Genomic DNA, 115,343 nt, shown 5'->3' with positions numbered 1-115,343 from the left:
AATCACATTCGCAAACCAAACGAGAGCTGTCCCCCAGCCATCAAACGGTTCATGTTGATAACTAGGATCTAGTTGAATCGATTGGTCGATATTCGTTGTTGCAGTTGCCTGAAAGGAGTCAGCTGACCATGCTGGTATAAATGTACTAAACAGAAACAATATACTAATTCCAATTATTGTTAAGCGTTTCCTCATCACATCTTCCTCCTTCTATCAAGTTGAGAACTTCAAACAAGTTTTAGCAAGTAGAAAACTTTACCACCCCTTTGTTGAAATCGGTTTCATTGTTGTTAATAATAACACCTCTCTACTGTTCACAGTTAGAATTATCTTTCGATTGATTCGTCTCATTTTTGTCTATTTCGTTTACAGTTTTTTATACATTTGTACTATTTTTTGTTTCTATCACTTTTTTTAGTTTCATAGAATTTTCACGATATTCACTGGGGGATTGTTTCGTCACCTTTTTAAATACTTTGCAGAAGTAACTGTGGTCGGTAAACCCTACTGCACGACAAATGTCAGATATAAGTACTAGATCACTTACTAACAATTTTTTTGCCTGTTCAACTCGAAGTTTATTCAAATATTCAATGAAGGTCTCTTTACTATGGGTCTTAAAGTATTTTGAAAAATAGGAAGAATTGAAATGAAAATGACTTGCGACATCATTTAAAGAAATCGGTTCAGCGTAATGCTCTTTCATATATGATTTTATTCGAAATATGCACGTTTTACCTAAGTGCTTTTGAGGTAAAACAATTCTCTCTTTTACTTTTTCGACAAAACGATTCCACACCAATAAGACCCTTCTTATATGAGGAGAATCGTCTATATATTTAATATATGGCCACTTCATTTGATCAATGTCAGACCTCTTATTCATGAGGAATGAGGAAAGAGTCATGATCATCGTCTGAATAAATCGTTTAAATTCGTATTCCTTTTGATTATATTCGGTGGATAAATATGTGATATGCGTTTGTAAAGAGGAAAACGCCTGATCATAATGTTGAGCTCTTAATTGTTCTAGAAACAAGTCTAAATCAAAATGTCGTTTTTTAAATACTTGTGAAGGTAAATCTTTCATTGTAAGGAACGTTTGATTAGGAAAGAAAAATGTATACGTAAACAGTTTACAAAGCTCATTCATTCCTACTAAGCATAGTTGTTGAATGCTCTCATACGTACTTGACAAAACATAATAGGTACGCTGATGACTGTTAATCTTACTTAAATGAGAAATTGATTGCTTAATACTTGATAAGCGTTTTAGATTTACATTAATAAGAAAGATCACTTTTCTCCCCTCTTCTAATAGAAACCAAGGTATGATTTCTTGCTCACTCTGTAAGGCTTCTAAAATATGATCACATTGATATTGGATATACACCTCATTTTTGATAACGCTTTCATTTTTAAGCCCTAAAAGAAAAAAGTGACTATCTTTAAAATAAGATGCTATTGCCCCTATGTTTCTAAAATTCTTTTCAAATACGGCCATTTTAAATAAGTGATTTACATAACCCTTTCTCTCCTTTCTTATGAGATGTATCGCTTTTTCTAATGAATCGAGTAGCTTATTATGATTAATTCTATGTTTTAATATGACATCAACAATTCCACAATTACTTGCATCATGCACATAGTCAAACTCACCAAATTCACTTAATAAAATCATTTGTATATGGGGAAATAGCTTTTTGATTGATTTAATCAAGCTTTTCCCATTCATAATAGGCATGACCGTATCTGTGATCACAATATGAACGGTTTCCCTACTAAGAAGCTCCAATGCTTCTTTCCCATTTGAAGCTTCACCCACGATTGAAAAGCCCTCCTGTTGCCAATGAATCAAATGTTTGAGCCCTTCCCTAACTAGACACTCATCATCAACAATAACAACATTCCAGCCGCTGTTTTCCACCTACACTCCTCCTTCTTCTTGAATTTGAATGTGGAATTCTTTCAGACTCGACATTAACTTGATCTCCAATCACAGCCTTTCTAATTTCTGAATTTGCTTTAAATGATGAGCGTCATGTTTAACAAAGATCGTAACAAAGCTTTCGATAGAGAATCGGCGTTTTCCTGCCCCAATCATAAAACGAATACGATCATCGACCGTTTCTAGTTCACGAACAAGCTTCTCCCTTGTTTCAAGAAATAAATCGATAACTTGTTCAGCAGTGTAATCTTTGACAAGCTCAAGCCCTTTTTCATTATGCTCATCGTGATCTGGAAATGCTTGTAATCGCGCACCATCAGCTAGATTAGGCACCATTTGCTTCAAAATGTACTCATCCCAATAATACATATGAGCAATCACTTCTTTCGTCGACCATTTCCCCTTAGCAATCGGTTGTAGTAAGAACTCCGTAGACTTCTCCTTCAATCTCTTAACCTCGTCCATTGTTTGTTGAAATTGTATGAGCTGTTTATTCATCATAACCTCCTAGAAATTTGCTTAAAATATACATTAACATAAAGTGACAAATGAATATACTAATGAGACATTTGATCTCCTTGAGCGTAGCTGAGTAAAAACGCCTTTGAGAATCATTTTCTCAAAGGCAGTCTGTATAGAAAAGATATTTGTATGTTTCTATATTTTTTCATAAAACCTATTGACAAAGGTTAGAAAAAGAAGCAAAATGAACGCGTGTACATTATATGAAGTAAGGTGGTGGTTCCGTTAGCAACAAGAAAAGATGTCGCGCAACGAGCTGGCGTCTCTGAAGCTACAGTATCACGCGTCTTTAATAACATAGCTCCGTTACGCGAAGAAACAAAGCAAAAGGTTCTCGAAGCAGCAAAAGAGCTAGACTATCATCCAAATGCCATTGCACAAAGTTTCGCCAAAGGAAAAAGTGGAAACATCGGTGTCATTGTTCCTTATCTACCAAAGGTTCGTATTCTATCAACGTATTATTTTTCTGAGATCCTGAGTGGAATTGGTATTAAATTGGCTGAACAGAACTATGGCTTACTCCTTTTATTTCAATCACCTGACGAACAACTTGACTATACGCAGCTTTTCCACTCACAAAAGGTCGATGGTTGTATCATTCTCGGTTCAAAGGATACCGAATCTGAGCGTGAGTCTTTATCAAAGCTTCACCAAGCAAGCGTTCCATATTGTCTCGTTAATCAAACTTTTCAAGATGAACCATTTTACTCCATTGATGCTGAACATTATGAAGGAAGCAAACAAGCCGTTACCTTTCTCATAAAAAAAGGCTATCAAAACATTGCCTTTCTTAACGGACCTAGCACGTACTCAAACAGTCAAGAACGGAAGCGCGGCTATCAATCTGCCTTAATGGAAGCAGGGATTCCTATAAATAACCGTTGGATATTCCAAGGTAACTATAGTCGGACTAGCGGAATGAAAAAAGCGCAAGAAATAGCTCCCATTATGACAGAAATTGATGCTATATTTGCTTCGAATGATCGAATGGCAATTGGGTTAATGCAAGGCTTAAATGAATTAGGCTATGAAGTAGGACGTGACTATGCACTTATGGGCTATGATGATTCTGATCTCACTCGAATGGTTCACCCACCGCTTAGCTCTGTGAAGGTTCCACTATTCGATATGGGAAAGCTAGCTGCCCATCATGTATTGACGAGGTTAACGAAACGACATACGAATGCCATTCATGCAAGATTACCAGTCACAATCAAAGAGCGTGCCTCAACTCATATCAAAAAATAAGTGAAAGGATTGAGAAGCATGAAATCAATTAATATCGGGATGGTAGGTTATAAATTTATGGGGAAGGCGCACAGTCATGCCTATCGTGACCTTCCAATGTTCTTTCCGAAGCACATTCGTCCAGAAATGAAAGTCATTTGTGGACGTAACTCACAAGGTGTATCTGAAGCTGCGACACAATTCGGTTGGCAAGAGTACACGACGGATTGGAATGATCTTATTAGTCGTGACGATATAGACGTTATAGATATTAATGCACCGAGCGATGCTCATAAAGAAATTGCGATCGCTGCAGCTAAGGCCGGCAAGCATGTCTTTTGCGAAAAACCGTTAGCGCTTACACTCGAAGATGCACGTGAGATGCTTGCCGTTGTCAAAGAGACAGGTGTAAAGCATATGGTGAACTTTAACTATCGATTTACGCCTGCTGTTATGCTAGCTAAGAAGCTGATAGATGAAGGGCGTTTAGGAAAGATTCATCACTTTCGCGCTTGGTTCCTCCAAGATTGGATCACAGACCCTAATTTCCCTCTAGTATGGAGATTACAAAAGGAGGTCGCCGGCTCTGGAGCACACGGTGATTTAGGGGCACACTTAATCGATATGGCTCACTACTTAATCGGTGACATCTCAGAAGTCATTGGCATGAACGAAACGTTCATTAAAGAACGACCACTACCAACAGAAATGACTGGTTTATCTGCATCAGGTGACGAAAACTCACAAAAAGGCGAGGTTACTGTTGATGATGCCACATTATTTATGGCTCGGTTTGCAAACGGAACTCTCGGTAGCTTTGAAGCAACTCGCTTTGCGACAGGGCATCGTAGTACAAATTCTTTCGAGATTAATGGAAGTAAAGGAAGCGTCATCTTTGACTTCGAACGCTTAAATGAGCTTCAAGTGTACTTTGAGAATGACGAAGAAGATGTTCAAGGCTTCCGTCGTGTTCTGGCAACCGATGATGCTCATGCCTATTCAGACGTTTGGTGGCCAACAGGTCATACGATCGGCTATGAGCATACATTTATTCATGCTGTAACCGAATTGCTAGAAGCTTTTGCAGAGGATCGCCAGCCTGTTCCAAACTTTGAAGATGGGGTCAAGTGTCAGCAAGTATTAGATGCTGTTGATTTATCAATTGAAAAGCGCCAATGGGTTCAAGTTTCAGACTTATAAACTTTCATTTAGGAGTGATCATATGAACAAAAAAGCATTAATCGTCTGGGGTGGCTGGGATGGCCATGAACCAGAGCAAGTTGCTCATCTATTTAAAACCATATTAGCAGAAGAGAATTTTGAAGTTGAAGTATCTGATACATTGGATGCTTACAACGATCCGGAGAAACTAGAATCTCTGGACTTAATTGTTCCTCATTGGACAATGGGAGAAATTGAAGGTAAATACGTAGCCAACATTTCCAGAGCTGTGCAAGCTGGCGTTGGCTTAGCAGGCTGTCACGGAGGAATGTGTGACTCCTTCCGTACGAATGTTGATTGGCAATTCATGACAGGGGGTAACTGGGTCGCTCATCCTGGTAATGATGGCGTTGATTACACAGTTAACATTAAAAGCACATCCAGTCCCATTTTAGAAGGGCTTTCAGATTTTGAAGTATGTAGCGAACAATATTACCTACATGTTGACCCGGCAGTAGAAGTACTGGCAACGACTCGCTTTCCTGTCATTGAAGGCCCCCATTCCTTAAATAAGTCAGTTGACATGCCTGTCGTTTGGACGAAGCGCTGGGGTATCGGTCGTGTCTTCTATAATTCCTTAGGTCACGTAGCTAATATTATCGCTATGCCTGAAGTTTCTCTTATGATGAGAAGAGGATTCTTGTGGGCAGCAGAAGAAAAAGCTTTATATAGTGGAAAACAAGAACAGATTAACACTGCCTATACAGCATGGGTGATAGCCAATTATAACGAATTATTCGGAGGAAAAAATGAACACAATTAAAGTAGGTATTATCGGCTGTGGAAATATTAGCACGATTTATTTTAAAAATTGCCACACCTTGAATCATATTGAACTCGTTGCTTGTGCTGACTTAAGCCTTGAAAGAGCTCAAGCACAGGCAAATAAATTTGGAATCGAGAAGGCTTACACCGTGGATGAAATCCTTAATGATCCTTCGGTAGAGCTCATTATTAACTTAACGATCCCGAAAGCACATGCAGACGTCTGCCTTAAAGCTCTTGATGCTGGAAAGCACGTCTATACGGAAAAGCCTTTTACTGTAACAACAGCTGAGGCGAACGCCATTTTACAAAAGGCCAAGGAAAAGGGTCTTCTCGTCGGCTCTGCTCCGGATACCTTTTTAGGTGCTGGAATTCAAACAGCCATTCAGGTGATTGAAAGAGGAGAAATTGGTACACCAATTGGCGCATCAGCCTTCATGATTGGGCGTGGCCACGAGCACTGGCATCCTGATCCTGCCTTTTATTACGATGAAGGGGGTGGTCCTATGTTTGATATGGGACCGTATTATTTAACAGCTCTCACCGCCCTTCTCGGACCAATGAAAAAAATAGCCGGCTCTGCTCGTATTAGTTATCCAGTACGAACGATCTTAAGTGAACCGAAAGCAGGAGAAAAGGTCACTGTCATGACTCCTACGCACCTATCTGGGGTTATTGATTTTGCAAATGGTGCGATTGCAACCTTAACAACTAGCTTCGACGCATTCGGAGGCTCAACCTTACCACCTATCGAAATTTACGGCAGTGAAGGAACGATGCTCGTACCTGACCCTAATACATTCGGTGGTGTCGTTAAAGTAAGGAAACGTGATGAACAGGATTTTAAAGAAATCTCACACACTCATCAATTAGTAGAAAACAGTAGAGGCATCGGGGTCGCTGATATGGCTAATGCGATTTTAACTAGTCAGCCTCACCGAGCGAGTGGCGAATTAGCGTACCATGTATTAGAAGCGATGCATGGCTTTCATATCTCATCAGAAAGCGAAACTCACTATAAAATGAAAAGCACATGTAAGAAGCCAAAACCATTTCCACAAGACGTTACTTTTTTCTAAGAAAAACGCGACTGCTTAGCCGTTACAACGGGTTTACTTTGAAAAGCAAAAGTGAGCCCCCACAGTACGTAAGAGGCCACTGAAAAAGTGAAAATCGCACTTTTCAGTGACCTCCTCTTAAACTATTTCTTTATGGCATCTCCATTTTCTAACCAGTATACCTCATTATTTGTTAATTCGACCTTTGAGCCTTCTAAGCACGAAATCAATTCTGTTTCATTTTGCGCCCCAATCAAGGCAGCTGTTGGAAATGGTTGATTTAATACATAGGCAAGTGCTATTTGGATAGCCGTCACACCTTTTTCCACAGCTAATTCTTCTGCACGTCGTAAACGCTCCCAATTAGCATCACTATAAAAGACACGAACAAGATCCTCATTGCTACGATCTTCAGGTGAAAAACGTCCTGTAAAAAACCCTCTTGCTTGTGAAGACCAAGAAAGAATCGGAATTTGATTACGTTCGTGCCATTTGCAATCCTCTGCTTCTGCTGAAACACAACCTGACCAAAACGGCTCGTTAGGCTTTGCCAAGCTTAAGTTCGGACTGCTAAACGTAAAACCAATCAATCCGTTCGATTGTGCATACTCATTCGCTTCTTGAATACGTTGGACCGTCCAGTTAGAGCCACCAATCGCTTTAATTCTTCCAGCCACAATATGCTCATTCAATACATCAACAATTTCACTAACCGGAACATTCAAATCATCTCGATGTAGAGCATATAAATCCACATAATCCGTTCCAAGACGCTCTAAACTTTCAAACAAGTCGTTTGTAATCGCTTCTCTATTAACTCTTGGACCACTCTCATCATGGTGTGCTCCCTTCGTTAAAATAATCACATCCTCGCGATTTCCTCGCTCCTTCATCCACTGTCCAATGGCTACCTCACTTTCTCCACCACAATATACATGCGCCGTATCAATCGTATTTCCACCAATTGAAAAATACCGATCTAACACTTCACAAACTTTGTCATAATTGCTTGGACGAAAATAATCTGACCCTTGAACTAATACAGATAATCGTTTCTCTATTCCTTCAATTTTGATTGTTTTCATATTAAAGACCTCCTACTTGATTTCAATGCGCTGTCGCTGTTCGGCTGATCTTAAGCATGCATCAAGCACTTTCATATTTAAGACAGCATCTGAAACGGGATAAGGAAGAGGCTCACTACCACGAATCGTTCTTCCTAAAGCATCTGCTTGTAATGCATATTGATTAAGTTTCGGAACTTCAACTTCTGATTTGCCATCATTCGTCATCACATAAAAATGATCTTCCTCCGATTGATGAGCAACAAACGCCGAAGGAACTTCGATTCTCCCTTCAGTCCCGACAATTTCAAGTGTATTTCGAAATGCCGCCCACATCCCACAATCAAACGTCATGGCGACACCGTTCTTAAATTCCAACAAACCTGACGCCATCATATCAACACCATCATGCTCATCAGAGAAAAAAGCATGAACCGTTGCTGCTTGTGGTTCCTGTCTTAACAGCATACGCGCTGCACTAATTGGATAAACACCTACATCATATAAAGATCCTCCACCCCATTCTTTCTTATAGCGCACATTGCTCGAATCCTCGGCATTATTAAATGTAAATGTTCCATGTATTCCTCGTATTTCTCCAATTCTTCCTGATTCCATCACTTCGCGAACCATTGCATAACGAGGGTGGTATCGATACATAAACGCTTCTGCAAATACAACTCCTGCTTTTTCACACGCCGCTTCCATTTCTTTCACTTCTTCTGTATTTAATGCTGCAGGCTTTTCACATAAAACATGTTTACCTGCTTCAGCAGCGCGAATTGTCCACTCTTTGTGAAGATGATTCGGTAATGGAATATAGACCGCTTCTATCGTAGAATCATTTAGTAATTCTTCATAGCTGCCATATGCAATTGGTATAGATAATTCCTTTGCCGCTTCCTCAGCCTTTTCCTTATTTCGACTAGCAATCGCCACTACTTCTCCTGTTTCTGATTGCTGAATTCCTGGAATAACAGACTTCTTCGCAATATTTGCACTTCCGATAACTCCCCAACGAACCTTTTCCATCGTCATCCTCCTTTAAATTAACACTATATTGCTAGTATAATAAATAAAGAATAAAATAAAAATATAAGCTTATTGACATCAAGTAAAACAATATTGTCTTGAAAGGCACTTATCAGACTTTTCTCAAGTAGCTCAACCAACTTCGGTATTTTCACAAATCATTTAATCATAACAACAAGGAGGGCACCTTATGCAAAGACAAGCACTATTCCCGACATTAACAAAGCATGAATATCTCATTTTACCTGAATCAATTGGACATTACACGGACGAACCAGATCATTATGTCAAAAGAGATGTAGGGACATTAAATAACTTTAGTATTCATTTTATTCTCTCAGGTACTGGTTACGTAGAAATTGATCAGGAACGTTTTTTAGTTAAAAGAGGAGATGCTTTCTTATATTTCCCCATGCAGCAGCAATGCTACTATAGTAGTGAAGATGACCCTTGGGATGTGAGATGGGTACACTTTTACGGAGATCATCTTCAACCATTTCTATCCGAAAAAGGCTTTCAACGGTTTATCTTATGGAAAGCTCAACAAGTCACCCATTTAGAAGCTACGCATGAAAAGCTTCTTCAAAAAGCTGACCAATATTGCTTACGACAGCTGTCACCCATTTCAACAGCAACTTATGCCTTTCTCATTGAGTTCATCACAAACGTACAGCCAAGACATGTAACTGAAAAATCAGAACTAGATGATCGTATTCACAGTCTGTTACCACAGATGCAAGATAAAGCCTGTGAACCTTTTGAATTGGACTATTGGGCAAATGAAGCAAAGGTCAGTAACTATTATTTTTGTCGTTTATTTAAACGCGCTACCCAAATGACTCCAATGGCATTCATTACATTATGTCGATTACAGCGCAGTAAACAATTATTACTTAAGGATAAACAAATGACCATTAAAGAAATTGCTGAACGATCAGGCTATACGAGTATTAGTTATTTCAATAAACGCTTTCTTGAACACGAAGGAATGACTCCGACTGAGTATCGCCAAATGTATCATTAGCACTGCATAGCGAACTCGTTTCAGCAAGCTGAAACATCGAACATTTAGAGAGAGTCTCGTCTCCCCCTGAAGCGAAGTTCCCACCTAGCTGACGCTCTGAGGTAGGGGTCTGTAACTCTTAAAAGATTTTAAGGATCAATCGCACATTTGCTCACACAATGACTTGTGATACAATATTGTCTAGTAACCGACAATATGGAAAAATGATACACAGAGAATTTAGAAGATAGGATGATACTAATGGACCACACGAATTCCAATTTCATAAGAAACCTCATAAAGAAAGATTTAGAGACAAAGAAGAGAGACCACATCGTCACTCGCTTTCCTCCAGAACCTAATGGCTATTTACATATTGGGCATGCAAAATCAATCGTCATTAACTTTGGCTTAGCGGACGACTTTAACGGTAAGACGAACCTCCGTTTTGATGACACGAATCCTTTGAAGGAGGACACAGAATATGTCAATGCGATCAAGGAAGATGTTGAATGGCTTGGCTACGATTGGGATGGTCTCTTTTTTGCCTCTGATTACTTTCAAGAAATGTATGAACGAGCTGTCTTACTTATTAAGAAAGGAAAAGCATATGTTGACGACTTATCTCAAGAAGAGATTCGCCAATACCGTGGAACATTAACAGAAGCAGGAAAGGATAGTCCGTATCGAAATCGTTCCATTGAGGAAAACCTTGACCTTTTCAAGCGCATGCGTAACGGTGAATTTGCCAATGGTGAAAAAGTATTACGTGCAAAAATCGACATGAGTTCACCGAACATCAACATGCGTGACCCTGTTATTTATCGTATTGCTCATGCGACACATCATAATACGGGTAATACATGGTGTATTTATCCGATGTATGCCTTCGCTCACCCACTTGAGGATGCCATCGAAGGTGTGACTCATTCGTTATGTACAACAGAATTTGAAGATCAACGTCCTCTCTACAATTGGGTCGTCGCTGAGTGTGAAATGGAGCATGTACCCGAGCAAACTGAATTTGGTCGTTTGAACATTACGAACACTGTGATGAGCAAACGTAAATTGAAGCAGCTTGTAGATGAAAAGGTCGTTGACGGCTGGGATGACCCTCGTATGCCGACGATTTCAGGTTTAAGACGTCGTGGTTATACACCTGAAGCGATTCGTGAATTCGTTAAAGAAACAGGCGTATCCAAAGGGGCAGGTGAAGTCGATTCTCAAATGCTAGACTATTTTGTTCGTGAAGATTTAAAGATGAAAGCTCCACGAACAATGGGAGTCATTCGCCCTCTTAAAGTCGTTATTACGAATTATCCTGAAGGGCAAGTGGAATGGCTTGATGCTGAAATTAACCCCGAAAATCCAGATATGGGTAAGCGACAAATTCCTTTTTCTCGCGAGATTTATATTGAACAGGAAGACTTTATGGAAAATCCACCGAAAAAGTATTTCCGCTTGTTCCCAGGAAACGAGGTTAGGCTGAAGCATGCTTATTTCATTAAATGTGAAGAAGTAATCAAAGACGCAGAAGGAAATGTGATCGAAATTCATTGTACGTATGATCCTGAAACCAAAAGTGGAACAGGCTTCACAGGTAGGAAAGTGAAGGGCACGATTCATTGGGTAGAAGCATCCCAAGCCATTCCAGCCGAATTCCGCTTATATGAACCACTGCTATTAAAGGATAACTTAAATGAGGAAGAGGGCGAGGAAAAGGACTTCCTTGACCATATTAATCCTGATTCCATGCAAGTGCTTAACGGATATGTTGAACCGACAATGAAAGACGTTCAAGTACAAGAGAAGTTCCAATTTTTCAGACATGGTTACTTTAATGTTGATCCTAAAGACTCAACAAAAGAGAAGCCCGTTTTCAACCTAATCGTCTCATTGAAGAGCTCGTTTAAATTGTAATAAAAACTTGCTCAGAATAACGAAATCATATGAGATATAACCGCACCACAAACCCCATTGGAATCCCAATGGCTGAGAATTCGGACATCCGGAGAACGTAGCAGAAGAAATAATACGTAAACTGAAGGGCACCGAAAAAGTTTTTCAACTTTTTCGGTGCCCTTCACATTCCTATTGTCCGTACACATCCTTTTAAGCGACATGTTCACGAACAAACCTAAAGATCAACGTTATAATTTAAGGATAGCTCATCACCTGGTAACCCTCGAATTCCCCAATGATGCTTCGGTGTTTCAAAAATCGTTAATTCAATATCTTCTTTCCTTACCTTACATTTACTCGTAAGTCTCTCATACAACAGCCGAATCAACTTCTTTTTCGTTGCAACCGAGCGTCCTTCAAACATACTGATTTCAATAATCATATAGTCCTCACTTCGATCATTTGAAAAGAAGAAATCCTCCTCATCCATTAAGAAAAATCGTTGAAATTTTTTCTCTTCTGGAAACGCTAATGCATCAACCATACAAGAATGAATGACACTAGATACTAGCTTCTTCCGCGAGTTTAATACCTCTTTTAACCCAAATACTTTCACTTGTCCCATACTCATCTCACCTTTCTCATCTCAGCTAAGCTCTACTTTCACTATACCTATTCTATATGCTACCTTATCATTCCTTCTTCATATTCAAATCAAACTACTTTCAATTTCTTTAAGCTTGTAAAAGAAGCCCTTCCTCTCCAATAACTCTGCATACGTCCCGACTTCAATAATCTTGCCTTCATTCATGACAACAATTTGATCCATTCGTTCAAGCCCTGAAAGTCGATGACTTATGAGAATGAACGTATCCTCCTTAGCTTGCTGTAAAAGCCAATGATAGAGCTTTTTCTCTGTTTCCAAATCTATGGATGAAGTCGGTTCATCGAGAAGCCATAAACGTCCACCTTTAGCACCAGCTCTTGCCAAAGCTAATCGCTGCTTTTCTCCTCCTGATAAATTTTCTCCACCTTCCATCACTGCATCATCCAATTTGAAGTGTGATAACTGAACATCCTCTAATAGTTGCTCTAACTGTTCCTTCGACCACTCACTCTCAGATAAAAGTAGGTTGTCTCTGACAGTCCCATAAAAGAACTGACTCCGTTGAAAAACAACATTTGCATGTGCCCAAATAGATTCTTGATCTATTTGCTCAATTGGCACATCGTTCACAAGGAGTTCACCTTCTGCCTCATACCATTTCAATAATAAATGCATGAGCGTAGATTTTCCAGAACCACTCGGACCAACAATCGCTGTTTTCGATCCTGACGGGAAATCAATTGTGATATTCTCCACTGTCTTACGGAATTCATTGCCAAATCGAAATGAAGCACGACGGAAAGAAAGCGATGGTGCGCGTTCACTCCTACTTAATTGAGTAGGAACGCTCTCTCTTTTATCATCTTGAGCTGTCACAGCCTCCAACCGTTTTGCAGCTTGTTCACTTTCGTCATAATGAATCGGAAATATAGCCATAGGTACCGAATGTTCAAAGACAATAAAGCTAATCATGACAAGCATTGCTAATAAAACACCATCTAACTGTCCAGTTGTAACGAAATAAGCTCCAATAGCAAGGACAGACCATGAAATAAGATGTGCGACTGCCACATTAAGTGCTTGATTAGAAGCAGATTGTAATCCTTCCTGTTTTTGCTCTAGCACATACACTTTTGACTGATCTCCTAATTGCTGTTCTTTCCCTTCTAGTTGCTGATGAATTTTCAATTCTCGAAATCCATAGAACCATTCCGCTACATCAGTAGAAAGTTGTGCCCGCTCTTGACGAATCTCGCTACTGATCTTCTTTTGCCTTTTAGCAAACCAAGCTGGGATGACAACCCCCGTCAAGAACAGACCGATAAGTAAGCAAGCAGCAATAACTATCGACGAAAATGAAACAAAGAATATCGTACTAAAAAAAACTAATACCATAATGATCGGCGGATAGAGAACGCGCAAAAAGAAGTTTTGCAAGCTTTCCACATCACCAACAATTCTCGCTAACAAATCACCGCTACGGTACGTTTGAAATAAAGAAGCACCTATCTTTTCTACTTTTTCATAGAAATAAACGCGCATATCACTAAGCATTGTGAAGGTTGCGCGATGAGAGTAATACCGTTCGGCATACCGACTTAAAGCTCGAATGAAGCTGCCGATTTTCACGACCGCTACCATAGCTATTAATACATACATTGGGGGCTCTAGGGCAGCTTGAGAAATTAGGTAACCATTTGCAGCAAATAAGCCGACGGCCGTCACACCAGCCAAAAAGCCAAAAATGACCGATAAAACAACATCTTTTTTTTCCCTCATCATTAACCGTACAATAGGTAGAAGCTCATTCATGCTCTAGTCCACCTCCCGCTTCTCTGAAAACATTTGCTCGTAACGTTCAGATTGCTTCAATAATTGTTCATGCGTACCCTCAGCTAACAACGTTCCATTTTCTAGAAAAAGAATATAATTAGCTCTCTTAATCGTTTGCAAGCGATGAGCAACAGTTATGACAAGTGCTTGCTTAGCGAGCTGTTCAATCGAATCATGAAGCACTTGCTCAGTCACTAAATCTAGACCAGAAGTCGGTTCATCAAATAAAACAATGGCTGGCCGCTTTAAAAAGGCACGACTAATCGCAATACGTTGCTTCTCACCTCCTGATAACCCTCTTCCACCTTCTCCAATCATCGTTTGAAACTCGGCAGGGAACGAAGTAATGACATCAAGAATGCCCGCTTTTTCAGCAGCATCCCTTAACTCCTCCTCCGTTACTTCTAATCCCATCGTCATATTTTCAGCAATCGTACCGGCAAATAAATAAGGGTGCTGTGTGACATAACTAATTTGGTTAAACCATTCACTTTCCTTATACGACGTTAATGGAAGATCGTTGACGTACATTTCACCTTCAGTAGGCTGTAGCAAACCAGACATGATATGTAATAATGTCGTTTTACCAGCTCCACTTTTTCCAACTAACGCCACTTGTCCATGTCGAGGGAAACGAGTGTTTATGCCATTTAATTTAAAGCCCTCTGAGCAATATTGGAAGTGAACATTTTGTAACTGCAAGGAGGAAATCCTCTCATTGAATCGCTCCTGCCCCCATTCCACTCGTTGCTCCTTTTTTTGAAGCTCTTCTTCGATCTTTTCTGCTGCACCGCTACTACTTCTCCCAGCATGAAACGCACTTCCTAGCTCCTTCAATAAATTAAAAAATTCTGGAACGAGTAGTAAAATAAAAAAGGCTGTAAAAAAATCAATTTGCTGAAACACAATTAAACGTAGCCCTAGCTCGAGCGCAACAAGCCCAATACTAAGCATCGAAATAAATTCCAACATTAACGAAGAGGTGAAAGCCACCTTTAATATTTCCATTGTCGTATCACGAAAACGTAAGCTACTTTGACGAATGATCTCTTTGTATTTCTTTGATTTTCCGTATACCTTTAAGCTTTCAATTCCCTGTAACGTATCAAGAAAACGTCCTGAAAAAGCTTTCATGCTTTCTAGTTTTTCTTCTGATTTCCGCTGCGTCATTCCGCCAATAATCGCCATAAAAATAGGGATAAATGGTGCTGTTACTAGAAGAATCAAGCCTGAATAAACATGTTGGCTAAAAATCACAATTAAGATCATCACTGGAGCAATTGTCGAAACCATTCGTTGGGGCACGTATTGACGAAAGAAGCTATCTAATTCATCCACCGTATCAAGCATGACACTAACCTTTGCACCAGATTGCCCTTGGTAGGACATTGATAAAGATTCATTTCCATATGCCTGCAATAATCGTTTGCGAATATCCTCTTTGATCTTCGTCGCCATACTGACACCTATTCGGTTGCTCCAATAAGAAAGCAATGCTCTCATTAATAAAACAACTAGTAGCACAGCTAATAGAACAATGACGTGTTCAAACGTTACATTTCGTAGGAACACGTCATTTACAATCGTTACAATCAAATACGCTTGAGCGATAACGACTACTCCAAAAGTAATTGCTACAACATATAACAAGGAATATGATTTCCTTTCAGCTGTTGCTAACCTTTGCAATATTTTCATCAGTTAATCCTCATATTTCGTACTTTTATGTGCCATAACAAAGGAAAGCACAATCGCAAACCCGGCGACAAGAAGAGGAGCATAAAATAATAGAAAGTTGTGCATCTTATCGTTCCTCCTTATTTCCCTTTTTGAATATATGGTTTGTTCATAATAAATAATTTAAACACTAAATAAAGTGAAGGAATCAGTAACATGAAGCCTAAAATAAAGACGACAATTAATGTATAAGCCATCGTTTCATTTGTAAACCCATCATAAATCGTCACATCTGGATATAATAAATATGGGTATCGTGAAACTCCGTAGGCGTAAAAGGCAATCGCAAATTGTAGCACAACAAAGATAAACGACTTACCATATAACTGCTTCCTTAATAGCAATAGGCTAACGATGAAACAGACAAACGAAAGTCCAAACAACCACCATAATGATAGTAATCCTTCATAATGGGTGGGATTATGCCATCTCATTTCAATAATAATGCCTAGTGCCGTTACAATCGTTGGAAAGCTCCATATCCACGTATACTTTTGAAAGAGGTTCAAAGCTTTCTCATCTTTTGCAACAGATGAATAATAAGCTAGAAAGCTGGCAGAGATAAACAAAACACTAACAAGACTTAGAACAATAATGGACCATGCAAACGGACTTGTAAATAACCCAATATAATCGAGTTCAATCCGCCCAGATGGCGTTGTATGAATAAAACCACCTTGGGACACAATTAACGCTGTCGTTAAAGACGCGGGAATAAGGACCCCGGTTATTCCATACATAAGTGTATAACCGACATGACCTTTTTTTGTCCCGTACGTCCCAAATGCATAGTAGCTACCACGTAGAGCTAATAAAATAATCGAGATACTAATTGGGATTAAGAGAACTGTTCCAAAATAGTAAGCTGTACTTGGAAAGAAACCGATCATCCCAACAAAGAAAAACACAAGAAAGACATTCGTAATCTCCCAAACAGGGGACAAATAACGTTGAATGACCGTATTCACAATGTGGTTCTTCTTCGTCACAATCGTAAATGCATTAAAGAAGCCTGCCCCAAAATCAATAGAAGCAATAATGACATAGCCAAACAGGAATAGCCACAAGACAGAAATCCCTACAATTTCAACGGTCATTTCGCAATACCTCCCTTGACGTCAGTCTGCTTTTCTAATTCTTTTTCAACCGGGTTATTTTTAAACATTCTCGATAATACAACACCCGTACCAACAACTAAAATCAAATAAAGCACGGCAAAAGCAATAAACATCACCCATACGTATGGTGAGTCAGTCGCTCCTTCAGCCGTTGTCATATAACCTCTCATAATCCATGGCTGTCGACCCATTTCAGCAAACCACCAGCCAGCTTGAATGGCGAGCATCGCCAAAGGGCCCGAAGCAACCAGCAATCGGCGGAATAACTTCGTTTTAATAAACGACCAATTACAATAAAGGGCCACTATATAGAAAAATGCCAAAGCAGTTAAACCAATACCAATCGTAATCATGATGTCAAAAAAGTAGTGAACAATATACGGAGGATGATATTCCTCAGGAAACTGATCAAGGCCGATTACTTCACCTGTAAAGTTACTATGCACTAAGAAACTTAACGCATATGGAATACGTATCGCATATTTAACTTCATTCGTTTCCGTCAACACACCATACAGCACGAGCGGCGCTTCTTCTTCTGTCTCAAAATGCCATTCTGCAGCAGCAAGCTTCTCAGGTTGATATTCTGCTAAGAACTTCCCTGAAAAGTCACCTACAACAGCAGTCGCGATTGAAAAGATAAGAGCCACCTTCATCGTTAACGCAAGTCCTTTACGATGATACTCGTGACGATTTCCCTTTAATATATGATAAGCTGCAATCGAAGCTAGAACAAAGGCAGTCGTCATATATGCTGATGTAAGCACATGTCCAACCTTCGTTGGCATCGCTGGATTAAACATCGCCAAAAACGGCTGAATATTAGTCAATTGGCCATCAACTAATGCAAACCCTTGTGGCGTATTCATAAATGCATTAACAGACGTAATAAATAATGCTGACATCGCTCCCCCGATTAATACGGGAATTAAGAGCATAAAATGTTTAAATGGATTTTTGAAACGGTCCCACGTATATAAATAAATCCCTAAGAAAATGGCTTCAAAGAAAAACGCAAAAGTCTCCATAAATAACGGTAACGCAATAAGTTGACCAGCAAATTCCATAAAGCTAGGCCATAAAAGCGCTAACTGGAGCGCAATCGCCGTTCCGGTCACAACCCCAACCGCAACTGTAATCACATACCCTCTTGCCCATCGTTTTGCCATAAGTAAATAATGCTCATCATTCCTCTTCAAGCCGAGCCAGTGAGCAATAAGTATCATAATCGGTACACCAACGCCGAGAGTCGCATAGATGACATGGACTGACAATGTCAGCATCGTTAAATATCGACTAAATTCAACTGAATCCATCTTCTCTCCTCCTTGTCCTCTCCCTTTCATAAGCAGAAGATACTATCTATTGTATAACGGAAATGTATGTGAAAAATATCACAAATAAAACAATTTTGTTACAAACGAGTGATGAATTTATGACAGAAGCAACCCGCATAGAGGGTTGCTTCATGCGTCGTGCTAAGCCGTTACAAGATCTTAAGCTTTTCTGAATGTGCGGTTCTTTCAGAAATACGTGTAACGAGCGAAGCCGACGACACCTGCGAATTCACTTAGATTTGCTCAACTAAAAAGACATGTTAACCATTACCCGTTAACATGTCTTTCTAAGCAAGCTATTTCACGTTCCACAAAAAGTCTGGTATGGACGATCCGATGGTGCTGGTGGCTGACCATATTTCGTTAAGTTTAAAGAATAATCATACGGATTCGCTAATACATCAAGAAGCTGTTTCAAAACGTCATAATCATTATCAACGGCAGCTGCCAATGCTTCCTCTACACGATGATTACGTGGAATGACCACAGGATTAGACTTTCTCATTCGTTCCTGAACAAAGTCCTCCGAATGACCTTGATTAGCTAATCTCTCCTTCCATTGCTTATGCCAGGCTTGGAAGGAATCCGTTTCAAATAACGCTTCATCATCTAATTGATCCAATGTTAACGCTCTAAATGTATTCGTATAATCAGCTTCATGGGTTTCCATCATTTTCAAGAGATTATCAACAAGCTTTTGATCACCATCTACTTGATCTACCAACCCAAGCTTCTTTCTCATTCCGGTTAACCATTCTTCTTGAAAGGATTCTGAGAATGTTGCAATCGCCCCTTCGGCTAGTTTAACAGCTTGCTCTTTGTTCTCATGTAACAAAGGAAGAATTGATTCAGCCAACCTTGCCAAACCCCATGCAGCCATATATGGTTGATTTCCAAAAGCATAACGTCCTTGACGATCGATCGAACTAAATACGGTGGCAGGATCATACTGATCGATAAATGCGCATGGACCATAATCAATTGTCTCACCACTTATCGTCACGTTATCCGTATTCATCACACCATGCACAAATCCAACGAGCTGCCATTTTGCAACTAAGCTTGCCTGTTTTTTTATAACTTCTTCTAATAAACGCAAATACCGTTGATGATCATCAGCAATATAAGCATAATGCCGCTCAATTGTATAATCCGCTAAAGCTTGCAATTCATCCTTCTCACCATACTGAGCAATATATTGAAAGGTTCCTACACGAATATGACTAGCTGCAACTCTTGTTAAAATGGCTCCATCTAGTTCCGTTTCACGATATACCATTTCCCCCGTCTTTACAACTGCTAAGCTGCGACTTGTCGGAATCCCTAATGCATACATCGCTTCACTTATAATATATTCACGTAACATCGGACCTAGCGCAGCTCGACCATCACCTCCACGTGAATATGGTGTCCGTCCTGCTCCCTTTAATTGAATATCGACTCGATCTCCAGTTGGTGTCAATTGTTCTCCTAAAAGAATAGCTCGACCATCACCAAGCATTGTGAAATGCCCGAATTGGTGACCTGCATAGGCTTGTGCAATGGGCTCAGACCCAGGAGGTAGTTGATTCCCTGCGAATATTTGTACAATTTCTTCTCTCTTTAACTCATTACGTTCCAAGCCAAGAGTTTCAGCAAAGCATTCATTCAAAATGACCAACTGAGGCATTTCAACCGGTTTCGGCTTAAGTCTTGAATAGAACACACTCGGTAACTGCGAGTAACTATTATCTAAGTTCCAACCTTGTTCGTTTGTCATAACGACTCCTTTCGTGTGCAAAAATAAAACATTTCCTTCTCTATTCATTTTCTGACATCTTCATTATAAAAATACCTGTTGTATGTTACTCTAACATTGAACCCGTTTACATTAAACAAAATATCTTAAAAATCATTCTATGGAAAGGAGGATTCTCATGGAATGCTGGCTCATGAAAGTATATGGACGTGTACAAGGAGTAGGATTTCGTTATTTCACGCAAACGGAAGCTTTAACGTTAAACATTAACGGCTGGGCAAAAAACGAAGATGATGGAACGGTCACCGTTTATGCAATTGGCACAGCTTCATCACTCGAAGCTTTCCTAACAAAAGTAGAAACAGGCCCTCCTTTTGCCAAAGTTAAGAAAGTAACTGTAAACAAGCAAGAAGAATGGACAAATCCCTCCACATTTCAAATTAGATAAGAAAAACACGGCAGCGTCTATTCTATTAATTACGTCGTGCACAGTCGTTATTACGATCCTTGTAACGAGCATAGCCAGCGCCTCCCGTACATCCGCCTACCTACTTGATTTTTATTACCAAAATCTTAAAAAAGTCACTCTACTCCGACCCATTCTTATGTTAATATATACCTAACATGGAAAAAGGAGATGCAACTATGGCTAATCCTAATACACAGAACACACGTAAGTCGATCTTATTACTTGCACTAGACTTTATACTAGTTGGTATATCTCTCATTTGCTTACTTTATCTTCTCACCATTTACGGCACTGTTTCGCATCCAATTCTTTTACTTATCACGTTTTCTATCATTATTATCAGTTCAACTATTCGACTTATTTCTACGTTATACACGATAAACAAAAAGAGCTGACTGCAAACGAACAGCCAGCACATTTTTCCTTTTAATAACTTACCTGATGCTTACGAAACACACGATAAATGAACCAGATCAAGCCAACAGAAAGCATCGTATATATGATCACCTGCAAGACAGGATATAAAATCGGTTGACCTAGCACGTTATACGCATTAAATGATGCAAATAGCCTCTCGATTCGTAACGTTTCCATATAACTAAAAGACGTTACAAAGTGTGCCCATTTATATTCCGAACCGATCACATTCATTACGCGAGGCAAACCTAAAATCACACCAGAAACAAAAAACGTAACGAGTGCATTTCTCGTGAAAACTGAGACACTAAGGACTAGTATAGCGAAAGCAACACTTCCAAAAAGTTGCACACTTAACGTAACAACATAAAATTGCCAAACCTCCCATGCAAACGGAGAGTTGAAATAATTTGAATATGGAGACGCCGTATTCAAGCTTTGAATGGGTGCATTCCACCCTTGTATCCCACCATACTTATTAAGCTGTAAAATAAAATTAAAGATATGCAACGATAGAAATACTGTAACGATATAAGTAACAGCTGCCATTAATTTTGCGGTCACCAAATGACGCTTTCCATGCTTCGTCGCTAAAATGAGCCCTGTTGTCCTTTGAGTAAATTCATCTGCAAAAACAGGTGATAAGCCGATCAAAATCAAAATAGCTAATAACATAACCGAAAAAAACGGCTCAATGAAATGAAACATTCCTAACCACGCTTGAACAATATAAAAGCCATAAGAACTTTCAACTTCCTTTAGTATCCCGAGTTCTTTTTCAGCTACCCTATAGTCATAACTACTAGCACTTAACCTATTCATTTGTTCCTTCAATTCATTCTGACGCTCATTATTCTCTTGTAAACCTTGTCCTGCTAGAGACACTAAGTAATAGACTTCTCCAGCTATCCTGTCCCTTTCTGTATAAGTACCTAATTCCTGAGCGTCTGAAGCCTCCATTTGTTCACGAACATATAATTCTTTCTCTTCAGTCACTGGTCCACCTAGCTCTTCATATAACTCACCGTATATGTCACTTGCCGTGTTCCAATCAGCAGGCACTCTCTCTGCATAAACCATTAAGGCAAGCACAAGAGCTAACACGACGTAAATACTTTTCCGTGTAAATATCTTATAACATTCATGCTTATACATTTTCCTGGTCCTCCTCATAGAAATGATACAAATACACATCTTCTAATGTAGGGGGCACCACCTTTGCATGATGAAACGGCTGTACATCACTGACAATACGAACTTCAACTTCGTGCTCTTTCCTCTGAATATTACCGACTTTATAATGAGTCTGTATCGAGTCTAATTCCTCTTGTTTCATAAGCACCTTCCACACCTTACCATCCATTTCAGCTAATAGACCGTCGACATTGCTCCTTTGCTTCAAGCTTCCTTTTTCCATGATGAATATTTCATTTGCGATATATTCAATGTCAGAAACAATATGTGTAGATAATAATACAATTCGTTCATGAGAAATATCGGATAATAAATTTCGAAATCGAATTCGTTCTTTCGGATCCAGTCCAGCCGTTGGTTCATCGACAACTACGATACGCGGATCATTTAATAAGGCTTGCGCAATTCCAAGGCGCCGCTTCATCCCACCTGAAAATGTCCTCACCTTCTTTTTCCGACTCTCTTCTAAATTCACAAGCTTCAATACTTCCGTTACTTTTTCTTTTGTTTCCTGCTTATCCAGCCCTTTTAAGCTTGCAAAATAATTCAAAAAACGTTCAGCCGTAAAATGAGGGTACATCCCAAAATCTTGTGGCAAATACCCTAATAAATCCCGGTACTTTTCATCCAACAACGATATATCCTTCCCGTCTAACAAGATTCTACCTGAAGTTGGTTTTAAAATATGCGCAATCATCCTCATCAATGTTGTCTTTCCTGAACCATTTGGCCCTAACAATGCATAGATACCCTCTGTTAACTCCGCCGAAAAAGGCTCTACCGCCCATGTATCCTTAAATTTCTTCGCAACGTTATCAAAAACTAGCTTCACCGACTCCCACCCTTTCGTATGATGAATATTTTCTTATCATGCGCTTAAGCTGAATCATACATAGAGTAACTCCTACTAGTAAGAACACGACATGTAGAACAAGATTTACATGAGTGATCATTTCTACCCATGAATGTTGTGAGAACAAAAATAAGCTAAACATAGCCCATAACGTCATAAATAAAGGGGCAAACACCGCTCCACGAACATGTACGCTAATCAATAAAGCAAGAGCCACAAACCATGTAAAAGGTGTCATCCAAGTTAACGTAACCTCCCAAATAGAATAATGTGAAAGATTCGGCATGGCTAAAATCGTCACCCCCACCATGAGGAGAATGTTGTAGACAGAGATGATAAAGAGTCTTGAAAGAATCACTTCATAAACGGAATGTTTACAAGCCATCTCCATCTCAACTAGTCCTTTATCTCGTGCACGAAACACTTCTAATAGCCCTAATGCAAAAGGAAGAGGAGCTAATAGAATAAGGATGTACAGAGGATTTGCCATCGCCACATTCGAGATATAGGAACCAATCAATACTAACACGCAACTAATCACCCAAAATCCTTTATGGATAAACGTTATCTCCTTCCCTGCCCGAGAAATCAATGCTCTCATCTTCTCCATTTTCGAAACGGATTGTGCTTCCTTCTGAGGAACATATTGTCTTAATGAATCAACCGTTGCCTCAATCATGTCATCATTAGGAAATTTCACTATATAACAGTCTAATTCATCTTGTAATTTTTCACATTCATCGATATGACCGTTTTTCTTCACCTTCATCCCCTCCTTTTAACCATCTTCTGAGCTTCTCTACTCCCTGCTTGACCCTTGATTTTACCGTCGCTTCTTTACTATTGGTTACTTCAGAAATCTCCTTCACCTTCAAGCCGTGATAGAACCGTAAAATAATGACTTCCCTCTGGTAATCAGGTAATTGCGTAACGGCGGCCTTTACTTTTTCACTATCAGCCTTTTTGCTAACTAAATCCCAGACTGACTCCTGATGACTTGGTACATGAGTACCTAGCTCTTCTTCGCCAGCTTTCATCTTATAAGCGCTACTTCGAAAATAATCACGACATTGATTAACCGCAATTTTCAGCAACCAATTCTTAAATTCCCCACTATTGTTATACCGAGTTATTGATTTCATCATCTTAATAAACACTTCTTGCGTCATATCATAGGCGAGATGATAATCGCCAACTTTTCGATAAACGTATGAAAAAATAAGCTTATAATGTCTTTTGACTAGTACTTCCATCGCAGCTTGACTACCATTTAAAATTTCCTCTATCAATTCCTGATCTGTCGGCATTCTCTCACCACCTCTACTTATCATAACGAAATGCACAACAAAAAGTTTTAAAATATAAAGAAATTTTATTAGACAACGCGTAACGTGCGAAGCCAACGCCACCTGCGAATTCACCTACATCTTCCTCGATTCTTCCTTGACTTCCTTCTGCGATATTTATAAACACAGATTGTATAAGAAAAATATAGAAGGGTGTATGAAAAGGAAACAGTTCCCTTTCATACACCCTATATAACTAACATGTCTTAATAGAAATTATTATTAGGAGTACCATTAAAAATTTGCCCGTTGCGCAACGTGTATATTCCTTTGGCGAATTCATAATCCCTTCCTTCATTACTATCCCAAGACCCAAAACTATTATTAAAAGCAGCTTTTAATCTATTAGCCGTTCCAAGATTTAACGTAATAACAGCATATTCTGGATAATCATGAAAACGACTCATTGCTACTCCTGGTACCGCTGTCCACTCTCCATCAGATAATGCGTAATGAATTCTTGGATAGTCCCAGTTTGTATAATAATAAATCGTCACCTTCTCATCATTGATCACAGAATCAGGAGCACCTTCGACTACATGTCCATTTTTGACTGTGTATATCCCACTAGTGAAACTGTAATCTGCTCCTTGATTATTGTCCCACTGTCCCCTTCCATTATTAAATGCTGCTGTCAACTCCTCTTCATGATCAAGATCAATCGTAATGACATGATGATTCTCGAAGCTTGATAAAGACATTTTTTCTCCTGGAGCCGTTGTCCAAGAACTATTTCCAATTTTATAATGAATGTACGCTTGATCAAAGCCTTGATAATAGATAGTTAGTTTATTTGAATCTTCATTATCTCTCGTCCTTATTTCAAATTCTTCACTTGCTGACGATTCTCCTAATGGATTTACAGCAACCACATAATAAATATACGCTGTACTACTCTCAAGGTTTTCATCTACAAATGTAGCTATTTCTGATTCAGCTATTCGTTCCCCATTTCGATAAATAGCATAATAATCAACTTGCTGGTCAGGTGTATCCCATTCTAGTGAAACCGAATCTATCGTAACCTGATTGGCTCTTAAATTTTTAGGAGCTTGCGGAATCGTTGGTTGCTCTGGATTATCATCATGCCACTTTCCATCAAACCATCCATCAGCATCACGAAAGAACCCTGGCTGCCCGGACCCAGGCCATTGATTATCTTGATCTTTAAAAATCACATATGCGCTTTCTGTTCCTTCGATCTTATAAGAATACCAATCTCCTGTAACCCATTCCATTTCAGGTGCTTCGGTCCATGTAGGCTCGTCTATCTCAGGCTCTGTACCGTAAAAATAAAGGTGTGGCGTTCCCCAATTTTGTGGTTTTTTGAAATATATCGTCAACCCATCAACCTTTGTATACGTATACTGCTCTTCAGCTTTCCCAAATTCATTCTCAGCAAACAGTGATAAAACCATACTTTCGCCCGGCTCTATATTTTCACCAATTATAATTTGATCTCCATCAAAATACTCCACTTCAACACCGTTTAGACTATACGATGCCACATTTACGTTTTTTGCGTATAATGTTACTTCGATTGATTCCCCTGTAAAATCCCCACCAGGAGGGTCTGCACCCACTTGAGCATAAGACGGTACTTTCGTAAATATATATTCTTCTTCTACACTTCCAGCATCATTTTCAGCATGTAACCTTAAAGTGACTGATTCTCCTACTTCTACATCCGTACCTAGTGTTATCGTATCGCCATTTCCATACGAGGTTCCATTTGTATTTGGATCACTTCCATCAATTGTATACGCCCCGACCTCTGCTCTTTGCAAATGAAGGGTTACATCAATAGATTCGTCTTCAAACTCCCCACCCTCAGGGCTTGCTGAAACATTAGGCAATGCTGCTCCTTCTCTTTCTACCAGAATCACTCCATGATCGTTCGCATTAAATGTGACCTCACCATTAATAACCGTTGCTGTTTCATCTGTATAGAAGTCCCGTACGACCTCACCATCAGTAAAGACAGATGAAACATTTATTGTCGTTTTACCATTTGCCCCTACTGAAACTACAACCTCATCACTTATTTCGTCATCTTCATATATCCGACTGAATGTGTAAGGGGCTTCACTAATTTGTTGATGTTCCCCTGCTCCAATAGCGATATGACGATTTCTAAATTGCCCCATCTTTTGCCAATGGAAAAGTACGTCCTCATTTATCGAATCCCAGTTCATTGAAGATCGTGTCCCTTGATGTGGGTCTGAGCCAGTTGGACCAAATGGACGAGCTGTTTCGTCTCCATAAAAAACTTTCACAGCCCCTGGTAACAGCATTAAAAATGTGCCGCCCTCAATTAAATTATCCCTCGGATAAAGGTGTGTATCATGCTGTGAAATATAACTTAACACATTGAATGCAGAATCAGTATTTATTTGGTTGGCATAACTTGAGAATGTATTTTCCATACTATTCAAATCATACGCAGGTCCATTTCCACCTTCACCTTGAAAAGTAAAGTTAATAACTGAGTCGAATCCATAGTTGAAATATTCACTTTTACCAACACCGTGCCCCCAAACTTCTGCTGTCATCCAAAAATCATCTTCACTGTGCTCCCGGGGCGTCTGAATTTTTTTCACGCCAATTCCATAGTGCTTCATTTGCTTCATCTTTTAACTGTTGCCAACGATCCAATTCGACATGCTTCGCCGTATCCACACGGAAACCATCTATACCAAACTCTTCTACCCATGCAGCAAGCCACTTAGAAATATAGTCCGCTGGAGCAATTCCTAAATCGGTTCTCAACTGAGTAGCAGAAGGAAGTATCCATTCATCATATTGACCACTTTCTTCTCCATTCCATTTATTCACCAATAATGGCGGTAGGCCAATATCACTCCTAACATCCGTTCGAAAATCGGGTAAACCAGCTAAACACATCGTATGTTCACTATTCCCGCACCGCTCATAGCCTTCTATACCTGCCCGAACCCAATTCCCCCACCAATTTGTCCATGCACTAGCATGATCGTAGTTAATGTAATCATGGACGTCATGCCATGTCTGTCCAGAACTAGGAGTCCATTGATCAGAAACATTGGGATCGCCAAACCCATATTGATGCATATCAGCTAATGTATTATATCCAGGATGATTCATTACAACATCAAGAACAACTCGAATACCTTGTCCATGAGCAGTATCTACAAACTCTCTCATTTCTTCAATTTTCCCCATATTCTGATCAATCATCGTATAATCAAGAGCATAATAACCATGAAAAGCATAATGGGCAAAGTCTCCAGCAGATCCTCCACCAACCCAACCATGAATTTGTTCATAAGGGGCCGTTATCCAAATGGCGTTAACTCCAAGAGCAAAAAAATACCCTTCATTTAATTTATCAGTAAGACCTTGAAGATCTCCTCCGTGAAATGTACCAATATTTTGACCAGTTGCATCTACTTGAGGTCGCCCATATGATTGGTTGTTATCCGGGTTTCCATCATAAAAACGGTCAGTCATTGCAAAATAAACCGTTGCATTATCCCAAGAAAAATGTTGATCTCCTTCAATATTCCTATTATCAGAGAAATCGTTTGCACTAACAGGTAAATAAAACAACACAGGTGAAAAAGCTAATGAGAAAATAAGAAACAACATAGTCATATACGTTTTTAATCGCATGAACAACACTCCTTATAATTTTATAAAATCATCAATGATGGAATGTCTAAGTTGACTAATTTACTCAAGGGACTTTGTCTCTTTTTTCTTAAACCTTATATAAACACTTGCAATTATTACCTCCCTTCTTATATAAATGATCTCATTCTAAAAAGAGATTCATCTTTCTAAGAAAACGTTTGCACAAATTCACAAAAAAATAAAACAAGTTTATCTATTTTTTTATACTTCTCCTTATAATGCAAACGCTTTCTTCGTTGTGATCATAGCATATTCAATTATATATGTGTATACAATTAATTTAAAAACCGATCTTCAGTTCTAATGTCATAGCCCTTACCTAGTACTTTATACTCAACAGCTTGAAATATAACGGATAATCATTTCATCTATGACTACACTTTATTTGAATTCAGCGTTTTAAACACCCAATAGACTCTATCTACAATCTGCTATAAAACTGCAGATTGCAGGTAGAGTCCTCATTCTTTGATCACACTAGACATATACGTTAAAAACATTAAGAGTTCCCATCACCCTTATCTTTCTTTTCTCTCATAATGAAAATAATCAATATCAACATATCCACCGACTTGCTTCGTTGGATAGTTGAACAGCCCTACCCGATAACCCATAAAATGATCTAGCGTATATTTCATTTTTAAAACCTGTCCAATTTGGGACCATTCTTCCCCATTATGAGAATAATAAAATGTTGCAATATCTTGACTATCGACAAAGTTGAAATCAACTTTAAAGTAAAGAATGTCCTGATCATATGAGACTTTTTCAATTACTTCTTCATTACGACCTTCTTGTTTCATCGTCATCACAACATGATAATGATTACGACCTAAAGCCTTTACACCAACCGTACCAAAATGACTTTGAAGGGCAATCATTCCTGCATGATCACCCACTTTCATATGAGAAAGCTCAAGCTTAGATGAAGCCGAACACATCGGCCCTTCTGTTCGTTGTGTTAACGTATTGCGCGCCTGTAACACACTATTTGCTAGCTGACAGGTTTCTAGCCGCAAATGACCTGGGCGTTTTGTCAGAGACCATTTCGTATTATCAGGATTATGGTTCCACTGCCAATTCAATGCTAATTGATCTTCTTCGTAACAAAATTCATCACTTATGACAAGAGGCTTCTTTATTGTGGTCGCTTGTAAGTCAATTTCAAACTCTTCTGATACCTTTATCATCGGCCATCCTTCTTCCCAGTTTACAGGCAGTACGTATGGAATCCTCCCAACTGCATCATGGTCTTGAAACAACATCGCAAACCACTCATTAGTTGGTGTATCGAAAATCGCACCTTGAGCAATCCCTTTGTTAAAGTAGCCCATATCATCATCAAAAATAATCTTACGCTCATAATCTCCAAATAGTTGTTTAGAGCGATAAGCGATTTGACGTCGTCTCTGATTTCCTTCTGTGGGCCACTCGATAAATAATAAGTAATAGTAACCGTTCAACTTATAAGCGTGACAGCCTTCACATCGTAAACCGATTCCTTCCTTTTCGGTTTCCAATAAAAGGTTATCTACTCCCCCCTCTTTGACTGCTTTTACATCCTCGGTTAGTTCTGTAATTCGGATATCACCACAACCATAAATCACATAAACACGCTCCTCATCAAATAACAGAGCAGGGTCATGATAAATACCATTAATTATTGAACGTTCCCAATCACCATTTTCAATATCTTTAGTCTGATAAATATAAAATTGATTCATATCATTACTAGAGAAGCAAACATAAAATATTCCATTATGATAACGTAAACTAGCCGCCCATGACCCTTGTCCATAAATCCCTTTTCCATCTAGCAAACAATGAGCATCATTGCTCTCTAACGTATCAAACACATAACCGACTAACTCCCAATCAGCCAGATTTTCTGACTTCATAATCGGGCAGCCCGGTACTGTATGCATACTCGTACTCACCATATAATAAACAGAGTCAACTCGAATCACATCAACATCGGGAATATCACTCCAATATATCGGGTTTCTTATCATTGCTTTAGTCATACGACCTACCTCCCTTTTCATCTTGATAAACCTTTTATCTAACACTATAACAAAATGAGCATAAGTTATAAATGTTTTTATTAATTATTTCGTAATTTTGTTTTCGTTGTTTATGAACATATGTCAACCTGTCAGAAGGCTTTTATAATTAAATCACGACTATGATGTCAAAAAAGTTGGAAGATAAGCGAATGTAAAAAGAAAAAGCAAGATCTACCATGTTGGATAAACGTCCCCAACTCCACCAGGTCACTTTCACCACCAATGTCACTAACAGAAGCTAGTCGTACTAATTTAAAACACCTTTGAGAGTCATCCCTCAAAGGTGTTTCTTCTACTATATTTCATACTAAGTAACTATTATATTATGTTATGCTAGTTGGTTTAACAATTGAGTCAATGAGTAGACAATCTCTTCCCTTTCATCTACTAAATTATTCAGTTCCATATGATCTGCTTGAAGGTCGAATAACTCCATTCCTTGGTCACCATGTTCTATCAATTTATATTGATGCGTACGAACCATTTTGATTTGGTTCCATTGAGCATATTGAAATGATTTATGTTGACCTCTTTCTTCGCCTTTCATAATCGGATACAATGATTTTCCATCTATATTGTGTAAATCACCTGTAATACCAGCCATTTCCAAAATAGTCGGAAATAAATCAACTAGTTCCACTAATTCGCCATTCTTCGTTCCACCGATACGAGTTTCAGTTGGATCTGAAATAATTAACGGAACACGAACAGCACCTTCATACATCACATTCTTTCTAAACAATCCATGATCACCTAGCATTTCACCATGATCAGAAGCAAGTAGAATAATCGTCTCTCGTTCCTCGTGTCGCTTATTTATACGATCAACCAATGTTCCTACCCATTCATCTAATTGTGTAATCATAGCTACATAATGCCTTTTAACTTCATTTAATGCCTTTTCTGTCATATTCGTACTATGATCCTTTTGCCTTCTAATAATCCAAGAAGGCTTACCGGTTTGTTTTTTTGGAATAGATGGATGAAACAGAGTATCCTTATACATGTCATAATAACGCTTTGACGCATCCCAAGGATCATGAGGACTTAAGAAGTTCACACTACAGAACCATGGATTTTCAGATGAAGCCTCTTCAATAAAAGAACACGCCTGCCTCCCTACAAACGAATCAATACGATCTTGTTCTTCTAAGATAGAACAGGATGAATACCATGGCGGTCGTTTTTCTCGTTCACGATAGTCTTCTATGTAGGTTTGCAGCAAGCCATTTTCTTCAAGGTAATATTGATATGGTCCAGTTAACAACTTTTCTTGACTATTGTTTATAAGAGATTTCGCCGAGCTCATCTTTCCTTCCGTTTCAAATGGGTCGGTATAGCCAAAATGATAATTAATCGGTTTATTTCCTTTTTCTCCATATTGAAGGTCTGATTTATGTAACTCAAGCTTTCCAATTCCCGCAACTTGATAACCAACCTGACGTAATTCCTGCATATACGTTTTCTGATTTAAAGGAAAATGCTGATCATTATTTAACACATTAATCCGATGCGGATATCGACCACTCATCATTGATGCGCGACTAGGAACACACGCTGGACTATTACAAACCGCCTGAGTAAATGTCACACCCTGCTTCGCCAAGCGGTTAATATGAGGGGTATGCACAACCGCTTGTGCATACCCAAGGTAATCCGCCCGCAATTGATCAAGTAAAATGAGTAAAATATTCGGACGTTTCTTCTTACTACTCATTAAACACTCAAACTCTTCTTTAATGTTTTTTTAACTAAACGCGCCGCCTTTACCTTCTCCTTCAAACATGGAGAAATCTCGATATCATATGCATTTCTCATAATCACATCTTTCAATTCTTGAATAGTAGAAACCTCTTCTCTCAAATCATTATAAACACTACCAAATTGAAGAGATTGATGAGTATCACTCCCCGCAACAACGGGTAGCTGTAATTCACTTGCAAAAATAACTAATTCCATTTTCATTTTCAAGCCTTGATGATATAAATCTGTCGCATTTAAATCTAAAGCATCTAATTGCTTTAAGTGCCCCTTATCAAGATGAGCTAGTCCCTTTGCTTCTCTAAATGGATGTGCACCTATTTTCAAGACATGATAAGGACGAACGAAAGCTATCAAGCTATCAAAAGGAATAAAGCTCTCTTTTGCACGATACGGAACTAAGAATTTATTTATCTCCTTTATATCTTGACGTTTTCCGATAAGAAGAATATGCCCGACCTCTTGAATGTCAACCTCCATCCCAGGAAATACTCGTAACCCCTCCACATCATAGTAGTCACTCATATACGAATAATGGGCATCTAATGTATCATAAATATATTCAAAGTTAGTCGTATTAAAATGCTCTGTTAACGCAAAGCCACTTAAACCATTTTCTTTCGCTTGTAGAACATGCTCGCGAAAGCCCTCTAACGTAAATTCTGCTTTTTTACTTAACTTTCCATGTGTATGCAAATCAATCTTCATCATGTACCTCCACTATTATTGACGCGCAGCGTTATATTCAATATACAATTGGTTCATTTCATCGATGATTTCTTGTCCGCCATTTTCAAGCCATTGTTCAACAGCTAATTCAACATCCTCCATTCCTCTTCTACCGACCACAACCTCTGTTAGCATTTGCTCAAATTCCGCATCTAGTTGTGCACCCTTTTCAACATTTTTATCCGAGATTAATCCTGGATTATCATCCTCCCAAATATACTTCTCATTCATTTCATATTGAGCAGCTAACTCCTGCTCAAACTCTTCACCTAACCACCAGTAAGCGCGATGCAACGGATTCCACGCTCTTAATATATCCGTACCAATTGATGCCGGCTCATGCTCGTCCCATGCATCTAACTGTTCAACCGTACCATCTTCATGAACTGTATAATGGATATCCTCTAAACCATGACGCGTAATTTCATATCCTTCCGTAATATTCCATTCATAGATCGCTAGAATTCGATGTGCCTTTTCTTGACTAACATTCGCATTAATTACCTTTTTAAAATAACTAGGTCTTGTCGGTGTCGTTCTTTCTCCATTTGGTCCAGCTGGTGGCGGTATCATTGTCAACGTTGCATTAGGGTCATGAGCTTTAATATCTTCAGCTTCTTTCTCATGCACACTATTAGGGTTCACATACTCAATGCCAGCAATCCCTTCACTCAATCGTTCATTAGCATCGCGCCAATCGCTATGTAGCATAAAATCCTTATCTAACACATCTTCCTCATAAGCCTTCCTCATAAACGAAATATATTCCGTTAACTCATCCAATTGCGCTTGATATGGCACAAGTTCACCGTCAATTTCTTTCCATTCTCGCGCAAGTCCGAATGCTCCGCCTCTCCATGCGGTTCCTTCTTCTGCAAACAAACCAAGAGCAGAAAAGCCGATTGTGTCATTCCGTCCAGTACCATTCGGATCTTGATTAGCGAACGCATGAGCCACTTCATAAAATTCTTCCATCGTATCCGGTACGTCTAGTCCGAGATTATCAAGCCAATCTTGACGAATCGCAAGCACATTTCTTGTTTGCAGACGGTATTCAGGCACCCCAAAATAGTGTCCTGGTGGATTTAATACTTCCCATGCCCACGTCGGTATTCCAGCTTCAAGCTCGGGGTGATATTCAAGTAAAGGTTTCACATCATAATAAGCACCTCGTTCTGCCCAATCAGTAAACATTCGCGGATCATTATATCCAAATCGCCATATATCTGGTAAATCACCACTAGCTGCAAGTGTACTTAAATACGTATCAAAATCATCACGATCATAATAGTGGATATCAAATGTGACATTAAACTTTTCTTCAATGTATTCAAATACTGCATTACCTTCATATTGAATGGGTGAACCAGTTGTTAGCATCGATATCGTCAAATGTTCCTCAAAGTTATACGGTTCAAAGTCATCTACTACCTCTGCATCTAATAATTGTTTATTTTCCTCTGTTTGCATAGTCTCTTCACTATTAGTAGCACAACCTATGACAACTAAAACGAACATCAATAACATGACAAACCATCCATATTTCTTCATTATTATTTCATCCTCCTTTTTTAATCACCTAATACAAGCACCACCATAATTTCATGAATAACTACCGATTCATCAACCAGCTCCTTTCCGTTCATTTCTCCTTACTCCTTCACAGATCCTAATAAAAAGCCTTTATTGAAATACTTCTGAAAGAAAGGAAACACGATAATAAGAGGCGTAATTGTAATCACAATCGCAGCCATCGGAACAGCTGGACTAAATAAAATGTCTGCCGTTTCACTTCCTAATAATTCTTCATCCTGTATAATTAAACGTCTAAGCATGACTTGTAACGGCATTCGGCTTTGATCATGCAAATACAAAATAGCTTCAAAATAAGAATTCCAATGCGCAACCATATAAAAAATTGTAAAGGTTGCAATCGCCGGCTTCGCTAATGGTAAGGCAACCGTTAGTAGTAAACGCCACTCCCCACAACCATCAATTCTCGCTGCATCCTCTAATTCACGCGGAATATTTCCAAACAGTCCACGCATAACAATTAAATAAAATGGAGAAATTGCACTCGTTAACCAGATCGCCCAATACGAATCAAGTAACCCTAAGCTATTTACAATTAAATAAAGCGGGATCATCCCACCACTAAACAGCATTGTAAATAAAACCATAAAATTGATCACTGTGCGACCTGGTAGCCATTTCTTTGATAACCCATATGCCATCAACGTAGTGAGTAAAACATTCAAAAACGTCCCTACCACTGTAATAACCACTGCATTTTGAAAGGCATTTAAAAACTCTTTGTTATTCACTAAATAGATATAAGCATCAAACGTAATCTCTCTCGGTATGATAAAAAAACCTCTAGTTACAAATTCACTTCGTTCTGCGATTGAACTACCGTAAACATAGAGCAACGGTAATAAAACCGTTAGTGTAATGAAAGAGATCATCGTATAGACAATAAGATCAAATAGTTTATCCTCTGTTAGCTTAAGCTTCCCCATTAATAAACGCCTTCCTTTCCCATCTTCTTTGCAATCGTATTTGCGATCATGACCATGCTAAGAGCTATCACTGATTTAAATAAACCAACCGCAGTCGTATAGCTAAATTGCCCACCAATCACACCTGCACGATACACATATGTATCAAAAACATCCGAAACACTCATGTTCAAGGAGTTTTGAAGCAAATAAATATGGGTAAAGCTTAAATCCATAAACCCACCGAAGCGTAAAATCAACATGATCACAATTAAATACATAATCGACGGAAGTGTAATATACCAGACCATTTGTAATCTAGTGGCACCATCCACCCGAGCTGCTTCATACAACTGTGGATTAATAGACGACATCGCTGCCAAATAAACAATTGCATCCCACCCCATTCCATTCCATATATTGTGAATGACCCATAACGGTCGAAAATAGCCTGGATCTGTCATTAGCTCAACCCGCTCAAATCCCAGGTCAACTAACAGGTTATTAATGCTTCCATTTTGTGTCGAGAACATCATAACGGTGATCCCAACGATAACAACCCATGATACAAAGTGCGGCGTATATAAAATCGTTTGAATTGTCGTCCGAAAAAAACGTAACCGAATTTCATTTAATAGTAGAGCTAATAAAATAGGTGCAGGAAAATAAAAGATAATATCATAAATACTTAAAACAAACGTATTCCATAATAAATTTAAGAAAACCCGCTCTTCGAACAGTCGAATAAAATGTCCAAATCCTATCCACTCACTTTGGAAGAAGCCTTTAAACGGATCATATTCCATAAAAGCAACGGACAAGCCAACCATCGGCCCATATTTAAATAAGAGGAAGAACAATACACCAGGTAACATCATGAAATAAAGAGGAATCCCTCTTTTTATCAATTTGATTCGTTCGTTCTTCTTATTTATTTGTACATGTTTGTTACTATGTATTTCTGTGTTTGACTGAGCCATAAAGACCTCCTCGTTTATGTTGTATAGACGTCTCTGTGGTTTGATCGTACAAGATTTTCATTAAGCTATTGTTTAAAACGTGTAAATTTTCTATAAACATTTCTTAATATATTTTTTACAATTAGCTAAAAACCCTTATATATAGCTATTTATTATACAAAAAAATAGATTACCTCTATCATCATTACTCATTCAATAGATCAAAAAGTGGTATACTCAAAACAAGAAAAGAAGTCTAGAGGTGCTTAAATTGTTAAAGAAAACGTTAGATAAACCTAGTTATTTAGTAATTAAAGAACAGATAGAAGACATGATTACATCTGGCCAATTTGCAATTGGGGAAAAACTCCCTTCAGAAATGCAAATGGCCAAATCCTTTCGCGTTAGCAGAGAAACATTTCGTTCTGCGATTAAGTTATTAGAACAAGAAGGGAAAGTGAATGTGAAACATGGGGTTGGTACATTTGTGACAACACCTCTACCGAACATTGATAACAGCTTAGAAAAACTAACGAAGATTGGGGAATTAATCCAGTCAGCAGGATTAATCGAAGGAGAGAAAAAAGAGTATTCAGATGTCGTACCGGCTACAAGAGAATGGGCAAACTATCTATCGATTAAGGTGGGAGAACTAGTTGTTCAACATGAACGGATTCGTACTGCAAACGGTGAACCTGTCGTTTGCTCATTGAACATAATGCCCAAAGCGATTGTAGGAAATGCATTCGAACAAGAGGAGCTACATGGTTCCTTAACCGAATTCCTAGAGAACAAATGTCATATTAGAACCATACGTAGCGATACTGAGCTTGCTGTTCCTCTTCATATTGACCGTTATTGTCAAAAGCTACTCATTCACCCTCATACAACAGTTATGCAAATGATACAGCTACACTACGATGAGCTTAACAGACCGGTTATGCTGAGCTATGACTATTTGCGTAATGATATTTTTAAATTTAGAATTAGAAGAACTCGTTAAGTCTGATACAAACAATACCCTAGTTGTTAGCCATCACTAACAACTAGGGTATTAATGCTTGATGCCTTTAATCTAAAAAGTAACCTTCAAATATATCAAGTAAATACTCAAGTGTGATCGGATCACTATAGGTCGATGCTTTACTATTAATTTCAATAACTTGACCGTTTTGAACAGCCGGCACGTTCTGCCATGTATTCAATTCAAACATTGAATCATCAGCATCCGGATTTTTACTCAAGACAATATAATCTCCAGCAAACTCAGGAACAGCTTCCAAGGAAAGTGTATAAACACCTGATTCTAGAGCCATCTCTTCTACTTGTTCAGGCATGTTCAGTTTCATTTCTTGATAAAGAATTTCTGTCCCACGTGCATAATTATCTCCAAACACATAAAGCTCATCATTTCCATTTTCAATAACAGAAACGGTCGTATCCTCACCAATTAACTCTCTAATCTCATCCCCAGCTGCTTGAGCGCGATTTTGGAAATCCTCTATCCACGCTGCCGCTTCTTCTTCTTTGTTTAAGAGCTTTCCAATTTCAAGCTGCTGTGATAAATAGTCTAATGCACCCCAAGTGTAGACAACAGTCGGTGCAATTTTACTTAGGTTATCAAGATTTTCTTGCCAGGATCCGGCAATAATTAAATCCGGATTTAATTCCTGAATTTTCTCCAAGGTCGCATCTGATACAATTTCAACGCCTTCAAGTCTTTCTTCAAATAGAGGATTAGCTTCTGTCCATTCATCAATTCCAACGATATTTCCATCTAACGCAAGAACATTCGGTCCGTTCGTAAGGGCAACGATTCTCTGCGGATTAGCAGGAACCTCAACTGGTCCTAACTCTGACTCATACGTAATCGTTTCAGCGTCAGCCTCTGTATCACTCTCCGTTGAATTACTTTCATCTGTCGACTCAGCGCTCCCACAAGCACTTAGAACGAGTACGAAAATAAACAAAAATGGTATTAATAGCTTTTTCATTTGTATTTCCCCTTTTTTATGATTTTAATAGTTTGCCATCTATCATACGCTTCATATAGTATATAACAATGAGAATCATTGTCAATTAATTATTTTATAAAAAATAACAATCATCCTTTTCATCACCTGCTTGAACCCCCTCTGACTCATAAAAAAACCTCAACCGTTAGTGACACTAACAATTGAGGAACCAATATTATTCATATTTATTTCTAGTAATCCAGTAGTCAATTGTTAAAAAACGTTTTCCGCACAGCCACATACGATGGTTCGCATTCAAAATCGACACATTACTGTCTTCCACCCATAACTGAAAACGTTCATCAAGAGGCAGGCGAACTACAAACCATTTTGTGACATAATAAATTCCTTCATCTCCCTTCCCTAACCTATTCGATTGACTCGTCAGTACAAGACCATCATCCCGTTGCTCATAACCATAATTTTCAAAGCGAAGAACGGCTGTCATTTGACCGAAAGGAAGAGGGAGTGAGATGTTTAAATACTTTTTTTCTCCATAAATATGATAGGAATAGGATGCTACAAAGACGGCATTTCCCGATTTTTTATCCGTGCGTACCCACGCGCGTGGTCGCTTTCTTCCATCTTGATCAGAATCTATCGGTATCAACTTACTGTTTACTTCAAGCTCCTCCTTTTGATCATGTAACGGCAAATCAATTTGTTCCATTTTTCTACTGGCCGATTTATAAAGCTTCGACAACAATCGAAATCCCTTATGCCAATATGTTTTCGATACTAAATCGAAGGAAAGGGGGTTCTCATAGAACTGTCTAATCTCACAATTTACTCGATGAGAATCAAAATCGTATTGGTCAAATAAGCTTAAATCATCTATAAGCCCTTGGCATCGACTATCCGTTGAGGATTTTAATTGATTCCTCTCAAAGAAATTTGCTCCTATTTTCCACTTTCCTGTAATTTGGCTAAATGGAATTCCATAGATGTTCGTAGACATTTTTGGCAAGATCATTAACCAGCCTAATACACCTACTAGCACAAAACCAAACGCATTACCAATTCCATGTAGTGTCACCATATCAGGAATAAGAATCAGATCTACTCGCAATAAGCGACCAAGTCCATAGTAAAAGGCAAGAGACATTGTAAACAGAAGAATTAATCCCGATAAACTAATTAAAAAATACCCGACCAAATACGTCTGTTTCTTTCGCACATATTTAATAACTAAAAACGTATATATCCATAAACAAAGTACAAACAATACAACAAAAATAAATTCAATCAAACGAGAGTATGTAATACCAACTGCCACACCTATCGGACTAATCATGACACCAATCGTTGCTAACCGATAGCTTTTAGGCAAATTACATCCTTCCCTAAGTACTCTGCCTAACAAACCAAGAAAAATAGGAGTCACAAAGGCTGAATAATGAAAATGAATGGCTGTTAATAGAATAATTAATGAACCAAAATTCATCACATCAAATCCAAATTGAAACACTGTAAACCAGCCACCACCAAGCAAAAGATACATTAAGCCAATGTCAATACTCGTCTCCTCAAGAAACGTCAATCCTCTAGCTGACAACCTAGCAAAGCCATAGACAAACACTATACCTGTCCACAATAACCAACCGATAGATACCATTCCCGCTAGTACTCCTGACGGAATGAAGAAAGATATAAATGCCATTAATGAGCCAACCGGAAATAAATGAACAGCAACCCTATACGTTTTAAAGTATTCGCCATGGCGATCCTTCGTTTCAGTCAAGTAAAGGATTAACGGTACGAGTACAAGAATGGAAAATAACAATAATCGTTCGATTAGTCCGATATTAAGAATAGAAAAAGACGCAAGCCAAACTATAAGTCCAGCAATCGCCTGTATCATGATTGTTCTTCTCATCGCTCTCTCCTTTTTACAGCAAGTTCAATGATTTTTCTTTCCGGGGCTTTACCTCACTCGGAAGATTCCCATTAAAGTCATAATATTGAACCGTAAACGTGCCCTTATAGCCAAAAATCGTTCCGAAATAACGATTTTGCACATCCACTTCAATGTGAAACCTATTTTGCTCATCATTAAACCATTCTTTTGCAGTCGCTTTTGCTGAGAAAAGACTTGGTAGCTCCATAGTCTTTTGCTCTCTATTAATAAACAGTGGTCCAGACACAAGCTTTATCCCTCCATTTGACATAACGTCTATATCAAGGCTTGTGACTAAGTCCTGATCAGAACCTAAATAATCTATAACCTTCCTCTGATTTTCACTATAAACCATCGTTGCATCAAAATGCCTGGTTCTCTTAAAATGAAATTTTCGTATCCAAGCCATACATTCCTGACCGCATGAGTTCAAATATGCGTAATTTTCTAAAGAAAATGGAATGTTTTGTCCTCGTTCTGAGAATGTCAAACGCTTCATTCCCCCCAAGTGAAGAAAAGGGCGCATCCATATACGCCCTCCCCATATTTCATTCATAACACCCTCAGCTCTACTTGCCACAGCTTGTTCACTCGACAATGCAAACTTACGCTTAATTTCCGGATGTAAGTATTGATAACCTTCTCCCAACGCTCTTTCATAGATTGATGGCATTTTCTTCACCTACTACGTACTCGATTTCTCTTACAATGATTAGCACTTGGTAAATCCTTTAGATTCAAGGTCGTTAGTAGTGAGTATCCAATCATCGCAATTGTTAATGTTAAAGGATTGAAAGGTGCTGCCAAAACAATAGCACTACTCATTATAGCGCCCACCCCTAAACAAATAAGCGCTACAATATTGATAACATGCAACCACCATTTTCGACCTATCCATAAAAACAATAACCCAAAACCGATTTGTAGCACTCCTAATATATAGAGGAACAACTCCTCATGTCCTTGAAACAAACCAGTACCTTGTAACAGCTCTAACTCTCCCGCATCTTGAAACAATATTTTCGGTACTAGTCCTTGGTATATCCAAATAAAAGCAAGCACAAAGCTAGCAATCATTTGATAAAGACTTCTCACCATCGAAATTTGAGGTGAAATCCCCTTCTCAAGCCACAGTCTTAAACAGTCAAAGCTCCAAGCAGTCGCCCATCCCATAAGGGGTTTAAATACGACATTCATTATTCTACCCAAATAGCCAAAACGAGTAGCATAATCATATTGTGTCAAAAAAACAATTCCGTCACTAGTTTGTGTATATTTCCAATAGCCACTCCCTTCCGCAATTAAAGAAAGTGGATGATTCGCCCAAAATTTTAATGCTGAAACACGCTCATTTTTTTTCATAACCGTTTTAACACTTTTACCTGTTCCTTTAATCGTTAGTCCAAATCCAATATTCGTTTGATATAGAAAATGCTGCGGATCGGCTTCCTTCTCTTTCGGTAAATAAGTAATGTTCGTAAAACGCAAATCCCACTGCTCATGTAAATCTGGTTTTTGCGTATAGTCCCATAATTTCTCCATTTCAGCATTAATGAGTGTCTCCACATAAATTGGCTTTGACTTTGACATATCCATCTCCTTATTCACACGATCAATAAAGGTTTATTCGTTAGGACGATTGTAACACAAGTTCTCTACTTGTTTAATATTGTTGAATATACAATTTGATTCCAATTATAGAGTATAATGATCGGATTCCAATAAGTTTAGAATAGACGAGGTGACTTATACGTCCTAACAGACAGTATATCGAGCGTCATATTAACCGTTCGAGGTCACCTATTAATACACTTTCATCATCTTTGATGGAACCTCATTCCACTATTCCCTTCATAAAGCATCTTTTAACTATCCTTTCTGATCCTCGTTACAAAAAAAAAGCAACGACCACTATTTAGTCGTTGCCTTCTTCATTTTTCTTCTTTCACTTAAGACATGACCAACCCCTTTAAAGAAGCGCCCATTGATCATCATAATGATCCCGTCTAACATTGGCATATTTATAATACCACCTGTCATCCTAGCCATTCCTCTTAAAGGTTGGTAATAGATCGACATCATGATAAGGTTAGCCGTACTTCTTTTCCCGATTTTTTTCAAAGTCCAATAGGAAAATGTCACAAATCTAAACAACAAACGACCGAATAATCCTTTCGCATACTGACATTGTTCAATCGTATCTGTGTAGCCAAGTGGCTTACCTCGATTCCAAATTGATTGTGGTACGTTACGTCCTAATAGTTGCTCAAATTCGTCGACATGTACCTTCTTTATCATTCCTGAAAAGTAGGAAGGAAGCTTCTCTTTATCATATGGAAGCGGAGCAATCGTCCCTTTCACATATAGTGAATCCTGTAAACGAATATCGGCGCTAGACGCCCCAACCATAATGATATAGTCAGCCTCTTCCACTTCCCATTGATTTGTCTTTACATTAAAATAACGAAATGTTTTATCATCAAATGGGATCGTGACACGTTTTGTCTCACCTGCATTAATAAAGACTTTCTTAAAACCTTTCAACTCTTTCTTAGGTCGAAAAATATGACTTGATTGGCAACCAACATATAATTGTGCAACTTCCATCCCCGCAACTTGTCCCGTATTGGTTAAATCGAAGGAAACGAGGTTCTCCGTTACGTCGATAATTGCATAAGCAAATGTTGTATAGCTTAGGCCAAATCCAAATGGAAAAAGAACATCGACCTTCGCCGTATCATAATAACGATAGCCTATAAAAAGTCCCTCCCGATATTCAACACTTGCTTCCTCTCCGGGAAAGTGGTGATACGAAGGCGTATCTTCATAGCGAAACGGATATGACTCTGCCAACTTCCCTGAAGGATTGACATCGCCTGACAACACTCTCAAAATGGCTCTTGCACCTGCTTGTCCACCTAAATAGCCATGCACTAGCCCTCTCACCTTATGAATCCAAGGCATTTCAACTGCTGAACCACAAGAAAGAATGGCAATCATATTCGGGTTGACTTCGTGCAGCGCATGAAGCAATTCAATTTGATTATCAGGAATCTTCATACTTTGTCGATCTAATCCTTCAGCTTCAGTCACTTCATCTAGACCGATATACAACAAGGTCACATCTGCTTGTTTCGCTAGCTCGCATGCCTTTTGAATCTTCTCCGTGTTTCTCTTTCCATAACGCTCAAATCCAGGCTCAAAACCGATGCTGTCAATACCTGATTCTTGAAAACAATCTAGCGTATGATCCAAAATTGTCGGATTAACGAGCGAGGAGCCTGCCCCTTGATAGCGAGCATCCTTTGCAAAATCTCCAACAACAGCAACCTTTTTACCATATTTCAATGGTAATATATTGCCTTCATTTTTTAATAGAACGATCGACTCTTCCGCAACCTTCTGTGACACTCGATGATGTCGCTCCACATTAAACTTAGCATGTGGCTTCTTATAAGCTGACTCCGTTGTAAAAATTAGCTCTAACAAACGATCCACGCATTCATCCAAAACAACTTCCTCTAGCTTTCCATCACGAATCGCTTGAACGATCTCTTGATCGGTTTCGCCTGCTGTTGTCGGCATTTCTAGCTCATTCCCTGCTAACAGTCCAGACACACGATCATTGCTACCACCCCAATCAGTAATTACGGTACCATCGTATTCCCATTCGCCACGAAGAATAGCTTGCATGATATGCATATTTTCATTCGTATATGTACCATTCAATTTATTATAGGAAGACATAACAGCCTTCGTCTTCCCTTCCTTAACAGCAATTTCAAATGCCGTTAAGTACAGTTCACGTAACGTACGTTCATCAACAATTGCATCAATTGACATTCGTCTTTTCTCTTGATTATTTACCGCAAAATGCTTCACGCAGGCCGAAATACCATATGACTGAATACCTCTAATATAACTAGCGGCCATTTTCCCAGCAAGATATGGATCCTCACTAAAATATTCAAAATTCCTTCCACATAGAGGATTTCGTTTCATATTCACACCTGGTCCAAGTAACACATTCACTTCCTGAGCAATCGCTTCCTCACCAAGATACTCTCCAACTTTCTCTCCAAGCTCAGCATTCCAGCTATTGGCCACGGTTGCTGCAGTCGGAAAGCAAGTTGCTGGATTTCCAAGGTTCAACCCTAATTTATCAGCAGCAACGGCTTGTCTACGGATTCCATGTGGACCATCAGCAAAAAAGATGCTATTGATACCAAGGTGTTCAATCTCTTGTGATTGCCAGAAATCTTTTCCGGACATTAACGAAGCTTTTTCTTCTAATGTCATCTTTGCTATTAATTCTTTATGTTTCATTTCTATTCCTCTTTTGTAAGTTAAGAGTATCTCTATTAATTAAACCCAATTAATTTTTTGGAAACTTTATAAACCCCAACCGAAACCATCCGACCTGGACGACCGGGGAGATGAACAATTGGCCCTAATAAGCCATATTTTAAATAGCCATACAAACGTGTATCCTGCTCTTTTATATACTTCCAAAGCTCCTTTTTCTTACGAAGGTTTTCCTTTGTCCCAGACTTAATTAACAGGAAGGTTGAAATAACCGTTACAATTTCTAAATGCTTTAACAGATAATGTCGAAGGTTCTCATCTTCAACTTCATGGATCTGTACTGACTCAATAAGAAGTTTATTCACTTTAATATGTTGGTCGACCCTTTTAATCATGATGCTTTCCTGAACGGATTGTCCTTCTCGTCCAATATAATATCGATAGAAATCAACATTCACATAATAGATAGTCTTTACATATGGAAGAGGTGTATACACGTATATATTGTCTACGTAAAACGTATGCTTCGGTAGCTCTAGCTCACACTCTCTTAACAGCTGAGTTCGATAGATGATGGAATGCATCAAGATATATTTCCCTTTCGGAAACTTCTTCATCTCATTCCAAGTAAACACTTTACCTTCTGGAAGAACCTTATCATATTTTATAATCTTTTTATAAGTGGCGCCTTCCTTTTCGTAAACGAAATTACTGACAATCATATCAACTTTCTTCTCTTTTTCTACAAGACTTTGAAGAGTGTCTAGTAATTTCAAATAGGCTCTAATATCGACCCAATCATCACTATCAACCACTTTAAAGTACAACCCAGTTGCATGTCTGATACCGGCATTAACAGCCTCACCATGCCCCCCATTTTCCTGATGTATCGTTTTGATGATCGTTGGATAGCGTTTCGCATACTCATCTGCAATCGCAGCTGTTTGATCCATTGAGCCATCATTCACTATCAGAATCTCTACATTTTCTCCTCCAGGCAAAAGAGATTCAATACAATGCCTCATATACTCTGCTGAATTATAGCACGGTATAACTACTGATAATAGTTTCATATGCACACTACCTTTACATTTCGTCCTTTTCAGGCTCTTACTAAACTAAGAAACATTTCTACACCTTCTTCATTCATTTTACAACCCCTTTATCACTTAAGATAGAGACTTTCTTAGCTTTTTATGTTTATTACCCTTCTTTTTTACAATTTCATAACAAACTTAAAACTTTGTTAAGATATAAAAAGCCGTATGAAGGTGATCCCTATCATAACGACTGACTCATTTCTCGTATGTACGTTTGAAAGCTTAATACCGTATTAGATTGCATCCCTCTTTTTCTAGTAATCAAATATACATTTTGAGGTATCTTTTCCTTTAATTTAAGTACCTTTATACACTCATTCTGGAGAGAATTCTCTGTAAAGTCGTTCGAAATCGCCACTAACCCTTGTAATTGACACAACCTGTGAGCTGTTAATACATTTCCAAATTCATGCTTCACATTTGGCGTAAATCCAAACTCTAAGCATTTTTCAACAAATACATTCTCTTTCCCTTTAACTGGTGCCTTTATGACTAGTGTTTCCTTATTTAATTCCCATAATGACACCTCGTCTTTTTGAGCTAGCTGATGTTCATTTGATACCACAACAACGACTTCTCCATGACCAATTAATTCATACTCACAATCAATAATATCCGCACCGTCCCCGACAATCAATCCAACATCAACCTCTTCTTCGAGCATACTCTCAATCGGATATTCATCTGGAACTTCCCTTAACTTCAGAGTAATCTCAGGGTTTAATTCCGTAAAACGATACACAATATCAACAGGCATAATCGTCATTGCTGAATAAGAAATCACAACATTTAAAACACCTTTTTTTCCACTAATAATACTAATTTCTTTCTTTATATCTTCCACTAAGTAACATATATGCCTTGCACGCGCATGCAAAAGTTCTCCACACTCGGTCGCTTCCATTCCGCGCGGTCCTCTCGTGAAAAGCTCTGCTTCCAAATCCATCTCCAATTGTTTAATTGTTTTACTTAATCCTTGTGGTGTAATAAACAATTCCTTTGCCGCTGAATTCACGCTTTTCTTTTCGTAAACTTTTATAAAATGTTGCAACACTTCGATATTCATAACGCCATATACACATCCTATGCTAGTAAAGCTAGTATAGCACCGTACTTCCTTTATATCAAACTACTTTCCTGTTATTTCCATAGTCGCTCTTTGTACGGTCGCTACGAAAGCTTAAACTTTTGCTAACGTAAGGTTCTATTAGATTACGTGTGAAACGTAAATAAGCTTGTATTTTAAACAAAAGGATATTTGATATAATAAGAAAGAAATGAAAATGTGCAAACAAATGCAAACTATTCAACCAGAACATAAAGGAGACATTCGCATGTATGATTATTTAATTATCGGAGCTGGATTATTCGGTTCCGTATTCGCATATGAAGCTACAAAGAGAGGAAAGTCATGCCTCGTCATAGACAAGCGTGATCATATCGGAGGCAATGTGTATACTGAGAAAATCGAGGATATTCATGTACATAAGTATGGCGCACATATTTTCCATACAAATGACAAAGCCACTTGGGACTACATTAATCAATTCGCTGAATTTAATCGCTACACCAATTCTCCTATCGCAAATTATAAAGGGGAACTATACAATCTCCCTTTTAATATGAATACATTTAATAAGCTTTGGGGTGTAACGACTCCTGCTGAAGCAAAACAAAAAATCAAAGAGCAGCGGGAAGCTGCTAAAATAACAGATCCTAGCAATTTAGAAGAGCAAGCCATTTCTCTAGTCGGTACGGACATTTATAAAAAGCTCATTAAAGGCTACACGGAAAAGCAATGGGGACGAGCCGCGACTGAGCTTCCAGCCTTTATTATTAAAAGGCTTCCTGTTCGCTTTACGTATGACAATAATTATTTCAATGATCGCTTTCAAGGAATTCCTATCGGGGGCTACACTTCTATCATTGAAAAAATGCTAGAAGGGATCGACGTTAAATTAAACATCGACTTTTTTCAAAATAGAAATGAATTAGAACCATTAGCACATAAAGTTGTCTTTACCGGGATGATTGACCAATATTATGACTACCAGTATGGTGTGTTAGACTACCGTAGCTTGCACTTTGAAACGAAAGTGTTAAAGGACATAGAGAATTATCAAGGGAATGCCGTTATTAACTATACCGATAGAGAAACATCTTACACAAGAATTATTGAGCATAAACACTTTGAATTTGGTACACAAAACACAACTGTCATTACAGAGGAATACCCGAAAGAATGGGAGCCTGGCGATACACCTTATTACCCTATTAATGATGCCCACAATAACGAGATATACCGAAAATACAAAGCATTAGCCGACAAAGAAACAAATGTCATTTTCGGCGGTCGACTTGCGACCTATAAATACTATGACATGCATCAAGTGATCGCTGCTGCTTTAACAACCGTACAAAAGGAATTTATCACTTATTAACAAGATGAAAGGTAAGATCGAAAAAGAAAAACAAATGGGGCTGGGACAAAAGTATTTTCATAAGTGAAATACCGAATAAATCTAGAGTGGAGCACATTCACCACTCCTGAAATATACTTCGCTACGTTATCTAAATGTTCGGATTCTCAGCTAAACACTTTTGTTTTGTCCCAGCCTCGCTTTTACGTTATCTCGTCTTTTTTCTCTTGATGAGACCTAGCAGGAGGCCTCCAATGCTATTAACTCAAATGAATGAAAGTCGAGCGCACCTTCTCCTTTGAAGGTAAAATACAGCGCCTTCACTCCATTTTCAACTTTTGTATTCGTACGAAATTGGCGATATTCTTTACTTGGTTCAATTTCTATTTTCGCGAATGGTTCCCCATCCATTGAATCTGACACATATATAAATCCAACTGCCTGACCACAAACCTTTACAGAGATTTCTTTTAAATGATCTAGTTGAAAATATTTAAACCCTGCTTTCGCACCATCTCTCATATTTGCTATATATTGTGTTGACCGACTTTCACGATCCTTACCACTTTGGGTAAAATAAGGGTGGTCTTTAAAAGTCACATGACCAAAATAAACGCCATACCGACCTGCTCCATTACGCGACATTAAGTGACAAGCTATCCTTGCCTCATATTTACCTTCCCCACGTAAAGGACCTTGATTTAGACCACAACTTGTCATTTCTACCTGCTCAATAGAACCATCATCTTCTATTTCAATACGCTCCGCAGCCGCTTGCCTTGAATAATGATGACGATTCGTTTGTCGATGATAAAATACATACCATCGCCCTTCAACTTCAACAATACTTCCATGGTTATTCCCGATATAATTTAACGCGTCTTGGTCCTTCTTTGAGCCATTAATGTATAAATCCCCATTACTAATAATCGTTCCCCCATAAACAAAATCACGAGTTGGACTTTTACTCGTTGCATAACAAAGCTCATGACCATTTATCGAGGAATAAATAAAATAGTACGTATCGTTTATTTTCCTCATTGAACTTGCTTCAAAAAATTCATGTCCTTCAAATCCCGTACCCTCTGCATGACCGACTTTTGAAAAAATTAATTTAGGCTCTGATATAGCAGTTTTCATATCAGAATCAAGCTCAATAACATATCCTCCATTAAAGGCCTTCTTCTTCCAGCCTGTAAGAAAAAACGGAACAGGCTTCTTCGGTGCAAAACCATAATATAAGTAGACTCTCCCATCATCATCAACAAAGATAGCAGGATCAAATAAATAAGGAGCTCCCCACTCTTCTGATAATTTCCGACCATCGGTTCTATGGCTGACATACCCATAAAACTCATACTCACCAGCAGGCTCATCACACACAGCTACCCCAATCACACTTCGAAAACCTAACGTATAATATAAGTAATACCTTCCATCTGCCCCTCTCGCTACATCAGGTGCAAACATTTGATACAAGCCTAGTCGATTCATCGGGTCTTGTTTTTTTCGATAAATTGTCCCTTCATATCGCCAAGCACTTAAATCATCTACAGGTGCAGACCAGCAAACATAATCATTTAAACAGAAAAGCTTCCCATTAAACCGATCATGTGATCCATAAACATACAGTCGGTCATTAAATACATAAGGTTCGCCATCTGGAATATACTCAAAGCTCGGTAAATATGGATTAAACGCCTGACGTTTCTTCATTTCTCCTCACCACCTTTTCTCCATCACTTTAAACCCTTCATGAAAGGGACTACCTTACATGAAGGGCCATGTAACATACTAATAAGTGTCTTTATCCTTTAGCTAACTCTACAATTTCCTTTAAGTCAGGATTAAACCCTTTCACTGCTCTATCACCCAACACCGTAACAGGGATTCCCATAAACCCAAACTTTTCAACTTCCTTTTGATACTCACGATTCTTTAGTACATCCCTTACTTCAAAAGCAATCCCTTCATTCTCTAGCATTTGTTTCACATACGTACATTCTACACAGCCATCAGCTGAATAGACGATCACTTGTTTACTCACTTAAATTGCCACCTCTCATAAGTTATGTAGTGAGTATTATACAGGATCAAGAAAAAGAATGTTAATTCTAGTGCTCACAGAAGAAGCTCTAAGCGTCGTACGAAGGCGACGCTCTCCTTTGAGTTTGCCAACACCCTCTATGCTTTTCCCGCATTTCTTCCTCGATTTTATACTCCCTTATCTTTTACAGCGCGTGACTTATGTGCCCCCTACCACCGCCTTTGCTGTCCATCGAAGAGACAAAAGTAGCACACAAATGACAAAGGGATTCCTCATTCCTTTAAATTGGGGAAACGTCGCTTCCTGAGAAGAAAAGAGAATCCTCATGCCTCTATTTGAGCTAAATAAGGCCAAAAGGAGCCATAAAAGCCGAAATAAGGGAATGAGGAACCGTAACAACATGAAAAAGTGAAATAAATGAAAAATAGCGGAATGAGGAACCGCATACAGCACGTGTCCTATACGCCCCATCTCCGTCCACCACTCTTCTATCCATCGGAGAGAGACAAAGGAAGCTAAGAAAAAGGTGGTAGCGTGCGTCTTAGACAGACGTTACAATGGTTTTGAGTTGATCTGAATGTTCCTGTAACGTACGAAGCCACACCACCCGCTTCATCCATTGCTCGCTTGAAACGAGAAACCCACTCATATCAACAGGCAACGGTTTCGCTCATTGCTCAAAAGCCACCTAAAAAATAAAAAACAAAACTTTTCAGTGCCTTTCGTTAGGATTCAACTTTCTTAAACTGATTCACTTCACTATTTAAGTCATTAACAATTTCGCTGTTTCGCTCAGCCTCATTCGCAATATGTGTAATCGATTCAAGCAGGCTATTGGTATTTTCACTAGAATGTATCACCACATTTACACTTTCCTCTACTGCTGACGTTATACCTTGTATTCCTTCAGCCATACTAGTCGAAATACGCTTTAAATCTGCTGCCTTAGAGCTAAAATGATCGAGCATCTCACTCATATTGTCAGCATCCTTCTTATAAACATTCGCAACATCAACAAAACCATCGTAATCAGTTAATACCTTATCAGTTATGTAAGCTATAATTTCATTCGCATTCCCGACTAGTTCATCTACCGATTTTGTTACTAATGTACTTATCGTTTGAATATCATTCGCTGTTTCTTGTGTACTCTCCGCCAACTTCCGTATCTCTTCAGCAACAACAGCAAAGCCTTTGCCTGCATTACCCGCTCTTGAAGCTTCAATTGATGCATTTAAAGCTAACAAGTTCGTCTGAGATGAGATCTCTAAAATATTGGCTGTTAGTTCATTAATTCTTTCTACAGAACGACTATTTTTAATGGACGTTTCCATCGTTTCTTGAATATCCGCAATAATCTTTTCGGTTTGTTGCTTACTTTCATTTGATTTCGTACGAACTTGATCCGCACGTTCAACGATACTGTCAACCTGAACTGAATTCGATTGTGCATCAGCTGCGATTTCATTCGCTTCAGTAAGAACCTCTTGAGCTCCATAATCAATTGTTTGTAATGTGCTACTAACTTCCTCCATACTTGCCGATAATTCATTTAAGGAAGCTGAAATAGTCGAAGTCGAATCCTTACTACCTGTAATATTCACTTCTATTGTTTCTGTAGATTTCTTTATTAAATGCGAGCCCGATTTGATTGAAACCATCGCGTTTTGCAACGTATCCAAAAAGCGGTTAATTCCGATAACAATTTGTCCGATTTCATCTTTAGAACGATTTTCAATTCGTACTGTTAAATCACCTTCACTACGTTCTAGCTTGTCAATAATTCCCCCAAGATTTCCATTTACCTTTTTCAAAGGTTGAATAATCGATTTCACTGACAACCAGAAAGCAACTGCAACTGACACGATAAAAACCGCAGCCATGGACATAATAATTGCCGTCGAACGATTCACCCGTGAATTAATTAGTTGCACCTCATGATCAATGCTTCCATCTAGCACTGTCTGGAAATGATTTTCCGTCGTCATAATTTCATTTGCTGTCGTTTCAAATGCTGCATAACTTCCATCTACCGCTTGTCTATCCCCTTGCCTGATGAATTCAGCAATCTGAGTCGCTTGTTCTAAGTATGCTTCTAAATTTTCCTGATAAGGAGCATAAGCTTCTTGAAGATCTTGATTCATCGCCTTTTGAGAAAAATCCGCAGTGATGTCAGCGATTTCATTCTTACTAGTAGTCGTTTGTTCAATACTTGTTAACATCAGATCAGATATCGATGCATTGTTTGAATCCTCATCTAATACATACCTTTGAACGGCTAATTCTAACTGCCCCATTTCCTTAGCAAGCTTTACCTGTTCATACTCTAAGTTAATAAAAGAATCAGAAATCAAGTTTGCCGAAAGCTGCACTTGTGAATTCGTGATCCCACTTAATGTCGTATTCAGCGTAAAAAGAAACGATAAGAAAATCAGTATAAATAATATTCGATTCGCAATTGATTTACGCAAAGTCGTCAACTCCTAGATTCATAATCTCTATTAGTATATTTGATCTAGGAAATAAATACCTATCAATAATCCGTTGATAGTATCATCATATTTTAGATACACGACTGTCCTCACTTAACCTTACTTGTTCTCCGCCTTTTACCTCATAAATGATTCCGTCCACATTCAACCAAACAGATAGTGCATTAGGATTAAGGGCAAATTGACTATCAGCTGAAAATTTAAGATTCCGAAAAGCTTTTAAATAATCAACAATCTCCATATTTGTTGCATACCAAATATCTTCACGCCCGCCAACCAATTTACAAAACGATTCAATCATATCCCAATTCATATCGTTGTCAAACTCGTAGCTATGCCCCCAAACATATAACATATACAAATATTGCTGCTTATGAAGGCTTATAAACTCTTCAGCAAACTTCATTAAATGATGATTGTGATGGCAGGTTGGATTCCATTCAAGGAAATCATCAGGCATTGAAAATGTACCCGTACTATGAACGTACGGGCATATTCAATACCGAGAAACGGCAATAGTTCTTTAATCAATTGATTATACGATCCATTTGGATATGACAATCCTCTAACCGTATAGCCTGTGACAGACTCTAACTCTTTACGATCATTCATAATTTCTTCTATAAGCTGCTCTTTCGGAGATCTAGCAATAGTAGGATGGGTCACCGTATGTGCAGATACCTCATGACCTTCATAAAGTTCAGTTACTTCATCTATTGCAATTCGATCATCAATACCCATTAAACCTGAGTTCAGGTGAAACGTTCCTTTTAGTCCATATTGATTGAATAATGAAACGAGCCTTCGATCGGCACCTTTGCCATCATCGTAACTTATCGTTAACACTTTATGCTTCCCTTCTGGAAATACTAACATCACTTTCGGCATAGAGATCACCTCGATTTTAATAGACGTGCATCAAACCATTCGATAGAGTGCGCTTATTTCCCTGCTTATAAGAAAAAAACGCGCAGCCAAAAAGAACTGGAAAAGTTTAGTTTCAACTTTTTCGGTGCTCTTTAAGAGTTGCGCGGAGCCGTTACAGCGGTTTTAAGTTCTTATGAAAGTGGAACGTATAACGAGCTTAATCCATTTAAAGCTACCTTCATTAAATTCTTAACTTCTAAAACAATTTGAACTCAATATTACTCAATTTCCCTCACGATACATAGCTTCCATCGCCTTTCCAATCTCCATTAAATAAGCCTCTTCTTCTTTTGTCCAAAAGCTAGGAAATTGAAAATCTATCATGTCCGAATCCGTTAACTCTTCCATTTGCTCAAGCTGCAAAGCAAGCTCCTCTTTATCTTCTACATGCTTTGTTGCTACATCTGTTAACTTAATTAGAACGTCAAACGCCTCTTGTGATTGCGGAGGGATACCGTCTTTTATTAATCGCTTAATGGATGCTAGTATATCTAACATCTCCACATCCATTTGTTTTCGTTGCTCCTTCGAAAGAGAGAAATACCAATCGGCCACATCATCTGAAAAGTTTTCTTTGATCCATTCGTTTTGGTCATCCTCATGCTCGATTTGATACAATAATGACGTTAGAACGGTTGGCGTAATAGGCTTATCTGCTTTAATGAAGGATTGAACTCGTTCCACTGCTTCAATCGCGCGATTTAATTCATCTCTTTTTTCGACTAATAGCTTATGCTGTAATGGTAAAGACTTTTCTAATGTAGAAATCGTTTCATCCGATAGAATATTTTTAATGTCTTGTAAAGAGTAACCCAAAAATTTCAGCGACTGAATCTGCTGAAGTCTCGTCAACTCTCCCATACCATACAAACGATGCCCAGAACGATTTTGCTGAGTCGGAACAAGTAAACCTAACTCTTCATAAAATCGTAACGTCCTCACTGTAATTCTCGCACGTCGTCCAAACTCACTAATCGTAAAAGCCTGCTCTTCATTCATCATCATACACCCTTTCTCCATGTCATAATTCAAGATTAGCATGGAACGTAACGGAATGCGCAAGAGCACAAAACAAAAACTTAAAAATCTTCATTCACCAAATCAGCAACAACACCACCACTAGCCGTTTTACTCCCTGCACTTGCAGCAATAATTAATTGTGCAGGATGTGAAATTGTCATGTCTCCACATGCATACACACCTTCAATATTCGTTCGTCCAAATGGATCGACTTCTACTCCACCTCTATCATTCATTTTACAACCTAGCGCTTCTGCTAATGCTGACGATTGCTTTAATCCAGTTCCAACAAACCCGCCTTCTCTTTTTATTTCACTACCATTTTTAAATTGAACCGTTTCTAGCTGACCATTGCTTCCTCGTAAAGCGATAATGTCAGTCTCTATTAATTGAATATTTTTCGCTTCTAGTTGTTCCTTTTGCTCTTGTGTTAAAATATCTTTCCCATTCGTACAAATAACTAAGTCTGTACTCCAGTTATAAATCATCTTTATCATATGAAAGGCATGATCATTTTCTGCTATGACAACTAATGCACGATCCTTTAACTCCCATCCATCACAAAATGGGCAGCTAAATAAGCTACTACCATAGAATTGATCAATGCCTTTGATAGTAGGTAGATTATCCTTAAGACCAGTAGCCAATATGACCTTCCGAGAACGGAGAGGTTCGCCTGCTGCTGTCTCGATCAAAAACGCTTGATTTTCCTTCTTAATATCAATCACTCGTTTATTTTGAATCTTAATACTTGGATACTTGCTTAAATCTCCTTTCGCTATCCTTTTAAAATCAGACGGATTAATCCCATCTCTCGTAATGAACCCATGCGATTCTTGTGTAACTGCATTTCTAGGCTTATCCTCATCAATTAACACGATATTCTTTCTCGCTCTTCCGAGTACAAGTGCAGCATTTAAGCCAGCTGCTCCACCACCGATAATAACGCAATCTAATAACATATTACTCCTCCTCATTATCATCAATAAATCTATTATAGATATTTAATATCTATAATAACTCCAAAAATTTTTGACCCTTATGTAACCGTCACATAGTAAGCCACATTAAGCTCATGATCAAGTAACACAGTGCTTCTTCTGAGCAGCGATCTTTTTCGCAATATCGACAATTGTCTTTTTACTTAGTTCATCCTTCATTTTTGTTTCTGCTTCTATCATCACATTTTCAATTAAGCAAGCTTCATTCCTAGACCACGTTTCATGCTCTAACGAACAACTAAATAAAGTCGTGTTTCCCTCAATTGCATAAATGACATCCAAAAAAGAAACCTCACTAGACCTTTTAACAAGACTATACCCACCTTTCACCCCTGGAGCCGATTCAATTAGCCCTGCTTTCACGAGCTTGGTCAATATTTTAGACAAATAAGTTGCTGAAAGATTTTGAGCAGTCGCTAACTGTTCAACTCCAACTGCTTTCCCTTTCTGCGCTAACGTCAAGAGAACCATGGTGTGTAGAGCATAATTAGTCGCTTTTGAATATTTCATAGTTGTCACCTCTACTAGAACATTTATAGACCTTTAATGTCTTTAATTGATTATATTTGATCCTGAACTTCGTTTCAAGTTTTTTGTTTTGCCGTTATACATTGTTCGAATCATAAAACATGAGATAGTTCCTTCGCAAAAGCACCGTAACCTAAAAAAAGATGTTTTAGAAAAAATATCAAATTTAATATCAGCAATAAAATTTTTCCCCCGCGAAAAAGCTAGTGGCTGAAGCGCAATGGAACGAATCTGTGACAGCCACTTTTAAGCCGGTGTAATTTTACTTATCGCAAAATTTCACCGGCTTTTTCAGTTCAGAGGAGGGTTTTGTCCCTGTCTCTACCCATGACAGCCACTACTACTAAAACAAATAGGCTCACTTAATCTTCAAGTATACATTTATGTATACGATAATTTAAAATTAATAAATCCTATAAATCTAGTGTTTCCCCTAGCTTTAAAATCATTAATTTTTTTGATCCCTTACGCTTATTCCATGCCTTTTTTAAACGATCTAACGCCTCTTTCGGGGTGTCATCAGCAAGACGAAAAGCATCATAATGCATAGGAATAAAAGTAGATGCATTCAATTCTTGAAAGCATTGAACCGCTTCTTCGGGAGTCACATGTTGCTGTTTCATAAACCATTCTGGCTCATACGCACCAATTGGTATTAGAGCATAATCAATTTGATAGCTTCTACCAATTTTTTTGAAAATTGGGTGATACCCTGAATCCCCAACGAAAAAAATGGTTTTACTCCTCTCCTTTACCATCCATCCCCCCCATAGAGACTTATTTAAATCTAACAATGACCTCCTTGACCAATGAAGTGTTGGGAGAAACGTTAATTCTAGCTGTTTATGCAACATGCAATCCCACCAATTAAATTCCTTAACATTTGTTATCCCTTTCTGGAGAAACAAACGTTTCAACCCCTTTGGAACTAAAAAAAGCGGATCACCTTTCAACTGATAAATTGAGTTGAAATGTAAATGATCATAGTGATTATGTGAGATGAGTACAATATCAATTTCAGGCATATCTTCTAACATAATCCCTGGCTTCGATAACCGTTTTTCAAAGCCAACACGTGAGGCCCATACTGGATCAGTCACTATATTTAAGCCTGATAATTGAATAAGAAAAGTAACATGTCCAATCCAAGTAATCGTTCCAAATTCACGATTACTATATATCTCATGTATTTTTGTTTTCTTCGTATGTGGTACTTTGTACGATAAATCCTTTCTTTTTAACCATCTTTCAGCCTGCCATTTCATGATATCACGCATTCTCACCTTCGTTACTCCAACAAACTGCTCGTCATTTCCCACATACTCACCTCTCTAATGCGATAGCCTCTATCCTTAGTTAAGACGTGTGTTGCCGCTATAAGTGTTTGAAATGATATGAACGTGCACTTCTTTTAGGTAAACGTGTAACAAATGGAGATAACGCTCTTCTTTTGAACCTGCAACAATCCGTTTGATTCTCTTACCTAAAAGACGTCTTTTTTAACTCTTTAGTTTATATGTCGCATTCGTTTATTTTTAACTTCTGTAGTTGTTTGTTTGGCATGACCAAACGGGAACCACCAGTTCCATTTACCTAATAATTTCATTGAAGCTGGAACAAGAATAAACCTTACAAGAGTAGCATCAATAAAAATAGCGACAGCCATTCCAAAACCGAGCGTTTGAATTGGTAACATTCCCGATAATGCAAATCCTCCGAATACGGCAATCATTAACATAGCAGCACCTGAGATAATAGGACCTGTCGAGTTAAGACCAATTGCAACACTTTCTTCATTATTTTTATTTTTTTCATACTCCTCTTTAACGCGATTTAAAACAAACACTTCATAATCTGTACTCAAACCGAAAAGTAAGGCTAGTAATAAAACAGGAACGAAATTTTGAATATAGCCATTTGCCTCGATCCCAAGTAGCTTGCCCCGTTCCCATATGCGATAACAAATACTAACACCCCATATGTTGCACCTACCGATAATAAGTTCATGGCAATTGCTTTCAAAGGTAAGAATACACTTCTGAAAGTGATTAATAGAATAAAATATACAATAATCAACATTGTTACTAATACGGGAATTAAACTACTTTCAATTACTTGATTCGCTTCATGACCTTCTAATGTTTGCCCACCAATATAGGTTTCTATGCCCTCTGGTGGATTTGCTTTGGCAATTAGCTCTTCATCAATTGTTTGAACAACCTCTAGACTTTCTTCACTTGCAGCATACACACTTGCGTCAATGTCTATAACGGCTGTCGTCTGTGACTCATTTATAAATCTTTGAATAACTAATTGATTTTGTTCCGAAAGACTATCAATATTCTCAGAAAGAAGAGTAATAATTTCATCAGAGCTTGCTTGATTTAAAACAGTAAACAGCGAAAATACATTTGTTAAGTGATCAAGCTGAGTAATTTCACTTGTTAACCTTTCAATGTACTCCAAATTTTCCTTTGTATTAATTGTTCCTTCTTCTGCATGAATCACTACTGAGATTGGATTTGTCGCACCTACACCAAACGAATCCTCAATTAACGTTATTCCTTGCCTAACAGGAGACTCATTTGGTAAGATCCTTTCATCTGGTGTAAAGGTTTTTAAATCTAACGCTGGTACAGCCAAAAACAGCAAAATGACTACTGATAGACTCATAAATAAAAATGGTCTTTTCATAATTCCGTGTGTCCAGCGATACCATTTCGTATTTAACTCATTTTTTGGTTGTGGTACAAAAGGTATTTTTAGAGCATTAATTTTAGTACCGAGTAATAATAGGATAACAGGTAATAAGACTAGACTCGTTAATACGGCCATTAAGACAACAAGTACGGCCCCAAATGCTATTGACCTAATAGCAGAAAGATCTACAATAAATAAGGCTGACATTGTTGCAATAATAGTAATCCCTGAAAACAACACTGTATGTCCTGCCGTTTTCAATGTTTTAATGACCGCTTTTTTACTATTATTACCGTTTTCTAGTAATTCTAATTTAAAACGGTGAATCATAATTAATGAATAGTCAATACCAACACCTAGCCCCAACATAATAACTGCATTTGTTACAAATACTGATAAAGAAAAATTTAGTCCAGTAAAATATATAAAACCCATGCTAGAAGCAATTGATATAATCGTAACAAGTAATGCTGTAACCGTTGATACTAAACTTCGAAAAATAACAAGTAACACTAAAAAGATTAGAGGTAAAACGAGTAACTCTGCTTTTAATAAGCCTTCCTGACTAAAAACGGCAACATCCCCCCAAAATGCAGGAACACCAACAATATAAGCATTTAGTCCAATTTCCTCTGCCTTTTCTATAAAACTCTCTTGAATATCTGGTAGTATATTGATCGCTCTTCCTTCATCAATACTTAATCCAACAAACCCCATACTTGTATACTCGTCATCCCCCACCATATTCTCTCTAACTTCCTCAGGTGCATCTAACCACGAATATACCGTTTCAATTTCTTCTTGTTGTCTTAAATAATTAACTAACTGCTCCAACTTATGGCTATATTCAATTGATCCGACTTGATACTCATCGTCATGAACAATTAACGTCAAATTAGCCTCTCCTCTTCCTACAAACCCCTCTGAAACTAATTCTTTTGCCATTAATGATTGAGAGCCTTCAACGTCCCAACCACCACCACTTAATACATTCGGTAATTTATCACCAACATACCCTCCAATTATTACCGTTACAACAAACCCAACAATAACCACCCATCTGAATCTAAATAATAAATTAGTCCATTTATCACTAAAGCTATTCATCTGCTCTATCACCTTCTAGTTTTTATTTCAAATCATATTGAAACAAGTAATGGAATTGGTTTTTCTTTTTCTTTCGTCGCAATTTTCACTCTTCTTTTAGCTTCATTTACCGCATTCTCTATGCTCATCACTGGCTCAAATGAAAAAATGTCGATCATTTTTTCTAGACGTTCTTCGATACTTCCATTTATTACATAACTTTCGATATTTAGTTCATTAATGGTTTCTAGCAATAATTCATTGCAGATCTCTCTAAAAGATTCATTAAAAGGACGATGTCCATCAGCTTGTAATGGGAACTCCACTGGTAAATGAATAAAAACATCATAATTTTCTTTTGCATGAGATTTTGCAATTTGTCCAAAGCTATTATTGACACCTTCAACTATCTTCTTAAAAGGCAACATTTTCATTCGACTTAAGAATTGTTCTACCTTTGACGCATTTGGATTCATCCCTGTTTTTAACCTTGCTAAGCCATACACATATTCATGAATTGAAGATCCATCTGTAATGTAACTATCCTTTTCTTTCGATTCGTTAACAGCTCTTTCATTAAACCGCCTCATACCTAATTCAAACAGTTCAAAAGGTGTGCACTGCTCCAATGTTTTGCCTGGAATATAAACAGGTAATAATTCTCTCATTGTTCTTGCATACGTTCGTGGGATTCCTGTTAGTAAAGAAAGGGCTTCAGTAGTTGTTGACTTTCCCGTCGAATACGTTCCTGAAATAGCAATTCGAATTTTTCTACTCATTTTTCAATTCTACTTCCATTGGTAATTCGTGAGCTACACTCACATTTATATTAAAAAATGTAGGAAATGAATCTAGTTCACAACCAAACTCGGCAATTCTCCATTTACTATTATTTCGGTTTAATACCCTTGAACGAAGTAATGAGACAGTCTGTTTTAAACCACTTGGTCTGTAGATAGGTTGTTTACATTCATACTTAATTTCTCTCATCCATAAATTATTTGAATTAATTCGTTTTACTCCGTCAAGCAAATAGAACAATGCTTGAATTTGTTGAGCGGCACAAACAAAAGTATCGATAGGTGTATAGAATGGATAGTACATCGACGAAATTCCATCAGAGATATTTGTACGGTCAGGGTAGTTTATTTTAATCCATGCTGAAATTTTTTCTTTTTCGGTGTCAATCTGAACATCAAACAAATCCCTTGTACATTCTCTATAATAAGATCCGTAATAGCTTGAATTCACTTGATTCATTGCATCTTCTATCTTGTTGTATCTTTTTGCATCGAAATCATAAACACCAACGTAATGATCAATCACCATTTCAATTGTCATATTTTCAATTTGCGTTTTAAACGTTGTAAGGTGCCCACATAGAGAATCTACACTAGTTTCCGTCTTTATTAATTTCGTTTGGACTTTTATTTTCTCTAAATTAAATAAAGCAGCAGAACCAGATTTCATGTTAACGCTTCTAATCCAAATATGCTTCTTTTGTGATTCATTTAAGTTATAAATCGAACTAATAAAAAGAGAGTTTAAATGTAACGACAATACAAAGGCATCTAATGTACTTAAATGTGGTTTTAAATCTGTATCATCCGTCTTTTTTGACCAATCACTTGGATAAAAAATCGATGCTTGTGCTGAAGTACTTTGAATAGTAGGATTTACTTGAATATCTTCAAGCTGATGCTGAACAAGCTTGTATCCAGAACTAAAGAAACGTTTACATTGTTCTCCTAAAATATCATCAATGTTTGCATATAAAGTTTGATTCATCACTTTTCACCCTTTCCTAAGTCTTTTACAATTTTTAGTATAAAAAAATCTACCGACATACACATCGGTAGACTTCACAATTTTTTTTGCGGATTTCCGCAATGTTAAACTAAAATTCTTCAATTATCCCTTGTTTGATCCCTTGCATAACAGCACTTACCCGACAGTCCACATCCAGCTTTTGAAATATCTTAGTTATATGATGCTCTACTGTTCTGCGACTGATATTAAGCAAAAGTGAAATTTCATCATTTTTCTTTCCATTCGCAACTAAATTTAAAATTTCTTTTTCCTTTTTCGTTAACCTAGTATCTTTTAATCCTTTTGACAGATCGGGAGGGATAATACAATTCCCTAAAAAGCTTTGAATAACAGCATTTAAAATTTGCTGATAGGATGAATCTTTAGGCATAAACGCACTAACTCCCATTTCTAGAGCAGACAGGTGATATTCTTCACTATAAAACCCAGATAATAATACGATTTTAATGGTACTACCAAATTGTTCAACAATTTTCTCGGTTAATTCAAGTCCATTCATAGAAGGCATACGAACATCCGAAATCACTACGTGAGGCTGGAGACTTGGTAGAGCAGACAAGGTTTCAATTGCACAACTAAAGGAACCAACAACTTCTATTTCCCTCGCTTCTTCTAACCATGATAATAACCCTTTCAATACAACCTGATGATCGTCAACGACTACCACTTTAATTCGCTCACTCATCTTATTCACCTCTTAAAGAAATAGGAACACTTACCGTTATCGTTGTCCCGCTTCCTTGATTTGAGGAGACATGAAATGTTCCTCTTAATGACTCTACTTTTCTCTTTATTGAATAAAGTCCAAAACTTTTCTTTTCCGGTATTTTCTTCACAAAGCCAATACCGTCATCTACTACCTTCACCAATAACACATCTTCATCCATCGAAATGAAAATCATCGCTTTCTTCGCTCGGGCATGCTTAATTACGTTATTGACTAATTCTTTAATGATGCGAAATGTAGCAACCTTAATAGGTACTGATAAATTCTTTTCAACAAACATTTCATACTCAACCATTATCACTACATCTGTATTTATTTGAACTTCACGAATTAAATAATGCACTGCTTTTTTAAAGCCAACGTCTTCAACCATTGCTGGATATAAGTCGAAACACAAATTACGTAAGTCGTATAATGTATTTTCTAAACTCTCAACCATTTGCTCCATACCTTTTCTAGTTCCTACGTTCTCTTTTAAATCACGTAAAACAAAGATGATATTTTGAATGACTGTATCATGTAAATACTGAGAAATTTTCTCCTTTTCCTCTTCAATATTTTCAATTAAATGATAGTCATCTTCAATACTATAATTACTCTTACCTTTTTTTAGTAATCTCTCATATTCAACCTTAACCTTCCTATATTGTGAAATAAAATAAACTATGTTGGTTAATTGTTGAACATGGGGCTGAATGAAACTTCTATCATCACTCTTACTCGTACCAAAGATCAAAAGATATCCAACTTTTTCGTCTCCGTGTAATAAAGGAACTATCTCCTGCAATGGTACTTGTAAAGCTCCTCGTATGATTAGCTCCCCTTTTTTGTTTACATTTATTCGATGTAACTCTTGACTATCTATTTTATTTGAAAGACTATGTCTCACATAACAATCTGTCGATATGACAATATAGTTGCTTGACCTATATAATCGATTCATTTCTTCCAAAATCAATTGTATAAGATCATACATCATTGTACTTTGTTCATAGTCATTTATGATTTGACTTTCGTTTTTACGTTTATTTTTATCTCTTATCGATCGATTCGTGTTCCAACTAATGACAGATTGATAGACGCTTTGCACAACAAAAAAAAAGAAAAAAGAAAAGAAAAAGATAAATATCATATGACCAGTGATATCTTGAAAACGATAAAATAAATAAAATGCAATGACCACAATAAATGCATAAAAGAACGTAATAATCGAATTAGGAATTTGATATCGAATACTAATTTTTCCGTTTTTTAACATAATATAAGCGCAAGCAATCGGTAACAAGGCTAGAAAAAAAGTAGTACTTACAAAAGAAACTTCATTCACCTTTAGGATGGTTGGAATCATATAAAAAACAATAGTAGGTAAATACCCTAACAAGGAGCATAAAAGTAAAATATTCACTTGATATTGCTCTCTCTTATTTACTTTAGGTTTCGTAACAAACCCCAATAAAAGAGATACCGCCAATAATGATAAAAGAGCCGGTGTCATGATTCCTTTGATCAATAAATCTTTTACCATCATGGGCATTTCAAAAAATAAATGGATCAAGACTAATAGAGAGTAACTACTACAAATTAGAAAGAAGCCCCTCCCTATGTTCCTTACTAAAACAAATTCAACAATACTTTTTGGAAAATACATAATAAACTTAATTAAAAAGAATGACATCCATATTAGTCCAAAGCAAAACATGATTCGAGCCGATAAATAACCAAGGTTCGATGGTACAGCAGCAAGCAATACACTTGCCATCGATATATTAAACAATAAAAAATATTTACTATATATATAGTAATGCCTTTTATAAAAAGTCATGATTCCCAAACCTAGAAACACTAGGGAAAAAAGAACCATAATAAAATAAAATGCGAGATTTTGCCTTCCAGTATATTCAATGTCAATGTGACTCGTTTTACCTAAACGGCTTATTGTTATCGAATTTGCCTGTTCTAGGATAAGCCACTTTTTTATAATGAAATTTTCCGTTGAGGATCCCCCGTCTACCTCTACTACAACGTCACCTTTATTAATACCTATTTCTTTGCCAATCCCTGATGCCATTAATGAATCAACTTTCCATATTTCTTCAATCGGTGACAATTTAATACCTAGAAAGGGAAATTGATAAACTTGAAATGCAAAAACACCAAAAAAGCACAAATAAACAAATAATATAACTACTAACACAAATAAATTTTTTTTACTTTTATTTAGTAGATTCAACGTAACCTCCCTAATAAAGAAGTCTGTGTTTTTTGAAAACTATTATTATATTACCACTAAATAGTAAAAAATGTCAGTATCTTTGTTAATACTTTACACATAAACACTCGAAAATGATTATGATCGAAGAAATCAGACTAAAGCAAATCAAATAGAAATCATTCTTAAACGAGCGTTTATCTTTAGTGATCATCTAGTTTATGATAACTCCTCGACAACTAGGTCTAAAGAATCAAATATGCATCTCTTTTACGATTAAGGCGATATTTGACAATATGTATACTGTCATACTATTATGAAAAAATTAAATAATTTTGTTTTATTAAGGTGAATACTGAACAAATATTTTTTCATTCATCACTCACCTGAAAAACATCATTATTTATTGTGAGCAAATTCAATTTGGAGGGATTACAGTGGAAGAAGAAAAACAAATGAATACTAAGGAAGAGAAGACATCCACAGGGATGACACAAAATGTATCTGGTGCACTATGCTATCTAGCTGGTTTTGTTACGGGAATTATTTTTTTATTAATTGAGAAAGAGAACAAATTTATACGTTACCATGCCTTTCAATCTATTTTTTTATGGGCCATTTTATTCATTTTCGGCTTCGTTGTAGGGATGATTCCAATTCTAGGAGTAATCTTACCGTTATTTTTCACACCTATTTGTTTATTCCTTTGGCTTTATTGCATGTACAAAGCATACCAAGGGAGTTTATTCCAACTACCTTTTGTAGGACAAATGGCTAGAGACCAAATTGAGAAATCTGTGTAGTTGAATGGATATACTTTAGCATAATAATGAAAAAACGGATCAGGCTTTATGCCTAATCCGTTTTTTTATTTTTTTTTAACAACATCATCCAGCTGAAACTTAAGCTATTGTTATTGTATTCTTAACGATCTGCTTAGTTGTTAAATTGCATTGGTATACCGCATGATAAGTTAAATCAATTAATGATAAAAACAGCCCTTCCCCAGCACCCGTATCAATTCCAACTTTATCTTCATCAATCCAAATTTCTCCTATCGATGCCCCTAATCGATACGTTGGTGTATGGCCAAATATAACAGGCTTCGGCAATTTACTTCTATTGAAGAAAAAATCCTCTCGAATCGTTGTCAAATCCTCAATTGCCTGAAGCTTTAATGGAATCCCTGGCCGTATACCTGCATGTACATAGATGAATTGACGGTCTTCATAATAATATGGAAGAGTAGATAAAAAACGGTACCACTCTGGACTTAGTGGTGACTCAATCTCATTTTTAACCCCTTTTATCAGCTTATCTTCATGGTTACCCCTTATAACAATCGCTCCATTATTTTTTAATTGACGAATGTAATGTAGTGTTTCTAATGATTCTGGGCCTTTATGTACATAATCTCCAAGTAACACGAGAGTATCCTGTACAGGGTCGTAGTTTGCTATTTGCAATAACCGATGTAGCATCGTTTTATGACCATGAATATCGGACATAACGAATAAACGACCGCTCAAATATATGTGCTCCTATATAGAAAGGTTCTATTTGTAGGAAATGTCATCCATACATCCTTGTTAGGATCTATAGGAGTATCATAATATGCCGTGACGATTGGCCCTTCCGTAATCTTCACAAACACACGCCAACGTAACCCTTCATAGACAACGTGATGTACTTGGCCCATTAACAGATTTAATTCAGGAGCTACATTCGGTTTCTCTACATATATCATCACTTCTTCTGGATGAAAGAAAATTTCAACATCCCCTTGCTCTATATCTCCAGTCTGATTACCAGAAACGAATTGTGTATGAACTTTGGCAAGCACACTTCCCTTTTCCTTCCCTTCAATAGTAGGAACAACTTCTCCTTGAAGACCATTAATATAACCCAACAATTGGGCAACCCAAGGTGAAGCTGGTGCTTCAAACACGCTTCTTGGTGTATCAAACTGTTCAACCTGCCCATCCTTAAGTATCATCATTCGATCAGAAATTGCAAAGGCCTCATCCGTATCATGTGTTACATAGAGTACAGAAATATTCAACTTTCTTAATAAAAAAGAGAGCTCATGCCTCATTTCTATCCGAAGCTTTACATCTAAATTCGAAAGTGGTTCATCCATAAGCAAGAGACGAGGCTTTGTTGCTAATGCCCGTGCAATTCCTACTCTCTGCTGTTGTCCACCTGACAAATGAGCTGGTAATCTTTCCAACAATCCTTCAAGCTTCATTAAAGAAGCCAATTCTTCCACCCTATCTTTTATTTCCTGTTTCGATAGCTTCTTTCTTTTTAAACCAAACGCTATATTTTCGAAAACAGTCATATGTGGCCAAAGTGCATAATCTTGAAAGACCATATTAACCTGGCGTTTCTCTGATGCAAGTTGATATTGATTCGTTGCTACAACAACTTCATCCATTTTTATTTCTCCCATAAATGGTTGTTGCATTCCTGCAATTTGTTGTAGCAAAGTCGATTTCCCACAACCTGATGGACCTAGTATCGCAATAATTTCTCCTTCTGATATAGTAAAATTAACATCATTTAAAGCATATACATTACCATAGCGTTGTTTAAGATTGGATACTTTAAGAAGCATAGTCATGTTCATTTTCTCCTTTCGTTGTATTGCTTTCATTATCATTTACAAGCCATCTTTTCAACAGAAGATCGGCAAGCACTATAAATAGCAAAACAACCGTTCCGCTAACAATTGTTGCTGCTGTACTGTATCCATACTTAAGCTGTTCAAATGACTTATCAATGGTAATCGGAATTAATTGATAATTTGGTGGATATAGCATTTTCGTAATTGCTAAATCAAAAATACTTGTACCAAACGATGCTAATCCTGCTGCGATAAGGGAGCTACGTACTAACGGTAAAATAATAAACCTCATACTATGCGTCCTCGTAGCACCTTGAAGAGCCGCCGCATGCATCATATTCGCGGGCACCTTTGCAAAAGCACCAGCTTGTAATCGAACTGCAAATGGAATAGCTCCAGCAATAGCTGCTAATACGACAATCCAAGGTGTACCATATAGATGAAGATTAATCGTTTCTAACCACGCCTGATTCCAAATAAAAATATATCCTATCCCTAAAACGACGCCCGGAACTACTAATGAGATTAGTGATACTGATTGGATAAATCCCTTCCAACGAAAATTTGTGAAAAACAATACATAAGAAACAAAAAAGCCAATGATCACACTTATGATTGCTGCAACAAATGCAATCCATATTGAATTTCTTAAACTCGTTAGAAACTGGGAATCTACAAAAAGAACCGTATAATAGTTTTGAAATGTCAAATTACTAATAGCCAAGCCTCCACTCATACTATCCATTATTGAAATGAAAAAGCTCGAACCGATAGGAACCCCTATTATAATAAGAAGGAACAGTAAATTCCCAGCCATTAACCATGTAGCATTCTTCGATTTCCTAGGTTGAAATCTCACAGCTTGAGCATTTAAAAAATCGAATTTTGCCTTTTTCATGAGAAGGAATAAAAATAATAGCGCCAAAATAAGGATGACCACTAAATAAAATGCCAAAACACCAGCTTGGTCAAATCGAGTAGGTGACGTATGAATCGCCGTATAAATAGAATAAGGAAGTGTCGGAAAACGATAAACAGTAGCTAATGCAGATGGTAAGCCAAAATCTCCAATAGTATCCATAAAAACCAGTGCCCATCCCGCTAAAAAGGCCGGGAATAGCATTGGAATATGAATCTTCTGCCACAGTACAAATGGATTGGCCCCGCATAACCTTGCCGCATCCTCATAACGCTTCACATTCCATTCAAGTGCTGCTGCCACTGCTAAATATGCCAAAGAAAACTTACTTAGCGTCATCACAATAATAAGACCAAATGGTTGAAACACAAAAGCCGACACCCACTCCCAACCAAACCATTGATAGGCCAAACCATTCCCATTCGCAAATAAGATCCACCCTTGGGCGATAATAAAGGAAGGTGTAATAAGCAATGCCCATACGGCTATATCAAGCAACCTCGCTGTTGGAAAGGCCCAAAATGTTCGTACCATAGCTAAGCAACCGCCAAGTAATGTTGCAAAAAAGGCCGTCCCTGATGCTAAAACAAGAGAATTTTTCAATGAATGTAACCAAAGTGGCCGATGAAAAATTTCGAGAACACTTGAAAATCCAATAAAGTCTCTTTCTCCCCAAAAAACCCCCGGTAGAAAAATTTGAATTAATACTGCTATAAGCGGCAGTAAGATAAGAATAAATAGGAGCAGGGTTACCCCTACTCCTAAATAATTTGCTCGGAAAAGAGATGTCCAGCTTTTCATTCTTATAAAATTTTGTATATACTCATCCATTATTTAAATCCCTTTCCAGCATTATTGTACAGCTCGATCGGCAAACCATTGTTTAATTTCTGCTTCATGTTCTGAGGCCCACTCGACATCTGGAACGACAATGTTAGGATTAACTTCTCGATCATGTCTAACCGCTGCCCCTTCTGCTAATGGCGTAAAGAAGCTACCCGTATCATCCAATTGTGTTAGTTGATTTTGGGTTTCCATATCTAATAGAAATTCAACAAAAGCTTTCGCTATTTCGATGTTTTCCGAATGCTCTCCAATTGCAGCGACGCGAACTGATCCTGGAACTCCTTCTTCAGGCCAAATAATTTCAATATTTTCTCCATTTAGCTTTAAACCATAGGAGTTGTGCTCCTGCAGGGCAGCAGCCTTTATTTCCCCATTTACTAGCGCACTTCCGAGTGGACCATTTTTTGGATAAACACGTAGTCGATTCTCTTGAAACATCTCATCAAACATGACTTTTGCCTCTTCCATCCCCATGTCATAAAAAAACCAAGAAGCAACTGGATAAGCTGGTGCTGCCACACCAGGATCAGCCATACCGACTATTTCACTTAATTGAAAAAACTCTTGCCATGTTGTTGGTGCTGTCTCTTGTGTAAACGCATCTTTGTTGTAAGCTAATGTTGCTGCAGCGTGAATATCTGTTGGAAAATAAGCATTCGTACTAGGCAAGAACCTTTCTCCTTCTGCCGAAAGCTGCGAAAGGTTCTGAGGCTCCCAGCCTTCTAGAAACATCCCTCTATCTGCAAGACTATGTAATGAAGCATGTCCATCCATCCAAATAACATCCCATTGCGGATTGCCTTGTTCCGCCTCAACTCTTGCAAGAATTTCACCGCCACCACCGTGAATGACTTCGATTTGATAACCAGTTGCTTCTTCAAATAGTGGACCGATTTCATCTGTAAAGTCATTAGCATAGACGATTAAAGGCTCTTCTGAAACATTACTACTTTTCATATTAGGGGCATCTTCCTTTTCTGCTACCTCCTCATCCGTATTCGCTTCACTTCCACACCCAAACATAACTAATAGGCCAAATGACAAAACAACTATGAGCAATAAATTTTTTAACAGTTTTTCTTTTAACATCTTTCACCCTCCAGATTCATATTTCTTTCTCCTCTAAATAGTATCAGGGCTTTGTAAATGCAGATTGTTACAATCTTAAAGAAAACATTAAATAAAATCTATTATATTTAAATTAAAATAGATACTATCTATTGTTAGTAATTAAACCGACATGAAGGGATGATTCATGATGAATCTACAGCAATTAAAAATTTTTGTCCTAACAGCACAATTACAAAAGCTAAAACTTGTAGCAGAGCGCCTAAATATTAAACAACCAACTGTTACTTTTCACCTTCAACGTTTTGAAGAAGAATGTGGGGTCCCGCTGTTCAAACCATCCGCTCTTAGAACGTTAAAACTTACAAAAGCAGGAGAATCCCTTTACCCTCTTGCTATGCAAATTACAATGCTTTCTGAAGAAATTGAGTCAACCATAGCCGGTTTTAACGAAAAGCAGCGCGGCACTTTACGCATTGGCTCTACCTATACTCCAGCAACCTTTCTCTTGCCTGAACAGCTTGTCTCATTTAAATCAATGCATGAAGAAGTAACATTGTCACTAGAAGTAAAACCAGCAACAACCATAATCGAAAAAATAAAAAACTATGAACTCGATATCGGTATTATTTCGTATGGAACTATTCCAGGAAAGCATTTCATTTCTCACATGATTTTTAAAGATGATTTAAAACTCCTCCTCCATCCCAATAACCCTCTAGCAGTTAAAATGAACATTGAAATAGACGACTTAATAAAGGAAACGTTTATTATGCATGAACAAGGGTCGACATCCAGACTGCTTATCGACCATTGGGCACAGGAGCATGACATTACTCTTTCGATCGTTATGGAAGTTTCTGCGACCGAAACAATGAAGGAAGCAGTAAAGAAAAATATGGGGGTCGCGATCGTATCAGAAAGATGTTCATTAAGAGAAGTCAAGCAAGGTGAGTTAGTATATAAAGAAATCCCATATTTCCAGCAGGATCGCTTTATTCACCTTATCCATCAAAAAGATAGAGTTATCACTCCATTAATGCAAGATTTTATCGATACGACTATTGAATATTTTCGAACGTGTCACAATGATCGCTCACCTAATAGCTAAAGTAATTTTCTAGAGACGTTTTCACACAACAATAAAAAGGTATAGGAATTATAAGAGTGTGTTCCAAAAGAAAAAAACAAGAAAGAATCCAACTAGTTACTACCAAAATCTATTCTGTTGCTGAACGTTCATTATCAATTAAATTTCAGTAATCGACAAAATTATAGTGTATTCCCGCTTTATTTCTAGCGAATTTCATTGTACAGTTAAGGCCCATAAAATTCTTTTTAGCCAGTAATCCCCCTTTTAACAAAGCTTTCTACCAATTAAATTCCTCTATAGAAAATATTTTTAATATTTTTGAGTTATTATTCTTTCTTTTTAAGAAATAGTTTATTATAATGATTACATAATAATAATTATTGTCTTTTGATTCGTAGTTTTATGATGAGCAAAGACATAGTTATTCATTTTCATTTTACTTAGGAGGGAATTACTATGCACACAAATAACTCAAGCGGTGGAAAGTGCCCATTCTTACATGGGAGTGTCACTAGCCACACATCAAACCCAACAACGAATAAAGATTGGTGGCCTAACCAGCTAAACTTAAATATTCTACGTCAGCATGACAAGAAATCAAATCCTATGGGAGAAGACTTCAATTATGCAGAAGAATTCCAAAAGCTAGACTACGAAGCTTTGAAGAAAGATCTTCATGATCTAATGACAGATTCTCAAGATTGGTGGCCTGCCGACTACGGTCATTACGGCCCATTCTTCATCCGTATGTCATGGCATGCTGCTGGTACGTATCGTCAAGGTGACGGCCGTGGTGGTGCTGGAACTGGCGCACAACGTTTTGCTCCACTTAATAGCTGGGAGGACAACGGCAATCTTGACAAAGCTCGTCGCCTACTTTGGCCGATTAAACAAAAGTACGGAAACAAAATTTCTTGGGCTGATTTGCTCGTTCTAACAGGTAACGTTGCCATTGAATCAATGGGACTTAAAACATTTGGATTCGGTGCAGGTCGTGCTGATATCTGGCATCCAGAAGAAGACATCTACTGGGGATCAGAAAAAGAAATGCTTGGAAATGAGCGTTACTCAGGTGATCGAGAGCTTGAGAATCCACTTGCCGCAGTGCAAATGGGGCTTATCTACGTGAATCCAGAAGGCCCAGACGGTAAGCCAGACCCGATTGCAAGTGCTCATGATATTCGTGAAACGTTTGGACGTATGGGAATGAATGATGAAGAAACCGTTGCTCTTATTGCTGGTGGACACACATTTGGTAAAGCACATGGTGCAGGAGATCCTTCTCATGTTGGACCAGATCCAGAAGCTGCTCCAATTGAAGCTCAAGGCTTTGGATGGTTAAGCACTCATGGAAGTGGTAAAGGCGGTGACACGATTACAAGTGGTTTAGAAGGAGCTTGGACTGCCAATCCAACGCAATGGATAATGGATACTTTGATTTATTATTCGGGTATGAATGGTGGTTAACGAAGAGTCCTGCTGGCGCATACCAATGGCTAGCTGTAGATCCTGATGAGAAAGACCTAGCTCCAGATGCAGCAGATCCATCCAAAAAAGTTCCAACTGTCATGTTTACGACTGACTTAGCATTACGTCATGACCCAGAGTACGAGAAAATTTCTCGTCGCTTCCATAAAAACCCTGAAGAATTTGCAGATGCCTTTGCCCGTGCATGGTTTAAATTACTTCACCGTGATATGGGGCCTAAAACAAGATATCTAGGTCCAGAGGTGCCAGAAGAGGACCTAATTTGGCAAGACCCAGTACCTACAGTTAATTATGAATTAACAGATGCAGAGGTAGCAGATCTTAAAACAAAGATTTTGGATTCAGGCCTAACCATTAGTGAGCTAGTTACGACAGCTTGGGCTTCTGCTAGTACGTTCCGTGTTTCAGACAATCGTGGTGGGGCCAATGGTGCACGTATTCGCCTTGCTCCACAAAAGGATTGGGAAGTGAATCAACCAGAGCAACTTGATAAAGTTCTTACAGTATTAGAAGGCCTCCAAAGCCAATTTGATAAAAAGGTTAGCATCGCTGATTTAATCGTACTAGGTGGTAGCGCGGCAATCGAGAGAGCGGCACAAGACGCTGGTTTTGATGTAACAGTTCCATTTGACGCTGGTCGTGGCGATGCAACCCAAGAGCAAACAGATGTCGAAAACTTTGAAGTCCTTGAACCAGTTGCTGATGGCTTCCGTAACTATCAGAAGAAGGAATATAGTGTAACCGCAGAAGAACTTCTTGTCGACAAAGCTCAATTACTAGGCCTTACAGCACCAGAAATGACCGTTCTTATTGGCGGTATGCGAGTTCTAGGTACAAACTATGGTGGAACACTACACGGTGTATTCACAGATCGTGTAGGAACGCTTTCAAATGACTTCTTTGTGAACTTGTTTGATATGGGAGTCGAGTGGAAGCCTGTAGATGGTATCGTATATGAGGGGCGCGATCGTAAGACAGGTGAGGTTATTCGCACAGCAACACGTGCGGATCTAATCTTCGGTTCTAACTCTGAATTACGCTCAATCGCAGAAGTTTATGCTCAAGATGATAACAAAGGGAAATTCGTCAATGACTTTATCAACGCTTGGGTGAAAGTGATGAATGCCGATCGCTTTGATCTAGCACGAAAAGAACTTAAGCAAGCTTCAACTAATTAATTGAGGTAAATCGAGGCTGGGACAAAACCCCTCCTCTGAAATGAAAAGCCGGTGAATTTTACTTGTTGTAAAATTTCACCGGCTTTCATGATTTTGGGGCTCTTCCGCGTATTTTACAGAATAATCAACCGCCGCAAGTTCATTCCATTGCGCTCCAGCCACTCGCTTTCGAGGCGACTGAAAAGTGTGATTTCCACTTTTTCAGTCGTCTTTAAGTAATGCGCGTAGCCGTTGCCCGATTTTGCAAGGCTTGCAACGCCATTACTCATCCTGAATGAGGTAAATACTTTTGTCCCGACCTCAACTAATTATGTTTATTCTATCCCTACATACTCAAACCAGTCAAAATAGGCTTTCTCATCACTACTAATCCCATTAGAGCTAGCATACATACCTAATACTGCTCCTACAAATCCACCAGCTACATCGGTACTTAAAATTCTCCCATCGACATTTTCGAGCAATGCCTTATAATTAGCTGTTGTTTCTCCAAAGTAAAAGCTGTAATCCTGACCACGTGCTTGTACCTTCAAATACAGTTTCGCTGCATCAATCGGTAGTTCCTTTAGTACTTCCTCGATCCCTTCTGTGCATTTAATCAATCTCATAACTTGTTGATTTCCTTGTTTCGTGTACACAAATCTAAAATGGTATTCATGGCTTTGAAGTAAAACGAGACCCGCTTCTTCGTTTTCGTTCGTCGGTATGAATTCCATTGCAGTAGCAGCGGCAAAATGAATATGCTGCTGTCTTCTACCAACAAAGCTAGGTTGCTCCAGTTCAGACATTTGTTGTGCTCTTAGCTTCAAACTTAAATGGCCAGGACGTTCTGTTAAACTATAAAACTCTTCTTTCGGTGTACGTATAAAGTTCCATTTAAAATCAAGCTTCTCATCCTCAAAATGGTCACATGGAGATGGAACCAACGATTTAACACTCGGCAAATCCGGTAATGGATACGTCATCTCTAATTTTCCAGTTCCCGGACTCATAATAGGCCAACCGTCTTCCCACGTAACAGGTAGTAAGAATGTTTCTCTACCAAGATTTCGATAATATCCACCATAAATACGTGATGCAAGTCCAACTGCCCACCACTCGCCATTTTGTGTATCAACCAAATCACAGTGACCTACATTGACAATGGGATAATCTTTACCTAAGTGTCTATGTGTAAGAATCGGATTCCCCGGATTACCGACATAAGGCCCTGAAACATGTTCACTTCTCGCTACTGAAACAGCATGATGATGTCCTGTCCCAGCCTCAGAAATTAATAAATAATAACAGCCATTGACCTTGTATAGATGCGGACCTTCTGGCCAGATCACATCTCGCAATGCACCTCTCCACAATCCAGTCGGTTCTCCAACTAATTGCTTCGTTTCTAAATCGAGCTCCTGTAACCATACTTCCCAATTCCCACTATATTTTTCGCCTTCAGGCGCAGGTCTTGTCCCCGTGTAGTACACTTTTCCATCATCATCGAAAAACAAGGAAGGATCGATTCCTGGAGCATCTAGATAATAAGGATCAGACCAAGGACCAGCAGGATCAGTTGCCGTAACAAAAAAATTCCCCCCATGCCCAACATTCGTTGTAATCATGTAGAACACACCATCATGATAACGTATGGTCGGGGCAAAAATACCTTGTGATTGTTTTTGCCCATCTAACGGAAGTTGAGTTGGACGATCTAACACATGACCAATCTGCTCCCAATTGACTAAATCTTTACTATGGAAGATAGGCACACCAGGATAATAAGCGAAGGACGATGTCACAAGGTAATAGTCATCATGCACTCGGCAAATTGATGGGTCTGGATAAAAACCAGGAAGGATAGGATTATTAAATGTTTTCAATGTTTTAACCTCTTTTCTTTTTTAGAATCGCTCTTAGTCGTATACGCTTACATTTGTCTTTTTCATAGATTACTTCGTATCTGTATTGTTTATAATTAAGGGTTTCTGTAAAATTAACATATCTTTCTTTAAAAAACACTTTAAAAACTTTAGTAAATGTTTTTGTAAATTTACTATATTAGAGATTAGTCAAACAGACTCGTTTTCCCTTTTGGAATGACCTCTTTTAGTGCTTTTATAAATAGGTTCTATTTACTATGTATTATAGCAAAAACTCGATTTTTTTTAACAAAAACAAAGCACCTACCAAGCCTTTGAAATGACATCATTTCAAAAAGACTCGATAAGTGCTTTCAATTCATTTATTATATCTAAATTTAATTAAATCCAACTAATTTTTGCGATACTTTGTATGCACCTACAGAAATGCTGCGACCAAAACGTCCTGGTAAATTAATAAGATGGCCCATCCATCCATAACGAATATTGTGATAAAGCACTTCATCTCTCTCCTTAATATACTTCATTAATTCTTTCTTCTTGTTCAAATTCTCTCTAGTTCCTGAACGAATTAATAATATAGAGGAAATGACCGTGACAATTTCTAGCTGATGCATCATATATTGTCTAAGTTTCGAGTTATGAATCGTTTTCAGATCAATTTGTTCGATCATTAGCCTATTAACCTTAATTTGTTGATCAATTCGTCTTATCATGACACTCTCATTCACGGACTGATCTTCTCGACCAATAAAATACCGATAAAAATCAACATTTAAATAATAGATGTTCTCTACATGAGCAAGTGGCAAGTAAACATACAAGTTATCGACATAAAAGGTATGCTTAGGCAACTCCAATCCAGAGTCTTTTAATAGTTGGGTTCTGTAGATAATAGAATGCATCATCAAATATTGTCCTTTACGAAAATCTTTCATATCATCCCAAGTAAAAACAACATCCTCCGGAAGGACATCATCATATTTCATGACCTTCTTGTACTTAGCACCCTCTTTTTCATAGACGAAATTACTAATCAGCATATCTACCGATTTATTTTCTTCGACAAACTCACTTAATGTTTTTATAATCTCAAGGTATGCTCGAATGTCGACCCAGTCATCACTATCGACCACCTTGAAATAGGTTCCTGTTGCATGTTTAATTCCTGTATTTACTGCTTCCCCATGTCCACCGTTTGGTTGATGGATAGCTTTTACAATCGTTGGATATTTTCTTGCATAATTATCAGCAATTTCTGCTGTTTTGTCATAGGATCCATCGTTGACGATAATTAGCTCAACATCTTCTGCTCCTGGCAAAAGGGACTCAATGCAATTCCTCATATAGTCTTGAGAATTATAGCAAGGAATAACTACTGATAATAATTTCATTTTTACACAACCTTTTCTGGTTTTTTCGGCTCTTCAGGCACTTGTTTAAAGATAATTTTGAAAATAGGGAAGAACACCCAGAAAGAAATCGCACTATTAATAATCATCGTGACAACATCCGCTACTGTTTCTCCAAAACTTCCCCATCCTAACGTGCTCATAAAGAAGTTATAAACAGGAGTTTGATAGAAGCCTAGAGCTGCCGCTGCAACAATTGTTATAATGACATAGGCAACAAAATACCAAAATGCCGCCTTCCAAATACTGCTGTTCGATTTAAACGTAATGCTTCTTTGTGCAAAGAAATTAATAATTTGTGCAATCGCAATTGTAATTTGAACAGCTAAGAAAAAGGCAAGACCTCCTCCTCCCCCTTCTGCAATAGGGCCGGCTGCATAATCAAATATAAAATAAGGACTTCCATCCGTATTTGTACCGACTTGCCAAATTTGAAAATTAGTACTTACTAACGCCGTTTGAGCAAATATACTCCGAAAAACTGGCATCAATACTAATTGAAGCACCGTTATCCCATTACTCAGCATAAAAAATACAAAAAACTGAACGCCATTAGGATATTTTATTTTCAATCGATTCCATAAATTTGCGATTCCTGAAAAGGCACTAGCTTTTTTTACAGTTTCCTTACTCATAGTACCTCTCCTTTATTACGATTGTTTATTAATTGCTGACTTTCCTTTTGAGCCTTCCGCATTTTCTTTCGTTCTTTTAACACATGTCGTAAACCTTTAAAGAATTTCCCATTCACAATCATAAGAACACCGTCAAGCATTGGCATATTCATGATCCCACCAGTCATTCGTGCCATCCCTCTAAATGGCATATGATAAACAGACATCATAATAAGGTTCGCGGTACTTCGTTTCCCGATCTTCCAGAGGAACGAATGAGATAATGTAATGGCTCTAAAGGCAAAGCGTGCAAACAATCCCTTCGCATATTGACATTGGGCAATCGTATCATTATATCCTAGTGGCACTGTTCGGTCCCATGTAGATACCGGAACCTTATAGCCTAACAGAGCCTCAAATTCTTCTATACTAACTTGGTTCGCTTTCCCTGAATAATAGGACGACAACACATCCTTATCATATGGAAGAGGAGCTCCTGTCCCTTCTACAACTAAAGTTTCTTCTAATCTAATATCTGAACACGATGCACCTATCATAATGTTATAAGAAGCTTCCTCTATTTCCCATTGGTTCGTTTTGACATTAAAATAGCGGAATGTTTTATCATCAAATGGAATCGTGACTGATTTTGTTTCGCCTGGATTTAGGAACACTTTCGTAAAACCTTTCAATTCCTTCTTCGGTCTAAATATATTAGTAGATTGACAACCAACATATAATTGAGCCACCTCACTACCTGCATAGTCGCCTGTATTGGTTATTGCAAACGTCACACCGCTCTTATCGACTTGAACTTCCGAATACTCAAACGTCGTATAGCTTAAACCGAAACCAAATGGGAAGAGCACATTCACATTTGCTGTATCGTAATAACGATATCCTATAAAAGGACCTTCTCTGTATTCAACACTCACTTCTTTACCAGGGAAGTGGTAATAAGCAGGTGTATCTTCATGTTTAATCGGATACGTTTCCGCTAATTTACCAGATGGATTGACCTCTCCTACTATCGCTCTTAATATCGCCTTTGAGCCTGCTTGTCCGCTTAAATAACTGTGTAGCAAGCCTTTGACTTTTCCAATCCAAGGCATTTCGACCACTGCTCCACACGAAAGAACGGCTACGATATTCACATTCACCTTGTGTAACGCGTGAATTAATTCAATTTGGTTCTCAGGAATGCTCATACTTTGACGGTCAAGACCTTCTGCTTCTGTCACTTCATCTAAACCGATATATAGAAGGACGACATCAGCTTCTTTTGCTAATTCACAAGCTTTATCTATTTGTTTCTTGCTTTTCTTTCCATATCTATCAAAGCCTTTTTCAAATCCGATATACGTTAAACCTGATTCTTCAAGTGACTCTAATGTATTGTCCAATATGGTTGGATTCACAATGGATGATCCTGCCCCTTGATACCTTGCTTCTTGAGCAAAATCACCAATAACAGCCACTTTTTCATTTTGCTTCAATGGTAGTATGTTTTCTTCATTCTTCAATAAAACAATAGATTCTTCTGCTACTTTCTGAGCCATTTGATGATGCTCTTCAATGTCAAAATCCTTTGTTTCCTTCGCAAATACTTTCTCCGTCGTAAACAATAAATCGAGTAAACGATCTACACATTCATCTAATATATCTTCTGAAATGTGACCTTTGTTTATCGCTGCAATAATTTCTTTATCCGTTTCACCTGCTGTTGTAGGCATTTCTAATTCATTTCCTGCAAGTAACCCCGCAACGCGATCGTTACTACCTCCCCAGTCGGTTACAACAACACCTTCATAATTCCATTCATCTCGCAAAATTTCTCTCATTAAATGGATATTTTCATTTGTATACGCACCATTTAGCATATTATAAGCAGACATAACCGTCTTTGATTGGCCTTCTTTTATCGCTATTTCAAATGCGGTTAAATAAATTTCTCGTAACGTTCTCTCGTCAACGATCGTATCAATGGACATCCGTCGCTCCTCTTGGTTATTAACCGCAAAGTGTTTAACACAAGCTGAAATACCATGAGATTGGATGCCCTTAATCATTCCTGCAGCCAACTTCCCAGCAAGATAAGGGTCTTCACTAAAATATTCGAAATTCCTCCCAGCAAGCGGGCTTCTTTTCATATTTATTCCGGGCCCTAGGAGGACATTTACTTTCTGTGACACAGCCTCTTCCCCAAGATATTCACCCACTTTTTCTACTAGCTCTTCATTCCAGCTATTCGCTACAGTCGCAGCAGTTGGAAAGCACGTTGCCGGAATACTTTCATTTAAGCCTAAATGATCAGCAGCCTCTGCTTGCTTTCGAATACCATGTGGTCCATCAGCAAGAAACATACTGTTAATGCCTAAACGTTCTATACTCTCTGTTTGCCAAAAGTCTTTCCCTGACATTAAGGATGCTTTTTCCTCTAAGGTCATCTTTTTAATCAGATCGTTGTATTTCATTGCACATACCTCTTTTTGAAATTTGGCGGCACTCAAGAAGAGTACCGCCAAGCCTATTATTTTTGTTATACAGTTTTGTTTAAACAAAACATTTAGCCAATTATCATGGATCTAATTACTTGCCGGATCAACTTTAATCTTAGGCTTACGGAATGTGAAATAGAATCCGCTCATAATAGCAGCAAGAAGCGCAATATCAACCGCAATCGTAATCTTCACCCATGTCGGCATGTCACTACTTAAAGGATCATCAATCGCACCACTATTCGCTACTGTATATAAAATGTTATGAGAAGCGTCTCTCATCGCCCACAAAGTATCATTACTGCTAGTGTTCACCTCAGGCACTCCGACCGGTGCTGCACCAGTAAGTAAAAGGTCATTTCCGTTACGGAAGCCCAGTTCAGCTACCATGTAAGGATAGAAATCTCCTAGGAAGAAGTCTGTGTTCACATGACCACGGAAGCCCCATTCATTACGTAATACTTCTTGAAGAAGATTAGAGCTCGCACCAGCCCAAACAGTCCCAATACTATTAAACCCTGACATAACACCGCTTGCTCCGCCTTCTTTCACGGCGATTTCAAATGGCTTCAAGTAAAGGTCACGAACTGTTTGCTCATTCGCCCAAGTCATCACACCGAGTGTACGGTTTTCCTCTTGGTCATTGAGTGCAAAGTGTTTCATGTAAACAAATCCACCTTGATTTTCAAAACCTTCAATTTTGTTTGCTGCCATCTTACCTGATACAAGTGGATCCTCAGAATAATATTCAAAGTTTCTTCCACTAAATGCTGAACGGTGAATATTTATTCCTGGTGCATACCAGCCTGTAACGTTATAAGCTTGCCCCTCTGCACCTACAGATTCACCCATTTGTGTCGCTAATTCAATATTCCATGTTTGCGCAAGCATAACACCTGCTGGGAATGCCGTACCTGACGTATCTGATCTAGAAGTATACGCTGTAATACCTGATGGTCCGTCATAATCATGAGTAACAGGCTTTCCTACAGACTCAACTTCAATCGTACGATAACCTCCAAGAGTAACGAGATCGACCATGTCATTTACAGATAATTGATCAAGTAGGTCATTCCAACTCTCGTCATGGAAGTCCACGCCCGTAAACTCATCTAATGATAATTCATTATCAACACCTGTTGTAGGCGCTTCTGTCTGAGTATCTTCTGGAATTTCATAACGGCTTCTATTTACCAAGTCCACAAAATCTTCGTCTACCAGCTTACCTCGTACTATTTCTTCACCATTGTCTGTCATAACTGTAAACTCTTCATGATTAACGAGTTCATCCAGATTTTCAAATCCATTTTCTCTAGAAAGGTACGTAGCAATACTTCCTTCTCCTGCTTCAAGTTCATCAAATTGATTGACAGGAACTTGATCATCTGTCGAACGACCATTATCAAAAACAACCTCTGATAATGTTCTTGTTTCAACTTCTTCAATAACTTCATTAGAATTACGATTTAAATAAATTGTGTAATCCCCTTCTTCAAGCACATAAGAACCTGTATCACTGTAAATTCTGTTATGATCAAATGCGGCCATATCTTCTACTGCAAATGAAACAGTTATCGTTTCAGACTCACCTGGTTCAATGATATCTGTTTTATCAAATGCAGCTAAGTCTACAGCTGATCTTTCGATGTTCCCAGTGTATGGCGCTGAGAAGTAAGCTTGTACGACTTCTTTACCTGCTACAGAACCGGTATTTGTAACACTTACATCGAAACTAATATTTTCATCATCCCAATTTAAACTACCTGATACAACTTCTTGTTCAAATGTGGTAAAGCTTAATCCGTACCCAAATGGGAATTGAACTTCATCATCGTAATTAATAATTCCTTCAGCCGCAGCCGTTTCATAAAAACGATAACCAACATAGATCCCTTCCGTGTACTCTACATACTTCAGAAGAACATCTCTCTCATCCACTGCATGAGAGTAAGAACCATCTGCATTTTCAATCATATAATTAAAATCACCAAAATTAACCATAGCTGGTGGATCGAGAAGGTCTCTCGTATAAATATCTACTGTACGACCTGATGGATTTACTTCACCCGCTAAAATATCACCAAGTGAGTTAAAGCCATTTTGTCCTGCACCAGCAACTGAGAGAATACTTTTAATCTCGCTATAGTCATCTACCCAGCTAAGCTCAAACGTGTTACTACTATTAACGACTAGAACAACATTATCAAAATGGTCTGTTACAATGTCAACCATGTCTTGCTCACGGTTACTTAGCTGAAGGTAATGTTTATCCGGATCAAGATCATCTTCGAAACCGTAACGATTACCTGTTGCACTAAATGAACCACCGTCTGGATCAAATGTGTCCGGACCGTCCATTACACGCGGAAGATCAGCCCCTTCACCACCTGAACGAGCAATAAAAATAACAGCTGTATCTGAAAATTCAACCGCTTGCTGCATACGCTCTTCTGTGTAGAATTCTGAAGCTAATGGCTCAGGAATTGACCAATCTTGACCATCCATATCAATGATTGGTCTTTCAAGCCCTGTAGCAACATAATCGTTATATAATTGTTCGTTTATTTCAAACCCAGCATTCTCAAGACCTTGTTTTGGGTTTACTGCAGTATCTGCATTTACTTTACCTGAACCAGTTCCACCATAAACAGGGTTTGTGAAACTCCACCCGAATACGTTTAATTGTGTTGTTTCAGCTAAAGGAAGCATATCTTCGTTATTTTTTAATAGTACAATACCTTCATCTGCGATTTGAGATGCAACCTCTTCTGAATGGGCGCGAGCTTCAACTGCTTCAGCACTTTCTACATCAATTTCATTAAAATACATCGTAACTACATCAGAAAAATATGCTAATGCAACATTTCCTGCTACTCCAAGTAAGAGTACAACGGACAAAAACACACTCATAAGAATGCGGAATCTTTTCTTACTTTTGCCTGCCATTTTTTTCCCCCTTAAACCAATATCATAAGTAATTAACATTTCACATCACACTAAAAGCGTCACTCCCCGATTGTCATTTACCAAGTATAAGAGCGATTTTATATTGAATTGTGAAAAGGTATTCATTTCATTACAAATACCGCTTAATGTGATTATGAAGAAATTCTAACATAGATAATCATCCCAGCATTTCAAATGCATGAACGGTAGATTTTTTTTTATAAACGGTCATTCACATAACTTAAAGGGCACTGAAAAAGTAAAAAGAACTTTTCCAATGCCCTGCCGTGCTCAAAAGTCTTCTCGTGTAGACCTTATAACACGTTTACTGGATCTTACAACGTTATTCACTACCCGAATTTTCTGGTGTTACCAATGCTGGGACATTGTATCTTTCAGTACGCTCATCTTGAATGACTCCAGACCAATCTAGTCCGAATGTGAAGTCATACTCATTGCCTTCACTATCAACAAAGCTTTCCATATCACGAGGTACATCCTCATATTGAGCTTCTACTGTTTCCATATTAGCAGGCATTTGTACTGGTAATAAAGCTGATGGCTCCACCTTACCTGCAGCAATTTCAAGTAAAGCTTCATCTTCAATTCCATAGCCCGATCCAGTACTCCATCCAAATGCCACAAGAATAGAATCTGCATAAGGTTCAATTTCAGACATAATCATCGGCCCATCAGCTTTGATAGCAACAATAACTGGAACATCCTCCGGTACAGTTTCTGAAGCATATTTCACTGTATTAAGATCTTCGTAGTTCCTAATAATCGCTGTGTTTCCATAATAAGAACGATTTTCTTTTTCTTCAATTTCTTCGACAACATAACCACTAACTTGTTCAGTGACCGTAATATCTCCAGAGATTGATTCTTGACGCACGTGTTCAGAATCAGCTGTATACTCCTCATATTGTAGAGAGATTGGAATATACTCCTCATTTTCTTGATCATACCCAAATCCAGCAAAATAGTTGCCTTCATTCACAGGGCTTGTAATAATCGGCAATGCGAAATCCACTGATTCTAAATCTCCAGCCGATGCACGTTCAATATCCTCAACCGCAACTGTTGGATTCCCATCTTCGTCTTCTGGACCTGTCAATGTCTCTGAAGGTGTATCCGTCACGACATTATAGTGTTTTTCTAATAGTTCAATATCAACCGGCAATGTCCATTCCGCTTCTGTTACTACGCCAAAATAATCGACTTCATATGGCACATAAATCATTGGAACATATACCGTTGGCTTTTCATCACGATCATTAGATGAAATAGCATTATTTGAGTTCTTCAACATAACAATTGATTTTAATTGTGCTTCATAAGCCTTCAATTGATTATCTTCGCTTAATACCGTCAATTCCGCTTCTTGTAAATCAACATATGGATTTTCAAATAATCCAATAGTGAAGAAACCATTTAATATGCGCTGCGCTGACTGTTCAAAGCGCTCATCAATCACATCTTCCCCTAACTCTTCAACACCTAGTTCATAGGCTTCAACAACAACGTCCCTATCATTCAATCCACCAAATTGGTCCGTCCCTGCTTGAATCGCTTTCAAAATACGTTCTGGTTTTTCTAATTCAGATACACCATAAGGCTTACCTTGCATAAATCCACCTTCTAGGTCATCAACTGTACCCCAATCTGTTGTAACAACACCTTCAAACCCATATTGACCACGTAATAAATCGTTTAGTTTGTAATCGCTAAATGCAGTACCAACTAATTCACCATACGTTTCATCTTCATCAAAGGCAATTGAATACGATGCCATAACAGACGTAGTAGACCCTGTTTCACCATCTAGGTTAAATCCACCGTCTACGAACGGAATGAGGTGTGTATCAAATTGGCCACCTGGATACACTTGAGCATTCCCTCTGAATGAATGACCTTCACGACCTCCTTCAGCTGCTCCATCTCCTGGCCAATGCTTAATCATCGTATTTAAGCTGTAAGAACCCCATCCAAGGTCATTTCCATCTTCATCAAATGTTGACTGCACTCCATGAACAAATGCACTAGTCAAATCTCTAGCCAGTGCAGGGTCTTCACCAAATGTCCCATCCACTCGATTCCAACGCGGCTCAGTTGCAATGTCAATTTGTGGTCCAAGTAACGTACCAATACCAAGTAAACGATACTCAATTGAAGTCAAATTACCCATTTCTTGAACAAGCTCAGAATCAAAAGTCGCAGCTAATGCTAGATTAGAAGGAATACCAGAAACTCCACCTTCTCTTGGGTCAGTACTTGTAATAACTGGAATACCATGACCCGTCGCTTCTGCATATGCCTGCATGGCATTATTCCATTGTACTGTATCAGTTGTACTTGCTGAATTTGCAGCGTTTAACATTGCACGACCACCAATGTCTAAGAACTCAATTTGATCCTCTTCAAGCTCCTCAGAAACACTAGATACATGGGAGCTATATAGCATCAAACCAGCTATTTCTTCCAGAGACAATAATGACGCTAAATTAGCCGCTCTTTCATCAGCTTCTAATCTCCAGTCCTCATATGGATCTAACACACCGTTATTATTTAGATCTTTAAAAGCATATCCATCTACTTGGAGTAGTTCCACTCCTGAATCTTTTGAATAGCCTAAAGTTTTTCCATCATCATTTGTGACAATAACATACCCATCTTCAGTTTCTGTCTCTTCCCATTTCACCTCTCCTGAACCAAGTTCTTCAGGTTCGATTGGATCTCCTCCAGCGGCATCATCATCCGTGCACGCCATTAGTAGAAATGAGGAAATGAGCACTGTCATTAACACAGTTGCATTTTTAAACATCATTTTCATAATCCCTTACCCCTTTCTTACTCAATAACATTATTATTAAGCTCTCAAAATGAAAGCCCCTTCAATTCCTTCGAAGCTAAACGTTCATAGCCTCCCTTCTAGCATTATAGGGAAAGAAAGTTTATACAGCGCAGTACAATTACAACACTTGATGAAAAGGTATTCATTTATGTATAAACGTTACTTCCCTTTAAAACTATAAAATTAAATCTAGCATATTAATCAATTTGTGCAGGACAATCTCATAAACGGTAGCATTTTTTGCATGAACAGTAGACAAAAAAGAAAACTTGGATCAATCCTTAACAGGGATCCAAGCTTTTATTCACATCATATATTCCTTATGAATCAGTCACCTACGATTTTTTGGGAATTAAAACCTTTAATTCAAACCAATTATTTTTATGTCCAACATTGACGACACCATCATACTTCTGGACGGTATAGCGAATGCTTTTTAGTCCATATCCATGATACGATTTATCCTTCTTCGTCGTGACTGGCAAGTCACCTTCGAGCTTCAAGTCTCCTTCAAAGTAATTTTCAAAACGAATCATCAAAAATCCCTTTTGCGTAAATAAGGAAACATGGATTAATCTTTTTTCTTCATTTTCGATTTGCATTTCATACTCGATAGCATTATCAAGTGCATTCCCAAAAATCGTACAAATATCTATAACATCCATTTCATTAAGTAACGTTCCGTCGGCTACACACGTTAACGTAATACCATTCTTAATGCAATACATATGTTTACTTGCTAACAAAGTATCTAACACTTTATTACCGGTTTTATTTTGTGCTTCAAACGCTTTAATTCCATCCTCCATTTCATTCAGATAAGCATTTCTTTTTTCCGGATCTTCTTCCGCCCGGAGAGCGATAATTTGATTTTTTAGATCATGATACTTATAATTAATTAATTCAATGCTTTCTTTCGATTGTTGATATTGTGAATATTGATTTTGCAGGATATTTTGCATCGCTTCTAGCTCATGTCTAACCCTTAACTCATTCAGTTGAATATGATAAGCATACAATATAGCGTATCCACCTAAATCGACCAAAGTACGAATATTTAATATTTCTTGGGCATATTGACCGCTAAAAGGCGTTCTTGCTGTCACAAAGCTTAAATTACTTATAAAAAAGACAGCTGCACCGATCACAACTGTAGACCATAACTCCCGCTGCCTTATATTTAACTTCCCTTCTTCAGGTATATGTCGCTTTTCTAATAGCCAAATGACAAAAAAAACAAGCCCATACATAACCACTAACAGCACAATTTCAAATAGCTTATGACTGCTTTCACCACTCCATAAATAAAAATGAACTTGCCATTGCAACGATGCAACTAATTCCGCTACAACAAACGCTTTCACACTGAAATACCCTGCCTCAGTAGGCGTGATATCACAGCATATATAGATGAATAGAAACATCATTCCAATAGCGACAAGCATACTAGGCACCCAAAAAATAATTGGTAAATCTCTCGTCACAACGAGGAACACAGATTGTACAATCAAAGCACCACTTGCAAAACCCATTAATTTCCAACCACTTAACCTTCTTTTCAATATCGAAATATAGACGATACATGCTAGCCATTCAGCAAGTGCCGTATACAGCCTAGGGATTTCCGGAAATAGCTCGTTCATTTAATGACATCTCCCCAATGGTCAGCTAGAGCTTCTAAGAAAGCCTTTCTTTTCGTTCGACTTACAGGTAGCTCATACCCTTTCACAACAGCATAACTATCATTCATTCCATCTACATGCTCTAGATTAACCAAGTAGCCTTTATGCCCACGGAAGAAATGATAATCTGATAATTCTTCTTCTAAATCCTTCATCGCTCCAGAAGACATGAACTCTCCTTCTTTTGTATAGAAAATGAGCTTATGTCCCTGACTTTCAACATAATACACATCTGACAGCTCCAGCCTTACCATTCCACCTTTTAATTTTATCGTAATAAAGTTGGATTCACGCTTCTTCATTCTTTCAAGAGCTCTATTCAAACGTTCAGAAAACGAAAAGTACGTAATCGGCTTTAACACATAGTCCAGTGCATCTACTGCATATCCTTTAATCGCATACTGCGCCATATTCGTAATAAACATTATAACGACTTCTGAATCTATCTTTCTAATTTCTTCAGCTGCTGACATACCATCCATAAGTGGCATTTGAACATCCATTAAAATGATATCGAATTGCGCTTTATAATGATTAATAAATTCATCCCCATCAGAATACGTTTCAATTTCAATTGTTACTTCATTTTCCTTCTGGAACTTCCTCAAAAACTCGATGAGCTGTTTCTGATAATTCGCTTCATCTTCTACAATTGCAATACGTACCATTCCATGATCCTCCTTTCATTACACAACTGATCTTAATCATAAGGAATTCTGTTGCGAAAGTGTTCATTAAAATACAGATGTTAAACCAATCAAAAACGTAAACAATGTAGTCTACTTAATTCGATAGGAATGATTTTCTAATGTATATATCATACTTTAGTTCAATGAGATTGTTACTAGTATAGCATAAGGAATATCACTAACAAAAACGGATACACCTAAGCCTTTAAACCTTTGAATAGTAGGCGTTCTAGCTAGTTCTCGTTCGATTCCTCATAAAAACAATGACTAATTCTTTTCCCTCATACGCCTAGATTCTCATTTCATTTTGTTTGTTGAAATACCCAATCAATCATCTCTTGATTTTGATAAGCAGGAATCCAGGCGAAATGACCATCTGGTTCTACTGCTCCTTCTGGATACTCCGTATAATGAATATGACTCCCACCTAACGATTCAATCGCCGCAACTGCGTCTCTACTATAACGCACATCAACAAGGTGATCATCAGCTGCATGAAATACCCAAATTGGCATATCCTTAAGCTCTTCTAATTTAGATGCATCTTCTAATGGGGCATAAGGTTCTCCCATTGAATAGTTAGCTATATCAGCTATTCCACATACAGGAACGGCTGCAGCGAATAAATCAGGGTTCTTCAAAGCAATATGCCATGTTCCAATCCCCCCATTGGAAACACCCGTCACATAGATACGATCTCGATCAATAGAATATTGTTCAATAACATACTCTAGTAATTGCTCTAATAATAAATCGTTAGGCTCTTCTGTCCAGTAGGCCGACAATTCCTCTTGTGCTGGCGCTTGAGGAGCTAAGACATAGGCTGGGTTGTTCGCCTGTTGATTGGGATTAGCCCATACTAGTGCACTTTGATTTCCTAGAAGCTGTAGAGCGTTATCAGTTCCCCGTTCACCTGAACCATGTAAAAATAATACAAGAGGATACTCATCATCTGATTCAGTCGTTGGTTCAAACAAGCGATATGGCATTTCATCCCCCTCTTCATTTCGATATATATACTCTCCAAACTCATCAACAATAGGAGTTATCACATTCCCAGGCTCGATCCCTTCTATAGGTGCAACAAAAATAGTCCCACTGCTTGACGTGATATCTTCCTTCTGAGTAATCGTATAAGCTAGCTCCTTTTTCGTATGTAAAAAAGCTTCATGATCGAACGAAAGCATACCAGCATTAGGATCACTCGTATCTAGTTCAATTATGACAAATTGACCTGGTCTACTAGCCTGACTGATTTTTGCTTGCTCGTTTGTATACACAGCTGAAATCGTTCTCGATTCCACCTTCTCACCTTTCATAACCTCTACTTCAAAGCTCGATTCTGAAATTGCCGATGAATCGATCTCTTCTCCAAAATCTATTGCCATAGCATAAGCAACTTCGCCTACTGGAAGAACTTTAGTAATCAATGTCATATTATCGGATATCAGTTCTTGAGTCGCTTCCTTATTCACTCCATCAGATGAACAAGCAGTCATGGAGAAAACAACCATAACCAAGCTAAAGATTTGAATTTGTTTACACATTTTCTCTCTATTCATAATGCTCCCCCTTCCACATAGTTAAAAATCAAAATATCGCACTGTCAAGAAAAACGATTACATTTATACTAAAGCGATTAAATTATTTATACTAAAATAAATTCTTTAACTAAGAAAAACGCAATGCGTCGTTTCTTAATTGCGTTGTGTGGAGCCGTTAATGTGTATCAAGCATGAACAACAGCTTTTACGAACCTACTTGCACAGTTCCACCAACAAAGGTAATCCTCATTTCTCTAAATAAGAGAAAAAACGCTTCCTGAGAAGAAAATGTAGTTCTCATTCCGCTATTTTGGCTTTTATGGCTCCTTTTGGACTCATTTAGCTTAAATAGAGGAATGAGGGAACCGGAACGACAAGAAACAGGGAATAAGGGAAGAAATAGAGGAATGAGAAACCGCATCGAGCATGTGACCTTTGCATCCCGCTACTGCCATACTTATAAATTCTTATCTTTACACAAAGACAGCCACTTCCTGAACGGTAATGGCTGTGCGAAACATATTAATGAAACTTTCATCTATTTCTATTGTGGCTGAAACAAATCATATTTGTTTCCATATAAATCCTCAAATCCAACACCTTTCCCACCTGGAACATCTTGTGGTGCACTATGAAATACTACACCTTTCCCCTTCATTTCTAAATAATCCTTTTCAATGTCATTCGATTGGAACATAATCACTATTTGTTCCCCTGCCTGCTTCCCAATTAGCTTCAATTCTTCCTCAGTATTAGCCTGCACTAGTTCAATGACAGTCTCATTATTTTTATTTGGAGAAACGGTTAAATAATGAAAACCTGGTGAAAATTCAATCTCATCACGTACCGTAAAACCTAGTTTTTCAGTATAAAAGGCTTTAGCCTTCTGTCGATCCCTCACAAAAATGGTCATTTGTATTGCTTTCGTAATCACCGTATCGCCTCCGATAATCTTTACAATTTCTAACATTGACTACATAGTTCGTATTTTAACATCTAGGTTCGTTGGAAATTTCTTATGAATTGCGTTATTCAACCATTTATACATAACTATTAAGAAGCGTTAAGGTTATTGCGATGATGACTTTGGATACTTTTCCTTTAAGAACTGTACCGAATTTATGATAAGTTTATTTAATACTGAAACGTCAATATCAGCTATTTTATTAATATAAACACATGCTTTTCCAGTTGTATGTTTTCCGAGTTCTTTCAATAATTCTTCTCGCTTTGGCTCCCCTACTGTAAAGTATAAACTGATTTTTGCTTTCCGAGGAGAAAAGCCGACTAATGGCGCATCCCCTTCATGACCAGAATTATACTTATAATGATAAGAACCAAATCCAATGATGCTTGTCCCCCACATTTTAGCTTGGTGTCCTGTTGCTTTTGTAAAGATGTCCAATAATTGATAAGCATCTTGTTTCTTTTTCGTGCTCTCAATCTTTTCAATAAATTCAATAACACTACTATCAGTTTCTTTTGTTTTTAATTCATACATCTTTTATCCCTCTTCCTACTTTAAGACATGTGATCGACTTACTTATATTCAATTACCTCAAGAAGTTTGTCTAAGGTAGCCATAGCTTTCAACTGTCTTCTATTTCCGATACGAAGCAAGGTAAGAATCTCTTCTGCAAGTTTCTGGCATGCCACTGCTCCCTCAGCTTTCTTGAACTTCTCCTTTATTTTTGTATTTTCATCCGTATAGTAGTTAATCACTTTAAAGAGACTTATTTTAGCTAATTGAAGCCCGTCAAACGTACGATAGCCGCTTTCTCGATCCCTGATCGCCTGTATGTACCCTTCTTTATCCCAATATCTAATAGCTGTTCGAGAAACGTCCATTCTTTCCGCAACTTCCCCTAGAGACCAGAGACGTGAATTTTTTTTCGAGTACTCAATTAGCTCAACGGCTTCCCTCACGAACTTCTTTTCCTCTCCTCTACGACCTAGTTCCTCGTTAAGAATCCAAAGTGCTTCATCTATTTTCTTATTTCGTATGTATTCCATCACTTTCACTGCTACATCTATTCCAAATCCATCGGATAGTAATTTAATGCATGTAAAATAGAGAAGATGAATGTCTGAATAGATACGATATCCACTTTCAGTCCGCTTAGGAGCAGGAACGAGTCCACGAGCTTCATAATTACGAATCGTATTTGTACTTATATTCAGCTTCTCGGCAATCTCGGCAGGCTTAAGCTTACTCATTTTATCCGCTCCTTCACTAATTATGCAAAGTTCTCCGTACGAATCATTAACTATGTAAGGTTTATTATATCAAACTTTCCAATTTGCTTTAAGGTTGTACGATAAGGGTGAATCAAAAAAGAAAGGGGACCAACTAATGACTTTAATGAATCAGAACATGGACATAACAGAACTTGAGAAAGCACTGAATGCCTATGTTGAAGCAAACTGGAAGAAAATCCTTGAAGACCATCGTGAGGAGTTTGAAGCTCTGTTTCCGGAGTATGAAGACGCTACTTACGGGATTTATGCAGAAAAACTACTCGTACCTGTCTGGCGGCAAGTAGAGATGGCAGGATTCCGTTCCGCAGCGGAGATTACAGAGGATGATTACTTAATCGCTGAATTCCTACTATTCCGCCATTCTCTTGAAAAAGAAAAATGGGGTACACCTTCTAACGAAAAGAGAGTATTTTGGATTACAATAAAGAATAGCCAAGAAGAAGAAATCGGCACACTACTAATGGAGATGTCCCATTCTCATGCAGGTTTCTCCATTCCCGCCCCACCGAAGTTCATTGCACTTCAAACAACAAATGGACGTGAAATCAGATCCCAAATTCGTTCTATCTATAAGTAAAGGATTTGTTAGATTCACCTCCTGGTGGCATTAGAATAAAACAAATGTATTCTAAGGATTTTAAATCTACGGTTAGCCAGAGCTATTTCTGGTTGACCTTTTTTATTAGTAGCAGGATTATTTGTTCTTGCTTTAATTGTTTTATTCTAAACGCTCAACAACTTCACCATACCCTTTCCTTAAGAAACTACTTTAGTTAAAGAACTACCTCAAAACGAAGCCACTGAAATAGTGAAAATCACACTTTTTCAGCGGCCTCCTCAAAACCTCATACCTTTTTAAAGGAGATTCATATACAAGTGGCGTATTAAAGATGCAAAGAACCATCATGTATGAAAGTATTCGATACCCATAAAGCCAAGAATGATTAAGTTTTTAATATGTGTCGATTTTGAATATCGTTTCTCGTCGTTCTAGTAGAGAGGGATAGATAATATGTGAATATTCAAAGCTACCTTCTTAATCATTACAACCACAAAGGAGGAAACCACTATGTATTCAGTTACATCGAATGACGGGACAAAAATTGCTTATGACAAAGTTGGCCAAGGCCCGGCCCTCATATTAGTTGGAGGTGCATTTAGCTACCGTAAATTCCCACAACAAGTTGAATTAGCCTACCTGTTATCAGAGTACTTTACGGTTTACAACTATGACAGACGGGGCAGAGGTGACAGCGGTGATACTCAGCCGTATGACGTTGCACGAGAAATTGAAGATCTTCAAGCATTAATTGATGAGGCTGGTGGATCTGCTTATGTGTGGGGATTATCCTCGGGAGCTGCTCTTGCACTGAGGGCTACAGACATAGGCATAAGCATTACCAAATTAGCTCTACATGAACCCCCTTTCGTCGTTAAAGAAGGCGATCGTAAGCCACCAAAAAACTTTACGAAGCATACGACAGACTTAATTTCTAAAAATGAACGGGCTGCAGCGATTAAGTACTTCATGACCAAAGGAATGGGGGCTCCATCATTTATTGTCAGCATGATGCGGGTCATGCCAGGCGTGTGGCCTAATCTGATGGCAGTTGCGCATACACTCACCTATGATGCTGCATTATTAGAAGGATATATGGAAGGGAAGAAATTGCCTGCTACATGGAAGAAAAGTGTCAATATTCCAACGCTCGTAATAGAAGGGACAGAGAGCCCAGCTTCCTTACGAAATAGTGCTCAAGCATTAGCAGATCTACTCCCTAATGCTCAACTATTGAGTAAAAAGGGTCTCGGTCATACTAAAAAGTTGAATACAAAAAGGATATCTCCAGAGCTTACATCATTCTTTTTAGCTAATCATTCATAAGAAACGTAATAAAGTTCGGATTATTGTCGATTTAATCAGCACAAACTCGTTGTATAAATAGAAGCTAATCATTTCTGTTATTATGCGACTTTGATAAAAGGCTTCACGATAAAATAGGAGGTAGTTAGTTATGAGATTTATGATGATTGTAAAAGCCACTACAGATTCAGAAGCAGGAAAAAAGCCTAGTCCTGAGATTATTGAAGCGATGCAGAAGTATAATGAAGAGTTGGTGAAAGCAGGTGTTTTACTTGCTGGTGATGGACTTCAGCCTAGCAAGAATGGTATAAGAATTTCCTATCCAGAGCCTGGTGAAAAACCAAGAATAATGGATGGACCATTTACGGAGGCTAAAGAAATAATTGCAGGTTATACATTGATCGAAGTTAAATCTAGAGAAGAAGCGATTGAATGGGCATTACGTATGCCAGACCCACATGGATATGGACAGGGTGAGATTGAGCTTAGACAAGTATTTGAACCAGAGGATTTAACGGATAACCCAGAATTATTAATAAAAGAGGCTGAACTTCGAGAGGAGCTTAAGAAGGCGTGAGCACACCTCTAACACATCGAACAATTGAAGCGATCTGGAGGATCGAGTCGCCCAAGCTCATCGCAAGGCTAACTAGATTAGTAAGAGATGTTAGTCTTGCGGAGGATCTTGCTCAAGATGCATTGGTCATCGCGCTTGAAAAATGGGACCAAGTTGGAATACCAGAAAACCCTGGTGCATGGCTGATGACGACCGCTAAACATCGTGCAATTGATCTATTACGCAGAAGGAAAGTACAGGATCAAAAGTATAAAGTAATTGCTAGTCATACTGATTTATATACTGTGGAAGATATAAATGATGTTCTGGATGAGGAGATTGATGACGATCTCCTCCGTCTGATTTTTATGACCTGTCATCCGGTATTATCTCAGGATGCAAGAGTTGCTTTGACTTTGCGCCTAGTATGTGGACTTACCACGGAGGAAATTGCGCGTCCATTTCTCGTCGCGGAATCTACTATTGCTCAAAGAATTGTCCGTGCGAAAAGAACCTTAAACAAAAAAGAAGTGCCTTTTAAGGTTCCTGTTGGAGAGGAACTGATTAAGCGATTATCAGCAGTTCTTGAAGTGATTTACCTTCTGTTTAATGAAGGTTATTCTGCAACTTCTGGCGACCAATGGACTCGCCCTTTTCTATGTCAAGAAGCACTAAGATTGGGACGTGTTCTAGCAGAAATGGCACCTACTGAACCAGAAGTTCATGGACTTGTCTCCTTAATGGAAATTCAGTTCTCAAGGTTTAGAACGCGAGTGACTTCTAAAGGTGAACCTATTCTTCTTATGAACCAAAAGAGGGCTCAGTGGGATCAATTATTGATTCGACGTGGCCTAGCAGCACTTGAGCGCAGCAAAAAGCTAGGAAAGCCACTTGGCCCCTATTCATTGCAGGCATCTATCTCAGCTTGCCATGCTCTGGCGCCGTCTGAAGAAGAGACAAATTGGCCACGAATTGCAGCTCTGTACGAAGCTCTTTCGAGAGTCATGCCTTCACCAATCGTAGAATTAAACAGAGCAGTAGCTATTTCTATGGCATTCGGTCCCGACTTTGGCATCCAAATAGTAAATGAACTTTATTCTAATCCATCTTTAAAAAGCTATTATCTTTTACCGAGTATAAGAGGTGATCTTCTAGTGAAGCTAGGGAGGTATGATGAGGCTCGTAGTGAATTTGAACGTGCTGCTTCATTGACCAAAAATGAACGTGAAAGAATCCTTTTACGCAATCGAGCAATGAATTGCAGAAAAGGATGATCTACATAAAGTGAAGCATCAATCAACGAAGTTTTTCGCAAACGACATTCTGGCTACAAATAAGCAACGCTTTCGCAAATTCCTTTGAAGGCACTGTAAAAGTTGAAACCATTGGGCAACTATTTTACCAGTAGGTAAGAGGAACAGTTCCTCTTACAACCTTTCCCCATTTGCTGAATTATGAACGAAAGATCCCGTTAGCTTAATCCTATTCTTCACTTTTGGGTATCAACTTTGATTTATCTTTGCTAACTAATCCATAACCATGTCTACTACTTGTTTCGCGAACTTAGCATAGGGTTCGATCAAGGCAGGACTTCGATCAATAGCCCACCTAAGGTTATCGAAAGCCCTTAAAAGCAGAAAATGCTTTATGTCAGAAAGGTCTTTTTCACTTATCCTGTACCCATCCATAAACGCTTTAAATTCCTCAGCATTCGCGCTTTCTTCTAGTTCTAGGATTTGGTAATGCATCAATTGGGCAATAGTTGCATGCGGTACCACGCTTACTTCTGCATTCCAATCCAGTAATATAACTTGGTTCGCCTTATTAACAATCGTATTCTTTAAAGAGAGATCGCCATGGTTTAAACCGAACCGGAACGATTTCTTTTTCAGATTCTCGAACAGGTTTCTTACTCTTTGTGATTCCATCTGAGTCATTACTCCAAGCTCAATCAACCGATCGGACTCCGTCAAACTATTGATATTATACTGCACATACCCTTGCCAACTGCCGTCCGATCCTTCATGAGAAGGTGACTGGAACTCACCATTGACTGGATCAATCAGATTTTCTCCGTATCCCTTCACTTGAATCGAATGAATAAGCCTAGCATATTCGCCTAGCTGCCTCCAAATATCAAACCTAGGAACCGTACTGTCTAACCCATTGTCGCCACTTATAAAAGTTTGAATCATATAGGCTGTTTCATCAACAATACCAATGGACAGCACCTCAGGTCCAGGAATACCAACTACGGCCGCTTGCTCGATACACCATTTTTCTTTGCTAAAGTCTGGATATGTATCTTTAACATTCATACGGACAACGACTTTATGGCTCCTAGTTTCAACTACACATACCTGATTTGTAATACCTTTACCAATGATTTGATACGATGTTTTTATTTGTTCCCCTAGAAAATCGCCTGCAATACGTTCTGCCTGCAAAACAACAGAGTCCTTCATAATTTCTTTCCCCCTCGAGCTTCGTTCAAGATCATTTTACCACACATTTTTTGGAAAAATGCTTATAAATAAAACGATTCTGCCCTGTACACATATCGTAATATCAACGAAACAGGTGCTCTCCTTTTAAAAAAATCGTCTCATCTCTTAATAAAATAAGATGTGTCCATTTATATTTCAACCTAAACAAAAGAGGATGTCCTTACGACAGCCTCTTTGCATAAGTAAAATAAAAATTGAATTATTGTTGTTGATTTTGTTGTTGTTGTGCTTGCTGAAGCTGTTGTGTAGCCTGTTGTAATTGTTGTTGTACTTGTTGAAATTGCTGTTGCTGTGCTGGCTGAGTACTATTTTGCGCTTGTTGCATTTGCTGCTGTGCTTGTTGTAATTGTTGCTGTGCTTGTTGAATTGCTTGAGGATTGGCCTGTTGCGCCGCTTGTTGAATTGCTTGTTGTGCTTGTTGAATTGCCTGCTGAGCTTGTTGCGCTGCTTGTTGTGCTTGTTCGTTTTGTTGCATAATAAACTCCCCTTTTAACTTGTATTTGTTGTTACTCGTATATGATGCGTAAGTTTGCTCGCAACTATACATGTTTTTTACTTCAAGTATTGTACTTCTCAATACGAAAATACCGCTGAATCATTGTTACAATCAGGTGGAAGATTCCACCTGATAAATAGAACAAATGATTTAACCACTCATTTTCCCATCTTGATTTTCCCTCATCCAATGACGGTGCAGGGAAATGGCATTGATAAACTCTTGTTGGAACGCACTTAAATCTGTTTCGTTCCTTACTGTCACAACCCCCATGTCTGTAAATATTTGCGTTTGCGATCCAAGGTCTGCTAGCAATGTTCGTTGAGCATCAGTTGAAGCTAAAAGATCGACACCTTCATTCGTAGCTCCAATTGGTTTAGCATGGACAAAAGCATCATTGATAAAGTCCTTAGCCTCTTTATGAGTCATTAATAGATCTATAGATCCCTTCCCACCAGGAATATAAAGAGCATCGTACATAATCGCTCCACTAGTAGCATAACTCTTATTCGCTTCAAGTTTCTGACTTTCTACGCTTGTAATCATGCCTAAATTTTTACTAATAAGGTCGGCATGAACTCCGGCTGCAGATAGTCCAGTCATGACTTGTGATACCTCATTAAAGTTAAAGCCATTTTCAATCAGAATGGCAACCTTTCTCGTTTTCGCTTGCTTCACTGTATTTTCTTGACTTACCGCTGGTGAGGAGGCTGTTACTCCAGTTCCTCCTTGATTCGCAGGAGGATTCACACCAATTCCTTCAGCAATTTGAATCGCTAATTGACTATCCACATTATTAAACATTTCAACAACACGCTGTTTGATTTGTTTGTCCTGCACCTTTCCAACTTCAAAATGAAAAGCTTTAATAATGTGTTTCTTTTCGGCTGGTGACATACTATTCCAGAAAAGAGTAGCTTGACGATAATGATCATTAAAGCTACCACTACGTTTCCTAATTTTTTGCCCTTCTACTTTTTCAGCATAATGTGTATATCCATGCTCTTTATCAGATGCTGGTTGGGGAGAGTTATTTCGAAGTGAGTTAGGTGAATAACTCACAGCACCTTTGTCGATCGTCATCCGATGGAAACCATCGCGTTGATTATTATTTACACAAGCAATTGGGCGATTAATTGGAATTTCATGAAAATTCGGCCCTCCTAACCGGAGCAACTGAGTATCCGTATAAGAGAATAACCGTCCTTGTAGTAAGGGATCATTGCTAAAATCAATTCCGGGCACTACATGACCAGGATGAAAAGCTACTTGTTCGGTCTCCGCAAAAAAGTTATCTTGATTTTTGTTTAATGTCATTTTTCCGATAATCTTAACAGGAACCTGTTCTTCTGGCCAAAATTTCGTTGGATCCAGAATATCAAAATCAAAGTTAAACTCTTGATCTTCTTCGATCAATTGGACGCCAAGCTCATATTCAGGGTATTCTCCCATATTGATCGCTTCCCAAAGGTCACGGCGGAGGAAATCAGGATCTTTCCCAGCTAGTTTTTGCGCTTCATCCCAAGTAAGGGAATGCACACCTAGTAAAGGCTTCCAATGAAATTTCACAAAACGCGCCTTCCCTTGTTCATTCACAAATCTAAAAGTATTAACGCCAAACCCTTCCATCATTCGAAAACTTCTTGGAATTCCGCGGTCAGATAACAACCACATGATCATATGAGCAGTTTCAGTGTTACTTACTACGAAATCCCAAAATGTATCGTGAGCGGCAGAAGCTTGTGGAATTTCGTTATGTGGTTCTGGTTTAATGGCATGTACTACATCTGGAAATTTAATTGCATCTTGTATAAAAAATATTGGAATGTTGTTGGCAACTAAATCATAATTTCCATCTTCAGTATAAAATTTCGTTGCAAACCCTCGAACATCACGTACCGTATCTGCCGAACCTCGTGATCCAACAACTGTCGAGAATCGTACAAAAACAGGAGTTTTAACAGATGGGTCTTGTAAAAATGTAGCTTTCGTTATTTCTGCCATCGGTTCATACACTTGAAAGTAGCCATGAGCTCCAAAACCACGTGCGTGAACGACTCGTTCAGGAATACGTTCATGATCAAAATGAGTCATTTTCTCTCGAAAATGAAAGTCTTCCATCAAGGTAGGTCCTCGCTCACCAGCTTTAAGCGAATCATCCGTATTCGAAACGCGTACTCCCTGGTTAGTTGTTAATTTTGTACCTTTGTGATCAACTCGAACGGTTTCTAACTGCTGATCTTTTAGGTTTTCTAAATTAGAAAGCTCATTATTTTGTTGATTATTATCCACTTCTGCTTCCTCCTTTTTATGTATTTCCGTTAACCACTTTACGACTGCCACCCCAGTACTAATCTAAGATCATCAACGGAAATAATGATTGAATCCATCTTTGGTATTGTTTGTAATAGTACCCTTTTTATACATATATTTACCAACAAAAAAATCTTCCTCATTCCACCGTTCGCATTAAAATAAGGTTTTTCTACAAAACTCTTATAATGTTTTTCGATTCAGAAATAATTATTTTCTACATCTTTTCCGTCCTATTTTTCAGCTTTTTTCTGTATAAAAGGATTCTCAAAATGTCGGTTAAGAAAAAGGAGATAAGTCGTGGCAGAGAAAGCAAGAACAAGAAAAAGACCCCAAATTCGCTTCGGGATCAGAAATGTTTATTTTAATGGTACATTAGCGCGATATAATGCCTTCTATTAATCGTTGCAGTCTAAGTAAGGATGTAGTCGTACTTGCCTTTACCTTTAATTATTTTTCTTACACAATCCGTGTACGGCTGTTGAATATATCGTTGTACTGATGACGCTAATGTTTTTTATTTTTTCTTGTTCAATATAAGCTACCTGCTTAACTCCTAGTTAAATTTATTTTAATAGATTTGTTGTAGCAACAAACGGCGCTGTTTTCTCCGTTTATTGACAATGATAATAAGGAAATGTATAGTATAGGTTAGATTATAAGAAGGAGGGTTATTAAAAATGATGCATGCAGGAAGATTACGCCAGCAAACTTTGAACAATAGGTAACTTAATATGTTCAAAGGCTCTGTTTTCATAAAGCAGAGTAAACGGGAGTAGTCTGCACATTTTTAATAACCTTCTACGGGGAAGTATACACTTTTTACGTGAAGAAAGGCAGATATCCATCTGTCTTTTTTTCGTATGTCTTTTTTTGGCTCATACACAGGAAGACTATTGGATATACCTCGTTTACTCTTCACCACAGACAGCAGCCTGTCTGTGGTTTTTTATGATTACACCCCTTTACATCCTATAAAAAAATAAACATTTGGAGGAAATAAACATGAATACTCTCAAACTTAAACAATTAGCAACGAATAAAGGATTGGATATTGTAGAAAACAGTATCAAAATCAATGAGTCTGGAGTTGACTTTCAAGTAGCCTACGCCAAAGATCAACATAACGATAAATGGATCCTAAGAATTCCACGTAGACCAGAGTCAATGAGAAATGCACACCAAGAGAAAAAAGCGTTAGATATCATTCGCTACCATGCAAGCTTTCAAGTTCCGGATTGGTCTATCTTCTCTGAAGATTTAATTGCTTATAAACAACTAGGCGGAACTCCTGCGGCCACGATTGACGTGGAGCAACAGAACTATGTGTGGAGTTTTGATGAATCGAATGTACCATCTGCGTATTATCAGTCATTAGGAAAAGCACTAGCAGATTTACACTCATTACCTCACAAAGAATTCAAACATATTGGGGTTGAAATTGTTCGTGCAAGTGAGTTAAGAGCTTCCATGAAACAGCGCATGGAACGGGTAAACAAACAATACGATATCAATCCAACTTTATGGGATCGATGGCAAGCATGGCTAGCGGAAGATTCTCTTTGGCCTTCCCATGTAGGAGTCACACACGGCGACCTACATCCAGGTCATATCCTCATTAATAACAATCATCAAATCACTGGTTTAATTGACTGGACAGAAGTCGGGATTGCGGATGTGTCTGTCGATTTCATGTCCCATCAGCTCCTTTTTGGGAATGATGGACTATCTAAATTAATCGACGCTTATGACAATGCCGGTGGAAAAACATGGTCAAGAATGGATGAGCATATCGTAGAACTTCTAACAACAAGTGGCATTACTGTAGCTGAGTTTGCTGAAATCTCAGGCCTGCAAGAAATGTATGAAACGGCTGCACATATGCTTGCTAGCGAAATGTAATGAAAGGGACTGATCGTCAAGCTTTCTTGACGATCAGTCGATAAGGAGAAGCTAAATGGCACACGTTTTCCCCACAGAACTCACCTTTTATATTTGGCTTTCTTCAGTACTATTTTGTTCGTTAACGTTTTTATTATTTCCCTATACTATTGTATATAGCTAATGCATCAATAATATTATACTGCTCCGAATATGGATCCCCTTTTGCTCCTGCTGAAATCAGAATATATTCTTGATTACCAACTTTGGCGAGACTCGCAAGACTGAGACCAGCTTCACCGGTATATCCGGTTTTCCCTCCCAAAATTTCCCCTCCGGCAATGGTTGGGTTGCTTAGTTTTTCAAACATTGTGCTATAAAAGGTTATCCCATCGTGTGTATTCGTAGGTTGCGTGGAGTGACGGGGGGCAGTAAAAATTTCACGAAATATATCATTCTCCAGCGCATACTTAAGAAGAGTTGTAAGATCCTCCACTGTTGTATAGTGGTTTTCGTCATGAAGTCCGGTAGTATTAACAAAATGGCTATGACTCATCCCCAGATCTGCTGCCTTTTGATTCATCATCTTTACAAATGACTGTTCTGACCCCGCAATATGATCTGCAAGGCCGATACAAGCCTCTGCACCGCTTGGGAGCATCACTCCGTATAAAAGATCAATAGCCCTTACACTCTCGTTTGGCTGAAAACCGGCCATAGAAGCATTTGCTGTGTACAGTTCGCTAAAAGTGTAATGAGTAAATCTAATTTCTTCCTGCAAATTTGACAAGTTTTCTATTGCAACAATTGCTGTCATTATTTTTGTTAAAGACGCAGGGTATAATTTTTCTGCGCTATTCTTTTCCAGAAAAATGGTAGTATCGTTTAAGCGAGTCAACATTGCATTTGTACTGTGTAAATCATTCGAAGATATAGAAAGAGAAGGATCTTCTACTTTATAATCAGACTGACCATATTCGTGTACTCCTATCCTTAGTATATCTTCTTTGAGTTCCATAAAAAGTATAGTAGATGCGAAAGTTATACATAAGAACAATAGTAATAAAAATTTCCACCACTTCTTCATTTTTAAGTTTCCTCCCTGTTAATCTTTGTTTAAAAGAATAAGGAAAACTTTTAAAAAAAAGAGTAGGGTAAATCTTAAATTTTTCTTAAATCATGTACTTGAATTAATTGAACTGAATTATTCAGTTCAGTTTACATTGGTAAACGAACTTCAAAAATTGTATGTATGACGTTACTTTCGACAGTAATAGATCCATTATGCTGCTCCACTATATGCTTTGCAATGAACAAGCCAAGACCTGTGCTATCATCTTGATAAGTTCGCGCTTTATCTCCAGTATAGAACATATCAAAGAGATGCGGGAGTTCATTCGGAGGTATACTATCTCCATAATTAACAACTTGAACTACCACTTCATCTGCATCAATAAAACCGTTGATATCGACATACTGACCGTCATATCCGTAACGGATTGCATTAGTGATAAGATTTTCAAACACACGTGCTATCAAATCTCCATCCCCCCAAATGGTTAAATGGGTAGTACTATTCATCCGGGCAATCAAATGTTTTTTTTCAAATACAGGATACATTTCTTCCTTTAATTGGTTGAGTAAGTTAGTTAAATCTATTTTCTTTTTTTCGACTGGAAGCATTCTATAGTTCATTCTAGTTATTTCAAATAATTCATCTATAAGCCTTTCTAAACGCTGAGATTTTGTAAATGAAATCGTTAAATAATGTCTAACTTGTTCTTTAGTCAAGCTCTCATTGTTAAGGATTAAATCTAAATAACCCAAAACAGAAGTTAGCGGGGTACGAAGATCATGTGCTAAGTTTACTACTAGAAAATCCTTACTGTTTTCTGAAAAGTCACCTCTGTCTATGGCTTCTTTTAACTTTTTACTTGCGAGATTAATGTCCTTCGTAATATCGTTAAATTCATCGTTTGATTTGATTTCAACCTGATGGTGAAATTCGCCACGAGCAAGGTTGTGAATTCCTTTTGAAATCTCATTGAAATAAGTGGAATAGCGCTTCGTAAGGAGAAAGAAAAAGAATATTGACAGTGGAATAAATATAAGTAAAAAGAAATTAAGGTCTCCAATCTGATTAATAAATAAACGAAAGTTAGTCAATAGATCGCCGTATTGAACCCGAGTATAATAATAATATTGAAGTATTTTAAAGATTAAATACGTTATAGTGCCTGACAGTAACATACTTAAACCAAATAACAACACCATCTTTGAACGAAAACTGCGCATCATTTTAACCATTGAATGTATACCCTACTCCCCATACTGTCTTAATCAATTTGTCATTCCGTTTATCTTCTTCAAGTTTTTTCCGAAGGGTACGTATATGAACCATAACCGTATTACCCCCTTCAAAGTATGCTTCACCCCACACCTTCCTGAAAATATGATCCATACTAAAAACTTTCTTTGGGTGACTCGCTAGTAAATATAAAATATCAAATTCTTTCGCGGTTAGCTCAATGCTTTCACCATATAGACTAACTGTACGTTGATCAGGAGAAATAACTAATCCACCATATTCCAAGTTAGTGTTATTATCTGTTATATGCTGATTAAGCTTCGTATAACGTCGGATCTGAGCATTTACACGAGCAACCAATTCTATTGGGGTAAATGGTTTAGTCATATAATCATCTGCTCCAAGTACCAGTCCCTGTACTTTATCGAAATCAGATGTTTTAGCACTTAAAAATATGATAGGCATATTATGCTGTTCGCGAATGCGACGGATTACTTCATATCCATCCATTTTCGGCATCATAATATCCAAAATCAATAAATCAAAGACGTGTTCCTCAACAACACGAATCGTCTCTTGTCCATCCGATACTTTAATAACATGGTATCCTTCTTTTTCTAAATGAATAGCAATTAGATCAGCGATTTCATCTTCATCATCAGCAATTAATATCGAAATATCCCTCATCTTCCCACTCCTATTTAACTTACATCTATATATCAAGTCCTATTTATATTATTTCCCCCTTTTTCAAAACCTGGACTTATTGGTACATATAAAATAACAATATTCTTCAAACTTTCTTCTTAAACATTAGCACTTCGTTAGTGTAAGTGTAGTTTTTAACATTGTTATCATTAGATTACCTTTTGTCACTAATTTTGCTTTCCCACTTATTCAACTTTTTATTAACTAACTTTTGGAGCTCTTCTTCATCTTCAGATAACTTATAATATATAGCTAAGGCGACCAAAACAACATCGATACATTCTTCTTTTACATCATCAATTCCTAACTGTTTATAGGCACTTCCACTTGCTTTAAGATAAGATAATACAGCTTGAGAAGTTTCACCGACTTCCTCGGTTAACTTCAGTGCCATTTGTTCTAACGTTTTTGGTTCTTTTTCACTAAGTACCTTTATTTCTTTTAGCCATTGCTCCATGATTTCTTCCCTCTTTTATTTTAGAATTAGTGATGTTTTATTACCATTTATGTATATAAGTACCCTCTTATTTTTTTCAGCTTCTTCCATATAGATTGGGTCAATTCCTTTACTAGAACCACAATAAACTGCAATTGTTTTCACAAATACTTCCTCTCAAAAGTACATTCATTACTACCAAATACAACTCTTTATATATTAGCATGATTTCCTACCAAAAAATGCAAAATTACCTACACTGAAAATAAAAAAGAAAACTCCTCTCTTTATTGTAGGAATCTCTCAGTTAGCAATTATTATCTAACTGAGGAAAGTTATCATTTGTCTACATGCTTTTTGTGCTGACCTCTCATGATATTTTGAAGAGTATGGGTCACTGAATCCATGTTGACCATTGAATTTATATATCTTAATATTCTTTTTATCCAAAGTTGAAATTAACTCATCCACATTAAATGACTTTTCCTCTTTTGGAAAGAATAGCATTGTTGGAGACTTGGGTATTATAGCAACATAATCCCTAATACGTGAACCATAGTATCCCACTACCCCATCAACAGATTCGTCCTCACTACATAACCAAGCTATAGTGGCACCAACACTAAATCCGACGACATATATTCTTTTGTATTCATTTTTAACATTTGACAAAACATCTTTTATTCTATGTAATGCATGTTCAAAACCAACGTTTTCCATAAAATGGTTAAAAGCTATCCCCTCTTGAAAATAATTAAAGGAAGTTTCAGGTTCATATAAATTAGGACAAAAAACATCGAAATTTTGTTCTGATAAAAACTCACAAAAATTTTTCATATGTTGATTAACACCATAAATTTCGTGTATGACAATGATTACAGTATTAGACTTTTTATGCGTTAATTTAATCATTTGCACCTCCCGTAAACCTAAGTTTCTTATTAACCCTTAGTTTATCAAGCACCTTTTTCTTTTTATGACGCGATTTTATAAAATTAGTGCTTTTTTAATAAAATTCACCTATATCTAATATTGATAAATAAGCGTATACTTAAAACACTATATTATGGATGTGAGACTATGATAAGTCATCTTAAAATTATTACTTTACTCATTTTGTTAGTAAGTATCACACATTCCGGATATGAACATATTTCTTTAATTATCACACAAGAAAACATAATTTCAGATAAATATACCGAGGATTATCAGCCTCTTGATACTATTATTAGTGGTAAGCATCATACATTATTTCATAATTTGTTTATTGTGATTTTTGTCATTATTAGTATAACTGAATCTATAAATCTTTTGATCAAATTAACAAAGAGGTACATGAATCTTATACCTATTTTCTATCAAAGTAATTATGTGGAAACTCCTCATTTTGATAAAATGCATTAATTTCAAAAGGAGGAATCACAAATGATGTGGATAAGATTTATGATTATAGGCTTTTTTTCTGTAACGGCTCTTTCTATTCTGGTCTATCAAAGTATTGAGTTTTTCAATTCTTTTGTTGAATTTTTCAAACATAAAGACTAACTACCAGCCTGTCGACAAAGTCTCGCTTTTGCAAGACTTTGTCGACAGTTTTTTTTTCTATCAGATAATTGATAAAAATGGACAATGATGTCTAAAAAGTTGGAAGATGAACGGATGCGAATGGAGATGGTCTGGATTGAAAAGCTAGTTCCAGAAGACCATCTTGTTCGTAAGTTAGATCGTTCTTCTGACAAAGGACGTCCAAGTATTGAGCCAGCAAAATGAAGTAGCTCCTCCATTATTTGCTGTTTGTATCTTGATTAGTGCGATCATGTCTTATGATCTTAATCTTGCAATCGGAAAACTTACTCAACCTTTCTACCTTTAAATTGAATGGTCATTCATTTTTTTTCCTATAATGGTAAAAGTCTTTCTGATTTCAAGGAGGTACAAAAATGGATCGAGCACTATATAGGATCCTGGAATGGATTACCCTTTTCGCCTATTTAAATGTAATATGGATCTGCTTTACTTTAGCAGGAGGCATTGTATTAGGCTTATTCCCAGCAACCATTGCAATGTTTTCTATAATAAGGAAGTGGCTTCAAGGTGATTCTGATAAACCTATTCTAGCTACTTTTTGGCACTACTATAAAGATGAGTTTTGGAAAAGTAACCGCTTAGGTTTCCTTATTTACTTTGTTTCTTTGGTAGTAGGATTCAATAGCTTCTTCCTTTATGTGAATCACGATGAACAGCTTAGCTGGGCATTGGGTCCGTTGCTTGCAGGTATATTGCTGTTCTTTGTATTCATGTTCTATATTTTCCCGGTTTATGTCCATTTTGATTTAAATCTATTCCAAATCGTTAAGAGTGCCTTTCAAATCATGCTAATTAGCCCGGTACAAACGCTGTTTATCATTGTCAGCTTAGGTGCATTTTATTTAATCATAACAGTCATTCCAGCAGTAGGAGTGATCTTCGGTGCTAGCTTCTATAGCCTTATCACCTTATTGTTTGCTCTAAATGCTTTTCAAAAGATCCAAGAAAAACAAAACTTACGATGAAGGATATTTCCTCTGATTAGACTATCCTTTTACAGCACTAGAGGAAATACCTTCAACGATTTTGTTACTAAAGAACAGAAATGCAATGAGAACAGGAAGAATACTAATAACGAGGGTTGCCCCAATTGCTCCCCAGTCAGTCATATATTGCCCTACAAAGGTTTGAATCCCTACTGTCAGCGTTCGATACCGATCAGAACTGATAAATGTATTAACAAATACAAATTCATTCCAGTTATAAATCATGTTAATAATCGCTGTTGTAGAAAGCACTGGCGTAGAAATCGGTAGAAGAATGCTAAAAAATAACCGATGAAGAGAGGCACCATCAATAATCGCCGCTTCTTCAATTGCCGTAGGTATCGTGTAATAAAAACCTAGAAGAATCATCATTGTGATTGGCAAATTATAAGCAGTATAGGTCAAAACGATCGCCCATGGATTATCAATTAAATTGACACTTAGATACATGCTAAAAAGTGGAATTAACGATGAATGAATCGGAATCATTAATCCGACCATAAACAAGCCTAAAACAAGCTTATTCAGCTTCCATCTCATTCGAGTGATTACAAAAACTGCCATACTTCCAAATAGAAGAGTAATCACGATTGATACGCCTGTGATCCAGATGCTGTTGAAGAAATAATTGCCGATCCCTGCTTGCCACACGCTCAAATAATTTTCCCATTTAATTTGCTGTGGTAATGCAAATGGTGATTCAGCAAATATTTCACGATTGTCTTTTAAAGAGAAAAGGAACAACCAGACAAGTGGGAAAATTTGAAAAATGGCAACAATACCTAAACTGACATACAACAAAAAGTATCCTATACGTCCCATGTTATATCCTCCCGTTAATACTGAATTTCTTCCTTAGTAGCCGTGAGCTTACGTATAATGATTGTGACAAGTAACGTTATAACGAGTAGCATGAAACCTACAGCGCTTCCGTAGCCAAAGTTGTTTGTACCAAATGCAAGCTTGTACATATAGGAAGCCATTACTTCACTAGCTCCATTCGGCCCTCCACCTGTCATAACATAAATTAAATCAAAATACTTAAGTGAGCCAACAATAGCGAGGACAACGGTTACTTTTACGACACTCATTATTAATGGCAGTTTGATGCGATAGGCAATTTGAAAAGGTGTGGCCCCGTCGATTTTTGCAGCTTCCATCATGGATTCAGGAATGCCTTTTAATGCAGCATAGTAAATAAGGATGTAAAACCCTGCATACTGCCATAAAATCGGTACAAAAATGGAATAAAGCACGATGTTAGGGTCTGCAAGCCATAACGGTAGATTTTGAACGCCTAATGATCTAAGTAAAATGTTGAGCATCCCGTTAGATGGATTGTAGATTTTAATCCACAGCTGGGCGATTGCTACTGAAGATAAAAGCATAGGTATTAAATAAATTTTTCTTAGAAGATTAGCTCCCTTTATTTTGGAAGCTAAAATCATTGAAATAGTCAAATAAATGACGAGGCTGAGAGTTGAGAAGATTGCTAATAAAAATGAATTTCGTGCACTTCCCCAAAATCGACTATCCTGTAACACGTTCATATAATTATCCAATCCAATAAACTGCATAGCTCCAATCCCATCCCATCTCATTAACCCATAATAAGCTGATAATACTAAGGGAATGAAGATTAGAATACTTACTAAAAACAAAGCAGGGAAAATATACAAAAATATAAACCATTTATTGGACATCACTTTGTTCATCGTACTTAACCCCCCATTTAAAAGAATGGAAAAGGACAATCTAATGAAAGATTCGTCCTTTTCATGTATTTACAGAACGTAATTGCTATTCAGCTGAAAGGGCTTGTTCATGTTGTTGGGCAAAATCTTCTGGCGTAATTTGCTGACCAAACAATGCTTGTATCAATTCTAAATGCGTTTCCGCTACCGTTGAACTCATTTGTACATCAGCATAAAGAGTCAGATTGCTTGCGTTGTTAAGATCTTCTAGAACATCAACATACATATCTGGAAGGTCTAATGCATCGCCATCAACAATCGTTGCCGGAAGGACACCTGCCTCTGCTACGGCTTTTTCTCCCCACTGCTCTACAAAATAAGCTGAAAATTGTTTTGCTTCTTCCTGAACATCAGAGTTTTCGCTGACAAACAATCCAACACCAGGGCCGCCCACAAAGCTGTTCGTGTCACCTTGTCCGTCAACTGTTGGAAATTTAAAGTAATCGATATTATCTCTAAATTCTTGTGGAATGCTTTCGTTCGTTGTAAAGTTAGGTAGATCCCAAGTTGCAATCATGTACATTGCTGTAAGTTCGTTCATGAACATACTTTTTGCTTCCTCATCAGCAAGGCCGTTGAATCCACTTGTAAACGCATCATTCTCGACCATTTCTTGTACTTTTGCAGCAGCTTCTACTAAAGCAGGGTCTTCGAATGAACCCGTCCTGTTGATGGCGTTTGTGAGTACATCAGCTCCACCAATTCTGTCAGCAAAATACATATACCACATAGATCCAGTCCAACTGTCTCTGTTCCCTAAAGCGATTGGGTCCTCATTATTCTCTTTTAATGTATTAATGACTTGTTCAAACTCCTCATACGTTTCCGGAGCCTCAAGATTATACTTGTCAAAAATTGCTTTATTATAGAAGACATAAACAGTATTTAACTCTAAAGGTAGACCGTATGTCTCGCCTTCTTTTTCGTAAGCCTCAAGTGTTCCAGCGACAAACTTCTCTCTTAATCCATCATCTAAAATATCGTCTAGTGGCGTGAATTTATTTCCAGCAACGAACGGATCAAGGTAACCTGCTGCCCAGGTCATTCCAACATCAGGAAGTTGATCAGCAGAAGATAACACCACGATCTGATCCTTATACTGCTCATTGCTTAAAACTTGTAGGTCAATCGTTATACCTTCATTTTCTGCTTCAAAATTTGCAATGATTTCATTAACAATTCGGTGATGTTCCGCTGAACTCCCCGGTGGCCATAAGTGCATGAACTCAATGACCGTTTCTTCACCATCAATAGTGGCATCTCCTGCCCCCTCATCTTGTACACCACCACAACCTGTTATCAAAAGGGCACCTGTGATTATCACAAAAATAATTATACACACTCTCTTCATAAACATAATTACCTCCTTAAATTTTTGAAATGGTTATGTATTCCTGCCTCAACAGAAGTAAAAGGAAGCTCGTTTATATTGGGTGAATGTCCAATATTGGAGTCGCTTTATTTTAGTATGAGCGAAGAGCGATGTTACAATGCATTATTCTTACTAAATAAAAATCAAAACCACCAGTCTGAACTGGTGGCCTACTCTGCGGCTAAAAGCCTTTATTACCGTAGCTTAAAATTGATCTTGCCTACTTATTTTGTAAGTAGCTTTCAACTATAGTTGTAACATGCTTTGAGTCTTTCGAACGTATGAAGAAATGATCTCCGTCTAAATGAGTCGATAGATCTTCTATCCCCTGTGCTTTTATAAAATCAGTTAGATAATCAATGCGATCTGATTGTGGCGATAGTATTTTTTTTCCCACAAATTTATTATTCACGAAAACATCATAGGATTCATGTGCATTATTTAATAAAAACGGATCATCTTCACTATTTAGTACTCGCGGAAAAGCGGTTTGATTGTAAGTTTCCATTTTCTCACTCCTCTTTTATGCTAGGTTAACTATAGTTTTCCAACGAACCCCTCGATTATGTGTCAAATCGTAAAATAAGCTTACTGTGAAGGAACACTGTTTGTTAGAGATGATAAACCTCTAATTTCTTGTTCCACTTGTTCTATCCCACCTTTACAACTGAACCGGGCGTCAGCGGGGCATTCTAAGCCTCTTTAGGAGAGCCTAGTGTTATCGAAAAAAATTTGCTAATACCTGTACTTTAGCATAGAATATATTTACATTTAGTTTGTTTTCACCATAGCATCATATTTACAGCTATCATTTTCGACTTGAAATGGTTGATGAATCATATTTTCTATTTACGATAGCAGAATCTGATATTGATTTACTCATACGTTTATCTGTTAAGATTCTTCACAACGATTGATGTTTGCACTTACATGACGTTGTCAGATCGAAGGCCAGAGTCACAATAACATTGGAAAGGGGTGAGGCAAATGGCGATTTCCTTGGGTGTTCGACTCGGCACATTCCATGCAAAGTCTGATGAAAAGCAGACAGGAACGTTTGCATGGAATAAGTGAATTAGGTGAATTCTATTCGCCGTATCATGCTGGTTTTCATAGAACTTTTGCACCTTTAAAGCATCATATTTTTTAAGGGGAGCGAGTGCTATGAAAAACAATGATAAATTGAAGATATATAAAAAGGGGTATGATTATAGTTATACAATTGGCACATATCCTACCATCGAACTTCTAAAAGCCAGACCACATTCAGTAAGAGAATTGATTATTCACTCTAAACTCGAGGATTTATCGGTTATCGAGTCTATGTGTGATAATAAAATCTCGATCACTTATAATGACAAGGTCTTTAGTCGATTAGGGGTTAATGACAAGTGCTTGGTTTTAGGCGTGTTCCAAAAATATGGGATGCAGCTAAATAAAAGCCGGCCGCATATTGTACTTGTAAACCCATCTGACAAAGGGAACATTGGAACAATTATCCGTACTGTTTTAGGCTTTGGGTATAGAGACATAGCGATCATCACACCTGCGGCTGATATATGGGATCCGAAAACCATAAGGGCAAGTATGGGCGCATTTTTTAAGATGAATATAACGTGCTTTAATAATTTTCATGACTATAAAATGGCATATAACATACATCAGTTATTTCCATTTATGCTAGGTGGTAAACGAAGCCTAAGTTATGAAAGTTGCCCTGAAAGCTCATTGTTTTCTCTGATCTTTGGAAATGAAGCTACAGGACTTAGTGATAATTTTTTATCTGTGGGGGAAGTAATAAAAATTCCTCAGACAAACGATGTCGATTCACTAAATTTAGCTGTAGCAAGTGCCATTGCAGCCTATACCTTTGCACAAAAAAATTTGCTTATTGATTAAAAAAGACAAACCCGACAAATGCCATTCAGTATTTGTTGGGTTTTTGCAAAGTTAAATTTAATATTGGCCTGATGGCTTGAGTAAGAGGCGCAGATAGAATGGTGTAATCATGTTTACCTACTTTTCCTCAGATCAAAACCCCTTATTTACTTAGCATTATTTACTGCACTTAGATACAATTCTAATGAACTATCCACTTCTTTTGTGATTAACTTAATAAATTCATTATATTGTTTTTCTGTGTGGGCTTTATCTAATGCTTCATAATAAGCTAGACGATTTTCTACTTTAATAACAATTGGTGGAAAGCCTTCTTTCATGAGCTCCAAATTTAATAACAAACGTGAGGTCCGACCGTTTCCATCAATAAATGGGTGTATCCTTACAAAAATAGCATGCAACATAGCCCCACGAGCCACTGGATGTATTTTTGTTGTTTCGGGTTGCTCATACCAACCCATCAACTGCTCCATCTCTTCTTTAATAAGGAAAGGAGCTGGCGGTATATGCTTTGCACCAGAGATAAAAACTTGCTGGTCTCGATATACGCCTGCATACTCATCATCAATACCTTTTAGTACAAGTCGATGTAAGTTTTTAATTTGCCACTCCGATAAGGGTTCGTCCATTTGTACAATATCTTCTATAAAGTGAATAGCATCACGGTGATTTAGTACTTCCAAGTGTTCACGCAGAGTTTTGCCACCAACTGTAATACCTCCTAGGACCACCTTCGTTTCATTAATTGTTAAAGTATTTCCTTCAATTGCATTTGAATGATAAGTCCATTCGAGTAATAACTTTTCACGTAAACTTTTGACTGTATATTTAGGTAACGGACGCTTGGCATCTAGAAGAGCTTTTTTTTGATCAATTTGCTCAAACATTGGCTTCACCTCTTTAATCTTGCACCTATTTCATTTAGAATTCTATTGTTTCTCTGAATATACCTGCTAAACCGACTTTAATCAAATAGATGCACAAGCAAACAGTAAATTCATTAAATTTCATATACCACTTTAAACAATTGAATTTGATAGCACTTTCAAATTTTTTTCAGCTCTAATACCGAGACGCACTCAACATGCGTCGACTGTGGAAACATATCCACAGGCTGTACCTCCTTCGTTTCATATCCACCCTCTTCTAATATCTTCAAGTCCCGCGCTAACGTGGCTGGGTTACAGGATACATAGACGACACGGTCTGGTTTCATTGATAAAATCGTTTCAAGTAATGCTTGGTCACAGCCTTTACGTGGGGGATCGACGACAATGACCTCAGGTCGAATACCTTGGGCGTACCACCATGGCATGACTTTTTCAGCTTCTCCAACAGCAAAATCAACATTTTCGATTCCATTTAACGAAGCGTTTCGTTTCGCATCAGCGATAGCATCAGGTACGATTTCGACTCCGTAGACATGCTTTGCTTGTTGTGCTAGGAAGAGGGAGATCGTCCCGATTCCACAGTATGCATCAATGACGATTTCGTCACCTGTTAGATTAGCATATTCTAGCGCTTTATCGTATAAGACTTTCGTTTGCTCTGGGTTCACTTGGAAGAAGGATCTTGCCGAGATGGCAAATTTGATGTCCCCGATATAATCATAAATGTATTCTTCTCCCCATAGTACGTTTGTTTCATCACCAAAAATGACATTCGTTCGCTTTATGTTAATGTTTTGGACGATTGACTTTACATTTGGGAGCTTTTTCGTTATCGCATCGAGTAATTTTTGCTTATGTGGCAGCTCTTTCCCTCTTGTCACAAGGATGACCATAAGCTCGTCCGTCTCATATCCTTTACGTGTAACGACATGACGTAATGTCCCGCGATGCTTTTTTTCATCGTAGGCGCGAATACCATATTCGTTCGCCAGCCTCTTAATGAGATGGACGGCATCATCACTTTCTTCTGCTTGTATCAGGCATTTATCGGTATCAATGATCGTATGGCTGCGCTCTTGATAGAAGCCACCAATGACAAGTCCTCCTTCTTCTCCAATTGGAACTTGTGCTTTATTTCGATAACGCCATGGCTCAGACATCCCAATCGTTGGGTGGACTGGAACACTCCTCAAGCCCCCTATACGCTCCAACACATCTTTCACTTGCTTTTGCTTAAATAAAAGCTGTCCATCATAGCTCATATGCTGCATTTGACAGCCACCGCAACGTTCGTAAATCGTACATGGTGGTTCCACACGATGAGGACTTTCCTCTTCAATATTCATGACTCTTGCAAAGCCATAGCCTTTGTTTACCTTAACAACTTTTATATCGACCTCTTCACCTGGTAAGGCTTTCGGTACAAAAAGGGTATAGCCATTCACCTTCGCTACACCCGCACCTTCGTGAGTCAAATCCTGAATCGTCACACGTAGTTGATCGTTTTTCTTTACTGGAGGTGCTTGCTTGTTCATCGTTATCCGTCCTTTGCTTTTTCCTATAACGTATTGTAGCACATCTCCACTTTTTTCAGTAATTCGACATCTTTTAGCTACATACGACATTTTTCTCATTTTCTATTGGCTTATAATTCGACATTAGTTATAATCTACTAGACTTTTAAAAATAAACAAGAAGAGGTGAAACGTTTGAAGCAGACATTAACGACTAAAATTAACGTATTAGTTTTAAGCATTATACTCATTCTATCAACTATTATCGGTGGTGTGATTTACGTTAGTGTGACTAACGGTATTAAAGACTT

The 115,343-nt window shown here is 37.9% G+C and carries 95 protein-coding genes and 2 pseudogenes (2 of these 97 cut by a window edge); 22 read left to right on the top strand and 75 right to left on the bottom strand.

All coding sequences use genetic code 11. From position 1 onward, the window contains the following. The 3 genes from JCM9152_RS21220 to JCM9152_RS04515 form a co-directional block, all read right to left on the bottom strand. The coding region annotated (locus JCM9152_RS21220) for a glycoside hydrolase (RefSeq protein ID WP_052015558.1) crosses the window boundary (this coding region is incomplete at its 3' end): on the bottom strand, positions 1-195 show 195 of its 3,235 nt. 3,040 nt of the annotated region lie to the left of the window's left edge. Positions 196-376: 181 nt separating this feature from the next. Then, positions 377-1,927, bottom strand: coding sequence for a response regulator transcription factor (locus JCM9152_RS04520; protein WP_035341444.1), 1,551 nt, complete (start codon positions 1,925-1,927; stop codon positions 377-379). A gap of 69 nt (positions 1,928-1,996) precedes the next feature. Further along, entirely contained in the window at positions 1,997-2,446 is a 450-nt protein-coding gene (locus tag JCM9152_RS04515) for a DinB family protein (protein WP_035341442.1), read from the bottom strand. Positions 2,447-2,686: 240 nt separating this feature from the next. Here JCM9152_RS04515 and JCM9152_RS04510 point away from each other — a divergent pair, with 240 nt between their 5' ends. The 4 genes from JCM9152_RS04510 to JCM9152_RS04495 are packed head-to-tail and all read left to right on the top strand — an operon-like array spanning position 2,687 to position 6,762. Continuing rightward, positions 2,687-3,718 carry a LacI family DNA-binding transcriptional regulator gene (locus tag JCM9152_RS04510; RefSeq protein ID WP_035341440.1) on the top strand — a complete coding sequence of 344 codons (1,032 nt, stop codon included), beginning with the start codon at positions 2,687-2,689 and terminating at the stop codon, positions 3,716-3,718. Positions 3,719-3,736: 18 nt separating this feature from the next. Then, a complete protein-coding gene (locus JCM9152_RS04505) occupies positions 3,737-4,897 on the top strand; it encodes a Gfo/Idh/MocA family protein (RefSeq protein ID WP_035341438.1) in 1,161 nt (386 codons plus the stop codon). Positions 4,898-4,919: 22 nt separating this feature from the next. Beyond that, a complete protein-coding gene (locus JCM9152_RS04500; protein ID WP_052015557.1) occupies positions 4,920-5,681 on the top strand; it encodes a ThuA domain-containing protein in 762 nt (253 codons plus the stop codon). Beyond that, positions 5,668-6,762 (top strand): Gfo/Idh/MocA family protein, encoded by a 1,095-nt coding sequence (locus JCM9152_RS04495; protein WP_035341436.1) that lies wholly within the window; start codon positions 5,668-5,670, stop codon positions 6,760-6,762. The genes JCM9152_RS04500 and JCM9152_RS04495 overlap by 14 nt, the downstream gene beginning before the upstream one ends. Before the next feature lie 122 nt (positions 6,763-6,884). On the opposite strand, the gene JCM9152_RS04490 is transcribed toward JCM9152_RS04495, so the two are convergent. Beyond that, positions 6,885-7,826 carry an aldo/keto reductase gene (locus tag JCM9152_RS04490; RefSeq protein WP_035341434.1) on the bottom strand — a complete coding sequence of 314 codons (942 nt, stop codon included), beginning with the start codon at positions 7,824-7,826 and terminating at the stop codon, positions 6,885-6,887. Positions 7,827-7,838: 12 nt separating this feature from the next. Continuing rightward, positions 7,839-8,843, bottom strand: coding sequence for a Gfo/Idh/MocA family protein (locus tag JCM9152_RS04485; protein WP_035341432.1), 1,005 nt, complete (start codon positions 8,841-8,843; stop codon positions 7,839-7,841). Positions 8,844-9,027: 184 nt separating this feature from the next. On the opposite strand from JCM9152_RS04485, the gene JCM9152_RS04480 reads away from it, so the two are divergent. Both JCM9152_RS04480 and JCM9152_RS04475 read left to right on the top strand, forming a co-directional pair. Continuing rightward, positions 9,028-9,861, top strand: a complete 834-nt coding sequence (locus tag JCM9152_RS04480) for an AraC family transcriptional regulator (protein WP_035341429.1) — start codon at positions 9,028-9,030, stop codon at positions 9,859-9,861. A 240-nt stretch (positions 9,862-10,101) separates the two neighbouring features. Further along, positions 10,102-11,760: a glutamine--tRNA ligase/YqeY domain fusion protein gene (locus JCM9152_RS04475; RefSeq protein WP_035341426.1), complete on the top strand. Its 1,659-nt coding sequence runs from the start codon at positions 10,102-10,104 to the stop codon at positions 11,758-11,760. A gap of 217 nt (positions 11,761-11,977) precedes the next feature. Here JCM9152_RS04475 and JCM9152_RS04470 read toward each other — a convergent pair whose 3' ends face one another. The 7 genes from JCM9152_RS04470 to JCM9152_RS04445 all read right to left on the bottom strand — a co-directional run bounded on the left by JCM9152_RS04470 (position 11,978) and on the right by JCM9152_RS04445 (position 20,133). Continuing rightward, positions 11,978-12,367: a tautomerase family protein gene (locus JCM9152_RS04470; RefSeq protein ID WP_035341423.1), complete on the bottom strand. Its 390-nt coding sequence runs from the start codon at positions 12,365-12,367 to the stop codon at positions 11,978-11,980. 84 nt (positions 12,368-12,451) lie between these two features. Continuing rightward, the gene (gene cydC, locus JCM9152_RS04465; protein WP_035341420.1) at positions 12,452-14,161 is read right to left on the bottom strand and encodes a thiol reductant ABC exporter subunit CydC; all 1,710 of its coding nucleotides are present in this window, start codon (positions 14,159-14,161) and stop codon (positions 12,452-12,454) included. Between the two features lie 3 nt (positions 14,162-14,164). Beyond that, positions 14,165-15,880, bottom strand: coding sequence for a thiol reductant ABC exporter subunit CydD (cydD, locus tag JCM9152_RS04460; RefSeq protein ID WP_035341417.1), 1,716 nt, complete (start codon positions 15,878-15,880; stop codon positions 14,165-14,167). A gap of 3 nt (positions 15,881-15,883) precedes the next feature. Continuing rightward, positions 15,884-15,985 (bottom strand): cytochrome bd oxidase small subunit CydS family protein, encoded by a 102-nt coding sequence (gene cydS, locus JCM9152_RS24270; RefSeq protein ID WP_439644190.1) that lies wholly within the window; start codon positions 15,983-15,985, stop codon positions 15,884-15,886. 14 nt (positions 15,986-15,999) lie between these two features. After that, complete coding sequence (locus JCM9152_RS04455) at positions 16,000-17,016, bottom strand: cytochrome d ubiquinol oxidase subunit II (protein ID WP_035341414.1); 1,017 nt, start codon at positions 17,014-17,016, stop codon at positions 16,000-16,002. Then, positions 17,013-18,353, bottom strand: a complete 1,341-nt coding sequence (locus JCM9152_RS04450) for a cytochrome ubiquinol oxidase subunit I (protein WP_035341411.1) — start codon at positions 18,351-18,353, stop codon at positions 17,013-17,015. Before JCM9152_RS04450 ends, JCM9152_RS04455 begins: the two co-directional genes overlap by 4 nt. A 322-nt stretch (positions 18,354-18,675) precedes the next feature. Next, positions 18,676-20,133 (bottom strand): protein adenylyltransferase SelO, encoded by a 1,458-nt coding sequence (locus tag JCM9152_RS04445; RefSeq protein ID WP_035341484.1) that lies wholly within the window; start codon positions 20,131-20,133, stop codon positions 18,676-18,678. A gap of 157 nt (positions 20,134-20,290) precedes the next feature. Here JCM9152_RS04445 and JCM9152_RS04440 point away from each other — a divergent pair, with 157 nt between their 5' ends. Together JCM9152_RS04440 and JCM9152_RS22280 are read left to right on the top strand one after the other, a co-directional pair. Then, entirely contained in the window at positions 20,291-20,560 is a 270-nt protein-coding gene (locus JCM9152_RS04440) for an acylphosphatase (protein ID WP_035341408.1), read from the top strand. 197 nt (positions 20,561-20,757) lie between these two features. Next, positions 20,758-20,976: a hypothetical protein gene (locus JCM9152_RS22280; protein ID WP_148296431.1), complete on the top strand. Its 219-nt coding sequence runs from the start codon at positions 20,758-20,760 to the stop codon at positions 20,974-20,976. Between the two features lie 31 nt (positions 20,977-21,007). Here the strand turns inward: JCM9152_RS22280 and JCM9152_RS04435 are convergent, their stop codons facing one another. The 12 genes from JCM9152_RS04435 to JCM9152_RS04385 all read right to left on the bottom strand — a co-directional run bounded on the left by JCM9152_RS04435 (position 21,008) and on the right by JCM9152_RS04385 (position 36,097). Next, a complete protein-coding gene (locus JCM9152_RS04435) occupies positions 21,008-22,153 on the bottom strand; it encodes a hypothetical protein (RefSeq protein ID WP_035341405.1) in 1,146 nt (381 codons plus the stop codon). Continuing rightward, a complete protein-coding gene (locus JCM9152_RS04430) occupies positions 22,146-23,024 on the bottom strand; it encodes an ABC transporter ATP-binding protein (protein ID WP_035341402.1) in 879 nt (292 codons plus the stop codon). Before JCM9152_RS04430 ends, JCM9152_RS04435 begins: the two co-directional genes overlap by 8 nt. Then, positions 23,008-23,808, bottom strand: a complete 801-nt coding sequence (locus JCM9152_RS04425; protein ID WP_035341399.1) for a hypothetical protein — start codon at positions 23,806-23,808, stop codon at positions 23,008-23,010. Before JCM9152_RS04425 ends, JCM9152_RS04430 begins: the two co-directional genes overlap by 17 nt. After that, positions 23,783-24,352 carry an RNA polymerase sigma factor gene (locus tag JCM9152_RS04420; protein WP_035341395.1) on the bottom strand — a complete coding sequence of 190 codons (570 nt, stop codon included), beginning with the start codon at positions 24,350-24,352 and terminating at the stop codon, positions 23,783-23,785. The genes JCM9152_RS04425 and JCM9152_RS04420 overlap by 26 nt, the downstream gene beginning before the upstream one ends. Before the next feature lie 245 nt (positions 24,353-24,597). Then, positions 24,598-27,012: a carbohydrate binding domain-containing protein gene (locus JCM9152_RS23130; RefSeq protein ID WP_235715623.1), complete on the bottom strand. Its 2,415-nt coding sequence runs from the start codon at positions 27,010-27,012 to the stop codon at positions 24,598-24,600. Then, the gene (locus tag JCM9152_RS23125; protein ID WP_235715622.1) at positions 26,957-28,042 is read right to left on the bottom strand and encodes an alpha-amylase family glycosyl hydrolase; all 1,086 of its coding nucleotides are present in this window, start codon (positions 28,040-28,042) and stop codon (positions 26,957-26,959) included. The genes JCM9152_RS23130 and JCM9152_RS23125 overlap by 56 nt, the downstream gene beginning before the upstream one ends. Before the next feature lie 539 nt (positions 28,043-28,581). Beyond that, positions 28,582-30,087 (bottom strand): glycoside hydrolase family 43 protein, encoded by a 1,506-nt coding sequence (locus JCM9152_RS04410; RefSeq protein WP_035341394.1) that lies wholly within the window; start codon positions 30,085-30,087, stop codon positions 28,582-28,584. A gap of 370 nt (positions 30,088-30,457) precedes the next feature. Next, entirely contained in the window at positions 30,458-31,846 is a 1,389-nt protein-coding gene (locus JCM9152_RS04405) for a sulfatase family protein (protein ID WP_035341391.1), read from the bottom strand. Next, positions 31,846-32,598: a PHP domain-containing protein gene (locus JCM9152_RS04400; protein ID WP_035341388.1), complete on the bottom strand. Its 753-nt coding sequence runs from the start codon at positions 32,596-32,598 to the stop codon at positions 31,846-31,848. Before JCM9152_RS04400 ends, JCM9152_RS04405 begins: the two co-directional genes overlap by 1 nt. A 15-nt stretch (positions 32,599-32,613) precedes the next feature. Then, a complete protein-coding gene (locus JCM9152_RS04395; RefSeq protein WP_035341385.1) occupies positions 32,614-34,170 on the bottom strand; it encodes an extracellular solute-binding protein in 1,557 nt (518 codons plus the stop codon). A gap of 101 nt (positions 34,171-34,271) precedes the next feature. Then, positions 34,272-35,138 carry a carbohydrate ABC transporter permease gene (locus JCM9152_RS04390; RefSeq protein ID WP_035341382.1) on the bottom strand — a complete coding sequence of 289 codons (867 nt, stop codon included), beginning with the start codon at positions 35,136-35,138 and terminating at the stop codon, positions 34,272-34,274. After that, a complete protein-coding gene (locus JCM9152_RS04385) occupies positions 35,138-36,097 on the bottom strand; it encodes an ABC transporter permease (protein ID WP_052015555.1) in 960 nt (319 codons plus the stop codon). Before JCM9152_RS04385 ends, JCM9152_RS04390 begins: the two co-directional genes overlap by 1 nt. Before the next feature lie 250 nt (positions 36,098-36,347). On the opposite strand from JCM9152_RS04385, the gene JCM9152_RS04380 reads away from it, so the two are divergent. Next, positions 36,348-37,079 carry a GntR family transcriptional regulator gene (locus JCM9152_RS04380; RefSeq protein ID WP_235715621.1) on the top strand — a complete coding sequence of 244 codons (732 nt, stop codon included), beginning with the start codon at positions 36,348-36,350 and terminating at the stop codon, positions 37,077-37,079. 67 nt (positions 37,080-37,146) lie between these two features. Here the strand turns inward: JCM9152_RS04380 and JCM9152_RS04375 are convergent, their stop codons facing one another. The 7 genes from JCM9152_RS04375 to JCM9152_RS04345 form a co-directional block, all read right to left on the bottom strand. After that, the gene (locus JCM9152_RS04375; protein WP_035341379.1) at positions 37,147-38,070 is read right to left on the bottom strand and encodes an iron-hydroxamate ABC transporter substrate-binding protein; all 924 of its coding nucleotides are present in this window, start codon (positions 38,068-38,070) and stop codon (positions 37,147-37,149) included. Between the two features lie 196 nt (positions 38,071-38,266). Continuing rightward, positions 38,267-39,967 carry a YndJ family protein gene (locus JCM9152_RS04370; RefSeq protein WP_035341376.1) on the bottom strand — a complete coding sequence of 567 codons (1,701 nt, stop codon included), beginning with the start codon at positions 39,965-39,967 and terminating at the stop codon, positions 38,267-38,269. 13 nt (positions 39,968-39,980) lie between these two features. Continuing rightward, positions 39,981-40,661, bottom strand: coding sequence for a DUF4166 domain-containing protein (locus tag JCM9152_RS04365; protein ID WP_035341374.1), 681 nt, complete (start codon positions 40,659-40,661; stop codon positions 39,981-39,983). 5 nt (positions 40,662-40,666) lie between these two features. Further along, entirely contained in the window at positions 40,667-41,578 is a 912-nt protein-coding gene (locus JCM9152_RS04360; RefSeq protein WP_035341371.1) for a DoxX-like family protein, read from the bottom strand. A gap of 321 nt (positions 41,579-41,899) precedes the next feature. Next, the gene (locus JCM9152_RS04355; RefSeq protein WP_035341368.1) at positions 41,900-44,314 is read right to left on the bottom strand and encodes a beta-glucosidase family protein; all 2,415 of its coding nucleotides are present in this window, start codon (positions 44,312-44,314) and stop codon (positions 41,900-41,902) included. A 35-nt stretch (positions 44,315-44,349) separates the two neighbouring features. After that, the gene (locus JCM9152_RS04350) at positions 44,350-45,366 is read right to left on the bottom strand and encodes a glycosyltransferase family 2 protein (RefSeq protein ID WP_035341365.1); all 1,017 of its coding nucleotides are present in this window, start codon (positions 45,364-45,366) and stop codon (positions 44,350-44,352) included. Positions 45,367-45,574: 208 nt separating this feature from the next. Continuing rightward, on the bottom strand, positions 45,575-46,459 hold the full coding sequence (locus JCM9152_RS04345) for a LysR family transcriptional regulator (protein WP_035341363.1): 885 nt from the start codon (positions 46,457-46,459) through the stop codon (positions 45,575-45,577). Between the two features lie 268 nt (positions 46,460-46,727). On the opposite strand from JCM9152_RS04345, the gene glf reads away from it, so the two are divergent. Beyond that, positions 46,728-47,834, top strand: coding sequence for a UDP-galactopyranose mutase (gene glf / locus JCM9152_RS04340; RefSeq protein ID WP_035341361.1), 1,107 nt, complete (start codon positions 46,728-46,730; stop codon positions 47,832-47,834). A gap of 216 nt (positions 47,835-48,050) precedes the next feature. Here glf and JCM9152_RS04335 read toward each other — a convergent pair whose 3' ends face one another. From JCM9152_RS04335 to JCM9152_RS04270, 14 genes and pseudogenes are all read right to left on the bottom strand, one after another. After that, on the bottom strand, positions 48,051-49,529 hold the full coding sequence (locus JCM9152_RS04335; RefSeq protein WP_035341359.1) for a family 43 glycosylhydrolase: 1,479 nt from the start codon (positions 49,527-49,529) through the stop codon (positions 48,051-48,053). Positions 49,530-49,620: 91 nt separating this feature from the next. Then, positions 49,621-49,860, bottom strand: coding sequence for a glutaredoxin family protein (locus JCM9152_RS04330; protein WP_035341357.1), 240 nt, complete (start codon positions 49,858-49,860; stop codon positions 49,621-49,623). A 725-nt stretch (positions 49,861-50,585) separates the two neighbouring features. Then, on the bottom strand, positions 50,586-52,331 hold the full coding sequence (locus JCM9152_RS04325) for a methyl-accepting chemotaxis protein (RefSeq protein WP_035341354.1): 1,746 nt from the start codon (positions 52,329-52,331) through the stop codon (positions 50,586-50,588). 85 nt (positions 52,332-52,416) lie between these two features. Next, positions 52,417-53,240 (bottom strand): annotated as a pseudogene (locus JCM9152_RS04320) (polysaccharide deacetylase family protein). A gap of 261 nt (positions 53,241-53,501) precedes the next feature. Further along, positions 53,502-54,284 carry a MerR family transcriptional regulator gene (locus JCM9152_RS04315; RefSeq protein ID WP_235715620.1) on the bottom strand — a complete coding sequence of 261 codons (783 nt, stop codon included), beginning with the start codon at positions 54,282-54,284 and terminating at the stop codon, positions 53,502-53,504. Positions 54,285-54,358: 74 nt separating this feature from the next. Then, complete coding sequence (locus tag JCM9152_RS04310) at positions 54,359-55,261, bottom strand: NAD(P)/FAD-dependent oxidoreductase (protein ID WP_035341352.1); 903 nt, start codon at positions 55,259-55,261, stop codon at positions 54,359-54,361. A 117-nt stretch (positions 55,262-55,378) separates the two neighbouring features. After that, positions 55,379-55,810: an Rrf2 family transcriptional regulator gene (locus JCM9152_RS04305; protein WP_035341350.1), complete on the bottom strand. Its 432-nt coding sequence runs from the start codon at positions 55,808-55,810 to the stop codon at positions 55,379-55,381. Between the two features lie 431 nt (positions 55,811-56,241). Then, on the bottom strand, positions 56,242-57,105 hold the full coding sequence (locus tag JCM9152_RS04300) for an MBL fold metallo-hydrolase (protein ID WP_052015573.1): 864 nt from the start codon (positions 57,103-57,105) through the stop codon (positions 56,242-56,244). A 230-nt stretch (positions 57,106-57,335) separates the two neighbouring features. Continuing rightward, entirely contained in the window at positions 57,336-57,692 is a 357-nt protein-coding gene (locus JCM9152_RS23635; RefSeq protein WP_173402059.1) for an MMPL family transporter, read from the bottom strand. A gap of 14 nt (positions 57,693-57,706) precedes the next feature. Further along, positions 57,707-59,635 carry an MMPL family transporter gene (locus JCM9152_RS04290; protein ID WP_035341343.1) on the bottom strand — a complete coding sequence of 643 codons (1,929 nt, stop codon included), beginning with the start codon at positions 59,633-59,635 and terminating at the stop codon, positions 57,707-57,709. 32 nt (positions 59,636-59,667) lie between these two features. Next, a complete protein-coding gene (locus JCM9152_RS04285) occupies positions 59,668-60,393 on the bottom strand; it encodes an AAA family ATPase (protein WP_235715619.1) in 726 nt (241 codons plus the stop codon). After that, a complete protein-coding gene (locus JCM9152_RS04280) occupies positions 60,386-61,402 on the bottom strand; it encodes an AvrD family protein (RefSeq protein ID WP_035341341.1) in 1,017 nt (338 codons plus the stop codon). Before JCM9152_RS04280 ends, JCM9152_RS04285 begins: the two co-directional genes overlap by 8 nt. 109 nt (positions 61,403-61,511) lie before the next feature. Then, on the bottom strand, positions 61,512-62,129 hold the full coding sequence (locus JCM9152_RS04275; protein ID WP_035341337.1) for a response regulator transcription factor: 618 nt from the start codon (positions 62,127-62,129) through the stop codon (positions 61,512-61,514). A gap of 1 nt (position 62,130) precedes the next feature. Continuing rightward, a complete protein-coding gene (locus tag JCM9152_RS04270; RefSeq protein ID WP_035341334.1) occupies positions 62,131-64,401 on the bottom strand; it encodes a sensor histidine kinase in 2,271 nt (756 codons plus the stop codon). A gap of 416 nt (positions 64,402-64,817) precedes the next feature. On the opposite strand from JCM9152_RS04270, the gene JCM9152_RS04265 reads away from it, so the two are divergent. Then, positions 64,818-65,183, top strand: coding sequence for a DUF4870 domain-containing protein (locus JCM9152_RS04265; RefSeq protein WP_235715618.1), 366 nt, complete (start codon positions 64,818-64,820; stop codon positions 65,181-65,183). 99 nt (positions 65,184-65,282) lie between these two features. Here JCM9152_RS04265 and JCM9152_RS04260 read toward each other — a convergent pair whose 3' ends face one another. From JCM9152_RS04260 to JCM9152_RS04245, 4 genes are read right to left on the bottom strand one after another with little or no spacing between them, the layout of a single operon-like run. Next, positions 65,283-65,909, bottom strand: a complete 627-nt coding sequence (locus JCM9152_RS04260; RefSeq protein ID WP_052015553.1) for a metallophosphoesterase family protein — start codon at positions 65,907-65,909, stop codon at positions 65,283-65,285. Then, the gene (locus JCM9152_RS04255; protein ID WP_148296430.1) at positions 65,906-67,003 is read right to left on the bottom strand and encodes an ABC transporter ATP-binding protein; all 1,098 of its coding nucleotides are present in this window, start codon (positions 67,001-67,003) and stop codon (positions 65,906-65,908) included. Before JCM9152_RS04255 ends, JCM9152_RS04260 begins: the two co-directional genes overlap by 4 nt. Then, entirely contained in the window at positions 66,987-68,756 is a 1,770-nt protein-coding gene (locus JCM9152_RS04250) for an ABC transporter permease (RefSeq protein ID WP_235715617.1), read from the bottom strand. The genes JCM9152_RS04255 and JCM9152_RS04250 overlap by 17 nt, the downstream gene beginning before the upstream one ends. A 21-nt stretch (positions 68,757-68,777) precedes the next feature. Further along, positions 68,778-69,860: an extracellular solute-binding protein gene (locus JCM9152_RS04245; protein WP_035341332.1), complete on the bottom strand. Its 1,083-nt coding sequence runs from the start codon at positions 69,858-69,860 to the stop codon at positions 68,778-68,780. A 169-nt stretch (positions 69,861-70,029) separates the two neighbouring features. Between JCM9152_RS04245 and JCM9152_RS04240 the strand changes: the two genes are divergently transcribed. Next, a complete protein-coding gene (locus JCM9152_RS04240; protein ID WP_035341329.1) occupies positions 70,030-70,950 on the top strand; it encodes a LysR substrate-binding domain-containing protein in 921 nt (306 codons plus the stop codon). A gap of 438 nt (positions 70,951-71,388) precedes the next feature. Beyond that, a pseudogene (gene katG / locus JCM9152_RS04235) lies at positions 71,389-73,598 on the top strand (catalase/peroxidase HPI). Positions 73,599-73,912: 314 nt separating this feature from the next. Here the strand turns inward: katG and JCM9152_RS04230 are convergent. From JCM9152_RS04230 to JCM9152_RS04175, 12 genes are all read right to left on the bottom strand, one after another. Beyond that, entirely contained in the window at positions 73,913-75,463 is a 1,551-nt protein-coding gene (locus JCM9152_RS04230; protein WP_035341327.1) for a glycoside hydrolase family 43 protein, read from the bottom strand. Positions 75,464-75,840: 377 nt separating this feature from the next. Continuing rightward, positions 75,841-76,857 carry a glycosyltransferase family 2 protein gene (locus JCM9152_RS04225; protein WP_035341325.1) on the bottom strand — a complete coding sequence of 339 codons (1,017 nt, stop codon included), beginning with the start codon at positions 76,855-76,857 and terminating at the stop codon, positions 75,841-75,843. A 2-nt stretch (positions 76,858-76,859) separates the two neighbouring features. Further along, positions 76,860-77,510: a hypothetical protein gene (locus JCM9152_RS04220; RefSeq protein ID WP_035341323.1), complete on the bottom strand. Its 651-nt coding sequence runs from the start codon at positions 77,508-77,510 to the stop codon at positions 76,860-76,862. Continuing rightward, the gene (locus tag JCM9152_RS04215; protein ID WP_035341321.1) at positions 77,507-79,963 is read right to left on the bottom strand and encodes a beta-glucosidase; all 2,457 of its coding nucleotides are present in this window, start codon (positions 79,961-79,963) and stop codon (positions 77,507-77,509) included. Before JCM9152_RS04215 ends, JCM9152_RS04220 begins: the two co-directional genes overlap by 4 nt. 111 nt (positions 79,964-80,074) lie before the next feature. Continuing rightward, positions 80,075-82,933: a glycoside hydrolase family 3 protein gene (locus JCM9152_RS04210; protein WP_052015550.1), complete on the bottom strand. Its 2,859-nt coding sequence runs from the start codon at positions 82,931-82,933 to the stop codon at positions 80,075-80,077. A gap of 343 nt (positions 82,934-83,276) precedes the next feature. After that, positions 83,277-85,766: a glycoside hydrolase family 3 protein gene (locus JCM9152_RS04205; RefSeq protein ID WP_052015548.1), complete on the bottom strand. Its 2,490-nt coding sequence runs from the start codon at positions 85,764-85,766 to the stop codon at positions 83,277-83,279. Positions 85,767-86,122: 356 nt separating this feature from the next. Then, complete coding sequence (locus JCM9152_RS04200; RefSeq protein WP_035341319.1) at positions 86,123-87,430, bottom strand: sensor histidine kinase; 1,308 nt, start codon at positions 87,428-87,430, stop codon at positions 86,123-86,125. Next, positions 87,427-88,137, bottom strand: a complete 711-nt coding sequence (locus JCM9152_RS04195) for a LytR/AlgR family response regulator transcription factor (RefSeq protein ID WP_035341317.1) — start codon at positions 88,135-88,137, stop codon at positions 87,427-87,429. Before JCM9152_RS04195 ends, JCM9152_RS04200 begins: the two co-directional genes overlap by 4 nt. Positions 88,138-88,460: 323 nt before the next feature. Further along, positions 88,461-89,720: a prolyl oligopeptidase family serine peptidase gene (locus tag JCM9152_RS04190; protein WP_035341315.1), complete on the bottom strand. Its 1,260-nt coding sequence runs from the start codon at positions 89,718-89,720 to the stop codon at positions 88,461-88,463. A gap of 526 nt (positions 89,721-90,246) precedes the next feature. Further along, positions 90,247-90,636 carry a VOC family protein gene (locus JCM9152_RS04185; RefSeq protein ID WP_035341313.1) on the bottom strand — a complete coding sequence of 130 codons (390 nt, stop codon included), beginning with the start codon at positions 90,634-90,636 and terminating at the stop codon, positions 90,247-90,249. A 135-nt stretch (positions 90,637-90,771) separates the two neighbouring features. Further along, a complete protein-coding gene (locus JCM9152_RS04180; protein ID WP_035341311.1) occupies positions 90,772-91,203 on the bottom strand; it encodes a DUF1801 domain-containing protein in 432 nt (143 codons plus the stop codon). A 38-nt stretch (positions 91,204-91,241) separates the two neighbouring features. Further along, complete coding sequence (locus JCM9152_RS04175; RefSeq protein ID WP_035341310.1) at positions 91,242-91,919, bottom strand: MerR family DNA-binding transcriptional regulator; 678 nt, start codon at positions 91,917-91,919, stop codon at positions 91,242-91,244. 136 nt (positions 91,920-92,055) lie between these two features. On the opposite strand from JCM9152_RS04175, the gene JCM9152_RS04170 reads away from it, so the two are divergent. From JCM9152_RS04170 to JCM9152_RS04155, 4 genes are all read left to right on the top strand, one after another. Continuing rightward, positions 92,056-92,538 carry a DUF6022 family protein gene (locus tag JCM9152_RS04170; RefSeq protein WP_035341308.1) on the top strand — a complete coding sequence of 161 codons (483 nt, stop codon included), beginning with the start codon at positions 92,056-92,058 and terminating at the stop codon, positions 92,536-92,538. 492 nt (positions 92,539-93,030) lie between these two features. Beyond that, positions 93,031-93,846 (top strand): alpha/beta fold hydrolase, encoded by an 816-nt coding sequence (locus JCM9152_RS04165; protein WP_035341306.1) that lies wholly within the window; start codon positions 93,031-93,033, stop codon positions 93,844-93,846. A 130-nt stretch (positions 93,847-93,976) separates the two neighbouring features. Continuing rightward, positions 93,977-94,402, top strand: coding sequence for a YciI family protein (locus JCM9152_RS04160; RefSeq protein ID WP_035341304.1), 426 nt, complete (start codon positions 93,977-93,979; stop codon positions 94,400-94,402). After that, a complete protein-coding gene (locus JCM9152_RS04155; protein WP_035341302.1) occupies positions 94,399-95,655 on the top strand; it encodes an RNA polymerase sigma factor in 1,257 nt (418 codons plus the stop codon). Before JCM9152_RS04160 ends, JCM9152_RS04155 begins: the two co-directional genes overlap by 4 nt. Before the next feature lie 252 nt (positions 95,656-95,907). Here JCM9152_RS04155 and JCM9152_RS04150 read toward each other — a convergent pair whose 3' ends face one another. The 3 genes from JCM9152_RS04150 to JCM9152_RS04140 form a co-directional block, all read right to left on the bottom strand. Beyond that, positions 95,908-96,846, bottom strand: coding sequence for a phosphotransferase (locus JCM9152_RS04150; protein WP_035341300.1), 939 nt, complete (start codon positions 96,844-96,846; stop codon positions 95,908-95,910). Positions 96,847-97,087: 241 nt separating this feature from the next. Then, on the bottom strand, positions 97,088-97,435 hold the full coding sequence (locus JCM9152_RS04145) for a hypothetical protein (protein ID WP_175576988.1): 348 nt from the start codon (positions 97,433-97,435) through the stop codon (positions 97,088-97,090). Positions 97,436-97,534: 99 nt separating this feature from the next. Further along, positions 97,535-99,676 (bottom strand): catalase, encoded by a 2,142-nt coding sequence (locus JCM9152_RS04140; RefSeq protein WP_035341296.1) that lies wholly within the window; start codon positions 99,674-99,676, stop codon positions 97,535-97,537. A 1,026-nt stretch (positions 99,677-100,702) separates the two neighbouring features. Between JCM9152_RS04140 and JCM9152_RS04135 the strand changes: the two genes are divergently transcribed. Then, positions 100,703-101,599: a macrolide 2'-phosphotransferase gene (locus JCM9152_RS04135; RefSeq protein WP_035341294.1), complete on the top strand. Its 897-nt coding sequence runs from the start codon at positions 100,703-100,705 to the stop codon at positions 101,597-101,599. A gap of 133 nt (positions 101,600-101,732) precedes the next feature. On the opposite strand, the gene JCM9152_RS04130 is transcribed toward JCM9152_RS04135, so the two are convergent. The 5 genes from JCM9152_RS04130 to JCM9152_RS04110 all read right to left on the bottom strand — a co-directional run bounded on the left by JCM9152_RS04130 (position 101,733) and on the right by JCM9152_RS04110 (position 105,942). After that, positions 101,733-102,665, bottom strand: coding sequence for a D-alanyl-D-alanine carboxypeptidase family protein (locus JCM9152_RS04130; protein ID WP_035341292.1), 933 nt, complete (start codon positions 102,663-102,665; stop codon positions 101,733-101,735). A gap of 131 nt (positions 102,666-102,796) precedes the next feature. Then, positions 102,797-103,885, bottom strand: a complete 1,089-nt coding sequence (locus tag JCM9152_RS04125) for a sensor histidine kinase (RefSeq protein WP_035341290.1) — start codon at positions 103,883-103,885, stop codon at positions 102,797-102,799. Then, positions 103,878-104,573 (bottom strand): vancomycin resistance response regulator transcription factor, VanR-F/VanR-M family, encoded by a 696-nt coding sequence (vanR, locus tag JCM9152_RS04120; protein ID WP_035341288.1) that lies wholly within the window; start codon positions 104,571-104,573, stop codon positions 103,878-103,880. Before vanR ends, JCM9152_RS04125 begins: the two co-directional genes overlap by 8 nt. 175 nt (positions 104,574-104,748) lie before the next feature. Next, complete coding sequence (locus tag JCM9152_RS04115) at positions 104,749-105,051, bottom strand: MazG-like family protein (RefSeq protein WP_035341286.1); 303 nt, start codon at positions 105,049-105,051, stop codon at positions 104,749-104,751. A gap of 300 nt (positions 105,052-105,351) precedes the next feature. Further along, complete coding sequence (locus tag JCM9152_RS04110) at positions 105,352-105,942, bottom strand: dienelactone hydrolase family protein (protein WP_035341284.1); 591 nt, start codon at positions 105,940-105,942, stop codon at positions 105,352-105,354. 720 nt (positions 105,943-106,662) lie between these two features. On the opposite strand from JCM9152_RS04110, the gene JCM9152_RS22560 reads away from it, so the two are divergent. After that, positions 106,663-106,800: a hypothetical protein gene (locus JCM9152_RS22560; protein ID WP_162232045.1), complete on the top strand. Its 138-nt coding sequence runs from the start codon at positions 106,663-106,665 to the stop codon at positions 106,798-106,800. A 170-nt stretch (positions 106,801-106,970) separates the two neighbouring features. After that, the gene (locus tag JCM9152_RS04100) at positions 106,971-107,582 is read left to right on the top strand and encodes a YesL family protein (RefSeq protein ID WP_035341279.1); all 612 of its coding nucleotides are present in this window, start codon (positions 106,971-106,973) and stop codon (positions 107,580-107,582) included. A 21-nt stretch (positions 107,583-107,603) separates the two neighbouring features. On the opposite strand, the gene JCM9152_RS04095 is transcribed toward JCM9152_RS04100, so the two are convergent. The 4 genes from JCM9152_RS04095 to JCM9152_RS04080 all read right to left on the bottom strand — a co-directional run bounded on the left by JCM9152_RS04095 (position 107,604) and on the right by JCM9152_RS04080 (position 111,237). Then, entirely contained in the window at positions 107,604-108,425 is an 822-nt protein-coding gene (locus JCM9152_RS04095; RefSeq protein ID WP_035341277.1) for a carbohydrate ABC transporter permease, read from the bottom strand. A 14-nt stretch (positions 108,426-108,439) separates the two neighbouring features. Then, positions 108,440-109,318, bottom strand: coding sequence for a carbohydrate ABC transporter permease (locus JCM9152_RS04090; RefSeq protein ID WP_035341274.1), 879 nt, complete (start codon positions 109,316-109,318; stop codon positions 108,440-108,442). Positions 109,319-109,403: 85 nt separating this feature from the next. Continuing rightward, positions 109,404-110,714 carry an extracellular solute-binding protein gene (locus JCM9152_RS04085; protein ID WP_035341271.1) on the bottom strand — a complete coding sequence of 437 codons (1,311 nt, stop codon included), beginning with the start codon at positions 110,712-110,714 and terminating at the stop codon, positions 109,404-109,406. Positions 110,715-110,949: 235 nt separating this feature from the next. After that, on the bottom strand, positions 110,950-111,237 hold the full coding sequence (locus tag JCM9152_RS04080; protein WP_035341268.1) for a hypothetical protein: 288 nt from the start codon (positions 111,235-111,237) through the stop codon (positions 110,950-110,952). 656 nt (positions 111,238-111,893) lie between these two features. Here JCM9152_RS04080 and JCM9152_RS04075 point away from each other — a divergent pair. Then, positions 111,894-112,628 carry a TrmH family RNA methyltransferase gene (locus tag JCM9152_RS04075; RefSeq protein WP_035341265.1) on the top strand — a complete coding sequence of 245 codons (735 nt, stop codon included), beginning with the start codon at positions 111,894-111,896 and terminating at the stop codon, positions 112,626-112,628. A 146-nt stretch (positions 112,629-112,774) separates the two neighbouring features. On the opposite strand, the gene JCM9152_RS04070 is transcribed toward JCM9152_RS04075, so the two are convergent. Beyond that, a complete protein-coding gene (locus JCM9152_RS04070; protein WP_035341263.1) occupies positions 112,775-113,515 on the bottom strand; it encodes a Fic family protein in 741 nt (246 codons plus the stop codon). Between the two features lie 158 nt (positions 113,516-113,673). Next, complete coding sequence (rlmD, locus tag JCM9152_RS04065; RefSeq protein WP_035341260.1) at positions 113,674-115,053, bottom strand: 23S rRNA (uracil(1939)-C(5))-methyltransferase RlmD; 1,380 nt, start codon at positions 115,051-115,053, stop codon at positions 113,674-113,676. A 165-nt stretch (positions 115,054-115,218) separates the two neighbouring features. On the opposite strand from rlmD, the gene JCM9152_RS04060 reads away from it, so the two are divergent. Next, positions 115,219-115,343: the start of a methyl-accepting chemotaxis protein gene (locus JCM9152_RS04060; RefSeq protein ID WP_052015546.1), read on the top strand. 1,573 nt of this gene lie beyond the right edge of the window; 125 of the gene's 1,698 nt are visible here — the first part of the coding sequence; its start codon is at positions 115,219-115,221; its stop codon lies off the right edge, out of view.

Source organism: Halalkalibacter hemicellulosilyticusJCM 9152, assembly GCF_000513115.1.
GTDB lineage: Bacteria > Bacillota > Bacilli > Bacillales > Bacillaceae_D > Halalkalibacter > Halalkalibacter hemicellulosilyticus.
This window is presented reverse-complemented; position numbering and strand designations above follow the sequence as displayed.

What these genes read in the sequence shown, in the direction of transcription:
- JCM9152_RS04515 (WP_035341442.1), bottom strand. Translation starts at nt 2,446, where the DNA reads ATGAATAAACAGCTCATACAATTTCAACAAACAATGGACGAGGTTAAG.
- JCM9152_RS04505 (WP_035341438.1), top strand. Translation starts at nt 3,737, where the DNA reads ATGAAATCAATTAATATCGGGATGGTAGGTTATAAATTTATGGGGAAG.
- JCM9152_RS04500 (WP_052015557.1), top strand. Translation starts at nt 4,920, where the DNA reads ATGAACAAAAAAGCATTAATCGTCTGGGGTGGCTGGGATGGCCATGAA.
- JCM9152_RS04495 (WP_035341436.1), top strand. Translation starts at nt 5,668, where the DNA reads ATGAACACAATTAAAGTAGGTATTATCGGCTGTGGAAATATTAGCACG.
- JCM9152_RS04490 (WP_035341434.1), bottom strand. Translation starts at nt 7,826, where the DNA reads ATGAAAACAATCAAAATTGAAGGAATAGAGAAACGATTATCTGTATTA.
- JCM9152_RS04485 (WP_035341432.1), bottom strand. Translation starts at nt 8,843, where the DNA reads ATGACGATGGAAAAGGTTCGTTGGGGAGTTATCGGAAGTGCAAATATT.
- JCM9152_RS04480 (WP_035341429.1), top strand. Translation starts at nt 9,028, where the DNA reads ATGCAAAGACAAGCACTATTCCCGACATTAACAAAGCATGAATATCTC.
- JCM9152_RS04475 (WP_035341426.1), top strand. Translation starts at nt 10,102, where the DNA reads ATGGACCACACGAATTCCAATTTCATAAGAAACCTCATAAAGAAAGAT.
- JCM9152_RS04470 (WP_035341423.1), bottom strand. Translation starts at nt 12,367, where the DNA reads ATGGGACAAGTGAAAGTATTTGGGTTAAAAGAGGTATTAAACTCGCGG.
- cydC (WP_035341420.1), bottom strand. Translation starts at nt 14,161, where the DNA reads ATGAATGAGCTTCTACCTATTGTACGGTTAATGATGAGGGAAAAAAAA.
- cydD (WP_035341417.1), bottom strand. Translation starts at nt 15,880, where the DNA reads ATGAAAATATTGCAAAGGTTAGCAACAGCTGAAAGGAAATCATATTCC.
- cydS (WP_439644190.1), bottom strand. Translation starts at nt 15,985, where the DNA reads ATGCACAACTTTCTATTATTTTATGCTCCTCTTCTTGTCGCCGGGTTT.
- JCM9152_RS04455 (WP_035341414.1), bottom strand. Translation starts at nt 17,016, where the DNA reads ATGACCGTTGAAATTGTAGGGATTTCTGTCTTGTGGCTATTCCTGTTT.
- JCM9152_RS04450 (WP_035341411.1), bottom strand. Translation starts at nt 18,353, where the DNA reads ATGGATTCAGTTGAATTTAGTCGATATTTAACGATGCTGACATTGTCA.
- JCM9152_RS04445 (WP_035341484.1), bottom strand. Translation starts at nt 20,133, where the DNA reads ATGACAAACGAACAAGGTTGGAACTTAGATAATAGTTACTCGCAGTTA.
- JCM9152_RS04440 (WP_035341408.1), top strand. Translation starts at nt 20,291, where the DNA reads ATGGAATGCTGGCTCATGAAAGTATATGGACGTGTACAAGGAGTAGGA.
- JCM9152_RS22280 (WP_148296431.1), top strand. Translation starts at nt 20,758, where the DNA reads ATGGCTAATCCTAATACACAGAACACACGTAAGTCGATCTTATTACTT.
- JCM9152_RS04435 (WP_035341405.1), bottom strand. Translation starts at nt 22,153, where the DNA reads ATGTATAAGCATGAATGTTATAAGATATTTACACGGAAAAGTATTTAC.
- JCM9152_RS04420 (WP_035341395.1), bottom strand. Translation starts at nt 24,352, where the DNA reads ATGCCGACAGATCAGGAATTGATAGAGGAAATTTTAAATGGTAGTCAA.
- JCM9152_RS23130 (WP_235715623.1), bottom strand. Translation starts at nt 27,012, where the DNA reads ATGAAGCACTATGGAATTGGCGTGAAAAAAATTCAGACGCCCCGGGAG.
- JCM9152_RS23125 (WP_235715622.1), bottom strand. Translation starts at nt 28,042, where the DNA reads ATGCGATTAAAAACGTATATGACTATGTTGTTTCTTATTTTCTCATTA.
- JCM9152_RS04410 (WP_035341394.1), bottom strand. Translation starts at nt 30,087, where the DNA reads ATGACTAAAGCAATGATAAGAAACCCGATATATTGGAGTGATATTCCC.
- JCM9152_RS04405 (WP_035341391.1), bottom strand. Translation starts at nt 31,846, where the DNA reads ATGAGTAGTAAGAAGAAACGTCCGAATATTTTACTCATTTTACTTGAT.
- JCM9152_RS04400 (WP_035341388.1), bottom strand. Translation starts at nt 32,598, where the DNA reads ATGAAGATTGATTTGCATACACATGGAAAGTTAAGTAAAAAAGCAGAA.
- JCM9152_RS04395 (WP_035341385.1), bottom strand. Translation starts at nt 34,170, where the DNA reads ATGAAGAAATATGGATGGTTTGTCATGTTATTGATGTTCGTTTTAGTT.
- JCM9152_RS04390 (WP_035341382.1), bottom strand. Translation starts at nt 35,138, where the DNA reads ATGGGGAAGCTTAAGCTAACAGAGGATAAACTATTTGATCTTATTGTC.
- JCM9152_RS04385 (WP_052015555.1), bottom strand. Translation starts at nt 36,097, where the DNA reads ATGGCTCAGTCAAACACAGAAATACATAGTAACAAACATGTACAAATA.
- JCM9152_RS04375 (WP_035341379.1), bottom strand. Translation starts at nt 38,070, where the DNA reads ATGAAAAAGCTATTAATACCATTTTTGTTTATTTTCGTACTCGTTCTA.
- JCM9152_RS04370 (WP_035341376.1), bottom strand. Translation starts at nt 39,967, where the DNA reads ATGAGAAGAACAATCATGATACAGGCGATTGCTGGACTTATAGTTTGG.
- JCM9152_RS04365 (WP_035341374.1), bottom strand. Translation starts at nt 40,661, where the DNA reads ATGCCATCAATCTATGAAAGAGCGTTGGGAGAAGGTTATCAATACTTA.
- JCM9152_RS04360 (WP_035341371.1), bottom strand. Translation starts at nt 41,578, where the DNA reads ATGTCAAAGTCAAAGCCAATTTATGTGGAGACACTCATTAATGCTGAA.
- JCM9152_RS04355 (WP_035341368.1), bottom strand. Translation starts at nt 44,314, where the DNA reads ATGAAACATAAAGAATTAATAGCAAAGATGACATTAGAAGAAAAAGCT.
- JCM9152_RS04350 (WP_035341365.1), bottom strand. Translation starts at nt 45,366, where the DNA reads ATGAAACTATTATCAGTAGTTATACCGTGCTATAATTCAGCAGAGTAT.
- JCM9152_RS04345 (WP_035341363.1), bottom strand. Translation starts at nt 46,459, where the DNA reads ATGAATATCGAAGTGTTGCAACATTTTATAAAAGTTTACGAAAAGAAA.
- glf (WP_035341361.1), top strand. Translation starts at nt 46,728, where the DNA reads ATGTATGATTATTTAATTATCGGAGCTGGATTATTCGGTTCCGTATTC.
- JCM9152_RS04335 (WP_035341359.1), bottom strand. Translation starts at nt 49,529, where the DNA reads ATGAAGAAACGTCAGGCGTTTAATCCATATTTACCGAGCTTTGAGTAT.
- JCM9152_RS04315 (WP_235715620.1), bottom strand. Translation starts at nt 54,284, where the DNA reads ATGATGATGAATGAAGAGCAGGCTTTTACGATTAGTGAGTTTGGACGA.
- JCM9152_RS04310 (WP_035341352.1), bottom strand. Translation starts at nt 55,261, where the DNA reads ATGTTATTAGATTGCGTTATTATCGGTGGTGGAGCAGCTGGCTTAAAT.
- JCM9152_RS04305 (WP_035341350.1), bottom strand. Translation starts at nt 55,810, where the DNA reads ATGAAATATTCAAAAGCGACTAATTATGCTCTACACACCATGGTTCTC.
- JCM9152_RS04300 (WP_052015573.1), bottom strand. Translation starts at nt 57,105, where the DNA reads ATGCGTGATATCATGAAATGGCAGGCTGAAAGATGGTTAAAAAGAAAG.
- JCM9152_RS04290 (WP_035341343.1), bottom strand. Translation starts at nt 59,635, where the DNA reads ATGAATAGCTTTAGTGATAAATGGACTAATTTATTATTTAGATTCAGA.
- JCM9152_RS04285 (WP_235715619.1), bottom strand. Translation starts at nt 60,393, where the DNA reads ATGAGTAGAAAAATTCGAATTGCTATTTCAGGAACGTATTCGACGGGA.
- JCM9152_RS04280 (WP_035341341.1), bottom strand. Translation starts at nt 61,402, where the DNA reads ATGAATCAAACTTTATATGCAAACATTGATGATATTTTAGGAGAACAA.
- JCM9152_RS04275 (WP_035341337.1), bottom strand. Translation starts at nt 62,129, where the DNA reads ATGAGTGAGCGAATTAAAGTGGTAGTCGTTGACGATCATCAGGTTGTA.
- JCM9152_RS04255 (WP_148296430.1), bottom strand. Translation starts at nt 67,003, where the DNA reads ATGACTATGCTTCTTAAAGTATCCAATCTTAAACAACGCTATGGTAAT.
- JCM9152_RS04250 (WP_235715617.1), bottom strand. Translation starts at nt 68,756, where the DNA reads ATGGATGAGTATATACAAAATTTTATAAGAATGAAAAGCTGGACATCT.
- JCM9152_RS04245 (WP_035341332.1), bottom strand. Translation starts at nt 69,860, where the DNA reads ATGTTAAAAGAAAAACTGTTAAAAAATTTATTGCTCATAGTTGTTTTG.
- JCM9152_RS04240 (WP_035341329.1), top strand. Translation starts at nt 70,030, where the DNA reads ATGAATCTACAGCAATTAAAAATTTTTGTCCTAACAGCACAATTACAA.
- JCM9152_RS04225 (WP_035341325.1), bottom strand. Translation starts at nt 76,857, where the DNA reads ATGAAATTATTATCAGTAGTTATTCCTTGCTATAATTCTCAAGACTAT.
- JCM9152_RS04220 (WP_035341323.1), bottom strand. Translation starts at nt 77,510, where the DNA reads ATGAGTAAGGAAACTGTAAAAAAAGCTAGTGCCTTTTCAGGAATCGCA.
- JCM9152_RS04215 (WP_035341321.1), bottom strand. Translation starts at nt 79,963, where the DNA reads ATGAAATACAACGATCTGATTAAAAAGATGACCTTAGAGGAAAAAGCA.
- JCM9152_RS04210 (WP_052015550.1), bottom strand. Translation starts at nt 82,933, where the DNA reads ATGGCAGGCAAAAGTAAGAAAAGATTCCGCATTCTTATGAGTGTGTTT.
- JCM9152_RS04205 (WP_052015548.1), bottom strand. Translation starts at nt 85,766, where the DNA reads ATGAAAATGATGTTTAAAAATGCAACTGTGTTAATGACAGTGCTCATT.
- JCM9152_RS04200 (WP_035341319.1), bottom strand. Translation starts at nt 87,430, where the DNA reads ATGAACGAGCTATTTCCGGAAATCCCTAGGCTGTATACGGCACTTGCT.
- JCM9152_RS04195 (WP_035341317.1), bottom strand. Translation starts at nt 88,137, where the DNA reads ATGGTACGTATTGCAATTGTAGAAGATGAAGCGAATTATCAGAAACAG.
- JCM9152_RS04190 (WP_035341315.1), bottom strand. Translation starts at nt 89,720, where the DNA reads ATGAATAGAGAGAAAATGTGTAAACAAATTCAAATCTTTAGCTTGGTT.
- JCM9152_RS04180 (WP_035341311.1), bottom strand. Translation starts at nt 91,203, where the DNA reads ATGTATGAATTAAAAACAAAAGAAACTGATAGTAGTGTTATTGAATTT.
- JCM9152_RS04175 (WP_035341310.1), bottom strand. Translation starts at nt 91,919, where the DNA reads ATGAGTAAGCTTAAGCCTGCCGAGATTGCCGAGAAGCTGAATATAAGT.
- JCM9152_RS04170 (WP_035341308.1), top strand. Translation starts at nt 92,056, where the DNA reads ATGACTTTAATGAATCAGAACATGGACATAACAGAACTTGAGAAAGCA.
- JCM9152_RS04165 (WP_035341306.1), top strand. Translation starts at nt 93,031, where the DNA reads ATGTATTCAGTTACATCGAATGACGGGACAAAAATTGCTTATGACAAA.
- JCM9152_RS04160 (WP_035341304.1), top strand. Translation starts at nt 93,977, where the DNA reads ATGAGATTTATGATGATTGTAAAAGCCACTACAGATTCAGAAGCAGGA.
- JCM9152_RS04150 (WP_035341300.1), bottom strand. Translation starts at nt 96,846, where the DNA reads ATGAAGGACTCTGTTGTTTTGCAGGCAGAACGTATTGCAGGCGATTTT.
- JCM9152_RS04145 (WP_175576988.1), bottom strand. Translation starts at nt 97,435, where the DNA reads ATGTATAGTTGCGAGCAAACTTACGCATCATATACGAGTAACAACAAA.
- JCM9152_RS04135 (WP_035341294.1), top strand. Translation starts at nt 100,703, where the DNA reads ATGAATACTCTCAAACTTAAACAATTAGCAACGAATAAAGGATTGGAT.
- JCM9152_RS04130 (WP_035341292.1), bottom strand. Translation starts at nt 102,665, where the DNA reads ATGAAGAAGTGGTGGAAATTTTTATTACTATTGTTCTTATGTATAACT.
- JCM9152_RS04125 (WP_035341290.1), bottom strand. Translation starts at nt 103,885, where the DNA reads ATGGTTAAAATGATGCGCAGTTTTCGTTCAAAGATGGTGTTGTTATTT.
- vanR (WP_035341288.1), bottom strand. Translation starts at nt 104,573, where the DNA reads ATGAGGGATATTTCGATATTAATTGCTGATGATGAAGATGAAATCGCT.
- JCM9152_RS04115 (WP_035341286.1), bottom strand. Translation starts at nt 105,051, where the DNA reads ATGGAGCAATGGCTAAAAGAAATAAAGGTACTTAGTGAAAAAGAACCA.
- JCM9152_RS04110 (WP_035341284.1), bottom strand. Translation starts at nt 105,942, where the DNA reads ATGATTAAATTAACGCATAAAAAGTCTAATACTGTAATCATTGTCATA.
- JCM9152_RS22560 (WP_162232045.1), top strand. Translation starts at nt 106,663, where the DNA reads ATGTCTAAAAAGTTGGAAGATGAACGGATGCGAATGGAGATGGTCTGG.
- JCM9152_RS04100 (WP_035341279.1), top strand. Translation starts at nt 106,971, where the DNA reads ATGGATCGAGCACTATATAGGATCCTGGAATGGATTACCCTTTTCGCC.
- JCM9152_RS04095 (WP_035341277.1), bottom strand. Translation starts at nt 108,425, where the DNA reads ATGGGACGTATAGGATACTTTTTGTTGTATGTCAGTTTAGGTATTGTT.
- JCM9152_RS04090 (WP_035341274.1), bottom strand. Translation starts at nt 109,318, where the DNA reads ATGAACAAAGTGATGTCCAATAAATGGTTTATATTTTTGTATATTTTC.
- JCM9152_RS04085 (WP_035341271.1), bottom strand. Translation starts at nt 110,714, where the DNA reads ATGTTTATGAAGAGAGTGTGTATAATTATTTTTGTGATAATCACAGGT.
- JCM9152_RS04080 (WP_035341268.1), bottom strand. Translation starts at nt 111,237, where the DNA reads ATGGAAACTTACAATCAAACCGCTTTTCCGCGAGTACTAAATAGTGAA.
- JCM9152_RS04075 (WP_035341265.1), top strand. Translation starts at nt 111,894, where the DNA reads ATGAAAAACAATGATAAATTGAAGATATATAAAAAGGGGTATGATTAT.
- JCM9152_RS04070 (WP_035341263.1), bottom strand. Translation starts at nt 113,515, where the DNA reads ATGTTTGAGCAAATTGATCAAAAAAAAGCTCTTCTAGATGCCAAGCGT.
- rlmD (WP_035341260.1), bottom strand. Translation starts at nt 115,053, where the DNA reads ATGAACAAGCAAGCACCTCCAGTAAAGAAAAACGATCAACTACGTGTG.